Below are 115,343 nucleotides of genomic sequence, written 5' to 3'. Positions count from 1 at the left end.
AACTCTGGTGCATCGTCCACACGGCATTATTTTAGTCACTGGCCCCACCGGTTCGGGTAAAACCACCACCTTATATGCCGCACTTTCTGACCTGAATGATGGTTCCAAAAACATCCTCACCGCTGAAGATCCGATTGAATATCAACTGGAAGGTATTGGTCAGACCCAGGTGAATACCAAAGTGGATATGACCTTTGCACGTGCCTTAAAAGCCATGCTGCGCCAAGATCCTGATGTGGTGATGGTGGGTGAAATTCGTGATCTGGAGACCGCAGAAATTGCGGTGCAGGCCTCCTTGACCGGGCATCTGGTGTTGTCGACCCTGCATACCAATACCGCGATTGGTGCTGTCACGCGTTTGAAGGATATGGGCATTGAGCCGTTCCTGCTTTCAAGTTCCCTGATTGGGGTAATTGCCCAGCGTCTGGTCAGAACGTTATGTCCGCATTGCGCGACCTGGCATGAAGCAGATGCTTTTGAAAAGAAACTGTTTGAAAATATTGAACATCCACAGGATTTAAGACTGCCGCAACCACAGGGTTGTGAACGCTGTGGCAATACTGGTTTTAGCGGGCGTACTGCGATTTATGAAATTGTGCCCGTCGATGATCATATGCGCCGTCTGGTTCATGGCAATGCGGCCGAATACGAAATAGAAAGTTATGCACGGCAGCAATCCGGTTCGATTCGGGATGATGGTCTGCGCAAGGTATTGGCAGGGAAAACTACCATTGAAGAAGTGTTACGGGTCACCAATGAAGCAGCAGAATAATTTTCTAATCTGCTGCTTTTAATGACTTGTCCTCAGGATATCTGGATATTTACCAGAGGCTGACGATTTTTTTCATCAGTTGGGCCCGAAAAGGTGCAGTCGGATTACCCGGATTCCGCTGAGTTTCATTTTCATAGAAGGTCTGCCAGGCCTGCGCCATTTCTAAAGTAACCCCATCCTGTTTCATTTTTTCAACATCGGCTGTGGTGACACGCTGGAAACGGACTTCGGCATCTTTGGGGCCAGCACCCCAACCAATGATACCTTTACCAAATTCAGGCAGAATCATATTGTTGGGTGTTGCAGGAATGGGCAGACGTTCAATCTCGGCATTAACTACAGATTTTACTTGGGGGTGAACTTTTTCTGAAATTTGCAGCTCTGCAAAAGAGGCTGTAGTAGTGATAAGCAGGAGAGAACTCAGAAGAACAGGTTTTAACATCAATATAAATCAGATAATTGTAAATAAGAATCATTATATATAAGTCCTTGAGTTTTTGCTGCTGTTTTCAAATGGGGGAAAGAAAAGTAGCTTTTGAGGAAAGATGAAGCGGGTAAATTTTGAAATTTATAATGAAGATTTAGCTATCCTGAAGCTATTTTTTCAGGATAGCTGTTAAACAAAAAAGTTTAGGTAATGACGTTTAAGTTCACATCAATATTATTGCGGGTCGCATTTGAGTATGGACAGACGATATGTGCAGCATCGACCAGTTTTTTTGCTTCTTCCTGATCCATGCCTTCAAGATGAATATTTAAGGTCACTTCAATACCAAACCCGGTAGGAATCGGACCAATACCGACATCACCTTCAATAAAAGCATCCTTACTGATATTAAGCTTATCGCGATTGGCGACAAATTTCATTGCACCCAAGAAACAGGCGGAATAACCTGCGGCAAAGAGCTGTTCAGGATTGGTTCCACCGCCTGGTCCCCCCATTTCTTTGGGTACGGCCAATTGAACGTCCAGAATCTGATCGTCAGAAATGGCGCGGCCATCACGGCCCCCTGTGGCTTTGGCATGTGCGGTGTAGACGGCTTTTTCTAATGACATGAGTTGAATCCCTGTTTATTTTTCATGAAGCTTCTATGCTCAGTGATTTCACCTGAAGAATAAGCAGGGATTTTGTTATTTTATGCAAGCAAATGACACGATTCAGGAAAGTTGCAGAAGTCTACGGTGTTGCATTAAAGGCATGGATTCACGGATTTTTTGCTGTTCACTTAAATCAAAGTCCACCGTAATCAAATGGGAGCCATCAGCATGGATCATATTCAACAGTTGGCCGCGGCTATTGGTGGCAGCTGCATGCCCCCAAGTCTGACGTTTTTCACCATGCCAGCCTTGTTGAGCAGCGCCAAGTACCGAACACTGGCTATCCATGGCACGGGTTTGCAGCAATAACTGCCAGTGCATTTCACCGGTGGTATAGGTAAATGCAGAAGGCGCAGTCAGCAGGTTTGCACCCTTAACACGTAAGCTTAAAGCCAGTTCTGGAAAGCGCAGGTCATAACAGACCATCAAGCCGATATTGCCAAAAGGAGTCTTGGCAACGACCACCTCTGTACCAGGCTCAAAGAATTTGGACTCCTGATAACCACCAACGGCATCGCCGACTTGCACATCAAACAAATGAATTTTGTCATAACGCGCTTCGGTTCGTTCAGGACTGATACACAGACTGACAGTACGCACCCGGCCATCTTGAATGATTGAACCATCCGGACGATAAGGGCAGGGCAAAGTCCCGGCCACAATCCAGGTTTGATATTGATGGGCAAGTTGTTCCAGACGTTGTTGAATGACTTCAAATTGTGCAGCAGTTTCGCGTTGTTTGCCTGCTGCGAAACAGACGAAATTTTCCGGGAAAACAATTAACTCAGCACCATTGGCCTTACTTTGTTGAATTAAAGACTCAATCTCCACAAAATTGGCGTCAATTTCATTTTGAGAATTCATTTGTGCAACAGAAAGTAAAGTCATGCGGTCCTCTTATATAGTCGTTATACCTTTTGCTCGGAGATTTTATCTAAATTGTCTTGCTCTTTCTGTAACTGTTTGACTAAAGGTTCAAACATATTCTGGTTGCTTTGATTTAGCTTCATCAAGGTTTTATGCGCATCCAGAACGGTATTTAGCATATTTTGATGCGTGACATGTTCTTCCATCAGCGCACGGGTGCAGACATTCGGATCGCCACAATAATTCAGAATCACAAACACCTGGCTCAGTCCCATACTGTTGGCCAAAGTAGTAATGTCGGAATTAGTGGAAAGCATAACAGCTTGGATATTATGTACTTGCTTGAGTTTCAGTCCTAACTTGGCCAAAACACCCAGTACGGTACTGTCAATAAAACTGGTTTCGGTGAGATCAACGATAGCGCCAACTACGTTGTCCTGCTGTTCAATTTTGTTCAGTAATTTGTCTAGACTAATACAAGATTGGGCACGCACTTCGCCGATAAGCTTAAAAATATGCGTTCCATTCAGACTTGCATATTCAACATGACCTGTTGACATATAAATGCCATTTGCAGAGAAGGATATTAAATTATCCCATAGGGTGTATTGATACTCAAGTAGCTGAAAGTGGTAATCAAATTAAGTGCTTATAAAGTCTGTAAATATACTGCTAATTTACGCGGATAAAGCTTAAAAAGGCGATATCGTCGGCCACATGTTCTGGAGCCTGAAATGACTCATTCTGCAAGTGATGTAATAATTGCGAAAATTGCTCATTTAATCCACCATCAAAGGGTTCCAGTGCACCATCTGAACAGATGATAAAACGGGCATTAGGGCTTAATACCCATTCGTTTTCTTCAACCTCAAGCTCTTCGGTCAGGCCTAAAGGGAAGCTGCTGGTAGAGAAAATCTTAGGTTCTTGATTGGGTTCAAATATAATCGGTGGGGGATAATGTCCGGCACTGGACCATTTTAATACATGGGTTTCCAGATTTAAAATCCCGGCAATCATGGTGATGTGCTTTTCAATATTTTCCTGCATTAGCATGCCGTTAAGCTTTTTAATCAGCTCGCGCGGCGTTTTGGAGCGACCGTGAAAAGCAGCCATCCAGGACGTGAGTAAACTACTGGTGACGCCATGTCCAGATACATCGGCCAAATAGAAAATCACTTCTTTGTCGCTAATTTTCCAGTAATCATACCAATCTCCTGAAAGATAGGCTGAAGGCTGAAAATAAGTTTCGACCTCATAATTGGTCAGTTTAATCGGGTTGGGTAACAATCTTTTTTGTAGTTCTGCCGCAGAAGGCAGATCACGGCTATCCTGGTTACGTTTATATTGCGCATCAATTTTTTGCAGCGCCAGGTCAGGATTTTCAGGAAGTTTATTCCAGATCCAGCCTGCCAGCGCCCCTTGCTCCCAAGCCTGAGCCAACGCTGTGCCTTCATGCTCTAAGGCCAGCACAATGGTAGGCAGATTCCACTTATATTTCAGATAGTCATGTACATCTGCAATTGCGATAATCGTAGAATCATACAGCTCATGATCATCCAGATAGATCATCTGAATATGCGGAAGCGTATCAAGTACCTGATCTAAATAGGGAATATCACGAGTCGGTTGAATGAAATACATAAAAAAGTGATTCGATCTCAGGGTTGGTTATAAGATGTACTATAACAAGCAAGGTATTGCTAGCGAACAGATTTCACTAGCAATCATACATCAAGCATGAACTTAAAGATCTTCTTCTGAAGATTCAATATTGTTCTCATCAAAAGGTATATCTTCAGAACTATCTTCTTCGAAGTCATCTTCTAGGAATAGGGTATCTTGTTCTGTACCTTTCTTTTCAGCAATCGCGTAATTGGTGCGTTGCAAATAAATATCCCGAATCTGGGCATAACGATCACCGGTCAGCACCCCTTCAACATCCAGTATTTCCGAGCGGTTATCAATGGCACGCCAGAACTGGTCGGTCCAGTAAAGCCCATCCTCATCTTCGAGAAGATATTTTTGTGGGCGGGTTTGACTATCTACAGCAGTACCAATTACCCCACGCACTGAACTTGGGCCTAAAAATGGCAACATAATATAAGGACCAGACGCAACACCATAATAACCCAAAGTAGTTCCAAATCTCTCGTCTTCATGACTTAAACCAAGGCGACGTGCCGGATCAGCCAAACCTAAGGTCGTTAAAGTATTAATGGTAAAACGTCCCAAGGATTTCGCTGCGCGGGTCGGACGGCCCTGAATCAGCTGATTGACTACATTCCAGGGTTCGCCCAGGTTATTACGGAAATTGGTGTAGCTACCGCGGACATCCTGTGGAACTTTCTCAACATACTGAACAGCTATAGGACGTACCACAGTACGGTCAATCGCATCATTAAACTGATAAATCTTTCTATTTAACGGTTGGAAAGGATCTTTGACTTCTTCAGCCTGTGCTGCACTGGCATCGACTTTTAGCTGTGTCTGTAATTGTTGTGCCTTGGCCGATATTTTGGTTCTGAGTGGCGTTTTCAAAGATTCATTTTCCACATCCGTGTTGACCTCTGCGAAAACATGTACGCTTGATACTAGAGAAAATAAGCATATAGATAAGTAAATAGAACGATGCATAAGGAAACCCGAGGCCTTGTCTGAGTAAGGAGCACTACTTATTAGTATAAAAATAATAAACGTTATATTCACGAATAGACATCATTTAAGCAAATTTGTATAAAAAATGAATGAAAATACACAAAAAGAGTAAAAAATGTACATGCAAAATAATTTTCTTGAAAAAGGTGTTGCAAGCGCCCTGAAATCCTGTAGAATGCACATCCATCGGCAGTGATGAAGATTAAAACTTCTGATAAAACAGTAACTTAGCACGAAGTGTTAAGATTAGGTTTTGTTGGTTAAGTTTAAATTAATTTGAATTACGGATTGACACTTTAGAAATTCAGTGTAATATAGCCGACCTAGCTTGCTGGTGACGAATCAGCAAGAAGATCATTAAGAGATTATGAAGAACAACTTGTGTGGATTTTTACTGGTTGATTGATCGAAATTATTTTCATTGATTGATGGTAGAAATGACTCGAAGTTTATTTGAGAAATATTTGTCAGAAAATTGATGAGCCAAGATTGGTGTCCTTTAGSCACTACTGATTTTAAACTGAAGAGTTTGATCATGGCTCAGATTGAACGCTGGCGGCAGGCTTAACACATGCAAGTCGAGCGGGGGAAGTTGCTTCGGTAACTGACCTAGCGGCGGACGGGTGAGTAATGCTTAGGAATCTGCCTATTAGTGGGGGACAACATCTCGAAAGGGATGCTAATACCGCATACGTCCTACGGGAGAAAGCAGGGGATCTTCGGACCTTGCGCTAATAGATGAGCCTAAGTCGGATTAGCTAGTTGGTGGGGTAAAGGCCTACCAAGGCGACGATCTGTAGCGGGTCTGAGAGGATGATCCGCCACACTGGGACTGAGACACGGCCCAGACTCCTACGGGAGGCAGCAGTGGGGAATATTGGACAATGGGGGGAACCCTGATCCAGCCATGCCGCGTGTGTGAAGAAGGCCTTTTGGTTGTAAAGCACTTTAAGCGAGGAGGAGGCTACTTAGATTAATACTCTAGGATAGTGGACGTTACTCGCAGAATAAGCACCGGCTAACTCTGTGCCAGCAGCCGCGGTAATACAGAGGGTGCAAGCGTTAATCGGATTTACTGGGCGTAAAGCGCGCGTAGGTGGCCAATTAAGTCAAATGTGAAATCCCCGAGCTTAACTTGGGAATTGCATTCGATACTGGTTGGCTAGAGTATGGGAGAGGATGGTAGAATTCCAGGTGTAGCGGTGAAATGCGTAGAGATCTGGAGGAATACCGATGGCGAAGGCAGCCATCTGGCCTAATACTGACACTGAGGTGCGAAAGCATGGGGAGCAAACAGGATTAGATACCCTGGTAGTCCATGCCGTAAACGATGTCTACTAGCCGTTGGGGCCTTTGAGGCTTTAGTGGCGCAGCTAACGCGATAAGTAGACCGCCTGGGGAGTACGGTCGCAAGACTAAAACTCAAATGAATTGACGGGGGCCCGCACAAGCGGTGGAGCATGTGGTTTAATTCGATGCAACGCGAAGAACCTTACCTGGTCTTGACATAGTAAGAACTTTCCAGAGATGGATTGGTGCCTTCGGGAACTTACATACAGGTGCTGCATGGCTGTCGTCAGCTCGTGTCGTGAGATGTTGGGTTAAGTCCCGCAACGAGCGCAACCCTTTTCCTTATTTGCCAGCGGGTTAAGCCGGGAACTTTAAGGATACTGCCAGTGACAAACTGGAGGAAGGCGGGGACGACGTCAAGTCATCATGGCCCTTACGACCAGGGCTACACACGTGCTACAATGGTCGGTACAAAGGGTTGCTACCTAGCGATAGGATGCTAATCTCAAAAAGCCGATCGTAGTCCGGATTGGAGTCTGCAACTCGACTCCATGAAGTCGGAATCGCTAGTAATCGCGGATCAGAATGCCGCGGTGAATACGTTCCCGGGCCTTGTACACACCGCCCGTCACACCATGGGAGTTTGTTGCACCAGAAGTAGGTAGTCTAACCGCAAGGAGGACGCTTACCACGGTGTGGCAGATGACTGGGGTGAAGTCGTAACAAGGTAGCCGTAGGGGAACCTGCGGCTGGATCACCTCCTTAACGAAAGATTGACGATTGGTAAGAATCCACAACAAGTTGTTCTTCATACGATGTATCTGAGGGTCTGTAGCTCAGTTGGTTAGAGCACACGCTTGATAAGCGTGGGGTCACAAGTTCAAGTCTTGTCAGACCCACCAAATCTGACTAACGCAGCATGAGAGTGCTGAAGCAAACAGAACGAATCAGAATACATTGACTTATTGATAAGCTGGGGACTTAGCTTAGTTGGTAGAGCGCCTGCTTTGCACGCAGGAGGTCAGGAGTTCGACTCTCCTAGTCTCCACCATCATTTAAGATAAGTTGTTAGATTATAGAATTTAGTAAGTTTAAGCTTATTAAGTTCTGTGATTTATCACAGCGTCTAGACCTGACGAAGGCTAGATCAATCATTAACAGAATATATTTGAGTTGAAATAAATTGTTTAAGGCTCAGAACTAAATTGACATTAAAATGTGACACGCAAGTGACATGTTTGAATGAAGATGCAGAACTGAGAAACTAGCGATTAACTGAATCAAGCGTTTTGGTATATGAATCTAATTGAAGCTGTACAGTGCTTAAATGCACAAACGCCAACTGTATGATTGACTGAGTGATTGGTTAATCTGTTGCTCATCCTACTTGTAAGGATGAACGACTGTTTGGGGTTGTATAGTCAAGTAATTAAGTGCATGTGGTGGATGCCTTGGCAGTCAGAGGCGATGAAAGACGTGATAGCCTGCGAAAAGCTCCGGGGAGGCGGCAAATATCCTGTGATCCGGAGATGTCTGAATGGGGAAACCCACTTACCATAAGGTAGGTATTGCATGATGAATACATAGTCATGCAAGGCGAACGAGGGGAAGTGAAACATCTCAGTACCCTTAGGAAAAGAAATCAATTGAGATTCCCTCAGTAGCGGCGAGCGAAAGGGGAAGAGCCCATTAAGTCATATAAGTTCTAGTGGAACGCTCTGGGAAGTGCGACCGTAGACGGTGATAGTCCTGTACACGAAAGGGCTTATATGATGATGTCGAGTAGGGCGAGGCACGTGAAACCTTGTCTGAATATGGGGGGACCATCCTCCAAGGCTAAATACTCCTGACTGACCGATAGTGAACCAGTACCGTGAGGGAAAGGCGAAAAGAACCCCTGTGAGGGGAGTGAAATAGATCCTGAAACCGCATGCATACAAGCAGTGGGAGCCGACTTGTTCGGTGACTGCGTACCTTTTGTATAATGGGTCAGCGACTTATATTCAGTAGCAAGGTTAACCGAATAGGGGAGCCGTAGGGAAACCGAGTCTTAATAGGGCGCATTAGTTGCTGGGTATAGACCCGAAACCAGGTGATCTATCCATGAGCAGGTTGAAGGTTGGGTAACACTAACTGGAGGACCGAACCCACTGTCGTTGAAAAGCCAGGGGATGACTTGTGGATAGGGGTGAAAGGCTAATCAAACTTGGTGATAGCTGGTTCTCCCCGAAAGCTATTTAGGTAGCGCCTCGGACGAATACCATTGGGGGTAGAGCACTGTTTCGGCTAGGGGGTCATCCCGACTTACCAAACCGATGCAAACTCCGAATACCAATGAGTACTATCCGGGAGACAGACTGCGGGTGCTAACGTCCGTAGTCAAGAGGAAAACAATCCAGACCGCCAGCTAAGGCCCCAAAATTATAGTTAAGTGGGAAACGATGTGGGAAGGCATAGACAGCTAGGAGGTTGGCTTAGAAGCAGCCACCCTTTAAAGAAAGCGTAATAGCTCACTAGTCGAGTCGGCCTGCGCGGAAGATGTAACGGGGCTAAAACTATATGCCGAAGCTGCGGATGCATAATTTATTATGCGTGGTAGGGGAGCGTTCTGTAAGCCGATGAAGGTGGATTGAGAAGTCTGCTGGAGGTATCAGAAGTGCGAATGCTGACGTGAGTAACGACAATGCGAGTGAAAAACTCGCACGCTGAAAGACCAAGGGTTCCAGTCCAACGTTAATCGGGGCTGGGTGAGTCGACCCCTAAGGCGAGGCCGAGAGGCGTAGTCGATGGGAAATTGGTTAATATTCCAATACTTCTGTGTAATGCGATGAGAGGACGGAGAAGGTTAAGTCAGCCTGGCGTTGGTTGTCCAGGTGGAAGGTTGTAGGCATGCATCTTAGGCAAATCCGGGGTGCTCTATGCTGAGAACTGATAGCAAGCTGTACTTGTACAGTGAAGTGGCTGATACCATGCTTCCAGGAAAAGTCTCTAAGCTTCAGTTACACAGGAATCGTACCCGAAACCGACACAGGTGGTCAGGTCGAGTAGACCAAAGCGCTTGAGAGAACTCTGCTGAAGGAACTAGGCAAAATGGTACCGTAACTTCGGGAGAAGGTACGCTGCTTTTGGTGATGGAACTTGCTTCCTGAGCTGAGAGCAGCCACAGAAACCAGGCCCCTGCAACTGTTTATTAAAAACATAGCACTCTGCAAACACGAAAGTGGACGTATAGGGTGTGATGCCTGCCCGGTGCTGGAAGGTTAATTGATGGGGTTAGCGTAAGCGAAGCTCTTGATCGAAGCCCCAGTAAACGGCGGCCGTAACTATAACGGTCCTAAGGTAGCGAAATTCCTTGTCGGGTAAGTTCCGACCTGCACGAATGGCATAATGATGGGGGCGCTGTCTCCAGCAGAGACTCAGTGAAATCGAATTCGCCGTGAAGATGCGGTGTACCCGCGGCTAGACGGAAAGACCCCGTGAACCTTTACTGCAGCTTGACATTGAACTTTGATCTTACTTGTGTAGGATAGGTGGGAGGCTTTGAAACCGAGACGCTAGTTTCGGTGGAGCCAATCTTGAAATACCACCCTGGTAATATTGAGGTTCTAACTCTGCTCCATGATCTGGAGCGAGGACCATGTCTGGTGGGTAGTTTGACTGGGGCGGTCTCCTCCTAAAGAGTAACGGAGGAGTACGAAGGTGCGCTCAGCGTGGTCGGAAATCACGCGTAGAGTATAAAGGCAAAAGCGCGCTTAACTGCGAGACCCACAAGTCGAGCAGGTACGAAAGTAGGTCTTAGTGATCCGGTGGTTCTGTATGGAAGGGCCATCGCTCAACGGATAAAAGGTACTCTGGGGATAACAGGCTGATACCGCCCAAGAGTTCATATCGACGGCGGTGTTTGGCACCTCGATGTCGGCTCATCTCATCCTGGGGCTGAAGCAGGTCCCAAGGGTATGGCTGTTCGCCATTTAAAGAGGTACGCGAGCTGGGTTTAGAACGTCGTGAGACAGTTCGGTCCCTATCTACCGTGGGCGTTGGAAATTTGAGAGGATCTGCTCCTAGTACGAGAGGACCAGAGTGGACGAACCTCTGGTGTACCGGTTGTGACGCCAGTCGCATCGCCGGGTAGCTATGTTCGGAAGGGATAACCGCTGAAAGCATCTAAGCGGGAAGCCTACCTCAAGATAAGATTTCCCTAGGACTTTATGTCCTCTAAAGAGCCGTTGAAGACTACGACGTTGATAGGTTGGATGTGGAAGCATAGTGATATGTGAAGCTGACCAATACTAATTGCTCGTGAGGCTTGACTATACAACACCCAAACAGTTGTTGTATAAAGCTCGATTGATTCGATATTAAGCAAAATAACTTGATTCAGAAGACCGTTAGTAAGACAATGTTCAACTCAGATATACCTGTTAATGTATTCTATTTGGTACGAAGTAAGGCAAACACTACAAAAAAGTAGTTAAATAAGACCCGAACAAGTCCATAACAGTTGTGCTGGCGACAATAGCAAGAGTGAACCACCTGATCCCTTCCCGAACTCAGAAGTGAAACCTCTTTGCGCTGATGGTAGTGTGGGGTTACCCATGTGAGAGTAAGTCATCGCCAGCTCATTATTCGAAACACCCTCAAGCCAAGGCTTGGGGGTGTTTTTTTGTGCGCGGGATAATATTATAAGTAGATGAAATTGGGGCAGGTATTTAGATGCTAGATCCAAAAGTAAAATCAAAGCCATTCAAATACTATAAAACGAGTCTCTGTTGTTGCTGCAAATATATCTGTTTACTTTTCTATGCTGAATTTCTGTGAAGACTTGTGTATTGTGATATTAATTTAGAGAATAAAAAAGCGTGGAGAGGATGATGGTAGCGCAATTTAAAATAAAAATTTTACTCAGTTGTTGTGCTTTGGCATTGACTGCCTGTCATGCCGATAACTCATCTTCTGGCAGTATTCAAGAGGCTTCCACCTCATCTTCTAAATCTGAAGCTACAGCCTCAAATGTACAAAAATATAAGATCGCACAGGTGGCACAATTTAATGAGCCGTGGGCAATTGCATCACTCAAAGATGGCCGTTTACTGATTACCGAACGTAAAGGAAAATTACAACTTTTTGATCCACGTACCAAGCAGAAAGTCGAAGTTAAAGGTATTCCTCAAGTTGCCTATGGTGGCCAAGGAGGCTTGGGTGAAGTCGCTTTACATCCGGATTTTGCAAACAATCAGTGGGTCTATCTCAGCTATGCTGAACAAGGTCAGGGTGGCTATGGCGCAGTGGTGATCCGTGGCAAACTGGATTTAAACCAGACTGCCCCTCAATTGACTCAAATTGAACGGATCTGGACTCAAGTCCCTAAATTTTCAGGGCAGGGACATTATGCACACCGGATTGTATTTGGACCGGATGGCAAGCTCTGGATCGGTTCAGGGGAACGGCAGCAATTTACTCCAGCACAGGATATGCAGTCCAATGCCGGTAAAATTATTCGTTTAAATGATGACGGTTCAATTCCTGCTGATAATCCTTTTATGAATCAGGGTAAAATTGCCCAGCAGATCTGGAGTCTTGGACACCGCAATCCTTTAGGCATGGCTTTTGATCCACAGGGGCAGTTCTGGGTGATTGAAATGGGTCCCAAAGGTGGGGATGAGCTGAATAAGATCATCAAAGCTAAAAATTATGGCTATCCAGTGGTGTCAAATGGTGATCATTATGATGGCAAGCCCATTCCCGACCATGCTACCCGCCCGGAATTTGAAGCGCCAGCACTGGATTGGACGCCGGTCATTTCTCCTTCAGATCTGTTGTTTTATACAGGAAATGTATTTCCACAATGGAAAAATAAAGCGATCACGACTGGTTTGTCTTCCAAGGCGCTTGTGATTGTGGATACGACACAGAATCCGGTCAAAGAAATCCAGCGTGTGGATATGAAGGAGCGGATTCGTAGCGCGATTCAGGCCAGTGATGGTACGCTTTGGATAATTCAGGATGGCACGCAAGCCAAGTTATTAAAAATGACCGCACCTTAATCCTTTTTTTGAAAGGCTGCATTTGAACATGAAATATCGAGCGAGACAGAATGCTCATGATTTGCTGACGACCTGAGTAAATTTTTTAAGATGATCCTGATATGAAAGAACAAGGCCTCGACATCCTGTGAAGGCCTTTTCATATTCTGGCAAAGGTATAATGTCTGTTATACCGATCAGCATCCTGCTTGGTGAATATTTTTATTTTTCTGATAAGACTGCCTGTCTTGGTATGACTCGAATATAGCCCGAAGTAGTGTAGCCCAATAGGGCATTTAACTGCATCGATTATAGGTCAAAGCTGACAGGTGAATTTCAAAAATAGCAGTGAAAGAATGATTATTATTTTTATTCAATGAATCATTGAATACAACCTGAATATTTCTCTTGATCAGGATAAATTTTTGACTAGCCAGATCCTGAATACTAAGCCTACTCTGTATCAGCAGATTATAAAAAGTCTAGGGGAAATAACTATTCTTGCAAATCATATTTTGATGCATACAGATCACGATCTAAGCTTAAAAACAAAAAAGCCTCAACATCCTGTTGAGGCTTTTCTGGATTTGCTTCTCAGATCTGACTCCTGTCTAATCTGTCAACGTCCTGTTGATTTGCGCTTGTTATTGTTGTCGTATCGCTTTGCAGACGTCCTGTCTGTCTATGTAGTGACTATAGTCCTAACTAAGCGTAGTACATAGCCGCTATATGCAGCGGTCGCTGTAGGCGAAAACCTACGATGCTGTCGGCTAAAGTCTCAAGCACTGACATACTGAATTAATTTATCTACTACTACTTTTAGATTTTTAGTATCAAATTCATTGCCCTGGAACGAATAATCCTTATTTCTTGCGAAGATGTCACGGATTTCAATCACGGCATTGGTATCGATCAGTCCAAGTTGAGTCCCGACCTGACGAATCTGGTCTATTGAACGTGAACCGTTGGTGACACCATAACCAATATAGGCTGCCGGTTTGCCTTGCCATTCCTTGGCAAGGTAATCCAGCGCATTTTTTAGCGCAGGGCTGTAGCCATGATTATATTCAGGTGTGATAAAAATAAAGGCATCGCCGCGCGCAATTTTGTCTGCCCAGTCTTGCTGTTTGGGCTGATCATAGATCCCGGTCAGTGGCGGATGAGCACCGCTAAAGAGTGGAAGAGCCCATTCTTTTAAATCGACAATTTCAATTTCAAGCGTACTAAAACCATAGCTTTTAATTTCCTGTAGTACCCAGTGCGCCACTTTAAGCGCGGTACGCCCCTCACGTACACTGCCGACCACAATATAAATTTTCATACCTATTCCTTTCTGGGTTTCTTATCATCAAATTAAATTAATCAGATTTCAGAGAGGTGACTAGAGATGATTTGTATCCGGAATATAAAAAAGCTCCCGAAGGAGCTTTTTTAAAATCAGGCAATTAGCGGATGCTTTACATCAGTTTAATGCCTTGCTGACCGGCAGGGGTGACTTTAAAGATTTCTACTTCAAAAGTAATATTCTTGCCTGCCAATGGATGGTTAAAGTCCACTTCGGTGATGTCATCATTGACTGAACGTACCACACCATACAAGGTCGCCTTGGCTTTGTCTTCAAACTCGATCATGTGACCCTCGATCGGACGTTCTCCAAACTTCACCGTATCGAACTTCTGGATGTTTTCCGGATTCCACGGACCAAAAGCATCTTCCGGAGGCAGACTTACAGTACGACGGTCACCGGCACGTAAACCAAACAGTGCTTTTTCAAAGCCTGGCAATAAATTACCATCGCCAATCGTGAGGCTGACCGGGGCTTCACGGCTACGGGTATTGTCAATTTCTACGCCATTTTCGATCGCGACAGAAAAATGCAGCTCGACCTTAGAGCCGTCTGCAACCCGGGTTTCTTCATTAGGATGAATAAAATCAGTCATGTTGTGCTTGCGCCCGTTGAATTCGATATTTTTCTAAGAAAAAGGTATCAATTAGCATCAGAATAGTGCCAAGCGTGATGGCACTGTCTGCGATATTGAAAGCAGGGAAGTGGCTGTTCTGGTAATACACATGAATAAAATCGACCACATAGCCGAGACTGACCCGGTCGATTAAATTACCGATTGCACCACCCAAAATCAGGGCAATTGCTAGCGGTAAAACCTTCATGTTTTTTGGCATACGCATCAGCCAAAAAACAAAGATCACAGACACAATCCCTGCCAGTGAAGTAAAGAAATAACGTTGCCAACCACCCGCATCGGACAGAAAACTAAAGGCAGCGCCATAGTTATGCAATAGTGTCCAATTTAAAAAGGGCAGCACAGGGATAGGATCTGCATAGTTCAGATTCGTCACTGCAATCCATTTGGTCCATTGATCCAGAATGATCGCCACAATGGCCAGCCCAATCCACCATAAATTATGTGGATAGAACTGGAATAAGCCCTTTTTAGTCTGGGTATTAGGCATATTTTCTCTCTTCGCCTTGGCCTGTAGGAAGGTTAATAATACAACGGCCACAGAGTCCTGGATGTGAGCTATGTGTATTTACATCCGGAAGCACATGCCAGCAGCGTACACATTTCTCGCCATCTGCCGCAGAGACTTTCACGTTAAGCCCTTCAAGATCTGAGGCTTCACCTTGTGTAGCCTCAAACTCGTTCACGATCACTTGCGAGGTAATCAGAACGAAGCGTAATTCATCATCGAGACGGTCAAGTACGGTTTTCAGTTCTGCAGTTGCCCACAGTTCAACTTTCGCCGACAGGTTCGAGCCGACTGTTTTGGCACCACGTGCAGTTTCAATAAACTTGTTCACGGCCGACTTCACCGCAATCAGGGTTTGCCATTCTGCTTCTGAAATCACGTTGGCTGTAGACGCGACCGGAATGTCATACCATTCAGTGGTGAATACATATTTCTCTGATTGCTCAGGAATCAGTGGCCATGCTTCTTGTGCAGTAAAGCTCAGGATCGGTGCCATCCAGCGCACAAAGGCCTGTACCAAATGATACAACGCAGTTTGTGCAGAATGACGCGCTTTTGAGTCCGCTTTGGTGGTGTATTGACGGTCTTTGATGATGTCGAGGTAGAAACCACCGAGGTCGTTGATACAGAAGTTAGTTAATGCGCTGGTCACGATATGGAAGTTCATATCTTCATAAGCTTGCTGAACGGTTTTCTGAACTTCCGCTGCACGTTGCAGGATGTATTGATCCAGTGCAATCAACTGATCGACTGGTAATGCATCTGTTGAAGGTTTGAAGCCATTCAAGTTCGCTAACAAGAAACGCAAGGTGTTACGGATACGACGATAACCATCGGATGCACGGCTAAAGATTTCTTTACCCGCGGTCATTTCATAACGGTAATCCGCAGAGGCGATCCAGAAACGTAAGCCGTCTGCCCCCATATCTTTAATGATGTCTTGCGGTGTGATTACATTACCGATTGATTTCGACATCTTGCGGCCTTTTTCATCGACCACGAAACCGTGAGTCAGCAAGCCTTTATACGGTGCGCGTTCATTGATGGCAATCGAGGTCAATAACGATGACTGGAACCAGCCACGGTGCTGGTCTGAACCTTCAAGATACAAATCAGCAGGATCAGTTAAGTCTTCACGTTCACGCAGTACCGCATAATGGGTGGTACCCGAGTCGAACCAAACGTCTAGCGTATCGCGTACAGCATTGTATTGCTCCGCGTCCGCACCGATGAATTCAGATGCATCACGGTTGTACCAACCATCAATGCCTTCTTGTTCAATCAGTTTTGCTACGATTTCGATTAATTCAGGTGTACGTGGGTGCAATTCATTGGTGTCTTTATGTACGAAGAACGGAATTGGCACGCCCCAAGTACGTTGACGTGAAATACACCAGTCCGGACGACCTTCGATCATGGCCTGAATTCGGTTTTTACCCCAATCTGGAACGAATTGGATGTCATTTTCAATCGCATTCAACGCGCCCTGACGCAGGCCTTTGGCATCCATGCTGATAAACCATTGTGGTGTGGCACGGAAGATAATCGGGGTTTTATGACGCCAGCAATGTGGGTAGCTATGCTTGATTGGCTTATGTGCCCACAGCTTATTGGCTTCACCCAGCGCCGCAATAATTTGTGGATTGGCTTTATAAATGTGCTCACCCGCAAACAGTGGCGAAGTCGGTAAATACACCCCATTTCCGCCGACTGGATTGTCAACCTTCAAGTTGTACAATAAGCCCACTTTATAGTCGTCCACACCATGACCCGGAGCCGTATGTACTGCACCGGTACCACTGGTGGCAATCACGTGCTCGCCCAAAATGACCGGTACCTGACGATCGCTAATTAAAGGATGTTGCAGAACAAGGTGTTCAAGTTTGCTACCGCTAAAGCCTGCAATTACTTCGAATGAAGTAAAACCATAACGCTCAGTTGCCGATTCCACCAGATCTTTGGCCAGGATAAAGTTTTGTGCTGCTTTTTCGTCACCACGTGCTTTAACCAGTTGATACTCAATTTCGGCATGTACAGCAACGGCCTGGTTGGCAGGTAGTGTCCAAGGCGTGGTGGTCCAGATGACGATGTCTGTTGAATCACTAACAGTTACACCCAAACGTGCAGATAAATCCGCTAAATCAACCACCGTAAAACCGACATCAATGGCATCTGATTTTTTATCTTCATATTCAACTTCAGCTTCAGCGAGCGACGAACCACAGTCCAGACACCAGTTCACCGGTTTCAGACCCGGCTCGATATGACCGGCTTTGGCAATCGCACCCAATGAACGTACGATGTCCGCTTCCTGTTTGAAGTTCATGGTCAGGTAAGGGTTGTTCCAATCACCGAATACACCCATACGCACGAAGTCTTTCTTTTGCAGTTCAACTTGGGTGTAGGCATATTCACGGCAGGCTTTACGGAAGGTAGAGGCATCTACCTTGACGCCGACTTTACCGACTTTTTCTTCAACTTTGAGTTCGATTGGCAGACCGTGACAGTCCCAGCCCGGTACATAGGGTGCATCAAAACCATCCATCACGCGGCTTTTGATGATGATGTCTTTTAATACTTTATTGACCGCATGACCCAAATGGATTTGACCATTTGCATAGGGAGGGCCGTCATGAAGTACATATTTTTTCTTGCCAATACGCGACGCACGAATCTGCTGATAAATGTTGTCGGCATACCACTCTTCTAACCATTTCGCTTCACGTACTGCCAAATTTGCTTTCATTGCAAATTCAGTACCTGGGAGGTTTAGCGTGGCTTTATAGTCCACTGCATTTTCAGGAGTTTGCTTATCGCTCATGCAAGTCGTCTTCCAATCTAATCAGTTATGTTACTGACACGTTTTACAATAAAAATATGGGATATTAAAAGGGAAATGTAGGATGATTTCGACGAAACTCCAGCAGTTTCTCGACATCATCATCAATTCCGGCTTTTAGCGCTTCAAGCGAAGGATAGTCCTTTTCGCCATGTAAATAGTTTAAGAACGTCACCCGCATTAACAGGCCATACAGATTAGCAGAAACATCTGGAAAATGTACTTCTAATCGCCATTCTGGATGGGCTTGTTTGATGGCTGGGCGTGTTCCCACATGACCCGCACCAAACAGGGCCGTGGGGTCATAACCCGCAATGCCTGTTTTAGTAGCATGATCATGTTTTACTTTATCCCTGAGGGATTCAGTTTCACAGATGACTTCAACCCCATAAATGCCATTCAGACAGGGCTTATGCCGGTTTAGTCGTACATTAATGGTTGGGAAATCAATGGTTCGGCCAATCTGGTCGCCGTATTGCACCCGTCCGGTAATGCTATAGGGCCGGCCGAGTAATTTGGCAGCAAGGGCTAAATCGCCTGCTTGTAAAGTTTGACGAATCCGGGTTGAACTGACCCGTTCACCCTCTAAAGCAATGGTGCTTAAATTGGTGACTTGGAAACCATAATTGCGCAGGAATTCGCTATTGCCCTGACGGTTTTTACCGAAGTGAAAATCATCACCGAGTACCAGATGCTGGGCATTGAGTTTTTGTTTTAAAATGTCGGCAAATGCTTCTGCGGTCAGGCTACGAAAAGTATGGTCAAATTTCGCCACCGCAATATAGTCCACACCCAGTTCAGTCAGATATTCGACTTTTTCACGTAAGGAGGAAATGCGTGGTGGTGCTTCATAAGCTTTAAAATATTCAAGCGGTTGCGGCTCGAAAATCATCACCACAGATTTTAAGCCCTGTGCTTTGGCCACCTGTTGCAGCTGACGGATCATGGCCTGATGACCCAAATGCACGCCGTCAAAATTACCGATCGTCACGGCAGTTTTGGGTAATTCAGAATGTGACGCTAAAGCATTTAGACGGAGCAGCTGCATGGGCAAATCGAGTGCTTGTAAATATCGAGAGGCTATATATTGCCATAATCTCGCGCTTTCGTCTTGTTGTTGTGTTTTTATGCAATATTTTTCTTGAATATTCCTTTTCCGCAACATCAGGCCAGATTGTTTTTTGATGCTTTAAATGGATCGGATCAGCGCATTCCTGCTTTTCATTACACGGATTTTGTTTTCTAATGTCAGCAATTTTCTGTGTATTCGAGATTTTGAATGTCCGATCTGGCGCTTATCATGGCATTAGCCAATGAATCCAAAGGCTTGTTTGAAGCTCAAGGCATAAATGTGCATTACAGCGGGATTGGTAAAGTCAACGCGGCCTTTAAAGCCTTTGAAGTAATTCAAAAAACCGGTTGTAGTACCTTGCTGAATCTGGGTACAGCCGGCAGTTCGCATTTTAATGCTCATGACCTGATTGAAGTGACTCAGTTTGTACAGCGCGATATGGATGTATCACCACTCGGCTTTGAGGTCGGTGTTACCCCGATGGATCAGGATTATCCTGCCGCGATTGAACTGGAGGCTTTTTTTGAACATTTACCCAAAGGGATTTGTGGGACAGGCGACAGCTTTGAAACCGGGATTTCGAAAGTGGCGTGTAATCTGGTCGATATGGAAGGTTATGCTTTGGCAAAAGTCTGTAAAAAGTTGGGTGTTCGCCTGATTTCAGTCAAGTATATTACTGATGGGGCCAATGAAACTGCGCATCTGGATTGGGAAGAAAATCTGCTATTGGGTGCGCAAAAATTATTATCTTTATATCAAATGGTAAAATAGTAGATTAAGTCAAGCTTGCTCGGCGACCATAGCAGCTATGGTCGTATGCCAATCAGAAGCTAGCGCTTATTTATCCGGACGCGGGATCACGCCATATAACATCATGTGTACCGTATGCTGGATAATGCGCTGCTGCATGCTACGATTACGCAAGGTTTTTCCAGTGACCATTTCCATTTGAGTGGCAAAATCTGCATAGTTCTGGGTAATCGCCCAAATATTCAGAATCAGTAACTCAGGATCGATATCTGCGGAAATCTTGCCCTGTTCCTGCCAGTTAGAAATGACTTTGGCTTTACGCTTTACCAGTTTCTTTAGCGGACCTTTTAAAATTTCCAGTATATGCGGTGCGCCCTGAATTACTTCCAAAGCAAACAAGCGCGATGCTTTTGGCTGGGTGCGCGACACTTCAATTTTTTGCATTAAATAATTGGTAATCGCTTCTTCAGGCTCCAGTTCGGCCTCAAGTGTTTGTAAAGGTGCCAGCCATTTTTGTAGAACGGTGGTCAATACCTCGACATAGAGAGCTTCTTTATTTTCATAATAATAGAAAATATTCGATTTATGCATTTCTGCAATCTGTGCAATTTCATCTAGACTTGCCCCATTAAAACCGTACAGGGAAAATACATCTAGTGCAGCATTCAGCAGCTGGTTGCGTTTTTGAGTACTCTTTTTTTGTTCCATTAGCAAATATAAAAAACAATGAAAAAATGGGAATCCTCAATTGTACGGCAAATCATCAGATTTGTGCACACAGTCAATGTCTAATTTTTTGAATAATGATGATTTATTCTCTAGATCGACCTTTAAAAACAGCATAAATGCACCCCAACAGAATAAGGTTACAAGTTTGTGAAAATGCTTGAATTATTAAGTTTTTTTTATTTTAAAGAGCATGAGAAAATTAACGCTTTTATGACCGGGATATAGCTGCAGTTTAAATCCGGTTCAGGATTTAGTTCCCAGATGAAACCCGGAACAGCCATATTCCGGGTTTTATCTATAGTTCAGGTTGCCAAAACTGCTTGCAGTACCTGCTGTTCCAGTTCTGTAAATTTCACACTTTTTTGGCGAGGACGTGGTAAGTCGACCTGAAATTCTTTGGCAATATGGCCTTTATCCAGCAGGATAATCCGGTCGGCCAGCTGCACTGCTTCACTGACATCATGCGTGACCAGAATGGCGGTAAAGCCTTGCTCGGTCCATAAGCGTTCGATCAGGCTTTGCATCTCCAGACGGGTCAGGGCATCCAAAGCACCAAGCGGTTCATCCAGCAGCAGAATACGCGGCTGATGCGATAATGCACGTGCCAGAGCGGTACGTTGACGCTGACCACCCGACAATTGTGATGGCCACAATGCGGCTTTTTCTTTTAAGCCCACTTTTTCCAGCATTTGCGATGCTTTGGCATGCTGCTCTTTGGCCAGACCCAGTTGCACATTCTGTTCGATGCTACGCCATGGCAGCAGACGCGGGTCCTGAAACATGACCCGGATATCATCTGCAGTAATTCCTTCACGGATATGCCGCGCGGACTTGAACTTGATTTCGCCATAGCTCTGTTTTTCCAGATCGGCAATCAAACGCAGCAGGGTACTTTTACCACAGCCACTACGCCCGACAATCGCCAGAAATTCGCCCGGTTGAATATGCAGATCCAGATCTTCCAGAACTTTGACGGAACCATAAAACTTGTGCAGCTGTTCAATAATAATTTCGGCACCAAGCACCGCATTCGGGTTGATATCTGCCGCAGGTTGCCGGGATGGCGCAATAGGCTCATTGGCATGACGGCCTAAACTGAGATCAGTCATCAGATGCTCCTTATTTTAAATTATTTTTGATAACCCGCATGCCAACGCAGCAGGAATCGTTCTAAGGCCACCGCCAGGACATCGGCCAGTTTGCCGAGTAGGGCATACAGTAAAATACCGACTAAAACGATATCGGTTTGTAGGAATTCGCGTGCATTCATGGTCATATAGCCAATACCCGACTGGGCAGAAATGGTTTCTGCAACGATCAGAAGCACCCAGACCAGACCCAGAGAGAAGCGTAGTCCAACCAGAATCGACGGCATTGCTCCCGGCAGAATGATCTCTTTATACAGCTGCCAGCGCGTAAGCCCATAGCTTTTCCCCATTTCGATCAACTGCGGATCGACTGAACGGATGCCGTGATAGGTATTGATATAAATCGGGAAAAATACCCCAATTGCAACGAGAAACAGCTTGGCAGATTCATCAATCCCGAACCAGAGAATCACCAATGGAATCAGCGCAAGCGCAGGAATGTTGCGGATCATCTGCAAGGTGGTATCGAGCAGGGTAGAGGCAATTTTGGATGAACCATTTAACAGCCCTAGTAACAGGCCCAAACCGCCTCCAACCAGCAAGCCACTGATAGCACGTCCTGCACTGACTTGTACATGCGTCCACAGCTCACCGCTTAACAATAATTTCCAGAATGCCAAAATCACTGCACTTGGTGCAGGCAGAATCCGGCTTTCCAGCAGACCAGTGCCAGAAGCAATTTGCCAAATGGCAATCAAGAAAATCGGAACCAGCCAGGGCAGCAAATGCCGCCCCAGAATTGTTCCACGTGAAACCTGCTTTTGTGCCAGGGTTTCAACGGAAACGACTTTCGACATTAAGCAGACTCCTGAACTTTCTCAGCTTTCTTGTTTTCATCCGGAGTGTAGTTGTTCGCTACGATTTCACCGAATGGACCTGTCAGGTTCGGTTGAGCCAGTTTTTTCTGGGTTTCCAGTGGAAGTAATGGGAACACCAGTTCAGCAAAACGGATGGACTCTTCCAGATGCGGGTAGCCAGAGAAGATAAAGGTACTGATTCCCAGATCCGCATATTCCTGAATACGTGCTGCGACAGTTTCCGGATCACCCACCAGTGCTGTACCTGCACCGCCACGTACCAGGCCAACACCGGCCCAAAGGTTTGGCGATACTTCCAGCTTGCTACGGTCGCCATTGTGCAATTCAGCCATACGGCGCTGACCGACCGAGTCCATGATTTTAAACTTCGCCTGAGCTGCTGCAATGGTGGCATCATCGACATACTGGATCAGTTCTTCTGCTGCAGCCCAGGCCTGTTCATTGGTTTCACGCACGATCACATGCAGGCGGATACCGTAGTTCAGTTCACGACCTTTAGCAGCGGCCTTAGCACGCACATTTTCAATCTTTTCCTTCACTGCTGCAGGTGGCTCGCCCCATGTCAGATAAGTATCGACCTGGTCTGTTGCCAGCTCAACGGCATCATCTGAAGAACCACCAAACCATAACGGCGGATGTGGTTCTTGTATTGGTGGATAGAGCAGTTTGGCATCATCGACACTTAAGCGTTCGCCGTGGAATGTAAAGCTTTCGCCAGTATGCGAACGCTTGAGAATTTCACGCCAGATGGTGGTGTATTCGGTGGCAGTTTTATAGCGGGTTTTGTGATCTTCATAGACGCCGTCGCCTTTTAGCTCTTGCTCATCACCGCCAGTGACCAGGTTCAGCAAAACACGGCCACCAGAGAGACGGTCAAATGTTGCAGCCATACGTGCTGCCAAAGCAGGCGTGGTCACCCCGGGACGAAGTGCTACCAGGAATTTTAGTTTTTTGGTTGCATCAATCAGGCTGGCAGCAGTTAACCAAGGATCTTCACATGAACGACCTGTAGGAATCAGCACACCTTCATAGCCCAGGTTGTCGACTGCCACAGCAATCTGTTTCATGTAGGCATGATCGACCTGGCGCGCACCTTTGCTGGTACCTAGGTAACGGCTGTCGCCATGTGTCGGGATAAACCAGAAAATTTTCATGTGAAATTCCTTAAATTAAGTAATTGTGCTCGGTAATCAATGTGTAGCTGTTGGCGTCCAAATGTGTTGCTGGACACTTATTTTGTTGGGAATCAGTTGAACCTGCTGGAACAGATCAGCAATATGCTGTTGCGCTTCGACCACTTCTGCAGTTAATGGCAGTACAGGGGAGGGTTTAAGGCGACGTTCAAAGGCAATCTTTGCCACTTCTGGTTTGAGACCGGTACTTTTCTGATAAACATCTAAAGCTAAGGACTGATTTTTAATAATCCATTGATCTGATGCATTTAAAGCCTGAATAAACTTTTCCGGGCTGTCTGGATGCTTCTGAATAAATTCTGGATTGCCAATATAAAAGGCATAAGTCTGTGGAAAGACACTGGATTCAATCAGCACTTTTACGTTGCTGTCGACTTCAGCTGCACCCAGAAACGGATCCCAAATCGCCCAGGCATCAATAGCTTTTTTATCAAAAGCAGCACGAGCATCTGCAGGTGGTAACCAGACCGCTTGAATCTCTGACCAGCTTAATCCGGCTTTTTCTAAAGTTTTTGCCAGAAGTTCATGTGCACTTGAACCTTTCTGAACGGCAATGCGTTTACCTTTCAACTGCTGGATGGTCTGAATATCACTGTCATGGGGTAAGATCACAGCTGAGGAGTTGCCAGCCACTTTTTCAAATGCCACGTAGTTCAGGGATTTATCTGCCGCTTGAGCAAAGATGGGTGGGGTATTGCCGACATAACCATAATCGACCGCACCCACTGCTAGAGCTTCCAGCATTTGCGGACCGGCAGGAAATTCCTTCCATTCAATTTTGGTATTTGGAAACTGCTGTTCCATCAGTTTTTCATCACGCGCAACCAGCAGATTTAAAGCCGATTTTTGAAAACCAATGGCAATAGTTTGAACCTGTGGTGGTACTGCAGTTTCTGCAGCAGTGTTTTGCTGTGGCTCCTGTTTTTGGCAACCGATCAAAGCAAAGCCCAATAACGCTAAACTGATAGAGGAAACCGTTTTTAAATTACTCATCTTTATTCTCGAATTATTCTGGCGTTATTTAATAATCGCTGCATCAATATTCAGCTTCTGTGGAATCAGTTGCTGACCATAAAAAGCATCTGCCACCTGTTGTTGTTTTTGGATGACATCGTTAGATAAAGGTTTGACTCCAAAGCCCATACGGGAAATCGAAGTTTTCAGGACATCAAAAGCCAGACCTGTCGGTTTTTCCAGAAGTTTGGCTGCTTCATCCTGATTTTGTGCTACCCACTCTGTGGTCAAGTTAAGTTCATTCACCACCGCTTCCACGACCTGAGGATGGCTTTCTGCAAACTTGCGATCTGCCAGATAGAACTGGTGATTGCTCACGATGTTCTCACCCGTGGCAATCACACGCGCGCCAATTTGATGTTCAGCAGCGGCAAAGAATGGATCCCAGATCACCCAAGCGTCCACTGCACCACGTTCAAAAGCTGCACGTGCATCAGAGGGTGGCAGGTAAATCACTTCAATATCGCTGAGTTTCAGATTGTTGGCTTCAAGAACTTTCAACAGTAAATAATGCACGTTGGAACCTTTGTTCAAGACCACACGTTTGCCTTTCAGATCCTGAATCGATTGAATCGGGGAGTCTTTCGGTACAATTAGGGCTTCGGCTTTAGGCGCTGGTGGCTGGTTTGCGACATAGACCAGATTTGAATTCGCTGCCTGGGCAAAAATGGGGGGTGCTTCACCTGCTTCACCAAAAGACACGCTGCCGACATTCAGGCCTTCAAGTAACTGTGGGCCAGCCGGAAACTCCACCCATTTCACATTTACGCCTTGTTTTTTTAATGAGGCTTCTAGCGTGCCGCGTTCTTTTAAAATTGGCAGTACGCCATATTTTTGAAAACCAATATTCAGGGTGGTGGTATCTTCCTGTTTTGAACAGCCAGAAAGCATCATGACGCCAGCCACTGCAGTACCGAGTACTGCAGTTTTTGCTAAAAACTGAACATTAGATTGGCGCATGAAGCAAAACTCCCGAAAGTGAAAACTAGCGAATAAAACCTAGACACACGCTAATCGTTTTTGTTTTTCTAAAAAAATAACTATTCAGGAATTTCTAATGAAGAAAAAAGATAAATAAAAAAACGCAAAACTTATGCGAAAAAGTGATTTATATGACAATGAAGATTTGCCAATAAAATTAATCAAGCTTATGAAATATATATTTATTTTTATAAATTCAATCTGCTGATATATTTAGCTAAAAAGCAGCAATGGCATTTTAAAATTTAAATTGGAATTGTCAGATATCTTTATCTGAAATTAAGCTAAGGCACTCAAAGAAAAAGTCACCTTAAAGTGACTTTTTACAAACGATTGAATTGCGTTGATAATTATAAAATGCCTGACGCGCATCCGGCAGGTCATCGACTGAAGTTGGTTCAAAGCCCTGTTCCAGAAACCAGTGCGCGGTACGCGTGGTTAAAATAAACAGCTGCTGAATCTGCATGCTTTTGGCTTTTTCTTCAAGATAATGCAAGATCTGGCTACCGCGATTGGACTGGCGATAACTTGGATGTACTGCGACACAGGCAATTTCTGCGGAACGTAATTCATTGCCCGTGGTGGGGATCGGATAAAGCGCGGCACAGGCCAGAATCATACCGTCCCGTTCAATCACGGCAAACTGGTTAATTTCATTTTCCAGACGTTCACGGGAGCGATAGATCAGAATCCCTTCTTCCTCTAGCGGTCGCAGCAAACCGATCAGGCCGCCTACATCCTGAATATCGGCCATCCGCACGTCTTCATAATGTGCGTCGGTAATCAGGGTACCAGAACCATCCCGGGTAAACAGTTCTTCAAGTAGGGCGCCATCATAGGCATAGGAAATCAGATGCACCCGATGGACACCGTTCATGGAAGCCTCTTGTGCCGCCTGCAGCTGCAAGCCTCTTTCGATGGCATCCTGCGGTTCTGCCGGAATATAGTCATCCAGCTGTTGCGGCGTCACTTCACGTTTGAGCTGGCCCTTAGCATCGAGTAGACCATGTTGCTTGCCCAGAAAAATCAGTTTATCGGCCTTGAGTCGAATTGCAGTTTTGGTCGCAACTTCTTCGGCCAGCAGGTTAAAGACTTCACCTGTGGTGGAATAACCGGTCGGGCCAAGTACCACAATATTATGGCTGTCCAGATGGCGCTGAATTGCATCGGTATCGACCGCACGGACTTCACCGGTCAGCTGAAAGTCCACGCCATCGCGAATGCCATAGGGTTTGGCAGTGATAAAATTGCCCGAAACCGTATCAATGCGGGCACCATACATCGGTGAATTGGCCAGTCCCATGGAAAGCAGGGCTTCAATTTGCAGACGGATCGAGCCAACCGCATTCATCACACAGCTTAAGGATTCACGGGTAGTGATCCGGCGCTGCTGGTGAAAAGGCGTACTGATCTGGCTCTGGGCCAGATTCTGGTTAATCTGCTGACGTGCCCCATGTACCAGAATCAGCCGGATACCCAAGGAGTGTAACAGGGCAATATCGTGAATAATATGCTGAAAGTTATCGTGCAGGACCGCTTCGCCATCAAACATGATCACAAAGGTTTTGTTGCGGTGCGCGTTGATATAAGGCGCAGAATGGCGAAACCAGTGCACATATTGCAAGGTTGTGCTGTGTGAGGTTTCTGCTGAGCTCATGCCTGTGCCTATTTCAATGCTTAAAGATCAAGCTTTGATTCTAATGAAAAAAAACGCAAGTGGAAGTGCAGATATAAAAAAACACCTGAAGGGGACTTCAGGTGTCTGCAAGACGCGCAGTAATGGAGAAAGATTAGTTGATAATGCGTACAATTCTATTGCTACGTTCATTGACTAGAACGTAATCATTGTTGATCTTGTACCATTGCTGGAAACGGCCAGTATTCGGTAAACGGCGGGCTTCACGATCACTCACTTTAAAACGTTTGTTATCGTATTGACGCGGCAGAACTTGTCCTGAGCGCCAGTCACGGCTTGGATTGACCTCACGGTTGTTATGACGACGGTCATCATTCCATTTTTTACTATCTTTGGCATTCCAGTGCGGTGCCGGTTTATGCGGATTATGGTTATAGCGTGGATCATGCTGTGGCGCTGCCATGGCAGAAGTAGCCAACAAAGCACTTAGGGATAACGCAATTGTAGTTAGGACTTTTTTCATGGCTCTCACCTAAAAATGTAGATCTGTATTTGATGAGACTAAATTAGCCAATAAGTAGATAGAAAGCGTGGGGGCTATTTAGTTAAATTGTTAAATTTATGAAGAAATTTAGAAGATGCATCACTTCAATTAAAAACTGGAATAGCAGCCAGCGCTGCACTTGTCGAATTTTTGATGATTCAAATAAAAAAGACTCAACCAGGGTTGAGTCTATCAGGGTTTCAGGTCAGCAAAGAGGCGGACACATTAATCGCCGACAATGCGGATAATACTATTGGTTTCAGAATTGACCAGAATATAGTCATTATTGACTTTATACCATTGCTGTTTGCGGTCAGGTCGAGGCAGGCTATGTTCTTTGTATTCGACTTTATAGCCATTACCCCGATAATGCTGCGGCATCACATAGCCCGGCTGCCATCTGAGCTGTTGCAGGCGCTTCACTCCACGTTCCTCACGCATACGGCGATTATCGTGTTGGTCCTGATCCTTTTCGCGGAACTCACGGCCTTTCTTGCCATGTCCCTGACGGCTATCCATTTGTGATTCAGCATTGAAATGAGGGGAGGCTATTGCAACATGACTCAGCATGAATGTACTGCAGGAGATCGCTAATGCCACCAAAACCTTTTTCATGTTGAACCCTCATTAAATCGTTCATGTTCTACTGTGTCTAATATACGGAAAGATTACAGAGAAACTGTGAAGAACAGGCACCAGTTTTATAACAAATGCAGAGATATTATGATTATGTCATGATTTTACATGAGCTTAGGCTGCGCATTTGTCCGATGACCCGACAGGCTGAGCCTAGTTCTTATCTCATCAAAGTGAGGGCAAACATGCAAGCTAAAATCGATGATTTAGCTCAAAAAAACAGCATTGAGTCAGCGAGAAAAAAGTTCATGATTTAATGAAACGACAAAGAATTTTGCCGGTTTAGTTTGAGATTAATTCCATTGCTCTGCCAAACCTTGTAAGGACTGAATCGCGTCAGCCACGGATTCAGCTTGTAGGGCGTCATCGAGTGCCACAATCAATGCTTCAGATAACTGCAACTGTTCAATCCGGTGAATTGTTTCAATTTTACGTTTTTGGTCAGCCATGCTGCGCTCCTGATTTGATCTATCTGTGATTCAAGAAAGCATAGTCCAATCAGTTTAATTTGGAAAACCGTATAATTTTATATATTTAATATGTAAATCCGATTTATTGTTATTTTTTGCAGGATTTTAAGAAAAAAAGGGCACTTTATCGAAAAGTGCCCAAGATTATTCAATGACCCGACTTTTAATAAGCGTAGTTCAGGTCAGTATAATCGTTGAGTGATTTCTGCACATGCGCCTGAATAAAGGCACGTACATCCTCGGCCGTCATGGCTTTGCCCTGATTGCTGATGACATGTTCGATTTCTGGCTGACCTTCAATTTTAATGCGATAAACAAAATGCTTGGCCAGACGATAACTGTCGTCTAATTTTTCAATGCCAGTCACATAATAATAGGCATGTTCAAAATTCAGATCCTGATGTGAAAATACAAATTGCTCGAACAATTTGAGTTTCTGAGCATTTTCGAGTGCTTTGATGTCATCCACGATACTGGCTTCAAACTTGGTGCCGTATTTCTCTGAAATAGGCTGTTGATCAATCAGCAGCGACACCATGCCATCGTCTAAATGGGTCACCGTAATATTGTTTAATTCAGTCATGATGCACTCGAGTGAAATATAGTGGGGCTTAGTATGCTGTTATTTTAATGAAACTCAATGCGAGCGGGGTGAACTTACTTAAGATTTATGCGCTGAATATGACTAAAAATGAAATAAAAAGGGAGCGATTGCTCCCTGAATGACAGACAGAATAATTTAATCCTGTGCATCAATACTCTGGCCATTCATATGCAGGCTGTCATTACCCATCAAATATAGATAAGCCGGCATGATTGAATCGGGGGTAGGCAGGGTTTTCGGATCTTCATTCGGATAGGCCTTGGCGCGCATGGCAGTCCGCGTTGCCCCGGGATTGATGCAGTTATAACGGATATTCGGATGTACCTGCTCTTTGGCAAATAACTGGCTTACCGCTTCAATAGCAATTTTAGAAACCGAATACGCACCCCAGCGTTCGCGGGCTTCGCGGCCTACACCCGAGCTGGCAAATACCACCGAAGCATGTTCAGATTTGGATAAGAGCGGTAATAGCGCCTGGGTCATGACAAAAGGCGCCCGCAGATTGACTGCCATGACATCATCCCAGACCTCAGGCGAATAATGCGCCAGTTCTGTACGCTCACCAAGGATGCCGGCATTGTGCAAGATCCCATCCAGACGGCCAAACTGACGGTCCAGGGTGTCGAGCAGAAGCTCATAATCCTGTTCCGAAGCACTGGAGAGCTGTAGCGGCAAGATGGCAGGTTGCGGTGCACCTAAACTTTCAATTTCATCATAGATGACTTCCAGTTTATTCAGGGTACGTCCATGCAGCACCACGGTTGCACCATGCAAGGCATAACTGATTGCTGCCGCACGTCCAATGCCATCGCCCGCACCTGTGATCAGGATAATACGATCCTTGAGCAGATCGGGGCGAGGTTGATAGGCTGAATATTTCATTATCTACCTCCTTATTTGTTATTGTTCAGTTTTAAGCGTTCAAGATACTGCAGTCTGCTGTTTGCGTAGTAAGGTCTGAATCAGCTGTTGTAATTCTGCCACCGTGTTCACTATATAGTCGGCTTGCCAGGCTGTTAAGTCATCTTTGTATTGCAGTGGTAAATAACCGTAAGCTGCCAGAATGGTAGGCATTTTGGCATGGCGTCCTGCATCAATATCGCGCGGATGATCGCCAATGTAGATACAGTCTTCTGCCGCAAGCCCCAGTTGCTTGGCAGCCAGATACATCGGTTCAGGGTCGGGCTTGGTACGGGTCACATCTTCCGGACAGACCAGCACGGCACAGCGCTCGGTCAGGTTTAATGCTTTTAATAAAGATTCACTGAGCCAGCGTGGTTTATTGGTGACGATGCCCCAGGGAACATCCTGTGCTTCCAGCTGTTCCAGTAACGGATACATGCCCTTAAACAGATCGGTATCGACTGCAATGTCTGCGCCGTACATGTCCAGAAAGCGCTGACGATGTTGCAGAAATACCGGATCTTCCAGTTCCAGTTCCGGATAGACCAGTTTCACCATGGCGCGCGCGCCTTCGGAGACCTGCGTCCGGATCAGCTCGGGCTCGACCGGCATCCGGCCTTCTTCACGGCACATCTGCTGGATAATCCGGATAAAATCGGCTGCGGTATCAATCAGGGTGCCATCGAGGTCAAATAAAACGGCTTTCATGCGCTGGTCTCGTTCTGGCTTTCTTTGACTGTATAGACCATATAGTTGACATCGACATTCGGTGCCAGCCAGTAGCGTTTGGTCAAGGGATTATAATGCAGACCGGTCATGTCTTTGAGTTTTAAGCCGGCATTGCGAATATCGTGTGCCAGCTCGGACGGTTTGATAAATTTGCTGTAATCATGGGTGCCTTTGGCCAGCATCCGCAGCACATATTCTGCACCAATAATGGCAAATAAATAGGACTTCGGATTGCGGTTAATGGTCGAGAAGAACACATGGCCACCTGGCTTGACCAGCTTGTGACAGGCCTGAATAATCGATGCCGGATCTGGCACATGCTCTAGCATTTCCATGCAGGTCACGATGTCATATTGGCCAGCCTGTTCCTCTGCCAGTTGCTCGACTGGCACCTGACGGTATTCGATATTGCTGACACCTTCCTGTTCGGCATGAATCCGCGCCACATTCAGCGGGGCAGCACCCATATCAATGCCAAGTACATCGGCACCACGGCGCGCCATACTTTCGGCCAGAATGCCGCCACCACAGCCGACATCCAGGATTTTCTTGCCGCTCAGGCCACCGGCATGTTCATCAATCCAGTTTAAACGTAGTGGATTAATCATGTGCAAGGGGCGGAACTCGGAATGCTGATCCCACCATATAGCTGCAAATGCTTCAAACTTGGCAATTTCTTGTGGATCAACATTCAATTGCGACATCGGTGTCACCTCAATCAGTCGTGATTATCTAAAAATACATAGGGGCCGAATGGCCAGAGTGACTGACTTAAAACCTTGAAAATCAGTCCTCTGCTTTAGTGTAGCGTTTCTGGCAGAAAAAGCGATAAAAGCAGCAAAAAAGTTCACAGAATGAAAACGAAATCGGCATAATTGATTTATAGTGAACCCATACACTAAGCATAATGATTTAGAGGACGATAATCCCAATGAAAAAATTCCTTTTAAGCGCTGTTGCCGCATCTGTTTTGGCCTTTTCCGGCAGTGCTATGGCCAATTTTGTGGCAGGTCAGGACTATCAGGTGGTCGCACAACCAGTCAAAGTCGAAAAACCGGGCAAAATTGAAGTACGTGAATTCTTCTGGTATGGCTGTGGTCACTGTTTCATGCTGGAACCACATATGCAGGGCTGGTTGAAAAAATTACCTAAAGATGTTCGTTTTGTACGTACACCTGCTGCGATGAATCCACTCTGGGAACAAGCGGCACGTGCTTATTATGTGTCTGAAGCTTTGGGTGTGCGCCAAAAAGCCCATTTGCAGTTATTCCATGATATTCATGACAAGCAGCGTCCAATTTTAGAACAGGCACAACTGGCCAAGTTCTATACCCGTTATGGTATTTCTGAAGCAAAATTTAACACGACTTATAAATCATTCCCGATTTCGTCAAAAATTGCGCAGGCCAAAAATCTGGCTGCTCAATATCAGTTAAGCGGCGTACCGGCGGTGACTGTCAATGGTAAATATATTGTGCAGGGCAATGATGCCAAAGTAATTCAGGTGGTGAATTACCTGATTGAAAAAGAGCGTAAAGCCAAATAAGAAATAACCGAGTATCCGTAAAAAACCTGCATCAATAATGCAGGTTTTTTTATTCAGATGGGGGGAGTACTTGTTGCTGTACTGATTGAAGGATCTGCTGTTTTTGTCGGAATTCGATGCCAGTGCAAAATCCCTCGCAATAAAAGCTGCATCTGTAGCACGCTTTGGGTTTTAAAGACATTGGATAGGGTGCGGCGTAGCTCTGGATCAGCCTGATGTTGCAGATGAATCCAGCCCATGGCCCAGTTCAGCGACAGATCAATCAGCATCTGTGCCAGTGCCTGCAAATCTTGCGAAGACTGGATATGCTGGGTAGCTTGCATTTTTTCCAGTTCATGCATGACATCTTCAGTCAAAAAACGAATTTCCCGTTCTATTCCGGCACGTAACACTGCCGAGCCACCCCAGCGTTCTGCAACAAAAAAAATCCAGGGTTCAGGGTGATATTCGACTGCCTGAAAAAATAGCTCAATTCCGGTTTTAATCCGGGTGTTGGGCTGATACAGATAGGCCTGTCCCAGTTGATTCAGCACTCCCTTGAGATGAATCGCGACCTGATCCAGCAGCTCTAGTCCCAACTGCTCCATATCCTGAAAATGCCGATAAAATGCCGTGGGCACCAGTCCAACGGCATGCGCGACTTCACGCAGACTGATGGTGCTAAAAGCGCGACCCTGACTGCTCAAGGCCAGTGTGGCATCCAGTAGCGCCTGATGGCTTTGCTGCTTGCGATCTTCACGTAAGGACATAAATATAGTTTCCTCAAGGGGAGATTTAGTCTAGCAAAAATTAAGGCAAATCGTAGCGCCACAGGTCGGCAGAATTTCGATATTTAACCGCACTCTGATGCATCGATTTTGTAAATCAATCATCCGGCTGACCAATCTTGGCAAAGGCTTCTGTTATACTGAGCCGCAATTATTTTTAGCCTATACAGGACTTATCATGCGTATCGACCAACGAGCATTAGATCAATTACGTGAAGTGAAAATTACCCGTAACTATACACGTTATGCGGAAGGCTCGGTATTGGTTGAGTTTGGTCATACCAAAGTACTGTGCACTGCCAGTGTAGAGAGTTCTGTTCCACGTTTCCTGAAAGGTCAGGGTCAGGGCTGGGTGACGGCTGAATATGGCATGTTGCCACGCTCAACCCATACCCGTAGCGACCGTGAAGCGGCACGTGGCAAACAGAGTGGCCGTACCCAGGAAATCCAGCGTCTGATCGGTCGTAGCTTGCGCTCAATGGTTGACCTGAAAAAGCTGGGTGAAAATACCATTACCATTGACTGTGATGTGATTCAGGCTGATGGCGGTACCCGTACTGCAGCGATTACCGGTGCTGCGGTGGCGCTGGTCGATGCCATGAATGTTTTGCTGGAAAGAAAGAAAATCAAACATGATCCATTAAAAGGTCTGGTGGCTGCGGTTTCTGTTGGTATTTTCAAAGATGAAGTATTACTGGATCTTTGCTATGAAGAAGATTCGAACTGTCAAACCGATTTGAACGTGGTGATGACACAGGCCGGTGAATTTATTGAAATTCAGGGCACTGCGGAAGACAAGCCATTTACCCGTACCCAATCGGATGCCATGCTGGAAATGGCGGAGAAAGGCATTCAGGAACTGGTGAAAAAGCAGCAACAAGCTTTGGGCTGGTAATTCATTCCTGCCAAATATAAAACGCATCTCAGGATGCGTTTTTTTATGCCGGAAATTTCAGAATACAGCTCCATTGAAAATGCAGCACAAAACTTCCTGACAAAATTCCGACATGAATCGGCTAGATCCAGAGCTATTTTGCCCCGATATTCAAACGATATCACAATGAGGAATGCAAGATGAAACAGTGGATTTGTGCAATGTCTTTGCTGGGCGTGCTTGGATTAAGCGCCTGTGACTGGGGCAATAATCGTGAAGATGACGAGCGTTCAGTGTTAAATCAGGATCGTGATGAGGATAATGGGAGATATAACGACCGTGATGGTGACGATGATGACCGCGATCGCCGAGGTGACCGCGATGATGATGATTAAGACTTAAAATAGAGAATTGAACAAAATATATGCAAAAAAAATCCAAAAATAAAAAAAGGGTGCTTCGCACCCTCAATGGTCATCTATCGAATTTAGGCTTCAGCATTAAATCGCATCGATAAATCCACAGCTTTGACATCTTTGGTCAAGACACCCATCGAAATATAATCGACACCGCTACTGGCAACTTCACGTAAATTATCAATCGTGATATTGCCAGATGCTTCCAGTTTGCAGCGGCCGGCCACATGCTGTACTGCCTCAATCATTTGCTGCTGGCTGAAATTATCCAGCATCACGATATCCGCATTGGCCTCTAAGGCCTGATTCAACTCATCCCAGGTTTCCACTTCCACTTCGACCGGTTTGCCCGGCGCAATCTGGTGTGCCTTGGCAATCGCCTGAACAATTCCGCCAGCGGCCATAATATGATTTTCTTTAATCAAAAAGGCATCGAATAAACCCAGACGATGATTCTGCCCACCACCAATGGCAACGGCATATTTTTGTGCAATACGCAGGCCAGGAAGGGTTTTACGGGTATCCAGAAGCTTGGTATTTAAGCCATCCAATTGTTTGACATAATGCGCTGTTTTCGTCGCAACGGCAGACAGTGTCTGGACAAAATTCAGCGCAGGACGTTCCACAGTCAATAAACTGCGTGCAGAACCGGCCAGTTTAAGGAAAGTTTCATTGGCTTGAACCTGATCACCCTCATTTTTTAGCCAGATGACTTCAACACTTGGATCATAGGCCTGAATCAAGGCATTCACCCAAGGTTGCCCGGCCAGTACCATATCTTCACGGCTGATGATCGTGGCAGTGGCCTGTTCATCTTCAGGGGTCAGCAGGGCAGTAATATCACCGTCACCAATATCTTCTGAAAGTGCCTGTTGGATATTGATCTGAATCGACTGGTCTAGCAACGCTTGAGATATGCGCATGAGTATTTCCGTATCTTTTAAGCCGTGAAAATTGCGCCTTATCTTAGCACTGTTACATAAAAAATGAGCGATTTTTCCTACAGTCTGCCGGGATGAATTGAGATTTGTGCCTGAAAGTTTTAGCATGAAGCCGGCTGCAACCCTGATCGTGCAGATTTTATTTTTGGAGAGAATGGTTTTATGCAACAGGCAGCCGAGTTTCAGGTTAAGAATGGACAACTGATGGGCGCACGTCACATTCCCTCTCCCAATTTTAACCAGCGTCCGGACAATACCGAGATTCAGCTCATTGTGGTGCATAACATCAGTCTGCCACCCTCACAGTTTGGCGGCGGTTATATTGAACAGTTTTTTCAAAATCAACTGGATTGGTCAGTCCATCCCTATTTTCAAAGCATTGAAGGGATGCAGGTTTCGACCCATCTACTGATTTTACGTTCTGGTGAGGTACTGCAATTCGTCAATTTTAATGACCGTGCCTGGCATGCTGGACGTTCGACCTATTTGGGTAAAGAAGAATGTAATGATTATTCGATTGGCATTGAGCTGGAAGGCAGTGACGACTTGCCTTTTGAACCGGTACAGTATGCCGCCTTAATCAAAGTCACTGCCTGTTTGCAAGATTATTATCCTAAAATTCAGCAGCATATTGCCGGACATTCGGATATTGCCCCGGGCCGTAAGACCGATCCGGGACCGTATTTTAACTGGGCTGATTTTCGTTGCCAGTTACAGCATTATAAAAATACCTCAACCTCGCTTGAGGGATGCAATTAAGCAATGAACTTCTGACAGAGGTTTCATTACAATAGCCACAAATTTATACATTAGGTGAATAGGATGGCGCTTTGGCGTTCGACCGTCATTGTCAGTGCGATGACCATGTTGTCACGTGTACTGGGATTGGTTCGAGATATTGTTTTACTGAATGTCTTTGGTGCGGGTAAGGACTTCGATACCTTCGTGGTCGCATTTCGTATTCCAAACTTTTTCAGGCGATTATTTGCCGAAGGGGCATTTTCACAGGCCTTTATTCCGGTTTTGACCGAATACAAAACCAGTCGTACCCATGCCGAAGTGCAGATTCTGATTAGCCGGGTCTTTGGCTGTCTGGCAACGGTAATGAGTCTGCTGACCATGTTCGCAGTGATTGCTGCGCCGTTGATCATGTATATCTATGCGCCCGGTTTCCATAGCGATCCTGAAAAATTTGCCTTGGCGACTGACATGTTCCGCCTGACCATTCCTTATTTACTGTTCATGTCACTGACGGCTTTTGCCAGCAGTATTCTGAACAGTTATGGTTCTTTTAGTACACCGGCCTTTGCACCGGTCTTGCTCAATGTGGCCATGATTGCTGGCGCGCTCTGGCTGACTCCGCATATGGCAGAGCCGATTATGGCACTGGGCTGGGCAGTCATCATTGCCGGTATTTTACAGCTGGCGATTCAGATTCCTGAACTGTGGCGTAAAAACCTGCTGATCCCACCTAAAATTGACTTCAAGCATGAAGGCGTGGATCGCATCATGAAATTGATGCTGCCGGCTTTATTTGGTGTATCCGTCACGCAAATTAACCTGCTGCTGAATACCATCTGGGCATCTTTCATGCAGGATGGTTCGGTGTCCTGGCTGTATAGTGCCGAGCGTATGACCGAGTTGCCGCTTGGCCTGATTGGTGTGGCGATTGGTACTGTCATTTTGCCATCTTTATCGGCACGACATACCGAGCAGAATCCGGAAAAATTCCGCGGCATGATGGACTGGGCCGCTAAAGTGATTGTAATGGCAGGTTTACCGGCCAGTATTGCCTTGTTTATGCTGTCGACCCCGATCATTCAGGCCCTGTTTGAACGTGGTCAGTTCAGCTTTGAAGATACCCAAATGACGGCTCTGGCGCTGCAATGTATGAGCGGTGGTGTGATTGCCTTTATGTTGATTAAAGTCTTTGCCCCGGGTTTCTATGCACAGCAGGATACCAAAACACCGGTGCGTGTCGGTCTGATGGCTGTGGCTGCCAATGCAATCCTGAACGTGATTTTTATCGGTATCTTCAAGCTGATTGACTGGGAAGCAGAACATATGGCACTGGCGCTGGCATCGACCGGTTCAGCCATGGTGAATGCCGGCCTGCTTTATTATTATCTGCATAAGCGTCATATTTTCCGCTTCGGCCCGCACTGGAAAAAAATCTTCCTGCAATTCATGTTTGCCAATGTGGTGATGATCGCAGCTTTGGCTTATGCCTTAAGTTGGTACAATGCCGATGTGTCGCAATGGATGCGTGTCGCAGAAGTACTCATCTTGTGTGTCATTGGTGTGGTGGCCTATCTGGCGGCCTTGCTGGCGGCAGGTTTTAGACCGCGTCATTTAAAACCTTAAGTGAATATTGAACTTGATATTCGCTTAATAAAGCCATAAAAAAACAAGAGCCAGAAGGCTCTTGTTTTTTTCGAAGGATCATACTTGCTTCGACTCAATCTAAACTGAATCTAGACCTTACCGCGGGAAAGAAATCCAACGATCGCAAGAATCACCGCAATTACTAACAAGATAATTGCAAAATCCTTAGATAAGCCTGCTACTCCACCGAAACCAAGTAGACTCGCAATTAATGCAATAACAGCAAAAATAATAGCCCAGCGAAACATATATATTCTCCATGTGTTTTTATTTTCAAATTTAGTATAGAAATAAACGATTCCAGCGACTGTTAGTGTTTTGTTGACGAACTGTCTATGATTTAACAATAGTTTACGTGATGGTAATAAGAATTTGAGCGGTAGGTCTGCGCGGTTTGGGCTGCTATAATCAGCTGATTTTTGAGTGCACCGACCTGATCATGACCGATACTTTACGTCCCGAATTTTGGAAAAACTATGGCCTTGCCGAACTCACGCAAGCCGAGTGGGAAGCCTTGTGTGATGGTTGCGGACTCTGTTGCCTGATTAAACTGGAAGATGAAGATACCCAGGAAGTCGCTTATACCAAAGTGGCCTGCAAACTGCTGGATTGTACGACTGCGCGTTGCTCCAATTATCCAGAGCGTTTGCACTATGTGCCAGACTGTATTCAGCTCACGCCAGAAAAATTGGAAACGATTCACTGGTTGCCTTCAAGCTGTGCTTATCGCCGGGTCGAGCAGGGCAAAAGCCTGCCAGCCTGGCATTATCTGATCAGCGGTTCACGGGAAAGTGTGATTCAGGCACGCAAGTCGGCAGCAGGGCGCTGCCTGAGTGAAGCCGACATTCCTGAAGACGACATCGAAGACTATATCGTGCGTTGGGTGCGTTAAACCTGTCTGCCTTAGCGTTTCTGAGCTACCGGATGCAGTAGGGCCTGAGCCGAAGCACTGGCCATCGGACGATAGAAATAAAAGCCTTGTCCAATCTGACAGTCACAATGGATCAGGGTATCGAGTTGTTCGGTATTTTCGATGCCTTCGACCAGAACATCCAAAGCAATACTGGAACCAATCTGGGTAATGGCTTTGACAATCGCCAAGGCGGACGGGTCACTGTTCATACGCTCGACGAAGTTGCGGTCAATTTTGATGCAATCCACCGGATAGTCTTGTAAACGGGTTAGTGAAGAATGCCCGGTGCCGAAATCATCCAGTGAGATCTGGATTCCGGCCTGTTTCAGTAGGTTCAGGGCCCGGATCACATAATTGGCACCATGCTCGGACAGGCTTTGTTCAGTAATTTCCAGTTCCACCTTATGCGCAGGAATATCAAAATTGGACAGGCGGGCCAACATTTTTTCAGCATAGTCATCGCGCAAAAATTCAACCGGTGCGGCATTGATTGAAATCGGCAACAGATCCAGTCCTTGGGCCTGCCAGCGACTCATATCGGCAAAGACTTTCAGTTGCATGGTTTCACTGATACGTGAGGCCAGCTCATAGTCCTGAAAGGCACCAAAAATCTCGGAAGGCAGTTGCACCTGCTGATCCTGATCTTGCCAGCGTAACAGTGCTTCAAAACCAATCACCACACCATCAGACAGACGGACTTTGGGTTGATAGTAGGGAATGATCTGATCGGCCAGAATAATCTTGCGGGCCAAAGTCAGCTGCTTGGTCATATTTTCCAGCGAACCACACATGTCCTGACTAAACATGCGAATGCCGCCACGACCACTATTTTTCAGATCATTTAGAGCAATATCGGCACATTTCAACAGGTTCGAAGTATTTAATGCATCACGTGGATAGATAGCACAGCCAATACTCATGGCACTGCTGATACTGTCGCCAATATAATTGATCGGTTGATCCAGCTGGCTATAGGCCAGTTGTGCCGTGGCCAGCAGCTGTTCTTCACTTTCCAGATTTTTCACCAGAACCGCAAATTCATCTCCACCCAAACGGGCCACAATGGTATTCGGGCCGAAACAGGCCTGGAAACGCTGACCCAGAACATGGAGTAGATGATCGCCAGCAATATGACCTAGGGTGTCATTGATGTGCCGGAAATAATCCAGATCAATCAGCAGTAGACCCGCCTTGGTCTGCTGTTGTTGCGCTTTCAATAGCACCTGTTTAAAGGTTTTATAGAAGGTACTGCGATTATACAGACCAGTCAGTTCATCTCGTTTAATGGCTTCTTTTAAGCGGGTTTCTGCAATTTTTTGCTGACTGATATTGCGTGAGACACAGAGGATGCTTTGGGTAATATTGTGCTGATCCAGAATTGGGGTCAGCAGATGATCCCAATATTGGATTGGCTGGTCTTTGCTCTGAGTTTTGCTAGAAAAACGGCTATTTAAGCCTAGGACTGCCTGTTTCAGTGCACGTTGTCCGGATTTTCGGGCTTCAGGTGCTAAACGGTTCAGCCAGGACAAAGAACTGTCCTGATCTTGCGCTGTTGTTTCGCTTTCTGGTGTCAGACCGTCAGACTGGTTACTATGCCGAATCTGACCTTCAGGACTGATAATATGGATGCAGTCTGCGCTGGCATCCAGCATATTTTCCTGGGTTGAAACGATTTGAGACAGTTGTTGCTGGATTTCAAAATAATCATGTACATCGGTCAGTGAAACCGCCCACTGCAACACATCTTCCGGATCATGATGAAATTTTACCGCCAGCGTACACATACGATAATGGGTATCGCTGCGTTTAATCCGGCACTGGGTTTCAAAATTCTGATGCTGATCCAGTGCCGCATGCCACAGCTTCGAAAACAGCTGTAAGTCCTCGGTATGAATGAAACTCTGCCACGATATATTGCCCGGTTCATTCAGGTTCACACCAAGATAATCGGTCATGGCGGCGTTAAAATAGTGCAGATGTGTTTTGCTACTGACCCAGAGAGGTTGGGGTAAGGCATCAATCAGTTTTTGAAGCTGAATTAATTCAGACAGATGAACAGGGGTTGAACTCAGTGATGTTGCCAGCAGAGGTTCCGACTGGCTCACAGCTCCCTGTTCAAATTTATCATGCTTCATGCATTCACCAATACAACCCAAAAATACCCAAGGGGGCGACATAAGTTTCTTTTAATTAGAATAAACAATATGAAAATTACACTGTAATTAATTCACAATTAATCATGTTCAAATTACTTGCTTTTATGAAGATTAATTCATTCAGAATTAAAAAAATAGAGGATTTCTACATAAATTAATTTTTTATGCTTTATGTTTGCAATCTTGGAATCAAAACTGCTGGTGTTAGAATGAGATCAGAATTTAGTTTGAGCCAATAATAACATGTCAGATAGTCATATCCCGCTTCCAGAACGCTTAAGACCACGTGACCTTGCAGAGATTATCGGGCAGGAACATTTGCTAGGGGAACAGGCGCCCTTACGCCAGATGATTGATCAGGGTCATCTACCGTCGATTATTTTCTGGGGACCACCCGGCGTTGGAAAAACCACCATTGCCTTACTGTTGGCACAAGCGGTAGATCGGCCTTTTATCAGTCTGTCTGCACTGAATACCGGGGTGAAAGAACTACGTGAAATCATTGCCGAAGGCGGTGATCTGCTGACGCCAGTGGTGTTTATTGATGAAATTCACCGCTTTAATAAATCCCAGCAGGATGCACTGTTAAATGCGGTCGAAAAAGGGAAAATTACCTTAATTGGTGCCACTACCGAAAACCCGTCTTTTGAAGTGAATAGTGCCTTATTGTCACGTTGTCAGGTGTATAGCCTGAATGCGTTGAGTGCGGAATCGATTCAGACTCTGCTCACACAAGCCTTGCAAAATGACCGTTTTTTGCAGGAACGACATATCCTGATTGAAGAATTTGATGCCTTGGTGCAGTTCGCAGCAGGTGATGCCCGTAAAGCATTGAATTTACTTGATCTGATTGCCAGTACTTTTGAACCGGATATGGAAAATATCATCACCAATGCAGGGGTGGTGAAAGTGGCACAGCAAAATATTGCCCGTTATGACAAGTCCGGTGAACAGCATTATGATCTGGTCTCGGCTTTTATAAAATCAATTCGCGGCAGTGATCCCGATGCAGCACTGTACTGGATGGCACGCATGCTCAAAGGCGGTGAAGATCCGGTATTTATTGCCCGCCGTATGCTGATTGCAGCTTCTGAAGATATCGGTAATTCCAATCCGAATGCCTTATTGCTGGCGGGTGAATGTTTCCGTTCGGTGCAGGCCGTCGGCATGCCGGAATGCCGGATTATTTTAGGACAATGTGCGGTGTATTTAGCCACCAGTGCCAAAAGTAACAGCACCTATCTGGCAATTAACAAGGCGATGGAGCTTGCAGATAAAACCTCGAATTTGCCGGTGCCTTTGCATTTGAGAAATGCACCGACCAAGCTGATGAAAGAACAGGGCTACGGGGTGGATTATCTGTATCCGCATCATTATCCTGAGCATTTTGTGCTGCAAGACTATATGCCGCCAGAACTGAAAGATACCAAACTGTATGAGTCGGCACGCAATAAACGTGAAGTTGAAGGAGAGCGCTTACAGCAACGCCGTTGGCAACAACAGCAACAGCAGCAATAATATCAGTACACAAATAGATTAAACTCAGGCAAAAAAAGCCCAATTCAAGGCGAATTGGGCATAAATTAGGATGTTTTTTAAGGGAGAGAACATCCTAGAGGGTAGCCGATCAATCTGGTCGGCAAACCTTGAGTTAAATCAATCAGCTCACTAATTTGCCTGGTATGTGATGATATTAGACCATAGATTTTCCAATGTAAAAGCGATCATTTTTATCTGTAATATTTGTTTTTTCGATTAAAGCTTAAAAGGTTAATCTGGCCCAGCCAAAAAAATCAGGGATAAAAAAACCGAGCGGTTGAGCTCGGTTTTTTTGAAGCAATGGACTACACCATTAGATGTTGTCGAGGTTAATACCTAAACGGCCCGCAACTTCTTCATAGGCTTCAACCACACCGCCTAAACCTTGACGGAAACGGTCTTTGTCGAGTTTTTTCTTGGTGTCTTTGTCCCATAGACGGCAACCGTCTGGAGAGAATTCATCACCCAAAACGATACGGTCATGGAATACACCGAATTCAAGTTTGAAGTCGACCAGAATCATGTTACCGGCATCAAACAATGCTTTCAGCACGTCATTGACTTGGTAAGTCAATTCTTTCATTTTTTCCAGTTGCTCAGCAGTCGCCCAACCTAAAGCAATCGCTTGCGATTCATTGACCATTGGATCGCCAAGCGCATCGTCTTTAAAGAACAATTCGAATGTAGATGGAGTCAGTTCTTTACCTTCTTCAACACCTAAACGGCGGCATAAAGAACCTGCTGCATAGTTACGAATCACACATTCAACCGGGATCATATCCAGTTTTTTCACCAGCACTTCATTTGGAGTCAGCAGCTTTTCAAAGTGAGTTTCAATACCCGCTTCTGCCAGCTTTTCCATGATGAAGGCGTTAAAACGGTTGTTCACCTTGCCTTTACGATCTAGTTGCTCGATTTTTTCGCCATTGAATGCAGAGGCATCATCTCGAAAGACTAAAATCAGATGGTCTGAACTGTCTGTGGTGTAGACAGATTTCGCTTTACCAGTATAGAGCAAGGTTTGTTTTAACATGAGGGAACCTTTTACAAAAAAAAATGCCTAGAAATGTCTAGGCTGGCCAATTTTGGTAAATCTGGTTGAGCAGTTCTGCGGCTTTTTCACGGTCGGCAAAACTGTTATCGGCATTGAACACAGCGAGGTTATTACTTGAACCGACAGAAGATAATCTTAATACATAGGTTTGCTGGTCGACCCGAATCGTGACTTCGTAACGGTTTTTATTCTGCGCAACGATGCTATGATTCAGGCTGCTGAGGGTGGCAAGCGTATATTGCCAAATTGTAGCAGAATTTCCGTCAATTTTAAGCAGCGGATTAAGATTTCCGTCTGTGACCAACTGTGGTTTACCAACAGCATTGCTTTCAGTCAGCTCAGCTTGAGCGGTGTTCTCAGTCTGGGCCTGAGGGCGTGGCAAGGCAAAACGGTTGCCACGCTGGTTTTCAAGCTTCGGTGCATTTTCAATTGCAAGCGGATCGACTGTTGGAGCAGGATACAATGGCGTTGCAGGACGTACCATGGCGCCTTCAGGATATTGTAAAGCGTCCAGAGTTGTAGTTTCTTTATAGTCTAAAGTGCCGTTATTAAAGGCCATTGAACTACAACCTGCCAAACTGAATACTGAAAGTGTAAGGCTAAGTCCTAAACGTAATTGCATAATCTTGTGCTCTTTTATTTAATAACGCCCGCTTCGACCAGTGCTTCATGAAGCGGAGCGCGATATTGTTCTGCAAGTGGTGTTAATGGAAGGCGAATGCCAGTACCAATTAAGCCCATGTCATGGAGTGCCCATTTCACAGGAATTGGGTTTGATTCGCAAAATAAAATATTGTGTAAATTTGCAACCTGAGCATTTAACTGTTCAGCGTCTGTAGCATTACCTGTAATGGCAGCGGCACACACTTCACTCATGGCTTTCGGAGCCACATTCGCTGTGACCGAGATATTGCCTTTGGCGCCATGACCCATCAGCTGATATGCCGTTGCATCATCACCTGAGTAGACCACCATGTCTTTGTCTTTCAGACCTTGCAAGAGTTCAGCACCACGCGGTACATCACCCGTCGCATCTTTAATCCCGACGATTTGTGGAATATCGGCCAGACGAATCACGGTTTCATTCAGCATGTCGACACCGGTACGGCCAGGGACATTATACAGAATCTGCGGAAGATCGACCGCTTCAGCCACAGCTTTATAATGCTGGTACAAGCCTTCCTGGGTCGGTTTGTTATAATAAGGCGTCACCAGAAGAGCAGCATCGGCGCCGAGCTCTTTGGCTTCACGGGTAAGTTGGATGGCTTCACGGGTCGAGTTTGCGCCTGTGCCGGCAATAATAGGAATACGTTTGTTGGCCACACGAATGATTTCTTTGATCACCTGGGTGTGTTCACTCATGCTCAGGGTCGAGGCTTCGCCTGTCGTTCCAACGGCAACAATACTGTTGGTGCCCTCTGCAATATGCCATTCAACCAGCTTCTCGAGACCCTTCCAATCTACGCTGCCATCTTCAAACATAGGGGTGACGATTGCGACTATGGAACCTTGAATGGTCTGTGCTTGCTGAGTCATTTTAAAAAACTATCCTATTTGTCCATCCGAAAGGAATGAGAAAACATAAATTGGGATGGATTTGTATTTTGATTTATAGCAAATTCAATGGACTTGCGCTGAATTGAAGATTGCTTATGCAAATTATGACTGATCAAACGCATAAGAACAATATGCTTTAGTCAAAGCCACTCAATTCTTTATACAAAGCCTTTTGAAAACAATCAAGTAATAAATTAGATGATTTATCCGGCGAAATACTGTGGTCAAACTGCGACTTAAGTCCCGGCTCAGCAAGATATCATGGAATTTTGTCTGCAAAATTAGCTCGATTTGAGTAAAAATCTCGGCCAAGTCGTGAATTTCGTTGTCTTTAGCTGCTGAATTAATATTTTTATTGGATGAATCTATATGTAAAACATCTTTGTCTGGGGGCTAAGCTTATGTAAACAGATTGAAAAATTGAATCGATTAATCTTTTTTTAATATCAATAAATTGCATAATATTTTTCTAATCGGTTGGTTTTTTAACTTGATGTATAAGTCTTAAAGTATAAATTGTGAATTTTAAAACTTTTTGATTAATTGCTTTTGCGACTTTATCGCAAGGTCTATTGCATGGAGCTGCTTCAGCTGCTGTGGGGATATCCAAGTAAAACGTTCAACTTATTGATAGTTATTTCTGCGCTCAGGCTCATAGATGATGGTCTTTCTTTTGTAACGCTGATTGAACAAGGATAATCCAATGGAAAAATCAGACAATAAGCATGCTATCGTCACGGTCGCCATCTGTTTTCTGATAGCGGTGATTGAAGGCTTGGATATTCAGGCTGCTGGTATTGCTGCAGCCGGTGTGCGTGAACACTTCGGTCTCGATAGTTCCCAGTTGGGTGTGTTTTTTAGTGCAGGGATTCTGGGTTTATTACCCGGTGCACTGATCGGCGGTCGATTTGCAGACCGTATCGGCCGTAAGAAAGTGTTGATCTGGTCGACAGCAACATTTGCCATATTCACTTTATGTACAGTTTGGGTCAATAGCTTTAACAGTCTGCTGGCAGTACGTTTTCTGGCCGGAGCAGGTCTGGGCGGTGCGATGCCGATTCTCATCACACTCGCTTCTGAAGCGGTATCGCCGCAAAATCGTGGTCGTGCAGTCGGCTTGATGTATTGCGGTATGCCTGTGGGTGCTGCGATTTTATCTTTAATTGCTGCGACTGAATTTGGTGCCAACTGGAAAAATGTTTTCTATCTGGGCGGCTTGTTACCGATTTTTGCAATTCCATTGATGATGCTATTTTTGCCTGAATCGAAGGAATATCTGAAAACACAGAACAAAACTGCAGCAGAACTTGCCGTTGCACCACAAGGTTCATTTAAGGACCTGTTTAATTCGGACAACCTGTTACGTACCATGTGCATCTGGATCAGCTACTTCTTTACGCTGATGGTGGTTTACATCATGTTGAGCTGGTTACCCTCATTGTTTATGGAACTTGGCTTTAGCCGTAAGGATGGTTCAACCGCACAGTTCTACTTCATGGTCACGGCGACGATTGGTACAATTATCCTGGGTATGCTGACCGATCGCTGGAAAAAAGCGTATGTGATCCTGTTGATGTACGGCGGTATTCTTGCAGGTCTATTGGCACTAAATGGTGCAAGCTCACTGAACCAGATGTATATGGCAGCAGCATTGGCAGGTGCCTTCGTAATTGGCTGTCAGGGTGTACTTTATGCCTTCGGTAGTATCGTGTATCCAACAGAAGTGCGCGGTACCGGTGTCGGTGTTGCTTCTGCAGTCGGTCGTATTGGTGCCATGCTAGGCCCAGTCATCGCAGGTCAGCTCCTGGTGGCAGGTTTTGGTGCCGCAGGGGTAATTACAGCCGCAATCCCATGTATCATCATTTCTGCACTGTGTATGCTGTTCCTGGTGAACCGTACCAAAGTGTAATAGGCCAAGATTTGAAAAAGCCTGCTTTTGCAGGCTTTTTTGTGTTTAAAATTCAAGGAATCAGATCCGCAGTGCGGTTAAAAACAGGCAGAATCAGAATATGCAGTCACAGGGTTTTTAGCAGCCGCTCTAAAAATCCGATAACAATTTGCGCTATGCTTGGACATAAATCGAGATTTCAATGGATGAAAATACATGCAAAATAATATCGCTTTGCTGGTCGTAGATGTACAAAGAGGATTTACCCCAGGGGGTAATCTGGCAGTGGCCAATGCTGACCAGATTATCCCCAATATCAATTTATTGGGGCAGTATTTTCAAAATATTATCCTGACGCAGGACTGGCATCCAGAAAACCATATTTCTTTTGCAGACAATCACCCCGCTAAAGCGGCTTATGACAGCATTCAGCTGGATTATGGCACTCAGGTTTTATGGCCAAAGCATTGTGTGCAGGGGACAGTAGATGCCGAGTTGCATCCGGATTTAAATTTACCGCAAGCGCAACTGATTATCCGCAAGGGTTTTGATTCCCGGATTGACAGTTATTCCGCCTTTATGGAAGCAGATCAGAAAACCACAACCGGTTTGGCCGGCTATCTGCGTGAACGTGGTATTGATACGGTATTTGTGGTTGGGATTGCTACCGATTTCTGTGTGGCTTGGACCGCCATCGATGCCTGCAAACTGGGCTTTAAGACCTATGTCATTGCCGATGCCAGCAAGGGCATTGATCTGAATGGTTCCTTGCAACATGCCTGGCAAGATATGCTGGCGCATGGGGTAAAACGCATCTATACCAAAGATATCGTTCAGCCGGTTTAAAATTTTATCATGATGCGCTTCGGATATTTCTTTGATCTTCGGCGCATTTAAATCTTCAGATTTCTGGTATTGAGAGATGCCTGTTTTATCTTGTTATTATTCTGCCTTTGTACCCCTGGATGAACCCCATGTCAGCCTTGCTCCAGTTTAGCCAATTTGTCCAAAAAACCTTTGCTTTATGGGTGCTGCTGTTTTCCGGCATTGCCTTAATGCTGCCCGAGGGCTTTGTCTGGTTACGCGCTTATATTCCATGGATGCTGGGCATCATCATGTTTGGTATGGGCATGACCATGACCGTAGGCGATTTTAAAAGTGTGCTACAAAGTCCGAAAGCTGTCGGGATTGGGGTCGTGGCCCAGTTTGTAGTGATGCCGGGTCTGGCTTTTCTCTTGTGTCAATTGTTCCAGTTGCCGCCGGAAATTGCGATCGGGGTGATACTGGTCGGTTGCTGTCCGGGTGGTACTGCCTCCAATGTCATTACCTATATGGCCAAAGGCAATACTGCTCTGTCTGTGGCCTGTACTTCCGTCTCAACCTTATTGGCTCCGATTCTGACCCCTGCGATTTTTTATCTCTTGGCCAGCCAATGGATCGAGATCAATGCCTTATCCATGCTGGTGTCGATTCTACAAGTGGTGCTATTTCCAATTCTTCTGGGCTTGATTGTACGGAGTCTGCTCAAGCAAAAAGTAAATGCCTATATTCAGGTGATGCCGCTGATTTCTGTGATTGCCATTGTCGCGATTGTGGCAGCAATTATTGCCGGCAGCAAAGCTCAGATTTTGCAATCTGGACTACTGATCTTGGGGATTGTGGTCTTGCATAATGGTCTCGGTTATTTGCTGGGTTATTGGGCCAGTCGTATCTTTAAGCTGGCGGAAATAGACTGTCGTGCGGTATCGATTGAGGTGGGAATGCAGAATTCGGGTCTGGGTGTGGCTTTGGCTGCGACCCATTTTGCAGCTTCTCCACTTACGGCTTTGCCCAGTGCAATCTTTAGCTTATGGCACAATATTTCAGGGCCAGCTCTGGCCACCTATTGGGCAGCCAAAAGCAGGGTAACGACATTAGAGCCAAAGCAAAATCTGGATACAGACAGCTAGAGTTTTAAAATGCGGCAGTGATTTTAATTGCTGCAAGGCGCTGAATAATAGAACTTGACGAGTAACAGCTTAAAAATTCTGCGCATAAAAAAGCCCGATTTAAAGTCGGGCTTTGTACTGTACAACCTTTATGAGGCTTTGGACTGTTTGGATTTTAAAATCTCGGTTCTAAAAGTCTGTGCCAGTTCAGCCGTTTCTGCATCCATGCCATTTACCACAAAGGCATGACGGGTCAGGACATTGGTTGGATTCGGCATACTGACCAGCTGGAAATGTTCGCTCACATCTTTTAGCAAGCTATTCGGGACATGTAAGGCACTTTCTTTTGCGACCAGGTGCTGGCTAAGACGCTCAGAGGCCTGCACCGAGCTGAGCTGCATCTCCTCGACTTTAGACGCAATTGCACTACGGGTTTGCAGTACAAAACGTTTTTCTTCACGATAGCGTTTATACAGTACCTCCGAGAGTAACTGGAATACCGCACTGATCATGGTCAGGCAGGCCAAGGCATTTGGCTTGTCTGCCGCAATGCTGATAGTGGCACCTTTTTCATCAAATTTATGCACAGTACTAATATCACTGCCATTCAGTTTGTAGCGCTGCACACAGAGTTCAGTGGCTTTATTCAGGAAAATCTGACACAGGTTGAAATAAGGCACCGATACGGTTTTATTCACGCTATCGAGTAACTGTTTTGGATCATAGAACTGGATATTCAAGCTCAGGCTATCGCTTTCCAGTACAGCTGGCTTATGTTCTTTTTCTTTGGCTTTATTTTTTACTGCCTGCTGGGCTTGGGCAATGGCCAGCGCAGCATTGTGCTTTTCCTGTTCCAGAGCTTGGGTCAGGGTCTGAATCTCGAATTTTAAACGGGATTCATTGTTAATGCGTGCCAGATATTCGGTTCGGCTAGGACGCGCGATCGCGCGGTACGCCACCCAAATCAAAGCATGAATAATGAAAGAGAACAGAATCGCCAGCCATTGCGTCCGCAGAATTTCACCCATACTTGGCTCAATCAGGGTGATTTCAATCAGACCGACTTTTTTCTCGTTTTGCAGTGCATCACGGACAAAAACTTCACCATCACGAGTTTTGGTCAGTCCGCCGGTGGCTAAAACCTGACCTTTCGCATCCAGAATTCGAATCGAAGCCACACTCGGGTTGGTCGCATAACGATTTGCCAGCAAAGCCAGAGAAACACGATTGGCGGGTTCCAGCTCGGACAGGCTGTCTGTCACCAGTTGACTGGTGATCAGCTGCCCCTGACTGGTGCGGTTTTCATTCAGTTGGTGAGTGGTTGCCAATACCAGTAAAAAGGTATGCAGAGCAAAACTTACAATCAATAGGCTAGCAAATAGCCCTTGTCTAGGCGCATTCAACGTAAACTTCCAAGGCAATTCTGTTCAATTTCGATTATGATTCTAACAATAGTTGTAGCTCAGACCCGAGTCAATTCATGCGAGAAATCATTCTTATATCATTTTTAGGACCTGACCAGCCTAATCAATTTACACGATTAATGCAGGTTTTGTCCGCCCATTCCCTACAGATTTTAGATGTGGGGCAAGCGGTTATTCATAATCAGTTAACCTTAGGTATTGTTGTAGCGTCTGATGACCAGACGGCGACAGCATTAGCCATGAAGGAAATCCTGATTCTAGCACATGATATCGGGTTAACTGTGCGCTTTAAACCGATCTCTGCGACTGAATATGATCAGTGGGTCAAAGAGGGTGGGCGCACACGTTATATCGTAACGGCATTGGCCCCTGAATTAAATGCCTCTCATTTGCAGGCCGTGACCCAGATTGTCTCGACTCAGGGTTTTAATATTGAAACCGTAACCCGTCTGTCTGGCCGTCCGGCCCTGGATGGCAGCAGTACCGGTCCGAAACGTGCCTGTATCGAATTTGGTTTAAAAGGACAAATGCTGGATGCCGCAGCCATGCGTGCTGCCTGTTTGCGTTTGTCCAGTGAACTGAATGTCGATGTTGCGGTTCAGGAAGACAATGCCTATCGCCGTAACCGCCGTCTGGTCTGTTTTGATATGGACTCGACCCTGATCGAACAGGAAGTGATTGATGAACTGGCGATTGAAGCAGGGGTCGGTGCGCAGGTTGCTGAAATTACTGAACGCGCCATGCAAGGTGAACTTGATTTTCAGGCCAGTTTCCGTGCCCGTGTGGCTTTATTGAAAGGCATGGATGCATCGGTACTGCCGAAAATTGCCGAGCGCCTGACCATTACCGAGGGTGCTGAACGCCTGATTTCGACTTTAAAAGCATTGGGTTACCGTACTGCAATTCTGTCGGGTGGTTTTCAGTACTTTGCCGAATATCTGCAAGGCAAACTGGATATTGATGAAGTGCATGCCAATGCGCTTGATGTTCAGGATGGCGTAGTCACGGGTGAAGTCAAAGGTCATATTGTTGATGGCGCGCGTAAAGCTTTATTGCTTGGCGAAATTGCCAAAGAGATGGGAATTTCCCTGGAACAGACCATTGCAGTCGGTGATGGTGCCAATGACTTGCCAATGTTATCGATTGCAGGACTCGGTGTGGCTTTCCGTGCCAAGCCACTGGTGCGTCAAAATGCCACGCAGGCGATTTCCAGTGTGGGACTGGACGGGGTACTGTATCTGCTCGGGGTACACGATAAAGACCTGAATCAGGCATAAACACTATTTTTGATAGAATAAACGCGACCTCAGGGTCGCGTTTTTTGATTGCCTTTGTACTAAGGTGACCAAGCCAGCAGAGAAGATTGACTATAAAAACATCGATCATCTTAAACGGAAAAATAATTTTTTCAGTCAATAACAGCCCTGATAATTTTGTAATGACACGCCAACATTGACACAGTCATTGATCCACAAAAATGCCAAAAGCAAAAAATGTAATGACAATATAATATCGCGACAAAGTATGTCGTGAGACCAGATCACAGGACTTTTTTTATGCAAAAAACTCAGCATAATGCAGGCATAGAGATACAAATCAACAGATTCCATTTTATTGATTGAACGAAATTCAATAGATAGAACCGTTGCAATATCAAACAGGCAAACTATCTATTTGGATGGAGGGGTTTATATGGTAACAGCGAATTTAGCAACGATCGTGGGCTTCAGTTTAGTCGCTGCAGCTGTAGTTGCTGTGTTCTTCTCGCCTTATCGTCGCTGGTTGAGTTTTATGGCAGCCGGGATGTTGGTCTGGGGCTTGATTGAGATGATTCGTGTAGGCACACAAGCCTGGTTTGATCTGCCAATGACCTATAGTTATCTGAGTGCATTGACAGCAGTCATGATGGTGGTCACTTTCTTATTATTGCGTGAAGACCGTCGTGCAGAGCGTGCCTTGGCAAAACGCCGTTGTATCGAACATACGCCAGTCTATGAAGATGACCAGCAGCAGCTTTCGAGCCGTTAAGTCTACAAATCGCAAAGAAAAAATGCACCCACGGGTGCATTTTTTAGCTTAGAAATATGATACAAACTGCTTAATCAACCTAGCCAAGAATTATGCTAGGATATTTGTCAATTTTCGTACAATTAGAATAGGCATCCTCCATGAAACTGTCGTCCATTCCTGTGTTAAAACTTCCTCTTATTGATATGAGTACCGATCCACTGGACTTGTTGGTCGCGGGTCTGGCTTTACGTATGAAGCAATTGGCACGTACCAGCCCAAAATTTATTGAACTGGTACATGAGCGTCAATTCCGGATCCAGATTGGCACAGATGAAGGTATGGCACGTCAGATCATTGTCAATAATGGCCAGATTGATACGGTTTCAGGTGATGCAGAGAAAGCAGATTTTGTATTGCAGTTTGCTGATAGTGAACAGGGTGTAAAGACCTTGGTCAAAGGTGACCCGACAGCATTCATGACCGGTATGCAAAGTGGCACCATCAAAATGGAAGGTGACTTTGGCCTGCTGGTCTGGTTTAACCAGGTGGCGAAGATGATTCCACCCAAATTGCCCAAACCGGTCAAAGAAAAAATTAAATTTGCCCGGGCGTTTATTAAAGAAAAAACGGGTAAATAAAACTCTGCTCCTGACTTCCTCTCCTTTTTCAAGGAGGGCTGAGGGCAGGATTCAGCCAGTTTCAATCTGGGTAATGCCAGTCAGTTAGGGAGTTTAGATCTAAGCTCCTTAATTTTTTAAATCTTTTGCAGAAACAATTATTTTCTAATCTTGCGGTACAATACACCTGATGCCCCAGACCGTTGGGGATGAGGTTTCCAGCTATCCCATATCATTATGAATAACAATAATAAAAAACCAGACAGTTTCCTGCCTGATCTCGATTACTGAATCTGAGGGCTTTTTAATGTGGAAAATAATGTCGCTATTCAACTTCTAAATTAAAGGTCACCGGCCCATCATTGACCAAATGTACTTTCATATCCGCTGCAAAAATACCAGTTTGTACATGTTCAAATTGTGACTTTGCATAGTCAACCAGTTGCTCATACAGCTCTTTTGCAGCAGCAGGTGGCATGGCAGGGCCAAAATCTGGACGTAAACCTTTTTGGGTTTGCGCCATCAGGGTAAATTGTGAAACCAGCAGTAAACCGCCTCCAGCCTGGCTGATATTCCAGCCCATTTTGCCCTGTTCATCATCAAAGAATCGGTATTTCAATATCTTATCAATCAGCTTTTTACCTTTTTCCAGATTGTCGTCCTTGCCCAGACCCAGAAAAACCAGAATTCCCTTATTTATTTCGCCCGTAGTTTCACCCTCGACCACGACTTTAGCTTCTAAAACTCTTTGTAATAAGGCACGCATTTTACATATTGACTGATAACGATAGATGGGCGTGATTGTAGCAAAAATAAAACCTGAAGCAGTATCAGATACTGATTTTTATGAATTTTAAATATTTGAAAATCAATTGATTAATTTTTATAAATTCATTAAAACGATTGAAGTGATAAAAATAATCTGTTTTAACAATTTTTAGTTTTTATATATCTTAGCACCTGCAGGAAAGGTAATAAATTGAGAGATTTAGAAATGTTTAAGCGTTCATTACTGGTTGCAATGCTTGCAACTGTCACAGCCACACAAGCTGCTCCTCTAACTAAAGACAATGGCGCGCCAGTCGGTGATAACCAGAACTCAATCACAGCAGGCCCAAATGGTTCAGTCTTGCTTCAAGACGTTCAATTGGTACAAAAACTACAACGTTTTGGTCGTGAGCGTATTCCGGAGCGTGTGGTACATGCGCGTGGTACAGGGGCTTATGGTGAATTCGTTGCAACTAAAGACCTGTCTGACTTAACAATTGCTTCTCTATTCAAGACTGGTACTAAAACTCCAGTTTTTGTCCGTATGTCTACGGTAATTCATGGTAAAGGTTCACCGGAAACCCTGCGTGACCCGCACGGTTTCGCGATCAAGTTTTATACTCAAGAAGGGAATTGGGATCTGGTCGGTAACCAGACACCGGTATTCTTCATCCGTGATGCGATCAAATTCCCGGACTTCATTCATGCAATGAAGCCAAGCCCGGTGACAAACGTACAAGATGCCAACCGTGTATTTGACTTCCTGTCGAGCCAGCCATGGGCTACCAACATGCTGACTTATGTGTACGGCAAACAAGGTGTGCCCACCAGCTACCGCGAACAGGACGGTTTCGGTGTACATGCTTACAAGCTATATAACGACAAGGGCGAATACAAATATGTGAAATTCAACTTCCGCTCGCAACAAGGCGTGAAGGGTTTGAATGTGAAAGAAGCTGCCGTGCAACAGGGCAAAGACTTCAATCACTTGACCAATGATCTTTATAACAACATTTATGCCGGCAACTTCCCGAAATGGGATCTGCATATCCAGGTACTCGATCCAAAAGATCTCGGCAAGTTTGATTTTGATCCACTTGATCCCACCAAGATCTGGCCAACTGACTTAGTTCCAGAAGTGAAAGTGGGGACATTGACCCTGAACCGCATGCCAAAGAATTTCTTCAATGAGACTGAACAGTCGGCATTTGCACCAGGTAATCTAGTTCCGGGTATTGAGCCATCGGAAGACCGTCTGCTACAAGGCCGTATCTTCTCTTACTCAGATACGCAAATGTACCGTCTGGGTGTGAATCACCAGCAAATTCCGGTGAACCGTCCAGTGGTTGCTGTAAATAACAACAACCAGGAAGGTTATATGAACGTGTCTGAGCGTGACTCGGATGTGAACTATGAGCCAAGCCGCAAAGAGCCAAAAGCTGCAACTGCAAAAGCACGTGCGGTACAAACACCATTATCGGGTCATGTACAGCAAATCGGTGTGAAAGAGCAGAACTTCAAGCAGGCAGGTGAGCTGTACCGTTCGTATACTGCCAAAGAGAAAGATGACTTGATTATGAACCTGGCTGCGGACTTAGGTGCAGTAAAAGATTCAGAAACCAAGCACATCATGTTGTCTTATTTCTACAAGGCAGATGCCGACTACGGTACACGTATGACCAAAGCGGTGAAGGGCAACATCGCAACGGTCAAAGCCAAAGCAGCACAACTCAAAGACTGATTTCGATTGGTCGATCAGGATTGGTGACTAGGGTTTAAGAATTCACCTCCGCAAAGTCCTGTAGAACTCCAAACCTTTCCTGCACCCTAGGGGGAGTTCTACAGGCACTCCGTTTTACTCATCTTATCTAATCTGAATAGAATCATTTTCGATTCATGTCTCTATTTGATTTCTGTTGGAGTTCATTATGAAAGCTATGCAGCATGCAGTTTTAGCCAGTATTCTCGCGATAGGTTCCATATTCGCAAACGTGGCCACCGCCAAGGAGATCTCCCCCGCTAAAACTGTGGACAATATTCAGATGAGCTCACAACAGGAATTAGTTGCGCTGTTTTTTGCCGCAGCCAAAACCGGCAATCACGAAGTGATTCATGAATTTCTCAAGTATGGTTTTCCGGTTGATGTACGCAATAGTGCCGGTTTTACCCCCCTGATGATGGCGACCTATTATGGCCATCAAACTATTGTGACGACCTTGCTCAATCATGGTGCTGATCGCTGCGCCCGCGACAATAAAGGTAATACCGCATTGATGGGGGCACTGTTTAAAATGGAATTTGCCATTGCCAAACAGCTGCGTCAGGTCGACTGTGATGCCCAAGCCAAGCAGACCGGGCAAAAGACCACAGCCGAATTTGCCAAGGTGATTGGTCAGGAAAAACAGCTGCAGAAAATCATTCAGGAACAGGGGAAAACCCAAGGCCAGTTGTCAAAATAAAACCCATTATACTCTGATACTTTTGTCGCGAATTCAGCTAGCTGTACGTAAATCCTGCAATATTACATAAAATTTTATGCTTTAATGTTGAGATAAGCACAGCGATATTTCCTTAGTTATGGCTCCAATTATCCGTTCCCTGTTAGATACTGACTTGTACAAATTCACCATGTTACAAGTGGTATTACACAAGTTTCCGCAAACGCATAGTGTCTACCATTTCCGTTGTCGTAATCTGGAAGATACAGTCTATCCACTGACGGATATTCTGGATGATCTCAATCATCAACTTGATCTGTTGTGTCAGCTCAACTTCAAAGAAGACGAGTTGCAATATTTAAGAAGTCTGCGTTTTATCAAGAGCGATTTCGTCGATTATCTGGAACTGTTTCAACTGAAACGCCGTTTTATTCAGGCCAGTATCGATAGCGAAGGTCGTTTAGATATCACCATTGAAGGCCCGATGGTTCAGGCGATGATGTTTGAAATCTTCGTACTGGCAATTGTCAATGAACTGTATTTTAGCCGGATCCGTAGTCCTGAAGTGCTGGCTGAAGGTGAGCGCCGTTTACAGGCGAAAATACAATTATTAAAAGAATACGATGCATCGCAACATCCACATGATCCGCCATTTTTAGTGTCGGATTTTGGGACACGTCGCCGTTATAGTTTCGAATGGCAAAAGCATGTGGTAGAAGAATTCAACAAGGCTGCACCACATGTCTTCCGTGGTACCAGTAATGTGTTATTGGCGAAAGAATTGGGAATTACCCCGATTGGCACCATGGCGCATGAATTCCTGCAAGCATTTCAGGCGCTTGACGTGCGTCTGCGTAATTTCCAGAAATCTGCGCTGGAAACCTGGGTACAGGAATATCGTGGTGATTTAGGTATTGCCCTGACTGATGTGGTCGGTATGGATGCTTTCCTGCGTGATTTTGACCTGTATTTTGCCAAACTGTTTGACGGCCTGCGTCATGACAGTGGTGATCCCTATGTTTGGGGTGACAAGGCCTATGCACATTATAAAAAACTGAAAATTGACAGCAAAACCAAAATGCTGACTTTCAGTGATGGTCTGAATCTGGAAAAAGCCTGGAAACTGCATCAATACTTTAAAGACCGTTTTCAGGTCAGTTTCGGGATTGGCACCAACCTGACCAACGACATGGGCCAAACCCCCTTAAATATCGTATTGAAACTGGTGGAATGTAACCGTCAGTCGGTGGCAAAAATTTCGGACAGTCCAGGCAAAACCATGACTGATAATGATACTTTCCTGGCTTATTTGCGTCAGGTTTTCGAGATCACTGAACCTGCTTAAGCACATTTTAGACATGAGCAATTTTAAAAACCGCTTCGCTACAGGGGCGGTTTTTTTATACGAGATGGATTTTTAGCATGACTTATCTAAAATCCTGCTAATCATCTTAAAAGAAACCGCATAAGTGTAAAAATGAGCTGTGCTAAGATCAAAACAATTTGACCCATCATAGCCATGATAACGATGACAGCTTCAGCTTTTAATTTTGGTCTGCTGATCGAGGCAGAAGATTTAGTTCCCTATTTGGGCCATGAAAAACTTCGTATTGTCGACCTCAGCCGGGCTTCTGTGTATGAGCAGTTGCATATTCCACATGCCCTGCATTTACAACCCAAGCTGCTGGTTCGTCAGGAAGATCATACGATGGGGCTATTGCCGGATGTAGAAGGCTTGCAGGCCCTCATTGCTTATCTGAATATTTCGCCTGAGCATCATGTGGTGGCCTATGATGATGAGGGCGGGGCGTGGGCCGGGCGTTTACTCTGGAATCTGCATTGTCTGGGTTTTGAAAATACCAGTCTATTGAATGGCGGGATTCATGCCTGGCTAGGTGCAGGTTTGCCAACCTCGTCCGATCAGGAAATATTTAGCCCGGTGAGTCATTTAGTTCCTGTCAATCTCGAGCAAAAATCAGAGTTTCAGATTTGCTATGATGAATTACACCAGCTCATTGAAAATGAACAAGTTCAACTATGGGATTGCCGCACTGAAGATGAATATACTGGCCTGCGTCTGGCAGCGCGCCGCGGCGGTCATATTCCGGGAGCACGTCATTTTGAATGGAGTACTGCCCTTAACCGGCAAAATCATTTAAAATTGCAGCCTTTACCACGTACTCAGCAGCGTCTGGAACAACTGGGCTTTGATTTGACTCAGCCGGTTGTGGTGTACTGCCAGTCCCATCATCGCTCAGGTTTGGCCTATATTCTGGGCCGTTTACTGGGCTGGAAAATTCGAGCCTATGATGGTGCGTGGAGTGAATGGGGCAATCGCCTCAATAGTCCAATCGCTACAGGGGAGGTGCCATCTTGAGCATCACATCACGTTTAAAACAACAGTTTTTTATTAAAGCTCAACGATTAGTACCGCAACATCGCCTGTCTCGTGTGGTCGGCAAAATTGCTGCCAGCGAAAACCCGATTATCAAAACGGCTGTAATTACTGCCTTTAAGGCACAGTACGGCATTGATATGTCGATTGCTGAACAGGCCAATGCCTTGAAATTCAAATCATTTAATGAATTCTTTACCCGTGCCCTGAAACAAGGGATTCGTGCAGTTGATCCAGATGCCAGCAGTATTGTTTCACCTGCGGATGGGGCGATTTCCCAGCTGGGTAAAATTGAAAATGGCGATGTGTTTCAGGCCAAAGGTCAAAAATTTACTGTAGAAGCGCTGATTGCTGACCCGCAACTGGCTGAACCCTTCAAAAATGGCGAGTTTGCGACAGTATATTTGTCACCACGTGATTATCACCGTGTGCATATGCCATTTGCAGGGACTTTGACTGAAACTTTGTATGTACCGGGCGAGCTGTTCTCGGTCAATCAGGTCACAGCAGAAAACATTCCGGGTCTGTTTGCCCGCAATGAACGCATGGTCTGCCTGTTTGATACTGAAATTGGCCGTATGGCCGTGGTCTTGGTGGGTGCAATGATTGTGGCTGGTATTGAAACGGTGGCTACTGGCAAGGTTAAACCTTCTGGTCGGATCGAGTTAAACCAGCATGATCTGTTCCTGGAAAAAGGTGCGGAACTGGGCCGGTTCTACCTTGGTTCAACTGCAGTGATTTTATTTGAAGAACATAAAATGCAGTGGGATGCCGCGTTCAAGGCCAATTCTTTGGTGAATATGGGTGAAGCATTGGGGCATACGGTTTAAAGATTTTAGCCTCTTGTATCCTCCCCCTTTTTCAAAGGGGGATCGAGGGGGATTAATCCTGAATGATATAAATCCTCCCTTGCGGAGCAATGCTCCTCACCCTTTTCCAAAGAGGGAAGGATACAAAAAAAGCGCCATCAGGCGCTTTTTCTCATTTAAATCTTTAGCGTTTCACCACAATCGAATCAATGCCACTGTGTTGCAAGGTCTGCTGGGCAATCAGTGCCGCATCAGCCGAGTCATAAGGGCCTGAGACCACGCGATACCAGACTTTGCCATTTTCTACGCTTCTGACCACATCAGCAGACAGGCCATTCAGAATAATTTCCGCACGGCGGGCATCGGCCTGATCCGGATCATCAAAGCTGCGTACTTGCAGAATATAGCTGACCGGAGCTGTAACCGGTGCTTCGCTGACTTCCAAGCCAGGTTCGGTGCTTGCTGCAGCTTCAGGAACTTCAGGTCGAGGTGCTTCTACAATCACCACAGTATCCTGTCTTTTAGCTTCAGGTACCGCCTGTTCAGGAATCGGAGTTACTTGTTGTTGTGGCAACAAATCGTAAAAACGGTAATCCTTATTGGTGTCTTCTTCCTGGACAGATGCTGCAGTCGTTTGAGTTTTAGGCTTAACCGGTTCCCATGGCTTCCACAACATCAGTGCCATTAAAAAACTCAACACGATTAAAATGATCACGAGTGTGCCGAGCCAGGTCGGAATCAGTGGCTTTTTAGGCTTATTCGGTCTTTCAGATACACCGCGTTGCGTTTTTCCAAACACTTGGGATTTCCTCTATATGGGGTTGCCTCATAGAAAAGGCATAACAGTGGTTATGCCTGACTATTATTTCATCCTATGTGATTAAGATCCAAATGTCATTATTTAGATCAAACTGCACACCAGATTTATACTTGAACTATTTTTTCAAATAGCTGGCAGAATCTAGCCAGGTATTTTCTGAACAGCTAAAACAACAGTTTTCGTTGTGGCTTCGAGTAGAGCTTTTGTCTTGCGAGCATGCAAAACAATCTATACATGCTTACTCAAGCGAAGCTTTCGCCTTGCGAGCATGCAAAGCGGTGCTTTGCTTACATGCTCTCAGGCGCAGACACACCTAAAAGTTCTAAGCCATTACGCAATACCTGACGTACGTTCACTGATAACAGTAAACGCGCCTGAGTCAGTTCAGCATCATCACCGAGTACTTTATTGTCGTTGTACCAGCCGTGGAACAAGGCTGCCAGCTCTTTCAGGTAGTTGCCGATTTGATGTGGCTCATGGCTGTTTGCAGCACGCACCAGAATTTCTGGATAGGCAGCCAGTTTAGCCAGAACTTCAGTTTCAGCATCCAGCTCGAGTCGGGCCGCCAGAGTACGCGCTGCCGCAGCGTCAAAATTCACGCCTGTAGAGGCCGCTTTTTCTAACATACGGCAGATTCGGGCATGCGCATACTGGATGTAATATACAGCGTTGTCTTTGCTTTGCGACACCGCTAAGTCTAGATCGAAATCGATGTGTTGTTCAGATTTACGCATCACATAGTAGAAACGTGCAGCATCGTTGCCGACTTCTTTGCGCAGATCACGCAAGGTCACGAACTGACCTGAACGAGATGACATTTGTACCATCTCGCCACCGCGCCACAGGCTGACAAACTGAACCAGAAGCACCGTTAATTTCTTCGAGTCATAGCCCATCGCATCAATCGCTGCTTTTACACGTGCGATATAACCGTGGTGATCGGAACCCCAGATATCAATAATATCGGTATAGCCACGTTGTAATTTATTCAGGTGATAGGCAATGTCAGAGGCAAAGTAGGTGGTCTGGCCATTACGGCGTTTCACCACACGGTCTTTTTCATCACCAAATTCAGTCGACTTGAACCAGATATTGCCATCTTTTTCGTACAGGAAACCACGTTGATCTAAGGTCTGTAAGGCTTCTTCAATTTTGTCGGTTAATGATTCTTCGCTGAACCATTGATTGAAAGTGACACCAAACTCGCCCAGGTCATCTTTAATATCATCCAGAATCGCTTTCAGTGCGGCCTGCAAGAATACGCGGTAGCCTGTACCAATCAAGGCCTGAGAATTAAAGATCAAACCATCAATGTGTTTTTCTTTATCGCCAGAGAGCACCACCTTATTGCCATCTGCATCCAGTTCAGCTGCAAATTGTACATCTTCCGGCACGTCTTTATACACATCAGCCACAGAGCGGACATAGGCATCGCCATGCTGGTCAATAATGCTTTGCGCGATTTCTTTGACATAGTCGCCCTGGTAAGCATTTTTTGGGAATACCAGTTCCTGACCGGTTAATTCTAAATAACGCAGGTAAGTTGAGGTTGCCAGAATGTCCATTTGACGGCCAGCGTCATTGACATAGTATTCGCGGTCAACTTTGGCGCCGGTCGCTTCTAAAAGATTGGCAACGGTCATCCCATAAGCTGCACCACGACCATGACCTACATGCAGGCTAGAGGTCGGATTGGCAGAGACGAATTCAACCTGAATGCGCTTGTCAGCATTGACCTGGGTGCGGCCATAAGTTTCTTGTTGTGCTGCAATTTGATCGAGTACCACAAAGCGCTGGTCTGCATTTAAAAAGAAGTTAATAAAACCAGGACCTGCAATTTCTGCCTTGCTGATATCTGCTACTTCAGGAAGTGCAGCAAGAATTTTTTCTGCTAAATCACGTGGCTTCATACCCGCAGCTTTAGAGGCAATCATCGCGATATTTGACGCGAAATCACCATGGGTTCGGTCTTTGGTACGCGTCAAACTGCTGGTATTGTTCCAGTCAGATGGGAGGACACCTTCAGCTTGAAGGGATTGCACTGCATGTTCTAGAGCTGCTTGGATTGCCGTGTTCATAATCAGTCGAAAATAAATGTCGCAGAAAAACAGCAAATATAGCAAATTTCATGCTCTTTAGGTAAAAGCATTTCCAGGGAATAAAATTTATACGATCAACTGCCATAAATTTTGTGCAGTAAACCCAAAAGCACCGGACGGATCTGGTGAAAATGAAATCAGTTTTAGAGAAAATGCTGCCAATAAAAAAATCAGTCCTCCAAAGTGCGGGATTTGGCTTATTATTGATGATCTGAAAAATAATTAACAAGAGTCAGCATGGCTTTACCACAACGTCCGACCATTATCGGCAATATTCCTAAACTTCCTGCAAAATGGGCACTGATCATTGTGCCATTTATTTTGTCCTGCCTGATGAGTGGCATTATTTCCTTGATCAATATGCTGCGCAACTTGGGCTGGATCGATGGATTTATAGCGCTCTGGTTTCATAACTGGATGATTTCCTGGGCAATTGCCTTTCCAATCGTGGTGACCTTATTGCCATTTGTACGCAAATTTACCGGACTGCTGGTAGATATGTCAGGCCCCCAAGCACCCAAGTGATTGCTTGAAACAACCTGACAGAGGCTGAATTAATTAGATCTCAAACCGCCTGGCTCTGCTGCAGAGCCAAGCTGTATCAAAGAGAAAATGGTTTTTAAATCAGATGCTCCACCGCCGCCCGGATAATCCCGAGCACCAGACCGATACAGGCACCGACCACGACACCATTGACCCGGATCATATGCAGGTCACCACCGACTTCATTTTCAATCTTGTCGATCATTTCGGTCGAATCCCATTCGTGAATGCGCTCGCTAATAAAACGAATCACTTTTTCACTGTACTGATCACTCAGATCCACCGCGATCCCGCTAAGACGTTTATTCAGCAGCTCACGTACTGAAGCATTCGAGATAATATTTTCCCCCACCTGCTGAATCGCAATTCTGAGATTCTCGGCAATACCGGAATCCGGTTTTTGCAAATCCTCTTTAATGGCATCACATAAAATCACCACGGCGCCACTGATAAAATTCAGCACTTGCGGACTATCGAGCAAGGCATCCTTGGTTTCATTCAGACGCTGGCTGGCTTCACTGTGGTTGTCGGCCAGTTGCAACATCCAGTGATGTCCAGTTTCCTCAATTTTAAGCCGCCAAGGATGATCCGGGTCGGCCAGCATCGCTTCAACCCTCTGAATGACAGAATCGATACTGCGTTGCTGTACATCAATTCCAATCCAGCTCGCGCCTTTGGCCAGTTTCCAGACTCCCATTTCCTTGAACAGGTTGCGGGTCAGTTCCCGGGTTTCTTCAGGATGTGAGCTCATCCAGGCATGTACCACGTCTAGGCCGCGTTGCAGTACATCCTGATGGAAATCATTTTCGAGTACGGCGCGCAGCATCTCGCTGGCCAGGGTATTGATCTGGGTGTTCTTGACCCATTGCACGCTATTATTCTGGATAAATCCGGCAATCTGTTCCTGCCCGACAAATTCAAAAACTTTAGGCACGGTTTGCTGGATCACCTGGGTGACCTGGGCATTATTCTGTGGATTGGCCAGCCAGCGCCCCGCGGCCAGACTCAGGTCGGTACTGGCCAGACTGCGCTGTACAATTTGCGGAGAGAGAAAATTTTCCTGCACAAAACGGCCCATCGACTCTGCAATACGGGCCTTGTTGCGGGGAATGATTTCGGTATGGTCACGTAAAAATTTCGGGATCGGCAAGCGGCCAAAAGGATTACGGAACAGTACGGTAATCGCATACCAGTCAGCCAGACCACCGACCACACCGGCTTCTGCAGAGAGCATCAGGATATGAATCAGCCAGACATATTCGGGCAGCAGCTTGGCAGCAAGCATGAGTACCAACCAGATCAGTACCGCGACCACCAGCGCGATGGTCGCAAAACGTTTACTGCGTTGTAAGTTCGGTGAGATACTCTCTGTCTGCATAGATCATCCTGTCAAGAGGGATTGGCCGGTTGCGGTTGCAGCACTGCGCCGGATGGACTTAGACCATATTTAGTCCCAAGTGACTGTAAAATCAAGCGCGCATCGAAAGCATCGCTAGGTGCCTGACCGGCTTTAAAGCATTCAATGGTATAGGCCACCTGAGCAGGATCCAGGGTGACAGTATAAGGACGGTCATAGAACGGGTCTGGCCAGAACCCCGGATAGCGACGGTAATAACCATATGGATAATAGCTCGGTGCCGGATAGACGATTGCCTGACGTGGCGGTTGCTGGGTACGATTACTTGGATCATTCAGCACTCTAAAGAACTGAAAGCCATTTTGCACAGTGGTCTGCGCGGCTTTGACCAGGGCAATTTCCTCAGCCGTGCCAAAGCTCATATTGGGCCGGGCCTGAAATCCAATCCGATAAGTGTTGTTGTTGAGTGGCGTGGTACTGTAGCGGCCCAACTGATCAAACGTTAATGGTTTTGAAGGCGTCGTGGCACAACCACTCAGGTTGATGGCAGCGATCACACTCAATCCCAGTAGCATATTTTTCATGTTCGATCTCCTGATGCAATGATCCAGTCACAAAAACAGGCTTTAAAAACTGCTGTCGGGCTGGGTCAGGAAGGTTAACTCTTCATCGGTCGAGTCACGACCTAGGGTCTGGTTGCGATGAGGGTAGCGCCCAAAGCGGTCGATAATCACCTTGTGCTTTTTCTCGAACTCCAGATTGGTCGGATTGCCCAGACGCTGGAACAGCTTTAATGCGAATTCATGGATCAGTTTAGACTCACTGTGCATGAAAGGCATATATAAAAAAGCGCGTTGTTCCGGGCTGAGCTGTTGATCCAGATCCAGGCTAATAGCTTCTTGCGCCAAGGCCAGTGCCAGACTGTCCTGAGCAAAAGCTTGCGGCGAATCACGGAATAAATTTCGTGAAAATTGGTCTAGAACGATAACTTCAGCCAGACGGCCTTCGGCGGTTTTACGCCAGGACCAGAGTTCAGCCTGGGCGGCCTGCTGATGCGTGCTCATGAACTGCCGCGCGATACTTTGGTCGAATTCATGACTCTGGCTAAACCACAACGGCTGGCTGTCAGCATGGAACCAGAAGTCTAAAATATCTTGATAATTCATAACATTTACAATTCATTAGCATTTATTTATTCATAAAATCACAAATTTCACATGTCTTATAGAGGAACTTTGTGTTAAAAAATTGCCAAATTAAAAATCAATGGTTTGCCTGAAAACTAGACAGCCTATCATGTGCCGGCCAGAAATCACGTTATACTGATTAAACTGATGATTTTAATTTAATAGTTTAGCCCCTTTAAGCGAGATTGTAATGAGTCAACCTGAACCGACTTCCCAAAATGTGTTACCGACCTGGGTAGAGTCGTCACTCATCAAAGGCATGCTGCGTGGTATTGAGCGTGAAAGCTTACGTATGCAGAGTGATGGTTTCCTGTCACAGGCAGGGCATCCGCGTGCCTTGGGTTCAGCCTTGACTCATCCACATATCACCACAGACTATTCTGAAGCCTTAATGGAGTTCATTACGCCGCCGCAGGACACGATCAAAAAAGCCTTGGACTATCTCACTGATATTCACGCGATTGTGCATCGTCATCTGGAAAATGAGGAAAAACTCTGGCCGATGTCGATGCCCTGCATGCTGGATAGCCGCGATGAAAGTATTCCGTTGGCGCAGTATGGCAGCTCGAATATCGGCTTATTTAAAACCTTGTATCGTCATGGCTTGGGGGTGCGTTATGGTCGCCGTATGCAGACCATTTCAGGGGTGCATTATAACCTGTCTTTCCCGGATCATCTGTTCGAAGCCTTACAGCAGCAGGAGCAGGATGAAGCACTCAAGGACTTAAGCCTGCAGGATTATCGCAGCCACCGCTATATGGGGCTGATCCGTAACTTTATTCGTCTGACCCCACTGGTGATGTTCCTGGTCGGTGCCAGTCCGGCAGTCTGCCAGTGCTTTATGACCGGTCGTGATCATCATCTATTGCCCTTGGTAAAAGGCACCCTGTATACCCCTTATGCGACAGCATTGCGTATGGGACGATTTGGCTACCAGAACTCAGCCCAGAAACAGCTCGGCATTCACTATAATAACTTGCAAGACTATCTAGATGGACTGCAAAAAGCAGTCAAAACGCCGTATAAACCCTTTAGTCGTCTTGGACTAAATACAGCAGATGGCCAGCCGACTCAGATCAATGATCATGTGCTGCAAATCGAAAATGAATATTATAGTCTGGTACGTCCGAAGCAGGTGCCACAAGAGGGTGAAACCCCATCTCAAGCCCTGGAAAATCGCGGGATTGCCTATGTCGAGCTGCGGGCAGTCGATGTCAATCCATATAGCCCGATTGGCATCAATGAAGACACCGCCGGCTTCCTGGAAGTGGTGGCCTTGTATTGTTTATTGCAGGACAGTCCAGCACTTTTCGGTGAGGAGCAGGAGATCATTGAGCAGAATCAGACCGAAGTGGTAAATCGTGGCCGTGCGCCGAATGCTGCAATTCTGGCAGATGGTCAATGCTATCCGATTGAAGACTGGTGTGCCATGCATCTGCAACGCATGCAACCTCTGGCCGAGCTGCTCAATCAGACCTATGCAACCGATCTGTATAGCAATGCCATGAAAATGATGCAGATCCGGGTCGATGAAGTTGATGCGACTTTATCTGCCCTGGTGGTGGGCGATACACGCACTCAAGGCAGTATGTGGCACTTTGGCCAGCATCTGGCTCAGCAACATAGCAGTGTTTATGAAGCACACCAGCTTAGCCCGGAAACACTGGCTTATTTTGAAGAAATGTCACAAAAGTCATTGCAGCAACAACAGCAACTCGAGCAAGATAGCAGCGTCAGTTTTGCTGATTATTTAGCCCAATATCGATAAAAAATAAGAGGATTCACCATGCAATGGGGTTATCGCTTCGTGAGTGGTATGTTATTTTTGGCTGCTGTCATTGGAATGGCATTTGCCTTATATCTTGAGCATGTACAGGGCCTGGCGCCTTGTCCACTCTGTGTGTTTCAGCGTGTGGGATTAATTGGACTGGGGATCATCTCACTCATCGCATGTCTGCATAACCCTCAATCCAATATCATGAAGCGGCTCTATGCCTTGCTAGGTTCGCTGAGTATTTTATGGTCTGTGGGCGTTGCTGCCCGGCATGTCTGGTTACAGAATCTGCCACCGGATCAGGTGCCGAGTTGTGGTCCTGGCCTGGAATACTGGCTGGAAACCTTGCCAATGCAGTCAGTGTTGCAACAGGTACTTAATGGTTCTGGCGAGTGTGCCACCATTGACTGGACTTTCTTGGGGCAATCTTTGCCGGTCTGGTCTCTGATCTTCTTTAGTATTTTATTGCTGGTCAGTCTATGGCAACTGCTGCGCAAATATAAAACTGCACCGGTTAAACGGCTCAGAGATAAATATTAATAAGTTCGCATTAACAAGCCCTCAATTGAGGGTTTTTTAATGCGCTGAAAGTTAAGTCAGGGCAATACCTTCCAGACTTTCCAGATCAATTGTATATTCACGAATTTGATCAAAGGCTTCATCTTCTACACTTGGATAGAACCAGCGTGCCACCTGTTCGGCGACCAGCGGATGATATTGAATCTCGAAATGGTTCAAGCCATAGAAAATAGCCTTGTGGGCATCCGGAACTTTGAGCTGGAAACGCGGATTGGGATGCTCGCCCAAAGCGCTTTTGATACTGACCAGATAGTCGCCAATCACGTGCAGGGTCTTGTTTTTGCGGTTTTCAAATTCGATCGTACCCGCGACCAGATAGGTGTCGATATGCGACGGAATCGGGGCAGGTTTACGGTTGTCATCCATAAAGCCGATCCGAAGCGCATTATGCTCCCAGTCATCATCACGGACGCTGCCATGGCGTAAATCCAGAATTCCATTACTGCGAATATTGACCAAATGACCAATCAGCCGGATCAGCGGGAAATGTCCAAGTTTGTCCTGCAAGCTAAACCCAAAACGTTCCAGTACAGCACCATGATGTGGTGAGCCGAGACAGACCAGATTCTCCACCATATTGATCCAGCCATACATATTCTGCTTGCCATAAAACAGCGCACTACGAGAGACCAGACCCCCCATGCTATGCCCGATCAGGTCAATACTGGTAATTCTCGGATTGCGAGCAACCAGATCCTGCAAGGTATTGGCTAGACTGCGGCCATTGGCTGAAATTCGCCGACCGGTATTGTAATTCAGATACAGCATGGTATTGCGGTCGCGCTGGGCCAGTAATTTTTCTCCAATCCCTTCATATTTGCGATTTGACCAGTCTAAATGGTTCATGCATAAGCCATGTACAAACAGGGTAATCCGTCCGCTCAGCTCACCATTTTGCAATGAGCCATAATGATCATAGATCACCATGGGCAAGGCCAAAGGGTTTTGATATTTCAGCAGATAATCCCCAATAATGCCATTTAAGGCACTGACCAGAAAATGCAAGGAAGGCGTCAGCGGCTTATTATGCAGTTTGGGAAAACGTTCAATAATCTGGCGTAGACCGGGTGCAATCAGGGTATTGCCATAATGAAACAGCATGTCATAGGACATTTGATAGAGCCGGGCAATCGATGGAATATTCTGAATTTTTTGTGAATTATTCTCACTTAGACCAAAAATACTCATTAAAATTTCACGCTGAATACTCTTGATCAGTTCCTGAATCACGTCGTTAAAGCGCGTCGTCACCAGCTGCGCCAGACCTTCCAGTACATCGGCCTGACTCGGTGGGGTTCGGTCCCAGCGACAATAGGTTTCATGTAACGGTGTCAAACTTGGCATCTGATGCTGTCCTTTCAATGAGCCGCATGATTTGTCATCTTTCTTTTTAAAGAACTTCGCGGTATAAATTCTTTTTCTTGTCGAGTTTCCAGATATTGAGGCCTTCATTCTAAAATAGCGAGAATTACAGAATACTTCTGGCTTTTTTGTCAGACAATTTAAGTAATTAACGGGTCTTATAATGTAGTGTACTTCACATTTTTTAAATTAAATTTTGATGATGAATGGGTTTTTTGTTGGTAGTTCATGAATATTATTTATTTGCATGGCTTTAAAAGTAATGCCCACTCGATCAAGGGGACATTGCTGCAACACTACTGTGCAAAATACTCCGGGGTTCAGGTGCATTTGCCTGATTTAAATATGTCGCCACTGGCTGCGATTCAGCAGCTTTCCGAGCAGATTCAGTCAATGCAAGATGTGGCGCTGGTGGGCAGCAGTCTCGGCGGATTCTATGCGACATATCTGGTCGCACAGCATGCTGTGCCTGCTGTACTGATTAATCCGGCAATGCGACCATGGCAACTGTTTCGTGAACTGTTTGACGAGCAACTGCCTTTGCAGGTGCATCCGAACTGGTGTCTGGATGATGCGGATCTTCGACAACTGCAACAATTGGCCCTGCCAGTTGCACAAGATGCAGACAAAATGCTGGTTCTGCTGCAACAAGGCGATGAAGTTTTGGATTATCGTGAAGCACATCGTTATTATAGTGCTGCGCGTCCCCCTGCAATGCTGATGACCGAAGCAAATGGCAGTCACGGGATGGATGATTTTGCGGAGAAAATTCCGCTGCTCTTACAGTTTTTGTTGGACTGCATAAAAAAGGAAACCGAATAACGTGTCTCAATATACGGCTCAATCTCTTGAAGTTTTATCTGGTCTGGATCCGGTACGTCGTCGTCCGGGCATGTATACCGATACCTCTCGTCCGAACCATCTGGCGCAGGAAGTGATTGATAATGCTGTCGATGAGGCCTTGGCCGGACATGCCAACAAGATTACCGTCACGGTCTGTAAAGATGGTTCATTATCTGTCGAAGATAACGGTCGTGGTATGCCAGTCGATATTCATCCCGAATATGGTCAAAGTGGTATTGAAATCATCATGACCAAACTGCATGCCGGTGGTAAGTTCAGCACCGATAACTACCAGTTTTCCGGTGGTTTGCATGGCGTGGGGATTTCAGTCGTCAATGCGCTTTCGACCCGTGTAGAAGTCGAAGTTCAGCGTCAGGGCAACCTGTATAAAATGGCCTTTGAAAATGGTGAGCCGACGGCTCCACTTGAAGTGCTGGCAGGCAAGGCGCCTAAACGCGCCTCGGGAACTACGGTACATTTCTGGCCTGAAACCAAATACTTCGATTCACCCAAATTTGCCTTAAAAGCTTTAAAGCATAATCTCAAAGCCAAAGCGGTTTTGGCTGCGGGCTTACAGATCAATTATGTTGACCAGATCAATGACGAAAAGATCAGCTGGCAGTTTGAAAATGGTCTGGTCGACTATTTGATGGATGAGCTTGAGGATCGTGAAATCATTCCTGCACCGGCTTTTGTTGCAACAGGTGACGCTGAGCGTGCCAGTGCCGAGTTTGCGATTTGCTGGAATGTAGAAGGCGGCGATAGCATTCAGGAATCCTATGTCAACCTGATTCCGACCGCGCAGGGCGGTACCCATGTCAATGGTTTACGTTCAGGCGTGACCGATGCCATGCGTGAATTCTGTGAGCTGCGTAATCTGTTGCCGCGTAATATGAAACTCTCTGCGGAAGATGTCTGGGATGGTGTCAACTATATTCTGTCGCTGAAATTCCAGGAGCCGCAGTTCTCGGGACAAACCAAAGAGCGTCTGTCGAGTCGTGAAGCCTCAGGTACGGTGCAGAATATTGCCAAAGATGCATTTGCACTCTGGCTAAACCAGAATTCTGATATCGCGATGCAACTGGCTGAAATGGCCATTTCCAAAGCGGGTCGCCGTTTAAAAGCCGCGAAAAAAGTAGAACGTAAAAAAATTGTGGCCGGTCCAACCTTGCCGGGTAAATTATCCGACTGTGTTGGACATGATCTGGATCAGTCGGAACTGTTTATTGTGGAAGGCGATTCTGCGGGTGGTTCTGCCAAACAGGCGCGTGATAAAAACTTCCAGGCGATCATGCCCATTCGCGGTAAAATTCTAAACACTTGGGAAGTCTCTTCGGATGAAGTTTTGGCATCGCAAGAAGTACATAACATCGCGATTGCGATCGGTGTCGATCCGGGTTCAGATGACCTGTCCGAGCTACGTTATGGCAAAATCTGTATTCTGGCCGATGCCGATTCCGACGGTCTGCATATTGCAACTTTGCTCTGTGCCCTGTTCGTCAAGCATTTCCCGACCTTGGTGGAAGAAGGGCATTTATTCGTTGCCATGCCGCCCTTGTATCGGATTGATGACAACAAAGACGTGCACTATGCCCTGGATGATGACGAGCTCAATGGTATTTTGAAAAAATGCAAAAGCAAAAATCCGCAAATTACCCGATTCAAAGGTCTGGGCGAGATGAATGCCAGCCAGTTACGTGAAACGACCTTAGATCCAAATACACGCCGTTTGGTGCAGCTGGATTTGGATGATAGTCATTTTACCGCAGGTTTACTGGATAAGTTACTTGCGAAAAAACGTGCCAGTGACCGTAAGGAATGGTTAGAGCAAAAAGGCAATCTGGCAGATATTATTGTGTAATAGCACTCTTTTTTAGATCAAGAGCCCGCAACTGCGGGCTTTTTGCTGGCTTGAATCTAAGTACTATTTTTTCGATCTGAGCGCTGATATTTTTATATCTAAAACCGATTAATTCTCTACTTTTAAGAAAACTCCTGCCGCTGAAACATTATGCCCAAAGCCACAACCTGAATCACCACTATTTTGCTTAAGCACTGCATGACTTCCGAGTTTGGCATCAAAGCCGAAAGAGATATCGATTTTGCAGTCTTCAGAGCGATATTGTGCCTGTGTTTTATTCAGTGGCATCGTGGTATTAAATCCACCTAGATTTGGTCCATAAATCAAACTGCGTAAGCCCATATAGAGACCTTCATATTCGATCGCATAATGTTGCTGCTGTTTGACAATTTTCAGCGTACTCCAGGCACCAAAACCGGCATGCTGTACATAAGTACCTGCAAGTTCAGTGTCCTTTTTAGGTGGAGGAAGCTGTTTTAAATTAAATTGACTACTTTTAGCATCGGGGTAAACGGAGAACCAGGCACGTGCCCATTGAGGCTTGCCAAGTTTGCTATAGCTTAAACCCACATTATTAAATGCTGTTGTAATGGCTTGTTCAGAGAAAGAGGTTTTAGCTTCATCCCGGTTCATTTCACAAAAAGATGACCAGGCAGCTTGTTGCTTAAATTGTGCTATGGCCTGTTGATAGTGTTTTTGATCATAGAATTTTTTGCCATTATTGGCGTAGCTCTTCACTTTGCTGCAGCTTGTACGAAGTTCTTTTTCAAAATCTGAATCGGCAAAAGTTAGTGTACTTAAAGTTAAAATACCAATACAACATAGAGATTTATACATTGTTTTACTCTGGACGGCTTTGATCTGAATAAAACATAGCCAGCTTTGGAAGTAAATAGAGTGTCTGTTTCGATACCAGTTTAAAAAAAGAGAAGCCGGTCTAAATAACAGGAGATTTAAAGAGCCGTTACTTCAGCCTGCTCCAAATTCAGTTGTAATAGCACCAGATCGCGCCATTGACCAAACTTTTGTCCAACTTGCGGCATATAAGCACTTTGCACAAAGCCCAGTTTTTCATGCAGGCGAATCGATGAGATATTTTCTGAATCAATCGCTGCGACCATGATATGCAATTGCTGTGCTTGAGCCTCTTCAATTAAATGCTTTAATAAGCTAGAACCTAGACCTTGTCCTGCATAATCCGGATTTAGAAAAACTGAATGTTCTACCGTGTGTTGAAAGCCTTGAATACTACGAAACTGGTCATAGCAGGCATAGCCAGCAACACGCTGATCTTGTCTATCTTCAACCACAAAAACCGGGAAATTTTGATTCTTCAACTGCTTAAACCAGATTTTAAAATAGTTCAAATCAAAGGCTGTTCTGTTCCAGGTCGCAGTGCCATGTAGCACTTCTTGATTATAAATCTCGAGGATGGTTTCAAGATCATGCTCGGTGGCATGTCGAATTTGAAAATGATGCATATTTTTGTTCTAGTTTGGCTTGAATAAGGGATGAAAAAAGCAGAACCGAAGTTCTGCCTTTGATCATACCTCAATTAGAAGTGATACTTCACCAGTGCACTAACATCATGTTGGTCGATATTTGTACCGAACTTGTTATTCCAGACCGAATGCTCGATACCTAGATAAAGTTTAGTCTCGGGAGAAATGTGTTTACCCACATTCCATTTATATTGACTGGTCCAGTTGAGTTCACTTTTATGATCGGGACCTTCAGCAGTTGACCAATCTAGGAAAGCATCTGCCAGGAACTCTTCACTGCCAATTTTAAATGGTACCGCATAAGTGATGGTCATTTGATAATCATCTTTTTGCAGATCATTGTCGGCTTTATAGAAGTTGATGGTTGCATAGTTGGTATAAGGGATCGCTAAATTAAAACCAACACCATATAGGTAGTTGTTAAAATCACTACCCTGGGCACTGTTGCCTTCCCAAGTCGTTGCAATCAATATGTCTGTGATAGGGCCTAGTTCAAGTTTCTGGCCAGTTACCGCGCCAAGGCTTAAACGTGGTGCAACTTCAAAATAGGTTTCGTTACCATTTGGATCATTGTTGGTACGATCCGCAAAGGCAAAGAAATCGCCATATTTAAAACCGGCTGCATATTCAGCAGTAACTGTGCTTTGCTCAATTTTTTCATCTTGAGTTGGAAATGGTACTTTATAGTTTTCACCATAAAGGCCGGTCAGGCTAAAGTCTTGCCAGATTGGTTTTGCCTGGGTAAATGTTGCAGTGGTAGCCAATGCACAAAGTGCCGCGAGTTGTGTCAATTTCATTTAAATCTCTCCCCCAAGAAAGCAGAGTAAGCATACAGATTAATGCGTAAAAATAAAGTTAAAATTGATCGTTGACCTAAATATCTCCAAGTCTTCAGCATGAGGAAATATTTGATCTCATCGATAGACATTTCCGAAAATAAGAGATGAGTTTTTAAGTCATTATTATTAAAAAAAATTTAAATCAGGCAGTATAAAAACCAAGAAAGCTTTATTGAAATAATAAAGCTGAAACTCTCTTTAATCGAATTTAAATCTCACTGTTTTTTAAGTGTTTTGAGTTTGCAAGATTGCCATCTCATCATTCATCAAAAAGAGAAAGCACAATAGCGATGTATTTTTAGGGCGAATATTTTGCTAAAAAGCATGAAAATGTTTGGCTCGATGAAGCTATTTGGCCGGTATTTAAGCGACTATAGCTGCCAGAATCTTTAAATTCCTGTTCATTTTGTGTAATAAATTCAAGCTTTAATCAAAGTTTTTTGTTTATTTATTAAACTGTTTGGCTTGTGGAGAAATCATCCTGACCGGTCATTTCCTGCATACAAAAAGCCATAAGAACATTGTGTTTAGGGGAAGATATAAGAATTTTTGAAAATCTTTAAGAAGAGTAGAAAACAATCACTAGCCTAGAAGAGAGAAGGATGATTGTAAGGCTTGTCACGCTTATATTTCCCAGAAAATCTACTTGATTATTGCTTCTGAGATTTTCAGATAAACTCTTCAGATTTTGCCATTATTTCAGCTCATGAATAGAGTGGTCTGGATGTTATTTGTACTTTTTTATAAGAATATTTCGCTATTAATTTTTGATGAAATCATATGAATGATAATGTAATTGAGAGAGGTCAATAACCCTATTTTAAGCTGAGTAAACAGTTGTCACAATCCATTATTCTTTTGCTAAAAAGCCAAAATAGGACTTGCATATTTTCAAGATAGGGCTGATATTCGAGATATAAGGACACGGTTCTGCAGACTCAAAAATGTGTTCATCATTCAAAGTGGAGGGTGTAATTCCAATCATTTGAAGAAGTGAAATGCGATGCGAAACAGCAAGCTACAAACGTGCCAAGATAAAAATTTTTGCACTCAAAAAGTTACAAAGATTGAGGATGGTAATTTATGAATATTGAACTTCGTACAGATAAACACATTCAGAATAGCGAGCGTTTAATTGATTATGTACGTGAAGAATTAAATCAAGAATTCCAGCGCCATAGTGAGCGTATTACTCATTTTTCAGTCCATCTCAGTGATGAAAATGGCGCCAAAGGCGGTGATGATGATATTCGCTGCATGATAGAAGCGCGTCCTGCAGGGTTAAAACCCGTGGTCGTCAATCATCGCGCTCACAATGTGGATACTGCCATTCGTGGTGCGATTGACCGGCTAAAACGCAGTCTGGAACATGTGATTGAGAAAAAAGACAATGTTCGTCCTGGTGCCTTAGCACTGGCAGATACAGATACTGCAGCAGAGATTGACGAGTAATGCTGACCGATTTTAAAAAGCCCTGCGGGGCTTTTTTTGTATGAAATAAAAATATAATAGTGAGAAGCGCAACAAAGCCGCACGTTATTCGGCATAATAGTCGAAAACGAATGAAAGTGAGCTCCATCATGTTAACTGCGCAACAACAGCTTTTTGTGCAAGCACTCGAAGAATTAAATCTGGATCAGGTAAAGCAGCTTTTGGCAGATGGACTCAATCCAAATTTTATTGATCATGACAAAGGCCCGGTAATTTCGGTCTGGTCAGATGGTTTATTTAAATGGTGGGAAGAGGTATGCGAGTTATATGAAGCCGGCACCCCACTTTCAGCTGAAGAAAAACAGGCAAGATTGGCTGTACATTTACAAATTCTGGAAGAATTGATCCAGGCCAAAGTGAATTTGCATCTCTGGGATGCAGAAGAAATTTATGGCCCATTATGGGATGCTGCAAGTGCCGCATGTGCACCTGCCGTGCAGCGTTTACTCGATGAAAAAGTTGATCCAAATAGCAAAGATGAAGATGGCATGACCATTTTATCTTCGATCAGTGACCTGTTCTTCGATTGTGATTTTGATGAAATTAACTGGTCAGAAGCCTTGGATGAAGAAAAACAGACGCTAGAACTCCTGCGTAGTCATGGCGCAAAAATGAGCAAAGAACTGGGTTAAATTTTAATAAAGAGCACCAAGATGACAATATTAAAAACTTTGGGTTTAATTGCACTGACTGGTTGCAGTGCATCACTTTTCGCAGCAGATTTTGAATTTGATCGACCAGGTGAAGGTCTGAGTACAGGCATTACCCCGGTCGGAAATGTTGCCTGGGAGCAAGGTTTGCCCACAGCCCGCTACAGCAAGTCGGGCGAGCAAACGGTAACGACACTGAATGCAGATATGTTGTTACGTACCGGACTTAGTGATGGTCTGGAGTTGCGTCTGGGCTGGGAAGGCCCTGTCTGGTCACAAGTCAAATCCAATGGTCAGACGAATGAAAATGATGGTCTGGGCGATGTCAGTATTGGTCTGAAAAAAGCCATTGATCTGGATGATGACAAACTGAGTCTGGCCTTGCTGGCCGAAGCAGTTATTGCGACAGGCAATGCCGGTTTCAGTAATGAAGAAGATATTTACAGCCTGGGTTCTGTCGTATCGTACCAATATAATGACTTGGTTAGTACTGCATTGACTATGCGTTATGAATGGCAGGACAGCAATTGGGCCATAGCTGCGATTCCATCGATCGGCTACCAGATCACCGATCGCTGGTCAGGCTATTCTGAACTGATTTACCGTAAAGCTGAAAGCATCGACAATGAATACGCGCTTGGCACTGGGGTAATGTATGCACTTAATGACCGTGTTCAGCTGGATGCCAGTGTGGGAGTTGATCTGGACGGTACAGAGCGAAGCTACTTTTCAGGTTTAGGCGTATCCTTTTTATTCTAGGACACTCCAGTTTCGTGATGATCAGAAACCCGCAATTCCAGAGCTGGGGCAAAATGCTTGCCCCGGTCATCCTGGGAAGCCTCGTGTTTAGCAGTCCGGTTCAGGCCGAAACAGCGCTCTTGTCTGCCGAGCAGGCTTTTCCTGTTCATGTGATTTCTACCAGTCAGCAACAGGCTGAGCTGAGCTGGCAGATTCCGGATAACTATTATCTGTATCAGCATAAAATTGAAGTGCGGCAGGGCAATCAGCCTGTATTGCTTGAATTACCGCCTGCTAAAGATCTGTATGATGACAACTATGGGCATACCCAGGTGTATTATCAGCAGTTAAAGTTTCAGATTCCGACGCAGGCCAACCAGTCCTATCAGGTGAGCTGGCAGGGCTGTGCCAAAGACCGAATCTGTTATCCGCCGCAAAGTATTCAGTTCAAGACAGATCTGTCTGGTCTGGTGCAATTTGAAGCTGCCGGCCCAGGAAGCAAGCGCTTACTTGATCTAAACGGGTCATCACTGCAACACAATACCCTGTTTAATACAGCGGATTCCTCAGAATCTACAGCAGATGCATTTTCTGCAACCTCTAGCGGGCAACCCGCAGTCGGTGCGGCACAAGACCAAAAATGGTCAGCTCAATTGCTTGAACGCTCTTTGGGTTATGGACTGTTACTGTTCTTTGGCTTAGGAATCTTGCTGGCTTTTACCCCATGTTCCTTGCCGATGCTGCCGATCCTGACCTCGCTGATTGTACGGGATAGCAAAGGTGTCAAAGCCTGGATGATCGCCCTGACTTTTGTCAGCAGTATGGCCGCGGTCTATGCGGTGCTGGGTTTAATTGCGTCTTCGGCCGGCCTGAATTTCCAGCGTTGGTTGCAGCAACCCGGTACCCTGATCGCGTTTAGTGTGTTGTTTGTCCTGTTTGCCCTGAATCTGTTTGGACTGTTTGAGATTAAACTGCCACAACGTCTGGTTCAGCGTCTGGATCGGGCTCAGGCCATGCAGCAGGGCGGTAGTTTGGTCAGTGCTGGAGTCATGGGCATGATCTCGGCGCTGCTGGTCGGGCCATGCATGACCGCACCGTTGGCGGGTGCACTCTTGTTTATTTCCCAGACCCAAAGCCAGTGGCAGGGTGCCTTGCTGCTGTTTACCCTCGGTTTTGGCATGGGCACACCTTTACTGCTGGCCAGTATTTTGGGTGCACGGGTACTACCTAAAGCCGGGCACTGGATGAATCAGATCAAAGTGCTCTTTGCCTTTATCATGCTGGCGCTGGCACTGTATTTTATTCGCCCACTGATTTCAGAAGCGACTTTACAGTGGTTATCCTTAGGCTTGGGCATGGCCTTTGTGGCCTATGTACTGTTCCGGATTTTCTGGCATCGTACTGGCTTGAGGTGGTTGTATATCCTGTGTCTGATGATAGCGCTGCCTTATATCAGCTATAGCCAATATCAGTATAGTCAGCGGTTTTTTGTTGAGCAGTCCAGTACAGAAGCCCAGTGGCATGTGGCACGCAGCGCAGCAGAATTTCAGCAGATTTTGAATACAGCACCGCAAGGGCAAAAGATCGTGATTGATGTCTATGCCGACTGGTGTGTCGCTTGTCAGCCGATTGAACATCGTATTTTAAAATCTGCACAGGTACAGCAGGCTCTGGCACCTTATTTCCTGATCAAGCTGGATTTAAGCCAATACAATGCCTCGCATCAAATGCTGTTAAATCAATGGGAAATTCTGGGACCACCAACCTATTTATTTCTGAATGAGCAGCAACAGGAAATTCGCGGTTTACGTTTGACCGGTGCTTTTAGCGAAGCAGAATTGCTGGCCCAGCTGCAACGTCTGGCTCAAAGCTCAACTCCATAATCTTCATAATCATCGAAAAAGCTGAACCCGTTTAAGAAATCTGCATCTGTGCAGTCACCGGCTCAACATAGGCTTTGACCCGATTACGTCCACCGGCTTTGGCCTGATAAAGCGCCTGATCGGCCTGACTGAGTAGCTGTTGTGGGCGTAACTCGGCTTTGGAAATAGCAATTCCGAAACTGGCAGTCACCGGAATCGGCTCACCTTCATCACTCATCATCTGTAATTGCTGAATCGCGCTGCGGCAGCGTTCTGCTACTTGTTTGGCTTTTTCCAGACTGGTATTTTTCAGCACCAAAATGAACTCTTCACCGCCAAAGCGGCCCACTACATCACTTTCGCGTAACTGTTGGCTTAATACAGCACTGACTTCAACCAAGGTTTCATCGCCCTTATGATGACCATACAGATCATTAATTTTCTTAAAGTGATCCAGATCTAAGAGAACCAGGGCGTAATGGGGTACAGCCGTAGCATTGAGCTGATCCAGACATTGATTGATACTGCGCCGGTTAAACAGGTTGGTGAGCGGATCAATCTGACTGAGCTGCTTGATGAGTTCTTCACGATGACGCCATTGGCTGAGTAAAATTTCAAATAACACCATGCATACAGCTAAAATTGGGACAATGAAATACAGCATTGAAAACAGCCAGAAAGCATTATAAAAATGTTTGTCCTGAATGTTGAATAAAGGAGAATAAGGCAATTGCTGACTGAAGCTCAAATAAGCGCAACCGCCTAAAAAGAGCGAGGCTGGAATCAGCATGCTATAAACCAGCCTGCGATGAAACAGCACCAGTCCCACCATAATTAAACAGACATAGGATGTGGTGGCCACAGGACTGATCACCCCCACGACATAGGCATCACGGCACAGCGAAATCACAAAAGTACCAACTGCCAGATAGGGCAAATAACGTTCCACCAGAGGATTGCCCTGAAATTTATAACAGGGATAAATCAGTGCCAATAAAATCGCTAAAAAGCTGCTGTTCAGGATAACTTGGGTATGAACCCGTTCTAACTGAACATATTGCCAATACTCTGGATTGAATAAAACAAAGATATCCCAACCGAGCCAGGTCAGATGTACGCCGCAGCCCAAAGTTAGCATCAGGATGCACTTTTTGAGAATACTCCAGTTCATCACGACTTCATCTTCGACCAGATATTTCGTGATTCTGTGTTTGATTATTTTTTGTAATACAGGCGATATTCGCTTCATGTTGTCGGTCTGACTTAAATTATTATGGCAACTTTTTAAGATTTATTGACTATTTATAGCTTTATTTACATAAGATAACATAAGTTTTAACGCTTGATAAACCACAATATTTAAGGCGTCTGCAAAATAGGAATTTCTAATATTAAAGCTGGTTTTGTTCTAAATTCAGAATGATGTGTTTTATCTGTGCTAATTATTTCATGCAACCTAAGCCTTAAAATGGCTGCATTAGTTAGATAGCCCCATAGATGAGAGCGAAGCCATGAAAGTTTTACAGATTGATTCCAGTATTTTAGGCGATGCCTCTATTTCGCGTCAGCTGACTCAGGCGTTGGTGAGTCAGTTACAACAAAAACATGCTCAGGCCATCGAGCTTGAATATCTCGATCTTGCTGCACAGCCGATTCCACATCTCACGGCTGAAATTTTAATGGGTCAGAATGCAGAACAGACTGCATTAGGCGAAGACATCCTGCAGCAGTATTTACAGGCAGATATCGTGGTGATTGGCGCGGCCATGTATAACTTCGGTTTGCCATCGACCTTAAAAGCCTGGATTGACCGGATCTGTGTGGCGGGACGTACGTTTAAATATACCGAACAGGGCCCTGTCGGTCTGGCTGGCAATAAAAAAGTATATATTGCCAGCAGCCGTGGCGGAGTTTATGGGGAGCAAAACCCTGCCGATTTTCAGGAAGCTTTTTTGAAAACCGTGTTTAACTTTACCGGCGTAACCGATATTGAAGTGATTCGTGCGGAAGGCGTGAACATGGGCGAAACGATCAAGGCACAAGCCTTAGAGACGGCATTGCAGCAGGTTCAAGCCATCTAAATATCCAAAAACAACTCAAAAGGTCAGCCTATGCTGGCCTTTTTTATATGGGTGAACAGTGATTAATCTCGATCCAGACGGTGCGCGAAGGCTGCCAGATCGCTCAGCGCCTGTTGGGCTTCCTCAAACCAGGCACTGAACATCTGAAAGTTATGCCACATGCCGGTATACAGTTTAAATTCCACATCGACACCCGCCTGTTCGGCTTTTTCCTTAAAACGACTGGCATCATCCAGTAGAATTTCCTTGGAACCGACCTGAATATGAGTTGGGGGCAAGCCGCTTAAATCGGCGAAAAAGGGCGAAACTTCCGGATCACCCCGATCGATGGCACGCGGGACATAATATTCAATGCCAGTTTCAACTGTTTCCAGAGACAGCAGGGCATCATGTTTCTGGTTATAGCGCAACGATTCACTGGTCAGGGTCAAATCCAGCAAAGGAGACAACAGAATCAAACCACTCACTTGTGGGAGGTTTTCTTTTTGTAATTTGAGCGCCAAGGCCAGCGCCAGATTGGCCCCACAAGAATCACCGGACAGGATGATATCTTTGGCCTGAACGCCTTGATCGAGCAATAAGTTATACACATCAAACAAGGCTTCCAAGGCCTCTGGATAGGCAGATTCCGGTGACAGCGGATAATCTACATGCAGTACCTGCATCTGGGTTCGAGCCGCAATTTGAGTCATAAAGGCACGATGGGTATTTAAAGAGCCTAAATAAAATGCCCCGCCATGAATATGAAAAATCAGCTGGGTCGACTCTTGCTGCGGCTTAATTTCCTCTGCGCGCAGACCCGCCAGACGTAGCGAACGAATCTGTACGGTTTTGTCTTGTGGAAAGAGTTTGCACATCTGCTCCAGTGCAATGCGCATTGAACTCGGTGGAAGATTGAATCTGCTTGGGGCACGAATGACTGTCTTTAAGATGCTTTCTGTAATTAATTGTTTTGTTAACGGGCTTATCTTCATTTTCCTTCCATCTTTTTGTGCTTTTATTGATCATGTAGATTATTTACCAACCATATTTACAAGGTTACACTAAATAGTCACAGCTAAAAATTGAAAAATTGTTGTGACTTTTTAATACTACAGAGGTCTATTTTCAGACTAAGGAAATGAAGAAAAATGAAAAAAATAGCGCTTATGTTAGGACTACTAGGCTTATCTGTACTGGCAAATGCCGCAGATCCTTTAAATGGCACGGTTTGGAAAACCATTGATGATAAAACCAAGCAGCCTAAGGCCATGGTTAAATTTACTGAACAAAAGAACGGTACGTTGTCAGCAAGTATTCAATCTGTGTTAACACCAGGTGAAGAAAATGCCTGTACCAAGTGTGAAGGTCCGTACAAGAACAAGTCACTCAAAGGCTTGACCATTGTGAAAGGTCTTAAGAATTCAGGTGGTACCAGCTATGACAGTGGTTCAATTCTGGATCCGCAATCTGGTAAAACTTACAAACTGAAAGGCCAACTGGCAGATGGTGGCAAGAAACTTGAGCTTCGTGGCTTTATTGGTGTGGCAGCATTAGGCCGTAACCAGACTTGGGTTCGTGCAAACTAATCCAGTTCGATAGAAAGATAAAAGCCTGACTGCTGTCAGGCTTTTTTGTATGAATTATTTAGGATAATAATTAATTACTTAGGGTGCGATAAGCCGCGTCATCAAAACCGGCAATAAAACCTGTGGGCGTGGCCAAGATCGGACGTTTAATTAAACTGGTATGAGTGCTTAATGCGGCAATTAAAGCATCTTCACTGGACAGCGCCGTTTGCTGCTGTTCTTCAGTCAGTTTGCGCCATGTGGTTCCTTTTTTATTTAATACCACATCCTGACCCAGCGCATTCAGCCAGACTTTAATGGTATCAGCATCGATGCCCTGTTTCTTATAGTCATGAAATTCATAGCTCAACCCCAGCTCAGTCAGTAGGTCAAAAGCTTTTTTCATCGAATTGCAGTTTTTAATCCCGTAAATTTTTAACATATTCGCCATCTAACACATCTTAAATCATGGCCTAGCTTAACCAAATTCGCAGCAGTCGACCATGCAAAATAGAATGATTAGAAAACAATTTAAAATAGGGAGGCAGAATCGTCATCAAAATGACATCAATGCGCTTTAAAATGATCAGCAAGAAAAACAACAATAAAAAAAAATAATTTTAGGTAGTGGAAATAGAAAACCCGCATTTAATCATCCTGATCATGCGGGTCTCAATTCAACGTCCATTGTCACATCCATGAAAAACAAGCTAAATGTTTTAGTTTGTTTTATTTTCTTCCTACGGCGTCCTGTCCTTATGTTGTCATCCTGACATGTCCCTGTGCCGTGAGGCTATAATGCTCTGTTATGACATCGAGATAAACCCAAAAAATACGTCATGTCATGTAAGCAATAAGCCTTAATTGAGTGAACAGGTGTGCACTCAATTGATAGGTATCTTTTTATAGTTTGTAGTCGATGATCACTGGGGCATGATCGCTAAACCATTGTTCCTTATACACCCAGGCATTGACGGTACGCTCTTTCCAGTCTGGTGAGCAGGCCTGATAATCAATCCGCCAACCGACGTTCTTGGCTCGGGCTTGTCCGCGGTTTGACCACCAGGAATACAGTTCAGCTTCTTTGCGTACTTCGCGGAACGTATCGACATAACCGAGTTCATCATAGATATGATCTAGCCAGGCGCGCTCATGTGGTAAACAGCCGGAAGCTTTCTGGTTGCCGGACCAGTTTTTAATATCAATCCGTTTATGCACGATGTTGTAATCACCGCAGACAATCACCGATTTATTTTCATCGCGCCATTGTTTCAGGATTTTGGCATATTCTTCCAGAAAGTGATCTTTACGCGCTTGTGCTTCATCGCCTGATGAGCCGGAAGGTAGATACAATGAACAGATATGGGCCGTTTGCTCCAAACCTAAATCAAATTCGGCTGCAATAAAACGGCCTTGCGAATCTGCCAGTTCAAAGCCCAGACCATCGGTTAAAGAGACGAAGGGCAGGCGGCTATAAATCGCGGTACCGGCATAACCTGGACGTTCGGCAGGGAATAGATGAGTATACCAGCCTTCCGGTTTAAATTTATCGGTCCACTGCACATGGGTGATCCGGCTTTCCTGCATACAGATCACATCGGCATCCGACTGTTCCATCCATTCCAATAGGCCTTTGCTCACCGATGAGCGTAAACCGTTGACATTAATTGAAACGACACGAAGAATTTTTTGATCACCTGGATAGCTACTCTTTGGTATCATGCGCAAGTCTTACCTTAATTAATGGATTTAGGAGCACCTCATGCCAACGCCAGCTCAGTTTAACCCGCAAGCTTTTATCGAACTCGCATTATCACGCGGTGTGCTTAAATTTGGTGAGTTTACTTTAAAATCGGGACGTGTGAGTCCCTATTTTTTTAATGCGGGTCTGCTGAATGATGGTGAAGCCTTAACATTGCTGGCTTCTGGCTATGCAGCAAAATTAACGGCATGTGACCATGTGGAAGTGGTTTTTGGTCCTGCATATAAAGGTATTCCTTTTGTGGCAGCGACCGCTGTGGCGCTATCACAAAATCATGGGGTGAGTGTGCCTTGGGGTTTTAACCGCAAAGAAGCCAAAGATCATGGCGAGGGTGGCGTGCTAGTCGGTGCTTCTGTAGCAGGTAAAAAAGTCTGGATCATTGATGACGTGATCACGGCAGGAACAGCGATTCGTGAAGTCGTGACAATCTTGAAAAATGCCGGTGCACAAATCGCAGGTGTTTTGGTTGCACTTGACCGTCAGGAAAAAGGTCAGGGCGATTTATCAGCCATTCAGGAAGTGCAGCAAGAGCTCGAGATTCCTGTACATGCCTTAATTACCATGAAAGATTTGATGGACTATCTGGAAACCAAGGGCGATCAAGAAGCTTTAGCTAAAATGGAAGATTATCGAGTTAAATACGGGATCTAAGCGGTGATCCTTATCGTAAAGGAAGCTACAGCTTCCTTTTTTGTTTTAAAGTTCAATTGATGTAGAAATTAAGCATGCAAATACAGGGTGAATACTTAAAAAACTAAGTCAAAGTGCTGTAATTCAAAGATTTTTAATATTAAAGACTTTCAGTCTTGATGTAGATGAATACAGTTTAAAATACTGGAAATTGACAATAATATTCAGTGATTCTGTACGCATTTGCTTACATGAGTTCAAGCCGTTTGCGTCTATACGCAGCTTTGCTGCATTGCCTATAATGAATTCATCAGGAACAGGATGTTCCATAAAAGAATAACAAGAGATAAATACAAGGAAAGTAAGGTAAGACAGGAGTCATACCCAGCGAACCAACACGAAAAACCCCCGGCAGGATGCTGGGGGTTTTTCATTTTTAGCGATTCATGCAGGCCCAGATGTAGCAGGCTTAGACGCGGGGAGAATAAATAAGATGATTTACTGGTTTAAATGACTGGAATAGGTTTAAAAAGCATCACCAACCGATCGCTTTTGAAGATTGTTAATCTTTAGAGCCAAAAAAAGCACCTTAAGGTGCTTTTTTTATTGCTGGGCTAAATTATAGCGCAACGATATTGATCGCGTTCGGGCCTTTTTGACCTTCAACTACGCTGAAAGAAACGCGTTGGCCTTCAAACAATGTTTTGAAGCCAGAACTGCTAATTTCTTTAAAATGAGCAAAAACGTCAGGACCTGATTCTTGTTGAATAAAACCAAAACCTTTAGTTTCGTTAAACCATTTCACTGTACCGGTAACTGTAGTAGACATAATATAACCTATCAAATTTTTAATAATTTTAGCCATTAAAATGACTATGGATAACTTTGAAAAACAACAAGAATTGAAATAAAGATCTGAAAAAACTGAGGATTATAAAATAACACTGCGGTACTTAAAGAAGTTTAACTAAACAACACTTTTTTCTAGTTGAGTACAGCATAACCTAAATCAGCAAATATTCAAGTTTTTTATATTTATTATTTATTTTTCTTATAAATATAAGTGGATCTTTCTTTTTAAATATGTGCTGATCAATTTTTTTAGTATGACTGACTGTATGAAAGATTTACTCAAGCAAAACAACAAACATACATTCTGCTTACGTTACTTTATGTTAATCAAACTGAACCAGTACGCGGCAAGATTTTTCTAAGTGAGTGTATTTTATAACATTGGGTAAATTTGCAGCTGGCTTGTTTAAGATAGTTCTGGTCATTGTTCAGCTATTCAAAGGCCCCTATATTAAAAATACATGGAAAAATTAACTATAAGAATTTCTTAATTTTAATTTAAAACCAGAATAAGAGTGAGTCTCATGGATTACTGGAATTGTGTTTTATTAATTTCCATTATTGCAGTTGTAGGCCTAACGATTATTATCCTGCTAGTCGGCTGTAAAATCTGGAAAAACCTGATCGTCACTTTACTGATTTCGACCATAATGAGTTTTTTGATTATCTATGCCATCAACTTTATCTTTGGAAAGAGTCTGCATTTCCTTTGGGGTCACCGGGAAGTCGGGAATCTTGACTTTATGCTTGAAATTGGGCTGATGAGTCTGGTGATTGGTGGGGTAATCACCTTTATGATTATGTTAGGCACCTTGATTGCCAAAAGTAATGATAAACAGAGTGAGGAATAGAAACAGAGAGCAGGCAGTAGCAATGCTTTCTCTGGACAATACACAGCCTACTTCTCTTGAGTCAATTTAATAACAGCCGACGAAGTATGAATGGGTTTTTCATACTTCGTCGTGGTCTTACCTTTTATCTTAAAAATGATAATCCGTCCTTAAAACATCATTTTAAGTCCTAAAGCATAGATCCAGACCCGGTCAGAGCCGGATGCCTGCTGCCAGACAGCCTGTTTATTTCCTTTGCTATATTCATAGCCAACCTGCAGATAAGGCATGACTTTTTTACTGATCTCATAACGGGTTTCCAATCCTAATGTCGCATGACTCAGACCAGATTTTTTCGCACTCGCAGCTTGATCATTGAAAATGATATCCAGTTCAATAAAGGGCTGCATAATCAGTTTCTGAGTCAGCAACAGGTCACGTTCTGTTTCCAGTTTGAATCCGACAAAATCATCTTCACCGACATAGAGATAGGCATTGGTTTCAAAAAAATAAGGGGCCAGGCCATGCAGTCCAAGCACTGCATCGAAACGTTCATTTTGTAGGGAAGCTGTATGCTGGCTTATATTTTCCTGACGGTAGCGCAAACCGGTTTGTACATCCCAGAAATCGGAAATATTACGGCTATACAGGATTTCGGCCGCATAGTCAGCCTGACTCGATTCAGATTTATCTGCCTGCAGCTTGAGAAAAACCTTGTTTTCATCAGTACCAATTCTGGCTTCATTCTCTGATTTAAAAGCGCCATTTCCAGCTGAATTGATTTGCCATTTCTGGTCCAGAATGACTTGGCTATAAATCTGTGCACCATGTTCTTTCCGATGGTCATGCTCCGCAGTAGCGCCAACAGGTTTTTCGTGCCCTACAGATTCTTGATCAGATAAAGATCGAGCTTGTTGGGTATGTGAGCGTAGATCCGGCACTGCAATAGGAGCGCTGTGATGTACTGCAGTTTTGCTAGGATGATGATCCTGATGATCCTGATGATCCTGATGATCCTGATGATCCTGATGATCCTGATGATCCTGATGATCCTGATGATCCTGATGATCCTGATGATCCTGATGATCCTGATGATCCTGATGATCCTGATGATCCGCTGCCAATATACCGAAACTCGCCACGAGCAGTGCACTGCTTAATACCGATTTTAAAAAGAGCTTAGTGATGTGCATGGCTTTCTCCTTGATCCACTGCTGGCTTTGACGGCATTTGTTGCGGCGAAGCATGAGAAGCTTGATCGTCATTCACATGTGCCACAATCAGCTTATTCATCATGCCGGCACTCATGTGATAGAGCAGATGGCAGTGAATCGCCCATTCTCCCAGTTCATCTGCCGTTAATAAGGTTGTGAGCGTTTTTCCAGGTGGCACAATCACGGTGTGTTTATTTGGCATCTGTGCAGCAGATTGACCATTTTCCAACTGCATAAACATGCCATGTAAATGCATCGGATGCGCCATCATGCTGTCATTGATAAATTTCAAACGGATCCGTTCGCCATATTGCACCTGCAATGGTTCGGCATCACTGAATTTTTTACCATTGATGGTCCAGATATAACGTTCCATGGTTCCACCCAGACGAATCACCAGTTCACGTTCTGCGGCTCGGGTATCGGTTTGTGGCGTCAGGGCTTTGAGGTCTTGATATTGCAATGCTTTATGCCCTGCAGGCGTAGACATATTGACCCAACCCTCAACCGGTGGATGAGACGGATTTGTCTTGGGTATAGCACTGTGACCTGCGTGCATGTCGTGCTGGGCATGCTCATCATGTTTAGGCGTATCTGTTGCAGATTTCGTGGTCTGACTGCTGTGTGCGGTATGAGACATGTCATGCGGTTCGCCATGTCCCATATCTTCCATGGTCAATAAGGCACGTGGACGTGGCGTCGGTAATTGAATCGGATGTGTCGCTGGATCAGCCTCATTGTGCAAGCTGCCAATGGCAAAGCCTGAACGGTCGATCGATTCGGCTTCAATCTGGTAATGAGGTGCAGTTGGTTCCACAATCACATCATACGTTTCAGCAGTTCCGATACGGAATTCATCTACAGCGACCGGCTGTACAGCTTGTCCATCGGCGCTAACCACGGTCATTTTAAGCTGGGGAATACGTACATCGAAAAACGACATGGCCGAGGCATTAATGAATCGCAGACGAACCTTTTCATTCGGTTTAAATTGGCCGCTCCAGTTCTGTTGCGGGGTTTTGCCATTGATCAGAAAGGTATAACCGCTGACATCAGACAGGTCGGTTTTCAACATGCGCATCTGGTTCCACATTTTGCGATCTGACCAGGTGGCCTTGAGGCCGTCACGTTTTACCTGCTGGAGTACATCGCCCACGGTTTCACGCTGATTCTGATAATATTCGGCCGATTTTTTTAAATTATTCTGAATCTGCTGGCTGCCCTGTTCATGAAAATCCGACAGCATCACTACATAATCCCGCTCGGTTTTTTCATGCTCAGGCACCGGTGTTTGCGCTTTGGGATAAATCACCAAGGCACCATATAAACCGTCCTGTTCCTGGCCTTTGGAATGCGCATGATACCAATAGGTACCGTTTTGACGAACCTTGAAACGATAAGTAAAAGACTGCTTCGGTTTGATACCCTGAAAACCATTAAATCCAGGGACACCATCCATTAGGCCGGGCAGGAGCAGGCCATGCCAGTGCAGCGAGGTATCTTGATTCTTCAGGTTATTTTGCACATGAATCACCGCATCATCACCTTCTTCGAATTCCAGCAAGGGGGCAGGGAATTTTCCGTTTACGGTAATCCGTTTGACCGTCTTGCCGGTGAGATTGAGCGGGCTTTCATCAATGACCAGATGATATTCTTTAACAGCTGCAAAAACTGCAGACGATGACATCAGGCAAATGCCCAGACATAGGCATTGGGGAATTTTAATTAACATCACTTAATCCTTAATTAATAAAAAATTGAATATTCAGGATTAAGTTTTGGGTGGGCGCAGGATTTCCTGCCAATAACCGGCAAGGTGTTTGGCATGATAAGTTGGGAGGAGGGTTCTTTCTAGAGAATGATGGTCGAATACTGTCAGTTCAGGAACGGAAATTTGCAAGCCGCTCATCTGGCTTTGACAGGCCATCGTACTGCAATCCAGACAGTCTTGTGAGTGCTGTGGCGTATCCGGAAAACAGTCAGCCTGTGTCAGGTCTTGATCTGAGTTATGCGCAGATTCATGCATAGCATGAGAGGTGGAGGCTTTTACCATGTCCAGACAATGGCTGCCCATCTGTTCAGACGACATGACCAAATGCATGGTTGTTGCAGAAGCAACAGACATACTGCTCCAGCCTATGGCAAAAACCATAAGCATCACCAACCAGATTTGTTTGACGAGCCGTGTGAGCAAAGTCCACCCTGAAAAAATACGCTGCATGTTTGAGCAATAAAAGCATAAACGCAGTGACTGCAATTAGCAAATCCTGTGCGAGATTATTTTTAGTCAGCTACATCACACTTTTATAGGTTCAGGTTTCAGTTTCGCACTTTTCACATTTTTTACAATCCAGCAGCATGCCGAGCTTTTCTTTGCGACCTTGCTCGGTCATCACCCAGGGCCGATTTTGCCACGGCGGGGTATGCCGTACATGCTGGCCATGTCCGCAGGCCAGCTCTGCAACCCAATGCTGTTCTTCATCCAAATGAAAACCGATAATTGCCTGTTGCATGGCAAACCTCCTTTTGAGCTCAATCTGCCTCAGTACTTATCTAAAAATCTATACAGAACAAGTCATGCAAAATCACCATAAACAAAAGAATCCACACAAGCTATACTCCTTGCTAAGTCATTTTTTGAAAAAGAGCAGAGACACATGCGCGTACTTGTTGTGATGGATCCCATCGAAAATGTAAACCTGAAGAAAGACTCGACCATGGCCATGCTTTGGGCAGCAGCACGCCGTGGGCATGAGCTTGGTTATGCATTACAACAAGATTTATATATTGAGCAGGGCAAAGCTTTTGGTTTGATAGCGCCGCTACAGGTGTTTGAAGACTATGATCACTATTATGAACTCGGTGAAAAAAAGAAAGAATCCATCGCTGCTTATGATGTGGTGTTGATGCGTAAAGATCCACCTTTTGATATGAATTTTGTCTACACCACTTATATTCTGGAGCAGGCAGAACGCGAAGGTGCATGGATTATTAACAAGCCACAAAGCCTGCGTGACTGTAATGAAAAACTGTTTGCGACCCAGTTCCCGCATCTGCAAGTTCCGACACTGGTGACTTCGCAGCAAAGCCTGATTCGTGAGTTTCTCAAAGAACAGGTCGATGTGATTGTGAAACCGCTGGATGGCATGGGGGGTACTGGAATTTTCCGCCTGTATCAGGATGGCATCAATATTGGTTCAACCATTGAAATGCTGACCAATAACGGTACCCAGCCGATTATGGCACAGCGTTATATTCCTGAAATTGTCGAAGGTGATAAACGTATCCTGATGATTAATGGCGAGCCAGTACCATATTGCTTGGCCCGTATTCCACAAAATGGTGAAGTGCGCGGCAATCTGGCGGCAGGCGGTCTGGGAGAAGCACGTCCACTGACTGAAAATGACCGCGCCATTGCGGCAAAAGTAGGCCCTTATCTTAGAGAAAAAGGTCTGGTTTTTGTAGGACTGGATGTGATTGGTAATTATGTCACTGAAATTAATGTAACCAGCCCAACCTGTATTCGTGAAATTGATGACCAGTTTGGAACCTCAATTGCCGATGATCTGTTTGCTGTATTAGAGGCAGGCCGTTCGCAGCAGGTTTAAACCAGACAGAAAAAGAGCCTCATCTGAGGTAATGCTGATCAGTTAAGGAGTTTAGAAGTAGACTCTTTAACTTTTTAGTCGTTCACGACGGAGTCTTAACTTTATAAATCAAATGCTTGAAAATAATTTGTTACTTTGGTTTCGCCCAAATGAGAAGCGAAGCTTCGCAAGGAAGGCATCTTGCGGAGCAACACTCCTCACCGCAAAACTCGGCAGCCACCATCGACTAGTAAATTTGTCGCAGAAACAATCATTTTTAAATCTAGTCCTGCCTCAAACAGTTGCGGATGACTTTTCTACTTGTCAAATATGATCATGAATTTAAAAAAGAAAATGCTAGTCAATTTCTTAACTGACTGGCATTACTCATCTGAGGCTTTTTTTTATTAAGCATATCGCTTAAATAAAAGCAGCGTCATCAATATCCCTAAGATAGAAAGACAGGCTGTGACTGTCGCGATATGGGCCCATTGTTGTGTCGTGGATACCAGTGCCGCACTCAGAGGAGGTACAAAGAATTGCGCACAGGCTGAAACCTGTAAAACCAGACCGACACTGGCGGCTGCGGCATTGGCACGCGGTGTATAGCGCAGGGTAATCGCAAAGATCGTGGTCGGAATCATTCCGCCAATGAGTGAAAACAGTACGGCACTCACAAACTGTAATTCAAATGACAGCCAAGAGCTTGCCGCAAAAGTCAGCAAGCTGCTGCACAGCATGGCGATAAATCCTGTGCTTAACAGGGTTTTGGGTTTCCAGCCACCTTGCAGCAACATACCTGCGCCAAAGGTACCGCCTAAATTAGCAAGCACCACCATCGAGACCAGAGCCCCTGCGACTTTTAAATCAATCCCATGTTCGACATACAGGGTAGGCAAGAATCCAGTCACGGTTATCCACTGACTGGTATAACAGGCAAAAATAATGGCCAAACACAAAATCGGTGGGTGAGTCAGGGTCACTTTAATAATTTGCCAGAAGGAGGTATTTTCTGTGCCGGCTTGCGGGCGATTCGGCTGTACCGGTGTGACCGCTTCAATATATAAATACCGTTTAATCATCACTGCAATGAGCAGACAGAGACTCCCTAAAATGGCCCAAATACTTTGCCAACTCAGGTATTCAAGCAGCATGGGAATGGTAAAAACAGCAAGACTGACACCAACCCCCATATAGGAACTCCAGAGTCCCATTTTAAAATTGAGTGTTTCAGCTCGGCTGATACGTTTGAGAATGGCAGGGGCACATAAGGAGATAGTTAAAAATCCGATCCCTTCAGTAAAACGGAAGAAATACAACGCCGCGACATGCTGAATCCAGAGGCCTGCCATACTGCTGAGGCCTAAAATGATCAACGCCAAGATCAGACAGCGTTTTAAACCGACTTTTTCTGACAATGCACCAATACACAAGGCAAACAGCATCCCCGCGCCTTGAACCAGAGACAGGGAAAAACCGGCTTGCGTAAAGCTGAGACCTAAATCCTGTTGTAAAATGGGAATAACCGCAGAAAGTTTCCCGACATGAATAGCCGCCAAATAGCCGGCCAAAATAATCCATAGGTCACGAATTGATATTTTTGACATTTATAATGATTTAATCCATTCAATCAATGCGCTAATACAGCTAAAAAAGTATATAGCGATATGGATAACATAAAATTTTATTAAGATTTATATGATTTAGGCATAAGTTAATAGAGCAATTAAACTGGTGAATGAATAGAAATTGCTGAGAAAATCCCGAAAAACAAATAGATCTAACAAATACAGTGAGGGAAAGATTAAATGAAAGAGGGTTAAAATTGTGTTTATATGTCACTTAAGTCTAAGGAAAAATGCCTGCCTGATAACAAAACTAGTTTAAACTTTAAAATCGTATGAAAAAAACAATTAATGCCTTGTTGAAATAAAGTAAATAAACTTTCAAGGCCCTACAATTGTGATTACAATTGACCACTTAAATCAGATTTCCTGTTCCATTTTTTAAATTGAAGAATTAGACCGTGACCGACGCTCAGCAAAAACAGCCTAAACATGTCATGATGATGGCCGCAGGTACGGGTGGACATGTGTTTCCAGCGTTAGCCGTTGCAAAAAATTTACAACAACAAGGGATTGAAGTGTCTTGGCTGGCTACGCCTGCAGGCATGGAAAATCGTTTATTAAAAAATCAGAATATTCCTGTTTATCAAATTGATATTCAGGGTGTGCGTGGTAATGGTTTTGTACGTAAGGCCTTGGCCCCTTTTAAAATTATGAAAGCGACTTTTAGTGCCATGAAATACATGAAGCAGCTAAAAGTCGATGCCGTAGCCGGCTTTGGTGGTTATGTGGCAGGGCCGGGTGGTCTGGCTGCGCGTATCCTAGGCATTCCGGTGCTGGTTCATGAGCAGAATGCGGTGGCCGGTTTTACCAATAGCCAATTGTCGCGTGTTGCCAAGACGGTGTGTCAGGCGTTTCCGGACACCTTTCCCGCACAGGATAAAATCGTGACCACGGGCAATCCGGTGCGCCAAGAAATTAGTGACATTTTAAATCCGTCCTGGCGTTATCAGGAGCGCGAAAAAGCAGGATTACCCTTACGCATTTTAATCGTGGGCGGATCTTTGGGGGCGCAGGCCTTAAATGAACGGGTGCCTGAAGCCTTAAAACAGTTCAATGTGCCTTTAAATGTCTATCATCAGTGTGGTCAAAACCATGCTGAGGCGACGCGTGCATGTTATGCCAATGCTCCGGCAAATCTGCACGTCGAAGTCCAGCCTTTTATTGAAGATATGGCCAAAGCCTATAGTGATGCCGATGTGGTGATCTGTCGTGCTGGCGCATTGACGGTGACCGAAATTGCGACGGCAGGTGTGGCTGCGATTTTTGTACCGCTTCCAAGTGCGGTGGATGATCACCAGACTGCCAATGCCGGTTTTCTGGCCAAGATTAATGCGGCAAAAATCTGCCCACAGGCCAGCATGACCCCGGAAAGTTTAAAAACCTTATTAGAGCCGATGCTGAATCGCCAGCTATTAATGGAAATGGCGGTAAAAGCACGTCGACAGGCTCAACCCGATGCGACTCAACATGTGGTCCGTTTAATTCAAGAATTATCATTCGAGTAAACTATGTCTCCAGTAACCCCAGCTGAACAAGCGAAAAAATTAATTAAAGTGCCGGAAATGCGCCGTATCAAACACATTCATTTTGTGGGCATTGGCGGTGCAGGCATGTGTGGTATTGCCGAAGTATTGAAAAATCAGGGCTATAAAGTTTCCGGTTCAGATATCAAGGCATCCAATACCACGGCGCAGCTGGAAGAAAATGGGATCAAGGTTTATATCGGGCACACTGCAAATAATATTAAAGGGGCCAATGTGATCGTGGTGTCCACTGCGATTGACAAGGAAAACCCGGAAATTAAAACCGCGATTGAAAGTCGTATTCCTGTGGTTCGCCGTGCAGAAATGCTGGGTGAGCTGATGCGTTACCGTCATGGTATTGCGGTTGCCGGTACCCATGGCAAAACCACGACCACCAGTCTGCTTACCTGTATGCTGGCAGAAGAAAACATGGATCCAACCTATGTGATCGGCGGTTTGTTAAACCGTACCGGTATGAATGCTGCTCTGGGGGCCAGCCGTTATATCGTGGCAGAAGCCGATGAATCGGATGCCTCTTTCCTGCACTTGGAACCTATGGCTGCTGTAGTGACCAATATCGATGCCGACCATATGGACACTTATGGCGGTAGCTTCGATGTGCTGAAAGATACTTTTATCCAGTTCCTGCAAAAACTGCCATTTTATGGCCTGGCCGTGGTCTGTGGTGATGATGCCAATATTCGTGAAATCATGCCACGAATTGCACGTCCAGTGCTGACCTACGGTTTTAATGAAGACAATGACATTCGCGCGATAGATGTCGATCAGGACGGCATGCAAACGCACTTTACCGTATTGCGTAAAGAGCGTGAGCCATTACGTGTAACCGTGAATCAGCCAGGTTTGCATAATGTCCTGAATGCCTTGGCTGCGATTGGTGTTGCGACCGATGAAGGCGTGTCTGATGCTTCTATTTGCCGTGCACTGGAAGGTTTCAGTGGGGTAGGCCGTCGCTTCGAAGTTCAGGGCGAATTTGAAATTGAGGGTGGTAATGTAAAACTGGTGGATGATTATGGTCATCATCCAAAAGAAGTCGAAGCCACCATTAAAGCCGCGCGTCAGAGTCATCCGGATCGTCGCCTGGTGATGATGTTCCAGCCACACCGTTATAGCCGTACCCGTGACTGTTTTGATGATTTTGTGGAAGTACTTTCTACTGTAGACCAGTTATTGTTATTGGATGTTTATCCTGCCGGTGAAAAACCGATTGTAGGGGCGGACAGCCGTACTTTAGCCCGCAGCATTCGTTTACGTGGCGAAGTTGAGCCAATTCTGGTCGATGCGGTGGACGGTAATCTGAATCAGATCATGAGAAAAGTATTGCAAGCAAATGACTTGTTATTAACCCAAGGCGCAGGTAATGTTGGAGCAATCTCAGTCGAACTTGCGCAAAATCACTTATATATAAAATAGTCATCTTGCATGACTGAATTGAATTGACCAGATTGAAAAAAGTTTAAGGATATAAACGTGTCAAATGCTTCAAAATTCGGAAAAGTTGCCGTGTTGCTTGGTGGTAAATCTGCAGAGCGTGAGGTTTCTCTAGACAGTGGTACGGCGGTACTTGAGGCATTAGTGCGTTCAGGGGTCAATGCGGAAGCTTTTGACCCGCAGCAACGTAGTGTCACAGAACTGGTAAATTATGACCGTGCTTTCATTGTATTGCATGGTCGTGGTGGTGAAGACGGTCAGATTCAGGGTGTACTGGAATGGCTAAATGTGCCCTATACCGGTACGGGGGTACAAGGCTCTGCAATCGGCATGGACAAGGTCAAGACCAAGCAGGTCTGGCAGGGTTCGGAATTGCCGACAGCGCCTTATCGTATTGTTACCAAAGATTCCGATGCGGCTGATATCGTCAATTCTTTAGGCCTGCCTTTGATTATCAAACCGGTACATGAAGGTTCCAGTATCGGCATGAGCAAGGTTGAAAAAATTGAAGACTTTGCAGAAGCAATTGCCAAGGCAACTGAACATGATGCCGTGGTGATGGCAGAACAATGGATTACCGGCCGTGAATTCACCATTGTGGTTTTAAATGGTCAGGCGCTGCCTGTGATTCGTCTTGAACCACCTCAAGATGTTGCTTTCTATGATTATGAAGCCAAATATAACCGTAATGATGTGCAATATGGCATTCCATGTGGTTTGACCGAAGCTGAAGAGCAACAGTTAAAAGCCCTGAGTCTGCGTGCATTTCAGGCAGTCGGTGCCAGCGGTTGGGGCCGGATTGATGCCATGCAGGATGAACAGGGCAACTTCTGGCTGCTGGAAGTGAATACCGTACCGGGCATGACCAGTCATTCTTTGGTGCCAAAAGCGGCAGCTGCAGTCGGTTATAGTTTTGATGACCTGTGTGTTGCGATTCTGGAACAGACCCTGACCGGGTCGGCACACTAAATATGGCTCAACTTCCTGTTTCCATGCGCCGTAAACGTGCTGCGATTACCTCAATTCACGACAAGCCGCCGACACGCAAAGAAAAGCTGTCCAATTTTGGTGGCTGGTTATTGTTGTGTATTGCAGTGCTGGTGCTGGCCTTTGGAATATTGGGCTTATATAAAGTCATGACCAATACTGAAGTGGCAGAGCTGGGCGTGTTAGGTACCCGCTCGGCTGCTGAACAGCGTCAGGTCATGCAATATGTGTCACCGGTTGTGACCGAAAACTATTTTACTTCGGATCTGGAAGCGATCCGCGATCGTACCCTGGAGCTGTCCTGGGTGGATCGGGTGGTGGTTTCCCGAGCCTGGCCAAATGGCATTCGGGTACGGATCATGCCACATCATGCGATTGCACGTTGGGGCACAGGACGTTTATTGAGTGACAGTGGTGTCATTTTCACTGAAGTCACACCAAAGAATTATGAGGCATTACCGTTACTACATGGGCCAGCGAGCCATGCAGAAACCATGATGCGTCGTTATAATGAAATTAATCAGTTATTTTTGCCACAAGGCATTCGTCTAAAAGAACTCTATCTCACCGAGCGAATGACCTGGTTTATGCAGTTTGATTCGGGTTTAAGAATAATTGTTGATAAAGATCAGACCATGAGCAAATTACAGCGCTTGAGCCATCTGTCTCAAAGCGACTTAAAGCCGGTCTGGTCTAAAATTTCGGCCATCGACCTGCGTTATCGCAATGGATTGTCGATACAGTGGAAAAATTCAATTCCGCCTAAAATTGTAAATGGGCATTTTATTGTAACCATTGATGACACGGGCGTTGAGAATAATGTAACAGTAAAGCCATAATGATCGGCTTTAAAAAATAGAGGCATTCAAGCCATAAATCTAACAAACATGTAATGGTAGTAGTGAATAATGAGTGAAGCTGTTCCCTCGGTTGTGGCGATTGACATTGGGACACACAAAGTTTCAGTTTTGATTGGCAAGGTACACGCGCCAGACAATATCCAAGTGATTGGTATGGCTACCGCTCGTAACCGAGGCATGAGTAAAGGGAAAATTGTCAGTCTCGATAAAGTTATTACCGCAATTAAAAATGCCGTCCAAGAAGCAGAAGATATGGCGGAGTGTCGGGTGCATTCTGCTTGGGTTTCTATTCCAAGTGCCGAATTAAAAAGCTTTTATGCTTCAGGTCGAACCTCGATCGACAATAGCGAACATGCGATTACCACCAGCGAAGTGGTTCGTGCACTGGAGTTGGCCAAAGCCAGTCATTTGACTTCAGACCATTATCTGGTCAGTGCTGTGCCTTTGGGCTTCGAGCTGGATGACTCATCAGAGTGGGTGCTGAATCCGATTCGGATGTCTGCACATAGCATGACTGGTCATTATCATCTGATGATGCTGCCGATTAGCACCATGCAAAATATTGACCGTGCCCTCAAGGGCGCCAATATTGGTGTGGAAAAAATGGTGGTCTCAAGTCTGGCAACTGCTGAGGCCAGTCTGCTCAAAGATGAAAAAGAATATGGCGTCTGTCTGGTCGATATCGGTGCCGGCACCACCAATGTGGCGGTGTATGTGGATGGTCGTCTGGCCTTAACCCATACCTTCCAGCGTGGTGGCGAGCATGTGACCCGTGATATTGCGGCGGTGTTGCAGACCACGACCGAAGAAGCTGAACGCCTGAAACTGCTGTATGGCTGTGTAGACCTGAAAGTGGTTAAGCCTGACCATATGATTCAGTTCCAGGGGATTGATGGGCCACAAACCATCAGCCGGATTGAGCTGACCGAAATTATCATGGCGCGTTATGACGAGATTCTTGGATTGGTGCGTGATGAACTGGTGAAAAATGGCGCGATCCAGGGCTTGTATCATGGTGTGGTCCTGACCGGTGATGCCAGTCATATTGAAGGTATGGTGAGTTTTGTACGTCGTACCTTGGGTGTGTCAGCTCATTTGGGTAATCCACCAACGCAGGTGTATGCCGATGAACAGCATCAGGCGGCGCTACGCCGTTCGCAATATAGTACGGTCGCGGGTTTGCTGATGTTTAGTCAGAGTGATACTCAAGACACGATTGTAGAACAGGATGATGTAGAGCGATTATCGTTAACTCAGCGCGTCAAGCGGGCTTGGTCTGGCTTTAATGACACCTTGAAATCAATCTTTTAAGTCGATTTTTATTGTGAATATTGTTGAGAAGATGTAGTTAATCGGGCTTGTACTTGACAAGTTAACGCATGAGCAGCATTCTTAAAAACAATTTTATTAAGATTAAGGCAGTGTACGGGCTTAGTGACTGCCAATTATGAATTAGGAATTTTATAGGTCATGGCCTCATTTGAATTTTTCGAAGACGATCATAGCGATAGCAATGGTCAAGCCCGTTTCACTGTGTTTGGTGTAGGCGGTGCGGGTGGTAATGCTGTACAACACATGTTGCAGTCCGATATCCAGGGCGTAAAGTTTGTTTGTGCCAATACGGACAAGCAGGCACTCGATCGCATGGAAGCCGAATTTAAAATTCAGCTGGGTGAGCAAAGTACCCGTGGTCTGGGTGCAGGTGCCAATCCGCAAGTGGGTCAGACTGCAGCAGAAGAAAGCCGTGAACTGATCCGCCAACAGCTTGAAGGGACCGATATGGTCTTTGTCACTGCGGGTATGGGCGGTGGTACCGGAACGGGTGCTGCGCCAGTGGTTGCTGAAATTGCCAAAGAAATGGGTATCCTGACGGTTGGTGTGGTGACGACGCCATTCAACTTTGAGGGCAAGCGCCGTTTACAATCTGCGGAAAAAGGCATTGAAGCGCTTGAGCAGCATGTCGACTCATTGATCATCATTCCAAATCAGCGTTTATTGAAAGTCTTCCGTGATATTTCAATGAAAGATGCCTATAAAAAAGCGGATGATGTGCTACTGAATGCGGTACGCAGTATTTTTGATCTTGTGGTACGTCCGGGTCATATTAACCTTGACTTCGCCGATTTGAAAACAGCGATGAGTACTCGTGGTTATGCCATGATGGGTGTTGGTTTAGGCCGTGGTGAAAACCGTGCCCGTCAGGCTGCTGAACAGGCTATCCGTAGCCCATTACTCGATAACGTGACCATCATGAACGCCAAAGGTATTCTGATTAACGTAACGGGTGGCGATGATGTCACTTTTGGTGAAATTGAAGAAATCACTGATGTTGTTAACCAGATTGTCGATTTGGATGAAGGTCAGGTGTTCTACGGTACGGTATTTGATCCGGATGCACGTGATGAAATCAGCGTGACCGTGATTGCAACGGGTTTAACCCGTCATGCAGCGGATTCAGTTGAACCGACCAAACGTACCAATGTACAGGCAACGCGCCCAGCAGCAGCCTCACAGGCTGTGGTAGAAGATGATGATGTACCAGCGATTCAGCGCCAACAGCATGAAACCGCTACGCCAGCGAATGTTTCAGCATCAGTTTCAAGCCCGCGTCCAACACCAATGAGTATTCAGGATTATCTTAAGAATCAACAGCGTAAATAACATGTAACATCATGTGTTTACCATGATTACACAGGAAAGGTGGCTTTTAAGCCACCTTTTTGTTTTTTATCAATGGCCAAATATGCTAACGTATAGCGGTTTTATTGATGAACAGATGAAAGAAGCATGTTGAAACAACGTACCCTGAAACGTATCGTGAAAGCGAGCGGAATCGGTCTTCACAGTGGGCAAAAAGTCATGATTAACTTTGTGCCGCACCATGCCGATGGGGGAATTGTGTTTCGTCGTATTGACCTGAATCCGCCGGTCGACATTCCTGCCGATGCGATGCTGATTCAGGAAGCTTTCATGTGCTCGAATCTGGTTCAGGAAAATGCCAAAGTCGGTACGATTGAACATGTCATGAGTGCGATTGCCGGTTTAGGAATTGATAACCTGATTATCGAAGTCTCTGCCTCGGAAGTGCCGATTATGGATGGCAGTGCAGGCCCGTTTATCTATCTGCTCATGCAAGGTGGTCTGCAAGAGCTGGATGCCGCCAAAAAATTCGTCAAGATTATTAAACCGGTTGAAGCACTGATTGATGATAAGCGTGCCATTTTTAGTCCGCACCATGGCTTCCAGCTGAATTTCACCATTGATTTTGATCATCCTGCTTTTAAAAAAGAACATCAGTCCGCCAGTATCGATTTCTCGACTGAAACTTTTGTTTATGAAGTTAGTGAAGCGCGTACCTTTGGTTTTATGAAAGATCTGGATTATCTCAAAGCCAATAATCTGGCACTGGGAGCCAGTTTGGAGAATGCCATTGGTGTGGATGAAACCGGAGTGGTGAATGAAGAGGGTCTAAGATTCTCTGATGAATTTGTACGCCATAAAATTTTGGATGCAGTCGGGGATTTGTATCTGCTTGGACATCAGATCATTGCCAAATTTGATGGTTATAAATCTGGACATGCTTTGAATAATCAGCTGTTGCGCAATGTGAAAAGTGATCCAAGCTGCTATGAAATTGTAACATTTGATGACGAGGCCAATTGTCCAATCATGTATGTGAATGTGACATAAGTCATTGTGTTTGTGTCTTTATGTTTTAGTTATTGCGTCAATAGTGTGACATGTGTCGCATAATACTGCTTTTCTAATTTATTACATTTGATTGCTATGTTACTTTTTATTGCTTGCCAAACGTAGCAAAGCTTGGCTAAGCTTAGGGTCGCTTATAAAGTCAGCAGCACCACGAAGTAATTCCTGTGTTTCTGCATTTAAGGCTCTTTCAGGTGTTGCTGCAACAGGTTGCGTTTGTGAAGGATTCCGCAAACAAACTTGAAGTTTTGTAAGATCTGTTAATTCATTTATTTGAGAGAGTTGTGAAATGTATTGCTTTTGAAGATAGGCCAATTGACTGATCATGGCCTGGTTTTCACCGGTAATCGTTAACACACCATTTTGATAGCACACAACTTGCCAGCGTTCCGGTTGGGGCAATAGCGGTTGTACGAGTTTCGTAAGTTTCTGCCAGGCAGCAACTTGTGATGAGAGAAACGAAAAGTTTCCTGTTTTTATCTGTTTTCTGGTTTGTTGAAAAACGTTGACAGGTTCCGACATACATAATTCCTACATGTTTATGTCTTAATCTTATGCGCTTCTTTTAGTGGATATCAAGGATAGAGATCTTCAAGGAACTCGATTAAAGCAGTTTAGAGAGGTTTTTTATGCATATGCGACGTATTTTGTTGGCATTTTCTTTATCAGTTTCAGCTGCTTCGGTAGCCTTTGCAGATTTAGTCAATCTAAATCAAGAAAATGGTTCAACAGATCGTATCGAGCAATTGACGCGTACTCTGGCACAGGGTGCATATACTCATCCAGATGATATCGATATTCCAGCGCAAACCAAATTGAATGTCCAGCTACGTGAAAAGCCAGTTGAGCTTAACAATCGCACGCTGGCACAGAAGTATGCAAATACCTCATCTAATCGAGCTGCTGCAAATAGTGCTTATTCCTGGCTGATAGCTCATCCCTTACCCAATTCTCGCGTAAGTTCAAATTACGGTGGTCGTACCATGGGTGGCCGTGCTGAAAATCACTCAGGTCTTGATCTTGCAGCGCCAAGTGGTACACCAATTTATGCAACAGGTCCAGGGATTGTGACCAAATCAGGTTGGGGTACAGGTTATGGTCAATACGTTGAAATCAATCATGGCAATGGCTATTTAACACGTTATGCTCATGCTTCACGTCTTATTGCACGTGTGGGAGAGAAGGTGCAAGCAGGTGATCATATTGCCAATGTTGGTTGTACTGGTCGCTGTACCGGTCCACACTTGCATTATGAAGTAGTAAAAGACGGTCAACGTAAAAACCCATCGACTTATTTGGCCATGTTACCTTAAGTATAGACCTGAATAACAAGACGCATCTCTATACATAAAAAATCTCCAATAAGCATTTTAAAGCGTTTAAACTGAAGGCTCTTCAAGTCAACTTGAAGGGCTTTTTGTTTTATCACTTTTAAGTCTCATATTATCACCAACTATTATAATGATTGTATAATAAATCGCCTTTATTGACTATTTTTTGTTATGTAGTGTAATTATACGTCACCAATCATTTAGTTCCTAAATAGTACTGCCAAATCGCATTCAGCTAAGGCCATACCTGCTAAGGTCTCAAATATGGTACATATAAGACATTAGATTAGGCTTTTAGGAACTGTAGATTATGGCGTTTTATGGCGATACAGACGCGCAAGAAACCCAAGAATGGCAAGATGCATTTGACTCTGTTTTGCAGCACATGGGCACTGAGCGTGCAGCATTTTTGTTAGAAAAACTTTATCAACGCGCAATTGCAAAGCATGTTCCTATTCAGCGTTTAAATACTCCCTACTTAAATACGATTTCGGTTGAAGAACAACCGGCCATGCCAGGCGACCAGGATATGGAGCGTCGTATTCGCGCGCTGATCCGCTGGAATGCCTTGGCAATGGTCTTACGCGCGAATAAAACCGGTGATGATCTCGGTGGTCACCTGGCGAGTTTTGCTTCTTCCGCAACCCTTTATGATGTGGGCTTTAACCACTTCTTCCGCGCCAACAGCGACAGCTTCGGCGGCGACATGATCTATTACCAAGGTCACTGTGCACCGGGTATTTACGCGCGTTCATTTTTAGAAGGCCGTTTGACTGAAGAGCATCTGAATAATTTCCGTCGTGAAGTGGGCGGTAAAGGTCTGCCATCTTATCCGCATCCTTATTTGATGCCGGACTACTGGCAGTTCCCAACCGTATCGATGGGTCTGGGTCCAATCATGTCGATTTATCAGGCACATATTCAAAAGTACCTGATGAACCGTGGTCTGATTAAAGAAGAAGATCGTAAAGTCTGGGCGTATTTGGGCGATGGCGAGATGGACGAGCCAGAAAGTCTGGGTGCAATTTCTTTAGCAGGTCGCGAAAAGCTCGATAACCTGATCTGGGTGGTGAACTGTAATTTGCAACGTCTGGATGGTCCGGTACGTGGTAATGGCAAGATCATTCAGGAACTTGAGTCACTATTCCGCGGCGCAGGCTGGCGTGTGATTAAAGTTGTGTGGGGCCGTCATTGGGATCCACTACTAGATAAAGATAAATCCGGTGCACTGAAAGCCGTGATGGAAGAAGCAGTCGATGGCGATTTCCAGCGTTACCAGGTAAAAGGTGGTGCTTACGCGCGTGAAAAGTTCTTCGGTAAATATCCAGAAGCCAAAGAGCTGGTTAAAGATTTAAGCGATGAAGATATTGATAATCTGAACCGCGGTGGCCACGACCCGTACAAAGTCTTTGCTGCTTATGCCGAAGCATGTACGGCCAAAGGTCAGCCGACCGTGATTCTGGCGAAAACCGTCAAAGGTTATGGTTTGTCCGAGGAAATCGAAGCAGTCAACAAAACGCACCAAATCAAGAAGATGCAAATCAATTCTTTGAAATATGTGCGTGACCGTTTCAACCTTCCTTTCACCGATGAACAGCTTGAAGAAGTGCCGTTCTACCGTCCAAGCGAAAATTCACCTGAATTGAAATATATGAAGGCACGTCGTGAAGCGCTAGGTGGCTACCTGCCTGCACGTCGTAAGGAAAGCGAACAGCTGGCGATTCCTGGACTTTCAGTATTTGATTCGGTCTTGGCTGGTTCAAATGGTAAAGAACAATCGACCACGATGGTGATGGTACGTTTAATCTCTGCACTTCTTAAAGAGAAAGCGATTAAAGACCGTGTTGTACCAATCGTTCCAGATGAAGCGCGTACCTTTGGTTTGGAAGGCATGTTCCGTCAGCTTGGTATTTATGCCGCGCATGGCCAGAAATATACTCCTGAAGACCAAGAACAGCTGATGCATTACCGTGAAGCCAAAGACGGCCACATGTTGCAGGAAGGGATTAACGAAGCCGGTGCGATGAGTGCATGGGCGGCATTAGGCACCAGTTATTCCACCAATAACCTGCCAATGATTCCAATGTATATGTATTACTCGATGTTTGGTTTCCAGCGTATCGGTGATATTGCATGGGCAGCAGGCGATGCACAGGCACAAGGCTTCTTGCTGGGTGCAACTGCGGGTCGTACTACACTGAACGGTGAAGGCTTACAGCATCAGGATGGTCATTCACACATCTTGGCCAACACCATTCCAAACTGTGTCTCTTATGATCCATGTTTCGGTTATGAATTGGCGGTGATCGTACATGACGGTTTACAACGTATGTATGTGAACCAGGAACGTGTGTTCTATTACCTGACCGTAATGAACGAAAACTACGAGCATCCGGAAATGCCAAAAGGTGTTGAAGAAGGTATCAAGCGTGGTATGTACTTACTGGAAGAAGATGAAAAAGCTACTGTTCAGTTACTGGGCTCAGGTGTAATCCTGCGTGAAGTGATCAAGGCGGCGAAGATTCTGCGTGAGGAATATCAAATTCACTCAAATGTCTACAGTGTCACCAGCTTCAATGAACTGGCACGTGATGGTATGGCATGTGAAGAATACAACCGCCTGCATCCACTGGCTGAGGATGTGAAAGAAGCATGGATATCGAAACAGCTACGCGGTACCGAAGGTATTGTGGTGTCTGCAACTGATCATATGCGTGCCTATAGCGAACAGATTCGTGCCTATCTTCCAGATGGCCGCCCATTTGTGGCACTCGGTACCGATGGTTATGGCCGTTCAGATACACGTGGTAATTTACGTAGCTACTTCGGTGTCGATGCTGCCCATATTGTGGTGGCAACTCTGAAAAAACTGGCAGATGAAGGTGAAGTTGATCCGCGCCTGGTGAAAGACGCGATCTCGACGTTTGAGCTGGATACCGATCGTCCGGTGGCTTGGGCACCGCAAGACACCCCATCTGTACATGCTGTTGCTGACTACAAAGAGGAGAACTAAGCATGCAAATTACGACTCCCGATATTGGTGTAGATCAGGCAACCGTGGCCGAAATTCTGGTCAAAGTCGGTGATACGATTGCGATTGATGACAGCATCGTGTTGCTTGAATCTGATAAAGCCTCTGTTGAAGTGCCCAGCACTTCAGCAGGGGTGGTGAAAAGCATTCTGGTCAGTCAGGGTGATGAAGTGACTGAAGGCGCGGTACTGATTGAACTGCAAGCTGAAGATGGCAGTACGGATGTGGTCGAGCCACAGCAAGCAGATGCCTCACAAAAAACCTCAGAAAATACACCGACGTCTTTGCCTGATCAGGAAATCATGCAAGAACTGGCATCACATCAGCCAAAAGTTTCTGCTGCGCCTGAGGCTCAAGCAAGTTCACAAGTGGTCGATGTTCAAGTCCCCGATATTGGTGTAGAGAAAGCCACTGTCGGTGAAATTTTGGTCTCTGTCGGTGATGAAATCGAGGTGGATCAAAGCATCGTGGTGGTGGAATCGGACAAGGCGACTGTTGAAGTGCCAAGTACGGTTGCAGGTACGGTGGAATCCATCGACATTAAAGAAGGCGACACGATTAAAGAAGGTGTGGTGATTCTAAAAGTGAAAACTTCAGGATCGACCCCGACTGTTGCAGCAGAAGCGCCAAAAGCTGAAGCTGCGCCAGTTCAAGATGCTAAAGCGGAGCCAGTGGCTCAAGCTGCAGCAGCACCTGCGGGTGATGTTGAAGTGATGGTGCCTGATCTGGGTGTAGACAAAGCAGCTGTGGCTGAAATTCTGGTTTCTGTCGGTGATACGGTTGAAAAAGACCAGAGCATCATCGTGGTGGAATCAGACAAAGCCACGGTTGAAGTGCCAAGCACAACTGCTGGGGTGATCAAGGCGATTCATGTTGAGCTGGGACAAAATGTCTCTGAAGGCATTGCACTGATGACAATTCAAGCTGAAGCGCAAGCAGAGGCTGCACCTGTTGCGGCTAAAGCGGAAGCACCGAAAGCAGCTGTTGCACCAGTAGAGACCACCAAAGCAGCACCTGCGGCATCTTCTACTCCAGCGGTGGCGACCTCTGACAATGCCGACAAGCTGACGAAAGAGCAGAATGTCGCCAACTCGAAAGTCTATGCCGGCCCTGCTGTACGTAAACTGGCACGTGAACTGGGCGTAGTATTGTCAGAAGTTCAGGCTTCAGGTTCCAATGCCCGGGTGATGAAAGAAGATCTGAAGGCTTATGTCAAAGCGCGCCTGACTGCGCCGCAGGCTGCTCCTGTAGCCGCTGCTGTTCAAGCCGCAGGTCTACCAAAATTGCCAGACTTTAGTGCTTTTGGTGGTGTGGAAGAAAAAGCCTTGACGCGTTTGCAACAAGTGTCTATTCCGCAGTTGTCGCTGAATAATTTCATTCCGCAAGTGACCCAGTTTGATGCAGCCGATATTACTGAACTGGAAGCGTGGCGTAATGAGCTGAAAGGCAACTTCAAGAAAGAAGGCCTGAGCCTGACCATTATGGCCTTCATCATCAAAGCAGTTGCGCACTTGTTAAAAGAAGAGCGCGAGTTTGCTGGTCACTTGGCCGATGATGGCAAGTCAGTCCTGCTACGTAACGAGATCCATATGGGGATCGCGGTGGCAACGCCAGATGGTTTAACGGTTCCGGTATTGCGTCATCCCGATCAGAAGTCGATTAAACAGATTGCCACTGAGCTGGGAAGCTTGGGTCAAAAAGCGCGTGACAAGAAATTGTCGCCAAAAGATCTGCAAGGGGCGAACTTTACCATTACCAGCCTGGGCTCAATTGGTGGTACTGCATTTACGCCGCTGGTGAACTGGCCGCAAGTGGCAATTCTGGGAATTTCACCTGCCACCATGCAACCCGTCTGGAATGGTGAAGGCTTTGATCCACGCTTGATGCTACCGTTGTCTTTGTCATACGATCACCGTGTGATTAATGGTGCAGATGCTGCGCGTTTCACCAACAAGCTAACCCAGCTGCTCAAAGATATCCGTACTTTATTGATTTAATCTGATCAGATTATTTCAATCATAGACCCTGCTTCGGCGGGGTTTATTTTTGCCACATTGAAAAATAATGGATTTGATTCTATACTTGGCGCACTTCATTGGGGAGTAGCCGCCTTTTGCGCAAAGCAGAAGGGTGATGGTCAACATATTTGTCCTGAACCGGACATGGTCATCATAGCAAAAAACCAAATGAGCTTCTCGAAGCTTTCTTTTGTTGGCAAGACCTTTGATTTACCACTCTGCAGATTTTGGCTAGCAGGAGCGGTGAGTCATTGGTATTGGATGCTAGCCAGAGAAAGACCTCATGTATGAATTCTTACTGTCGACCGCAATTGTGGCACTGGCTGAAATGGGTGACAAAACCCAACTGCTGGCTTTGCTGCTTGCCGCACGTTTTCGCAAACCCGTTCCTATTTTAGTTGCTATTTTATTGGCGACGCTGATTAACCATGGCCTTTCTGCGGTATTGGGACAATGGATCACCACGGTGATTGGGCCGGAAGTGTTGCTGTGGATTGTGTCGATTGGTTTTATTGCGATGGCGGCCTGGATGCTGATTCCGGATGAACTCGGAGATGAAAATGCCAGTATCAATAAATGGCAAAAATTCGGGGTATTTGCTGCGACCTTCATTTTGTTCTTTCTGGCAGAAATTGGCGATAAAACCCAGATTGCCACAGTCGCGCTGGCAGCACGTTTCGATAGTATATTCTGGGTGATGCTCGGTACCACTTTGGGGATGATGCTGGCCAATGCACCTGCGGTATTTCTAGGAGATAAACTGGCGAACAGGCTGCCGATCAGCCTGATTCATAAAATTGGCGCGGCCATTTTCCTGGTGATTGGTGTCGCCACTCTGCTTCAATATTATTTATTTTAAAAATACAGTAATAATTGCATGAATCCTGAGCTAAAAACTCAGGATTTTTTATGCCTAAAATAAGCTTAAAACTTTGATAAGTAGTGTGATATGGCCAGTTTTATTGATTGTAAGTTCAACTAAATACTTATATGTTATATGGGTATAAAACAGCACTTTTAAATTTAAATCGGGGAATATATACATGGTTTTTGAACGCACCACATCGCAGGTCCTGTTTGATAACGGGACACATAAATGCATCAGTTTTACCAGTCTGGTCAAAGGTGAAGGCGTTCAGGCAAACCAGTTTTTAATCATTGATAACGAGCGGGCGGCGGTACTCGATCCGGGTGGTGATCTCACCTATGTTCCGCTAACCATGGAACTGAATAAATACACCCGGTTGACCAATCTGGATTATGTCATGGCTTCGCATCAGGATCCTGACATCATTACTTCGATGCCACGCTGGCTGGTATATACCGATGCCAAAGTGGTGGCTTCCAAGCTCTGGGCGCGTTTCTTGCCACATTTAAACTCGGCTTTTATGAGTGACCGGATGAAAGGCAACTGGCTAGATCGGCTGGTCGAGCTCCCGGATCATGGTCAGATCATTCCTCTGGGTAATGCCAATATTGTGGCGGTACCAGCGCATTTTCTGCATTCAGTCGGCAATTTCCAGTTTTATGATCCGATTGCCAAGATCCTGTTTTCGGGAGATATGGGCGCATCGATGGTCGATGATGCTGCCAAACCATTGGAAAACTTTGCGGCGCATATCCCAAAAATGAAAAGCTTTCATCAGCGTTATATGTGCAATAACAAGGTGATTCGTCTTTGGGTGAACATGGTGCGGGGCATGGATATCGAGATGATTGTGCCGCAGCATGGCACGCCTTTTATGGGTAAAGAGCAGATCACCCAGTTTCTGGACTGGATTGAAACGCTGCAATGTGGCACCGACCTGATGGACGAAACTGTTTTTACCTGTCCTGAATAGTTCACAGAAAAATAAAATTTTTCTTGTGTAGAAAAACAACATTTTTTATATTTCTTCTCCAAAAAACTTTTTTTTGATCATGAGAACTTATAAGAAATGTTATCTCAAGTTCCAACACCAGATGCATGTTTAAGCTGCGGGGCGTGCTGCGCCTATTTCAGGGTTTCGTTTTACTGGGCTGAAGGGATTCATATGCCTGAGCATTATACGGAACCTGTAACAGCAGTTTATTCATGTATGGCTGGAACCAATCAAAAAAATCCACGCTGTATTGCACTGGATGGCACCATCGGCCAGCAGGTCAGTTGCGGTATGTATGAGCTGCGCAGTTCATCCTGCAAAGAAGTACAGATCGCCGATGATCAATGCAATAAAGCCCGTTTGGCACATAATATGTTGCCTTTTATTCAGATTGAAAATGATGAAGCTGACAATGATGACAGTTTTGAATACGTCAGCTAAATCGACCCAAAGCAGAGTTTAGGCTCTGCTTTTTAGCTTTTTAAAGTATCGGGATTGAGTTCAAGCATCAGGCTACTGTGGTCAGTTCTTTTCTGATGTCGTATTTCTCAAATTGATTCACTGGAAAAAATCCAGCCCTCAAAACTATTTTAATGCAAAAATAATTTTGCAATTGCAATGAAATTTAAGTCGATATTTGTTTATAATAGTGCACGGAAATTACCAGTGAGACTGTTATGTTGACCATCGTTCAAGACGCGTTAACCTTCGATGATGTCCTATTACTCCCTGCCTATTCTACTGTTCTCCCAAAAGATGTCTCTCTAAAGACACGCCTGACCCGTGGCATTAACCTGAATATTCCTCTTGTGTCTGCAGCGATGGATACGGTGACTGAGTCCCGTATGGCAATTGCAATGGCGCAAAACGGTGGTATCGGTATTTTGCACAAGAACATGGATATCGCTGTTCAGGCTGCAGAAGTGCGCCGTGTGAAAAAATTCGAAGCGGGTATGGTCAAAGACCCGATTACAGTTACTCCTGAAACCACAGTACGTGAATTGATTGCTTTGACTCAAGCCAACAATATCAGTGGTGTACCAGTGGTGAAAGATGGCAAAGTGGTCGGTATTGTCACCGGTCGCGATACACGCTTTGAAACCAATCTTGAGCAGCCAGTCAGCAACATCATGACTGGTCAGGATCGTCTGGTAACAGTTCGCGAAGGCGAATCGAAAGAAAATATCCAAGCCTTATTACAGCAGCACCGTATTGAAAAAGTATTGGTGGTGAATGATCAGCAAGAGCTGAAAGGCTTGATTACGGTGACAGATTTCCGTAAAGCTGAACTTTATCCAAACAGCTGTAAAGATGATTTAGGTCGTCTACGTGTCGGTGCTGCAGTCGGTACCGGTGCAGAAACCCCAAGCCGTGTTGAAGCACTGGTTGAAGCTGGAGTCGATGCGATTGTTGTCGATACAGCACATGGTCATTCTGCGGGTGTGATCGAGCGCGTACGTTGGGTGAAAGCCAACTATCCACAAGTTCAGGTGATTGGCGGTAACATCGCAACTGGTGATGCTGCATTGGCCTTACTTGATGCAGGTGCGGATGCGGTTAAAGTCGGGATTGGTCCGGGTTCAATCTGTACCACACGTATTGTGGCCGGTATTGGTATGCCGCAAATTTCTGCAATCGATTCTGTAGCCAATGCGCTGAAAGATCAGATTCCGTTGATCGCTGATGGTGGTATCCGTTTCTCTGGCGATATGGCCAAAGCGATTGGTGCGGGTGCAAGTACCATTATGGTTGGTTCATTGATGGCCGGTACTGAAGAAGCACCGGGTGAGGTTGAATTCTTCCAGGGCCGTTACTACAAAGCCTACCGGGGTATGGGTTCGTTGGGTGCCATGGCGGGTGCAACCGGTTCGGCTGACCGTTACTTCCAGGACTCTAAAGCCGGTGCCGAGAAACTGGTTCCTGAAGGCATTGAAGGTCGCGTACCGTACAAAGGTCCAATGGGCAATATCGTGCATCAGATGATGGGCGGCCTACGTTCTTCGATGGGTTATACCGGTTCTGCCGTGATTGAAGACCTGCGTCAAAATGCCAAGTTTGTGAAAATCACTTCTGCCGGTATGTCGGAATCACATGTGCATGATGTGACCATTACCAAAGAAGCACCCAACTATCGCGTGGGTTAATCTCCTGTGATTTAAAGTTTTTAAAAGCCGTCATGCAAATGACGGCTTTTTTATTTTGGTGTAAAGTGTGGCACAGGGAAAAAATGGGTGAGATCAATCATCCGCTAAGAAGTGAGATAAAGATGAGTTATTTTGGTACGGACGGTATTCGTGGAAAGTTTGGCGAATTGCCGATTACCCCTGAGTTTGCCCTGAAATTGGGGTTTGCAGCCGGTAAGGTTTTAAAGCGTCATAGTAAAAAAGCCAAGCCCTTGGTGGTTTTGGGTAAAGATACCCGTTTGTCTGGCTATATCCTGGAAGCCGCCTTGCAGGCAGGTTTAAATGCGGCTGGCGTCTATGTTCATCTTTTAGGCCCACTGCCAACACCGGCGATTGCCCATTTGACCCGCGCCTTGCATGCCAGCCTGGGAATTGTAATTTCTGCTTCGCATAATCCGTATTTCGATAACGGTATTAAGTTTTTCTCGGCGGAAGGCAAGAAATTACCGGATGCCTTGCAAGAAGAAATCAATCAGGAACTCGAACAAGATTTCATCATTGAAGATACCGCGAGCCTGGGTAAAAGTATCCGGGTCAAAGATGCCAATGGTCGCTATATTGAATTCTGTAAATCGACTTTCCCCTATCATCTGGACTTGAATGAACTCACCATTGTGGTGGATTGTGCCAATGGTGCCGCCTATAACGTCGGGCCTGCTGTGTTCCGTGAGCTGGGCGCACGTGTGATTGCCATTCATAATGAACCGACCGGGTTAAATATCAATAAAGACTGTGGTTCGACTCATCCTGAAAGCTTGCAACAAGCCGTGATCCAGCATCAGGCCGACTTAGGTGTTGCTTTTGATGGCGATGCCGACCGTGTAGTTCTGGTGGATAAGTCTGGAAAGCTGATTGATGGCGACCATATTCTGTATATTCTTGCCACGCAAAGCTCGAAAAAGCCGGCAGGTATCGTCGGTACCTTAATGAGCAATATGGCACTGGAACTGGCACTGGAAAAAGCTCAAGTGCCATTATTACGTGCCAAAGTCGGCGACCGTTATGTGTTGCAAGGTCTGGAAGAAAACGGCTGGACGATTGGTGGCGAGCCTTCTGGGCATATTCTGACCTTGGACAAGAGCACCACCGGCGATGCCATTATTGCCGCCTTGCAAGTGCTGACAGTCATGGTTGAACAGAAGAAAGCCCTGCATGAGCTGGTGGCTGATTTTCAACTGTTGCCAAATGTCCTGGTCAATGTGCGTTTAGATGCCATGTTTGATCCTTATTCAGTACCGGCCTTGGCCGCTGAATTTGAAAAAGCCGAACAGCAGCTTAAAGGGCGTGGCCGCTTGTTGATTCGTAAATCAGGCACTGAACCGGTGATTCGTGTCATGGTGGAAGGCGAAGATTTAAGTGAAGTGACTGCACTGGCAAATTCATTAGCTGATGCTGTACGTGCCAATGCCGCTTAGAGGAAGAAAGAATGAGTGATCTGATCAAAGATCTGAGTGAGCTACGCCTGAATTATCAGAAAGGCGAGCTGCAAGAACAGCAGGTCAACCCGAATCCGCATATGCAGTTCTTGCAATGGTTTAACCATGCACTAGAAGCGAAGCTGCATGAACCCTATGCCATGTCATTGGCAACGGCGGATGCTCAAGGTCGTCCGCATGTGCGTACCGTATTACTGCGCGGGGCGACTGAAGCCGGCTATGACTTCTATACCAATTATGACAGCCAAAAAGGTTTGGATCTGGCCGAAAATCCGTATGCTGAATTATTGTTCTATTGGCAGGATCAGGAACGTCAGATTCGGGTGAGTGGTAAAGTCATCAAGATTTCTGAACAGGAGTCGACTGATTACTATCATAAACGCCCACGTGACAGCCAGATTGCTGCGCATATCAGCACCCCGCAAAGTGGGGTAATTGCCAGCCGTGAAGAGCTGCAACAGCGTTTCTGGGATTTGCATAATCAGGTGGCGAATCAGCAACAGCTGGATAAACCGGAGTTTTGGGGCGGTTATCGTCTCGAACCCGATTATTATGAATTCTGGCAGGGCCGTCCGAACCGTCTGCATGATCGTTTAAGCTATGAGAAAATTGACGGTGCATGGCAATTGCAACGCTTGATGCCTTGATTATGCCAAAAATCATGCCAAAACTTGACATCAAACAGCGCCCCTTTCTGACCCGTCCTGAAAATTTTCAGGGTGTTCCAGCGTTTGTGGCTGAAATTCTGGCCCGTCGCGGGGTGGAGTCCGAGCAGGAACTTGAGCTTAAACTCAAGCATCTGCTGGCACCGACCATGAAAGGCCTGACGGATGCGATTCAGTTGATCGATCAGGCAATTGATCGTGGCCAGAAAATCGTGATTGTCGGCGATTACGATGCCGATGGTGCAACCAGTACTGCACTCATGGTGCTGGCTCTACGTGATATGGGGGCGAATGTCGAGTATCTGGTACCAGACCGTTTTAAGTATGGCTATGGTCTAACGGCTGCCATTGCCGATCTGGCTTTCGTCAATTTCACGCCTGATCTGCTGATTACCGTGGACAATGGTATTTCCAGCCATGCAGGAGTGAAACAGGCGCAAGATCATGGTATGCAGGTGATTATTACCGATCATCACCTGACCACCAAGCCGACACCTGAAGCCGAAGCGGTGGTCAATCCGAATCAGCTCGGTTGTGATTTCCCCAGCAAAGCCTTGGCCGGGGTCGGGGTGGCGTTTTATGTGCTGGCCAATCTGTCGACCCATCGCAAAAAACTTGGAAAATCGACCACTCAAATTATTCATTATCTTGATCTGGTGGCACTCGGTACTTATGCCGATGTCGCCAGTCTGGACTATAACAACCGGATTCTGGTCGATGCGGGCCTGAAACGGATTCAGCAAGGGCAGTGCCGCGCAGGGATCAGTGCGCTACTGGATATTGCAAAACGTGATCCGGCAGGTCTAAAAGCGCAAGATCTCGGTTTTGTCTTAGGGCCGCGCATTAATGCAGCCGGACGGATGGAAACCATGGACATCGGGATCGAGTGTCTATTGGCACCTGATCTGGCCACGGCCTATCCATTGGCTGAACAGTTGAATCAACTGAATGTTGAACGCCGTC

Annotated in this window: 106 protein-coding genes, 2 tRNA genes, 3 rRNA genes and 1 riboswitch (2 of these 112 only partly in view); of the genes, 57 read left to right on the top strand and 54 right to left on the bottom strand. The window is 45.4% G+C overall.

Annotation, left to right across the window (positions count from 1 at the left end; translation table 11 throughout):
- Nucleotides 1-772, top strand: the 3' portion of a protein-coding gene (gspE, locus tag CWI32_RS02685; protein ID WP_005172539.1) for a type II secretion system ATPase GspE. It extends 716 nt beyond the left edge of the window; 772 of the gene's 1,488 nt are visible here — the last part of the coding sequence; the start codon falls outside the window, past its left edge; the stop codon is at nucleotides 770-772.
- Between the two features lie 49 nt (nucleotides 773-821).
- Here the strand turns inward: gspE and CWI32_RS02680 are convergent, their stop codons facing one another.
- The 6 genes from CWI32_RS02680 to CWI32_RS02655 form a co-directional block, all read right to left on the bottom strand.
- Nucleotides 822-1,214: a DUF4951 domain-containing protein gene (locus tag CWI32_RS02680; RefSeq protein WP_100534574.1), complete on the bottom strand. Its 393-nt coding sequence runs from the start codon at nucleotides 1,212-1,214 to the stop codon at nucleotides 822-824.
- A 188-nt stretch (nucleotides 1,215-1,402) separates the two neighbouring features.
- A complete protein-coding gene (locus CWI32_RS02675) occupies nucleotides 1,403-1,828 on the bottom strand; it encodes an organic hydroperoxide resistance protein (protein WP_100534573.1) in 426 nt (141 codons plus the stop codon).
- 102 nt (nucleotides 1,829-1,930) lie between these two features.
- Nucleotides 1,931-2,758: a carbon-nitrogen hydrolase family protein gene (locus CWI32_RS02670; RefSeq protein ID WP_100534572.1), complete on the bottom strand. Its 828-nt coding sequence runs from the start codon at nucleotides 2,756-2,758 to the stop codon at nucleotides 1,931-1,933.
- 20 nt (nucleotides 2,759-2,778) lie between these two features.
- The gene (gigB, locus tag CWI32_RS02665) at nucleotides 2,779-3,297 is read right to left on the bottom strand and encodes an anti-anti-sigma factor GigB (RefSeq protein WP_004647542.1); all 519 of its coding nucleotides are present in this window, start codon (nucleotides 3,295-3,297) and stop codon (nucleotides 2,779-2,781) included.
- Between the two features lie 112 nt (nucleotides 3,298-3,409).
- Complete coding sequence (gigA, locus tag CWI32_RS02660) at nucleotides 3,410-4,378, bottom strand: RsbU family protein phosphatase GigA (RefSeq protein WP_005095839.1); 969 nt, start codon at nucleotides 4,376-4,378, stop codon at nucleotides 3,410-3,412.
- Between the two features lie 102 nt (nucleotides 4,379-4,480).
- Entirely contained in the window at nucleotides 4,481-5,371 is an 891-nt protein-coding gene (locus tag CWI32_RS02655; protein WP_074384079.1) for an MlaA family lipoprotein, read from the bottom strand.
- Nucleotides 5,372-5,909: 538 nt separating this feature from the next.
- On the opposite strand from CWI32_RS02655, the gene CWI32_RS02650 reads away from it, so the two are divergent.
- The 6 genes from CWI32_RS02650 to CWI32_RS02625 all read left to right on the top strand — a co-directional run bounded on the left by CWI32_RS02650 (nucleotide 5,910) and on the right by CWI32_RS02625 (nucleotide 12,726).
- Nucleotides 5,910-7,447 (top strand): 16S ribosomal RNA (locus CWI32_RS02650).
- A 60-nt stretch (nucleotides 7,448-7,507) separates the two neighbouring features.
- Nucleotides 7,508-7,584 (top strand) — tRNA-Ile (locus CWI32_RS02645).
- Nucleotides 7,585-7,657: 73 nt separating this feature from the next.
- Nucleotides 7,658-7,733: transfer RNA gene (locus tag CWI32_RS02640), tRNA-Ala, on the top strand.
- A 368-nt stretch (nucleotides 7,734-8,101) separates the two neighbouring features.
- A 23S ribosomal RNA gene (locus CWI32_RS02635) occupies nucleotides 8,102-10,996 on the top strand.
- Between the two features lie 191 nt (nucleotides 10,997-11,187).
- Nucleotides 11,188-11,302, top strand: a 5S ribosomal RNA gene (gene rrf / locus CWI32_RS02630).
- Together the 16S, 23S and 5S rRNA genes with 2 tRNA genes alongside form the textbook arrangement of a ribosomal RNA operon.
- 251 nt (nucleotides 11,303-11,553) lie before the next feature.
- The gene (locus CWI32_RS02625) at nucleotides 11,554-12,726 is read left to right on the top strand and encodes a PQQ-dependent sugar dehydrogenase (protein WP_100534753.1); all 1,173 of its coding nucleotides are present in this window, start codon (nucleotides 11,554-11,556) and stop codon (nucleotides 12,724-12,726) included.
- Between the two features lie 757 nt (nucleotides 12,727-13,483).
- On the opposite strand, the gene CWI32_RS02620 is transcribed toward CWI32_RS02625, so the two are convergent.
- The 5 genes from CWI32_RS02620 to ribF all read right to left on the bottom strand — a co-directional run bounded on the left by CWI32_RS02620 (nucleotide 13,484) and on the right by ribF (nucleotide 19,082).
- Nucleotides 13,484-14,026, bottom strand: coding sequence for an NADPH-dependent FMN reductase (locus tag CWI32_RS02620; protein WP_100354971.1), 543 nt, complete (start codon nucleotides 14,024-14,026; stop codon nucleotides 13,484-13,486).
- Nucleotides 14,027-14,162: 136 nt separating this feature from the next.
- Nucleotides 14,163-14,645, bottom strand: coding sequence for an FKBP-type peptidyl-prolyl cis-trans isomerase (locus CWI32_RS02615; protein ID WP_074383806.1), 483 nt, complete (start codon nucleotides 14,643-14,645; stop codon nucleotides 14,163-14,165).
- Complete coding sequence (lspA, locus tag CWI32_RS02610; RefSeq protein WP_005173413.1) at nucleotides 14,638-15,177, bottom strand: signal peptidase II; 540 nt, start codon at nucleotides 15,175-15,177, stop codon at nucleotides 14,638-14,640. The genes CWI32_RS02615 and lspA overlap by 8 nt, the downstream gene beginning before the upstream one ends.
- Nucleotides 15,170-18,016, bottom strand: a complete 2,847-nt coding sequence (gene ileS, locus CWI32_RS02605; RefSeq protein ID WP_100534571.1) for an isoleucine--tRNA ligase — start codon at nucleotides 18,014-18,016, stop codon at nucleotides 15,170-15,172. Before ileS ends, lspA begins: the two co-directional genes overlap by 8 nt.
- Before the next feature lie 64 nt (nucleotides 18,017-18,080).
- Nucleotides 18,081-19,082, bottom strand: coding sequence for a bifunctional riboflavin kinase/FAD synthetase (gene ribF / locus CWI32_RS02600; RefSeq protein WP_100534570.1), 1,002 nt, complete (start codon nucleotides 19,080-19,082; stop codon nucleotides 18,081-18,083).
- Nucleotides 19,083-19,313: 231 nt separating this feature from the next.
- On the opposite strand from ribF, the gene CWI32_RS02595 reads away from it, so the two are divergent.
- Nucleotides 19,314-19,877: a 5'-methylthioadenosine/S-adenosylhomocysteine nucleosidase family protein gene (locus CWI32_RS02595; protein WP_100534569.1), complete on the top strand. Its 564-nt coding sequence runs from the start codon at nucleotides 19,314-19,316 to the stop codon at nucleotides 19,875-19,877.
- 66 nt (nucleotides 19,878-19,943) lie between these two features.
- On the opposite strand, the gene CWI32_RS02590 is transcribed toward CWI32_RS02595, so the two are convergent.
- The 14 genes from CWI32_RS02590 to ubiG form a co-directional block, all read right to left on the bottom strand.
- Entirely contained in the window at nucleotides 19,944-20,564 is a 621-nt protein-coding gene (locus tag CWI32_RS02590; protein ID WP_100534568.1) for a TetR family transcriptional regulator C-terminal domain-containing protein, read from the bottom strand.
- 323 nt (nucleotides 20,565-20,887) lie between these two features.
- Entirely contained in the window at nucleotides 20,888-21,694 is an 807-nt protein-coding gene (locus CWI32_RS02585) for an ABC transporter ATP-binding protein (RefSeq protein WP_100534567.1), read from the bottom strand.
- Between the two features lie 20 nt (nucleotides 21,695-21,714).
- Entirely contained in the window at nucleotides 21,715-22,530 is an 816-nt protein-coding gene (gene ssuC / locus CWI32_RS02580) for an aliphatic sulfonate ABC transporter permease SsuC (protein WP_100534566.1), read from the bottom strand.
- On the bottom strand, nucleotides 22,530-23,705 hold the full coding sequence (gene ssuD, locus CWI32_RS02575) for an FMNH2-dependent alkanesulfonate monooxygenase (protein ID WP_100534565.1): 1,176 nt from the start codon (nucleotides 23,703-23,705) through the stop codon (nucleotides 22,530-22,532). Before ssuD ends, ssuC begins: the two co-directional genes overlap by 1 nt.
- A 36-nt stretch (nucleotides 23,706-23,741) precedes the next feature.
- A complete protein-coding gene (locus CWI32_RS02570) occupies nucleotides 23,742-24,737 on the bottom strand; it encodes an aliphatic sulfonate ABC transporter substrate-binding protein (protein WP_074383812.1) in 996 nt (331 codons plus the stop codon).
- 24 nt (nucleotides 24,738-24,761) lie between these two features.
- Nucleotides 24,762-25,718, bottom strand: a complete 957-nt coding sequence (locus CWI32_RS02565; protein ID WP_100534564.1) for a sulfonate ABC transporter substrate-binding protein — start codon at nucleotides 25,716-25,718, stop codon at nucleotides 24,762-24,764.
- A gap of 331 nt (nucleotides 25,719-26,049) precedes the next feature.
- Nucleotides 26,050-27,396, bottom strand: a complete 1,347-nt coding sequence (argA, locus tag CWI32_RS02560; RefSeq protein WP_100534563.1) for an amino-acid N-acetyltransferase — start codon at nucleotides 27,394-27,396, stop codon at nucleotides 26,050-26,052.
- 133 nt (nucleotides 27,397-27,529) lie between these two features.
- Nucleotides 27,530-27,898: an RcnB family protein gene (locus CWI32_RS02555; RefSeq protein WP_100534562.1), complete on the bottom strand. Its 369-nt coding sequence runs from the start codon at nucleotides 27,896-27,898 to the stop codon at nucleotides 27,530-27,532.
- A gap of 246 nt (nucleotides 27,899-28,144) precedes the next feature.
- Complete coding sequence (locus CWI32_RS02550; protein WP_100534561.1) at nucleotides 28,145-28,534, bottom strand: RcnB family protein; 390 nt, start codon at nucleotides 28,532-28,534, stop codon at nucleotides 28,145-28,147.
- Nucleotides 28,535-28,848: 314 nt separating this feature from the next.
- The gene (locus tag CWI32_RS15130) at nucleotides 28,849-29,004 is read right to left on the bottom strand and encodes a hypothetical protein (protein WP_004281231.1); all 156 of its coding nucleotides are present in this window, start codon (nucleotides 29,002-29,004) and stop codon (nucleotides 28,849-28,851) included.
- 184 nt (nucleotides 29,005-29,188) lie between these two features.
- The gene (locus tag CWI32_RS02545; RefSeq protein WP_004281232.1) at nucleotides 29,189-29,608 is read right to left on the bottom strand and encodes a hypothetical protein; all 420 of its coding nucleotides are present in this window, start codon (nucleotides 29,606-29,608) and stop codon (nucleotides 29,189-29,191) included.
- 156 nt (nucleotides 29,609-29,764) lie between these two features.
- Nucleotides 29,765-30,511 carry a YciK family oxidoreductase gene (locus CWI32_RS02540; protein WP_100534560.1) on the bottom strand — a complete coding sequence of 249 codons (747 nt, stop codon included), beginning with the start codon at nucleotides 30,509-30,511 and terminating at the stop codon, nucleotides 29,765-29,767.
- A gap of 39 nt (nucleotides 30,512-30,550) precedes the next feature.
- The gene (locus CWI32_RS02535; protein ID WP_100534559.1) at nucleotides 30,551-31,240 is read right to left on the bottom strand and encodes an HAD family hydrolase; all 690 of its coding nucleotides are present in this window, start codon (nucleotides 31,238-31,240) and stop codon (nucleotides 30,551-30,553) included.
- Nucleotides 31,237-31,965, bottom strand: a complete 729-nt coding sequence (gene ubiG / locus CWI32_RS02530) for a bifunctional 2-polyprenyl-6-hydroxyphenol methylase/3-demethylubiquinol 3-O-methyltransferase UbiG (protein WP_100357013.1) — start codon at nucleotides 31,963-31,965, stop codon at nucleotides 31,237-31,239. Before ubiG ends, CWI32_RS02535 begins: the two co-directional genes overlap by 4 nt.
- Nucleotides 31,966-32,192: 227 nt before the next feature.
- Between ubiG and CWI32_RS02525 the strand changes: the two genes are divergently transcribed.
- Complete coding sequence (locus CWI32_RS02525; RefSeq protein ID WP_100534558.1) at nucleotides 32,193-32,807, top strand: thiol:disulfide interchange protein DsbA/DsbL; 615 nt, start codon at nucleotides 32,193-32,195, stop codon at nucleotides 32,805-32,807.
- 53 nt (nucleotides 32,808-32,860) lie between these two features.
- On the opposite strand, the gene CWI32_RS02520 is transcribed toward CWI32_RS02525, so the two are convergent.
- The gene (locus tag CWI32_RS02520) at nucleotides 32,861-33,556 is read right to left on the bottom strand and encodes a TetR family transcriptional regulator (protein ID WP_100534557.1); all 696 of its coding nucleotides are present in this window, start codon (nucleotides 33,554-33,556) and stop codon (nucleotides 32,861-32,863) included.
- A 196-nt stretch (nucleotides 33,557-33,752) separates the two neighbouring features.
- Between CWI32_RS02520 and rph the strand changes: the two genes are divergently transcribed.
- Complete coding sequence (gene rph, locus CWI32_RS02515) at nucleotides 33,753-34,469, top strand: ribonuclease PH (protein WP_100534752.1); 717 nt, start codon at nucleotides 33,753-33,755, stop codon at nucleotides 34,467-34,469.
- Between the two features lie 179 nt (nucleotides 34,470-34,648).
- On the top strand, nucleotides 34,649-34,843 hold the full coding sequence (locus CWI32_RS02510) for a hypothetical protein (protein ID WP_100534556.1): 195 nt from the start codon (nucleotides 34,649-34,651) through the stop codon (nucleotides 34,841-34,843).
- A 92-nt stretch (nucleotides 34,844-34,935) separates the two neighbouring features.
- On the opposite strand, the gene nadC is transcribed toward CWI32_RS02510, so the two are convergent.
- Nucleotides 34,936-35,787: a carboxylating nicotinate-nucleotide diphosphorylase gene (gene nadC, locus CWI32_RS02505; RefSeq protein WP_100534555.1), complete on the bottom strand. Its 852-nt coding sequence runs from the start codon at nucleotides 35,785-35,787 to the stop codon at nucleotides 34,936-34,938.
- A 180-nt stretch (nucleotides 35,788-35,967) separates the two neighbouring features.
- Here nadC and ampD point away from each other — a divergent pair, with 180 nt between their 5' ends.
- Both ampD and murJ read left to right on the top strand, forming a co-directional pair.
- Nucleotides 35,968-36,564, top strand: coding sequence for a 1,6-anhydro-N-acetylmuramyl-L-alanine amidase AmpD (gene ampD, locus CWI32_RS02500; protein ID WP_100534554.1), 597 nt, complete (start codon nucleotides 35,968-35,970; stop codon nucleotides 36,562-36,564).
- A gap of 54 nt (nucleotides 36,565-36,618) precedes the next feature.
- Nucleotides 36,619-38,169 (top strand): murein biosynthesis integral membrane protein MurJ, encoded by a 1,551-nt coding sequence (gene murJ, locus CWI32_RS02495; RefSeq protein ID WP_171255753.1) that lies wholly within the window; start codon nucleotides 36,619-36,621, stop codon nucleotides 38,167-38,169.
- A gap of 110 nt (nucleotides 38,170-38,279) precedes the next feature.
- Here murJ and CWI32_RS02490 read toward each other — a convergent pair whose 3' ends face one another.
- The gene (locus CWI32_RS02490) at nucleotides 38,280-38,438 is read right to left on the bottom strand and encodes a DUF1328 domain-containing protein (RefSeq protein ID WP_004647174.1); all 159 of its coding nucleotides are present in this window, start codon (nucleotides 38,436-38,438) and stop codon (nucleotides 38,280-38,282) included.
- 191 nt (nucleotides 38,439-38,629) lie between these two features.
- Between CWI32_RS02490 and CWI32_RS02485 the strand changes: the two genes are divergently transcribed.
- Complete coding sequence (locus CWI32_RS02485; RefSeq protein ID WP_100534751.1) at nucleotides 38,630-39,082, top strand: YcgN family cysteine cluster protein; 453 nt, start codon at nucleotides 38,630-38,632, stop codon at nucleotides 39,080-39,082.
- An 11-nt stretch (nucleotides 39,083-39,093) separates the two neighbouring features.
- On the opposite strand, the gene CWI32_RS02480 is transcribed toward CWI32_RS02485, so the two are convergent.
- Entirely contained in the window at nucleotides 39,094-41,238 is a 2,145-nt protein-coding gene (locus CWI32_RS02480) for an EAL domain-containing protein (RefSeq protein ID WP_100534553.1), read from the bottom strand.
- Nucleotides 41,239-41,502: 264 nt separating this feature from the next.
- On the opposite strand from CWI32_RS02480, the gene CWI32_RS02475 reads away from it, so the two are divergent.
- Nucleotides 41,503-42,777 carry a replication-associated recombination protein A gene (locus CWI32_RS02475; protein ID WP_100534552.1) on the top strand — a complete coding sequence of 425 codons (1,275 nt, stop codon included), beginning with the start codon at nucleotides 41,503-41,505 and terminating at the stop codon, nucleotides 42,775-42,777.
- 334 nt (nucleotides 42,778-43,111) lie between these two features.
- Here the strand turns inward: CWI32_RS02475 and purC are convergent, their stop codons facing one another.
- The 3 genes from purC to dapA are packed head-to-tail and all read right to left on the bottom strand — an operon-like array spanning nucleotide 43,112 to nucleotide 45,388.
- Nucleotides 43,112-43,831 carry a phosphoribosylaminoimidazolesuccinocarboxamide synthase gene (purC, locus tag CWI32_RS02470; RefSeq protein ID WP_005173343.1) on the bottom strand — a complete coding sequence of 240 codons (720 nt, stop codon included), beginning with the start codon at nucleotides 43,829-43,831 and terminating at the stop codon, nucleotides 43,112-43,114.
- A gap of 37 nt (nucleotides 43,832-43,868) precedes the next feature.
- On the bottom strand, nucleotides 43,869-44,474 hold the full coding sequence (locus CWI32_RS02465; protein WP_100329542.1) for a lipoprotein-34 precursor (NlpB): 606 nt from the start codon (nucleotides 44,472-44,474) through the stop codon (nucleotides 43,869-43,871).
- 14 nt (nucleotides 44,475-44,488) lie between these two features.
- A complete protein-coding gene (gene dapA, locus CWI32_RS02460; RefSeq protein WP_005173340.1) occupies nucleotides 44,489-45,388 on the bottom strand; it encodes a 4-hydroxy-tetrahydrodipicolinate synthase in 900 nt (299 codons plus the stop codon).
- Nucleotides 45,389-46,112: 724 nt separating this feature from the next.
- On the opposite strand from dapA, the gene mhpT reads away from it, so the two are divergent.
- The 3 genes from mhpT to CWI32_RS02445 all read left to right on the top strand — a co-directional run bounded on the left by mhpT (nucleotide 46,113) and on the right by CWI32_RS02445 (nucleotide 49,246).
- Nucleotides 46,113-47,318, top strand: coding sequence for a 3-(3-hydroxy-phenyl)propionate transporter MhpT (gene mhpT / locus CWI32_RS02455; protein WP_005173339.1), 1,206 nt, complete (start codon nucleotides 46,113-46,115; stop codon nucleotides 47,316-47,318).
- 195 nt (nucleotides 47,319-47,513) lie between these two features.
- Nucleotides 47,514-48,143 carry a bifunctional nicotinamidase/pyrazinamidase gene (pncA, locus tag CWI32_RS02450; protein WP_005173338.1) on the top strand — a complete coding sequence of 210 codons (630 nt, stop codon included), beginning with the start codon at nucleotides 47,514-47,516 and terminating at the stop codon, nucleotides 48,141-48,143.
- Between the two features lie 128 nt (nucleotides 48,144-48,271).
- Complete coding sequence (locus tag CWI32_RS02445) at nucleotides 48,272-49,246, top strand: bile acid:sodium symporter family protein (RefSeq protein WP_005173337.1); 975 nt, start codon at nucleotides 48,272-48,274, stop codon at nucleotides 49,244-49,246.
- A 128-nt stretch (nucleotides 49,247-49,374) separates the two neighbouring features.
- On the opposite strand, the gene CWI32_RS02440 is transcribed toward CWI32_RS02445, so the two are convergent.
- Nucleotides 49,375-50,628: a hypothetical protein gene (locus CWI32_RS02440; RefSeq protein WP_005173336.1), complete on the bottom strand. Its 1,254-nt coding sequence runs from the start codon at nucleotides 50,626-50,628 to the stop codon at nucleotides 49,375-49,377.
- Between the two features lie 77 nt (nucleotides 50,629-50,705).
- Between CWI32_RS02440 and serB the strand changes: the two genes are divergently transcribed.
- From serB to CWI32_RS02425, 3 genes are all read left to right on the top strand, one after another.
- Nucleotides 50,706-51,926 (top strand): phosphoserine phosphatase SerB, encoded by a 1,221-nt coding sequence (gene serB / locus CWI32_RS02435; protein ID WP_100534551.1) that lies wholly within the window; start codon nucleotides 50,706-50,708, stop codon nucleotides 51,924-51,926.
- A gap of 415 nt (nucleotides 51,927-52,341) precedes the next feature.
- Nucleotides 52,342-52,677, top strand: a complete 336-nt coding sequence (gene aciT / locus CWI32_RS02430; RefSeq protein ID WP_074383829.1) for a ciprofloxacin tolerance protein AciT — start codon at nucleotides 52,342-52,344, stop codon at nucleotides 52,675-52,677.
- A gap of 140 nt (nucleotides 52,678-52,817) precedes the next feature.
- Complete coding sequence (locus CWI32_RS02425; RefSeq protein WP_100329538.1) at nucleotides 52,818-53,297, top strand: SCP2 sterol-binding domain-containing protein; 480 nt, start codon at nucleotides 52,818-52,820, stop codon at nucleotides 53,295-53,297.
- A 304-nt stretch (nucleotides 53,298-53,601) separates the two neighbouring features.
- Here the strand turns inward: CWI32_RS02425 and dtd are convergent, their stop codons facing one another.
- Entirely contained in the window at nucleotides 53,602-54,042 is a 441-nt protein-coding gene (gene dtd / locus CWI32_RS02420) for a D-aminoacyl-tRNA deacylase (protein ID WP_100534550.1), read from the bottom strand.
- Nucleotides 54,043-54,270: 228 nt separating this feature from the next.
- On the opposite strand from dtd, the gene CWI32_RS02415 reads away from it, so the two are divergent.
- From CWI32_RS02415 to asd, 5 genes are all read left to right on the top strand, one after another.
- Nucleotides 54,271-55,785, top strand: coding sequence for a catalase (locus CWI32_RS02415; protein WP_100534549.1), 1,515 nt, complete (start codon nucleotides 54,271-54,273; stop codon nucleotides 55,783-55,785).
- A gap of 187 nt (nucleotides 55,786-55,972) precedes the next feature.
- A complete protein-coding gene (locus CWI32_RS02410; RefSeq protein ID WP_100534548.1) occupies nucleotides 55,973-56,503 on the top strand; it encodes an ankyrin repeat domain-containing protein in 531 nt (176 codons plus the stop codon).
- Between the two features lie 118 nt (nucleotides 56,504-56,621).
- The gene (pncB, locus tag CWI32_RS02405; RefSeq protein ID WP_100357001.1) at nucleotides 56,622-57,827 is read left to right on the top strand and encodes a nicotinate phosphoribosyltransferase; all 1,206 of its coding nucleotides are present in this window, start codon (nucleotides 56,622-56,624) and stop codon (nucleotides 57,825-57,827) included.
- A 183-nt stretch (nucleotides 57,828-58,010) separates the two neighbouring features.
- Nucleotides 58,011-58,859, top strand: coding sequence for a sulfurtransferase (locus tag CWI32_RS02400; protein ID WP_100534547.1), 849 nt, complete (start codon nucleotides 58,011-58,013; stop codon nucleotides 58,857-58,859).
- The gene (asd, locus tag CWI32_RS02395) at nucleotides 58,856-59,707 is read left to right on the top strand and encodes an archaetidylserine decarboxylase (protein WP_005173321.1); all 852 of its coding nucleotides are present in this window, start codon (nucleotides 58,856-58,858) and stop codon (nucleotides 59,705-59,707) included. The genes CWI32_RS02400 and asd overlap by 4 nt, the downstream gene beginning before the upstream one ends.
- A 163-nt stretch (nucleotides 59,708-59,870) precedes the next feature.
- Here asd and CWI32_RS02390 read toward each other — a convergent pair whose 3' ends face one another.
- Both CWI32_RS02390 and argS read right to left on the bottom strand, forming a co-directional pair.
- On the bottom strand, nucleotides 59,871-60,485 hold the full coding sequence (locus CWI32_RS02390; RefSeq protein WP_074383835.1) for an SPOR domain-containing protein: 615 nt from the start codon (nucleotides 60,483-60,485) through the stop codon (nucleotides 59,871-59,873).
- 308 nt (nucleotides 60,486-60,793) lie between these two features.
- Nucleotides 60,794-62,584: an arginine--tRNA ligase gene (argS, locus tag CWI32_RS02385; RefSeq protein ID WP_100534546.1), complete on the bottom strand. Its 1,791-nt coding sequence runs from the start codon at nucleotides 62,582-62,584 to the stop codon at nucleotides 60,794-60,796.
- A 258-nt stretch (nucleotides 62,585-62,842) separates the two neighbouring features.
- Between argS and CWI32_RS02380 the strand changes: the two genes are divergently transcribed.
- On the top strand, nucleotides 62,843-63,130 hold the full coding sequence (locus CWI32_RS02380) for a DUF2798 domain-containing protein (RefSeq protein ID WP_100329529.1): 288 nt from the start codon (nucleotides 62,843-62,845) through the stop codon (nucleotides 63,128-63,130).
- 94 nt (nucleotides 63,131-63,224) lie between these two features.
- On the opposite strand, the gene CWI32_RS02375 is transcribed toward CWI32_RS02380, so the two are convergent.
- The 3 genes from CWI32_RS02375 to CWI32_RS02365 are packed head-to-tail and all read right to left on the bottom strand — an operon-like array spanning nucleotide 63,225 to nucleotide 65,671.
- Complete coding sequence (locus CWI32_RS02375; RefSeq protein ID WP_100534545.1) at nucleotides 63,225-64,526, bottom strand: DUF445 domain-containing protein; 1,302 nt, start codon at nucleotides 64,524-64,526, stop codon at nucleotides 63,225-63,227.
- 11 nt (nucleotides 64,527-64,537) lie between these two features.
- On the bottom strand, nucleotides 64,538-65,089 hold the full coding sequence (locus CWI32_RS02370; RefSeq protein WP_100356997.1) for a CC0125/CC1285 family lipoprotein: 552 nt from the start codon (nucleotides 65,087-65,089) through the stop codon (nucleotides 64,538-64,540).
- A 42-nt stretch (nucleotides 65,090-65,131) separates the two neighbouring features.
- A complete protein-coding gene (locus CWI32_RS02365) occupies nucleotides 65,132-65,671 on the bottom strand; it encodes a DUF924 family protein (RefSeq protein ID WP_005173312.1) in 540 nt (179 codons plus the stop codon).
- 211 nt (nucleotides 65,672-65,882) lie between these two features.
- Here CWI32_RS02365 and gshA point away from each other — a divergent pair, with 211 nt between their 5' ends.
- The gene (gene gshA, locus CWI32_RS02360) at nucleotides 65,883-67,460 is read left to right on the top strand and encodes a glutamate--cysteine ligase (protein WP_005173308.1); all 1,578 of its coding nucleotides are present in this window, start codon (nucleotides 65,883-65,885) and stop codon (nucleotides 67,458-67,460) included.
- Between the two features lie 18 nt (nucleotides 67,461-67,478).
- Entirely contained in the window at nucleotides 67,479-68,006 is a 528-nt protein-coding gene (locus CWI32_RS02355; RefSeq protein ID WP_100534544.1) for a disulfide bond formation protein B, read from the top strand.
- A gap of 51 nt (nucleotides 68,007-68,057) precedes the next feature.
- Here the strand turns inward: CWI32_RS02355 and CWI32_RS02350 are convergent, their stop codons facing one another.
- A complete protein-coding gene (locus CWI32_RS02350; protein WP_005173301.1) occupies nucleotides 68,058-69,389 on the bottom strand; it encodes a PGAP1-like alpha/beta domain-containing protein in 1,332 nt (443 codons plus the stop codon).
- A 246-nt stretch (nucleotides 69,390-69,635) separates the two neighbouring features.
- Here CWI32_RS02350 and CWI32_RS02345 point away from each other — a divergent pair, with 246 nt between their 5' ends.
- Both CWI32_RS02345 and parE read left to right on the top strand, forming a co-directional pair.
- Nucleotides 69,636-70,229, top strand: a complete 594-nt coding sequence (locus tag CWI32_RS02345; protein WP_100534543.1) for a YqiA/YcfP family alpha/beta fold hydrolase — start codon at nucleotides 69,636-69,638, stop codon at nucleotides 70,227-70,229.
- 1 nt (nucleotide 70,230) lies between these two features.
- On the top strand, nucleotides 70,231-72,111 hold the full coding sequence (parE, locus tag CWI32_RS02340) for a DNA topoisomerase IV subunit B (RefSeq protein WP_100534542.1): 1,881 nt from the start codon (nucleotides 70,231-70,233) through the stop codon (nucleotides 72,109-72,111).
- Between the two features lie 108 nt (nucleotides 72,112-72,219).
- Here parE and CWI32_RS02335 read toward each other — a convergent pair whose 3' ends face one another.
- From CWI32_RS02335 to CWI32_RS02325, 3 genes are all read right to left on the bottom strand, one after another.
- On the bottom strand, nucleotides 72,220-72,948 hold the full coding sequence (locus CWI32_RS02335) for a tetratricopeptide repeat protein (RefSeq protein ID WP_100534541.1): 729 nt from the start codon (nucleotides 72,946-72,948) through the stop codon (nucleotides 72,220-72,222).
- A 116-nt stretch (nucleotides 72,949-73,064) separates the two neighbouring features.
- Entirely contained in the window at nucleotides 73,065-73,592 is a 528-nt protein-coding gene (locus tag CWI32_RS02330) for a GNAT family N-acetyltransferase (protein WP_005173289.1), read from the bottom strand.
- A gap of 74 nt (nucleotides 73,593-73,666) precedes the next feature.
- Nucleotides 73,667-74,410 carry an outer membrane protein OmpK gene (locus CWI32_RS02325; RefSeq protein WP_100534540.1) on the bottom strand — a complete coding sequence of 248 codons (744 nt, stop codon included), beginning with the start codon at nucleotides 74,408-74,410 and terminating at the stop codon, nucleotides 73,667-73,669.
- 1,125 nt (nucleotides 74,411-75,535) lie between these two features.
- Here CWI32_RS02325 and CWI32_RS02320 point away from each other — a divergent pair.
- The 4 genes from CWI32_RS02320 to dsbD all read left to right on the top strand — a co-directional run bounded on the left by CWI32_RS02320 (nucleotide 75,536) and on the right by dsbD (nucleotide 79,214).
- Complete coding sequence (locus tag CWI32_RS02320) at nucleotides 75,536-75,904, top strand: HPF/RaiA family ribosome-associated protein (RefSeq protein WP_005094974.1); 369 nt, start codon at nucleotides 75,536-75,538, stop codon at nucleotides 75,902-75,904.
- A gap of 128 nt (nucleotides 75,905-76,032) precedes the next feature.
- On the top strand, nucleotides 76,033-76,575 hold the full coding sequence (locus CWI32_RS02315) for an ankyrin repeat domain-containing protein (protein ID WP_005094976.1): 543 nt from the start codon (nucleotides 76,033-76,035) through the stop codon (nucleotides 76,573-76,575).
- A gap of 21 nt (nucleotides 76,576-76,596) precedes the next feature.
- Nucleotides 76,597-77,352, top strand: a complete 756-nt coding sequence (locus CWI32_RS02310) for a transporter (protein WP_100354946.1) — start codon at nucleotides 76,597-76,599, stop codon at nucleotides 77,350-77,352.
- Nucleotides 77,353-77,405: 53 nt separating this feature from the next.
- Nucleotides 77,406-79,214 carry a protein-disulfide reductase DsbD gene (gene dsbD, locus CWI32_RS02305; protein WP_378267485.1) on the top strand — a complete coding sequence of 603 codons (1,809 nt, stop codon included), beginning with the start codon at nucleotides 77,406-77,408 and terminating at the stop codon, nucleotides 79,212-79,214.
- Nucleotides 79,215-79,245: 31 nt separating this feature from the next.
- On the opposite strand, the gene CWI32_RS02300 is transcribed toward dsbD, so the two are convergent.
- A complete protein-coding gene (locus CWI32_RS02300; RefSeq protein ID WP_100534538.1) occupies nucleotides 79,246-80,442 on the bottom strand; it encodes a GGDEF domain-containing protein in 1,197 nt (398 codons plus the stop codon).
- Between the two features lie 262 nt (nucleotides 80,443-80,704).
- Here CWI32_RS02300 and CWI32_RS02295 point away from each other — a divergent pair, with 262 nt between their 5' ends.
- On the top strand, nucleotides 80,705-81,274 hold the full coding sequence (locus CWI32_RS02295) for an FMN-dependent NADH-azoreductase (RefSeq protein WP_100534537.1): 570 nt from the start codon (nucleotides 80,705-80,707) through the stop codon (nucleotides 81,272-81,274).
- 62 nt (nucleotides 81,275-81,336) lie between these two features.
- Here CWI32_RS02295 and CWI32_RS02290 read toward each other — a convergent pair whose 3' ends face one another.
- The gene (locus tag CWI32_RS02290) at nucleotides 81,337-82,248 is read right to left on the bottom strand and encodes an alpha/beta hydrolase (RefSeq protein ID WP_005173280.1); all 912 of its coding nucleotides are present in this window, start codon (nucleotides 82,246-82,248) and stop codon (nucleotides 81,337-81,339) included.
- Between the two features lie 156 nt (nucleotides 82,249-82,404).
- Between CWI32_RS02290 and CWI32_RS02285 the strand changes: the two genes are divergently transcribed.
- Nucleotides 82,405-82,842, top strand: a complete 438-nt coding sequence (locus CWI32_RS02285; protein ID WP_005173279.1) for a DUF2147 domain-containing protein — start codon at nucleotides 82,405-82,407, stop codon at nucleotides 82,840-82,842.
- A gap of 70 nt (nucleotides 82,843-82,912) precedes the next feature.
- Here CWI32_RS02285 and CWI32_RS02280 read toward each other — a convergent pair whose 3' ends face one another.
- Together CWI32_RS02280 and CWI32_RS02275 are read right to left on the bottom strand one after the other, a co-directional pair.
- Nucleotides 82,913-83,263 (bottom strand): Spx/MgsR family RNA polymerase-binding regulatory protein, encoded by a 351-nt coding sequence (locus CWI32_RS02280; RefSeq protein WP_034609159.1) that lies wholly within the window; start codon nucleotides 83,261-83,263, stop codon nucleotides 82,913-82,915.
- Nucleotides 83,264-83,724: 461 nt separating this feature from the next.
- The gene (locus CWI32_RS02275) at nucleotides 83,725-84,543 is read right to left on the bottom strand and encodes an exodeoxyribonuclease III (protein ID WP_005094995.1); all 819 of its coding nucleotides are present in this window, start codon (nucleotides 84,541-84,543) and stop codon (nucleotides 83,725-83,727) included.
- Between the two features lie 40 nt (nucleotides 84,544-84,583).
- On the opposite strand from CWI32_RS02275, the gene pyrE reads away from it, so the two are divergent.
- Entirely contained in the window at nucleotides 84,584-85,234 is a 651-nt protein-coding gene (gene pyrE / locus CWI32_RS02270) for an orotate phosphoribosyltransferase (RefSeq protein WP_005094997.1), read from the top strand.
- 598 nt (nucleotides 85,235-85,832) lie between these two features.
- On the opposite strand, the gene CWI32_RS02265 is transcribed toward pyrE, so the two are convergent.
- Nucleotides 85,833-86,042: a cold-shock protein gene (locus CWI32_RS02265; protein WP_005094999.1), complete on the bottom strand. Its 210-nt coding sequence runs from the start codon at nucleotides 86,040-86,042 to the stop codon at nucleotides 85,833-85,835.
- Between the two features lie 547 nt (nucleotides 86,043-86,589).
- Here CWI32_RS02265 and CWI32_RS02260 point away from each other — a divergent pair.
- Nucleotides 86,590-86,916 (top strand): hypothetical protein, encoded by a 327-nt coding sequence (locus tag CWI32_RS02260; protein ID WP_005095001.1) that lies wholly within the window; start codon nucleotides 86,590-86,592, stop codon nucleotides 86,914-86,916.
- 149 nt (nucleotides 86,917-87,065) lie between these two features.
- Here CWI32_RS02260 and CWI32_RS02255 read toward each other — a convergent pair whose 3' ends face one another.
- The 4 genes from CWI32_RS02255 to CWI32_RS02240 all read right to left on the bottom strand — a co-directional run bounded on the left by CWI32_RS02255 (nucleotide 87,066) and on the right by CWI32_RS02240 (nucleotide 90,622).
- Complete coding sequence (locus CWI32_RS02255; protein WP_100534536.1) at nucleotides 87,066-88,088, bottom strand: copper resistance protein B; 1,023 nt, start codon at nucleotides 88,086-88,088, stop codon at nucleotides 87,066-87,068.
- Nucleotides 88,075-89,841: a copper resistance system multicopper oxidase gene (locus CWI32_RS02250; RefSeq protein WP_100534535.1), complete on the bottom strand. Its 1,767-nt coding sequence runs from the start codon at nucleotides 89,839-89,841 to the stop codon at nucleotides 88,075-88,077. Before CWI32_RS02250 ends, CWI32_RS02255 begins: the two co-directional genes overlap by 14 nt.
- Nucleotides 89,842-89,880: 39 nt before the next feature.
- On the bottom strand, nucleotides 89,881-90,261 hold the full coding sequence (locus CWI32_RS02245) for a hypothetical protein (RefSeq protein WP_252146085.1): 381 nt from the start codon (nucleotides 90,259-90,261) through the stop codon (nucleotides 89,881-89,883).
- Nucleotides 90,262-90,421: 160 nt separating this feature from the next.
- On the bottom strand, nucleotides 90,422-90,622 hold the full coding sequence (locus tag CWI32_RS02240) for a DUF3565 domain-containing protein (protein ID WP_004281307.1): 201 nt from the start codon (nucleotides 90,620-90,622) through the stop codon (nucleotides 90,422-90,424).
- Between the two features lie 144 nt (nucleotides 90,623-90,766).
- Between CWI32_RS02240 and gshB the strand changes: the two genes are divergently transcribed.
- Nucleotides 90,767-91,717 carry a glutathione synthase gene (gene gshB, locus CWI32_RS02235; protein ID WP_005095009.1) on the top strand — a complete coding sequence of 317 codons (951 nt, stop codon included), beginning with the start codon at nucleotides 90,767-90,769 and terminating at the stop codon, nucleotides 91,715-91,717.
- 386 nt (nucleotides 91,718-92,103) lie between these two features.
- On the opposite strand, the gene CWI32_RS02230 is transcribed toward gshB, so the two are convergent.
- On the bottom strand, nucleotides 92,104-93,303 hold the full coding sequence (locus tag CWI32_RS02230) for an MFS transporter (protein WP_100534534.1): 1,200 nt from the start codon (nucleotides 93,301-93,303) through the stop codon (nucleotides 92,104-92,106).
- Between the two features lie 419 nt (nucleotides 93,304-93,722).
- On the opposite strand from CWI32_RS02230, the gene murG reads away from it, so the two are divergent.
- The 7 genes from murG (at nucleotide 93,723) to lpxC (ending at nucleotide 101,836) form a co-directional block, all read left to right on the top strand.
- The gene (gene murG, locus CWI32_RS02225) at nucleotides 93,723-94,829 is read left to right on the top strand and encodes an undecaprenyldiphospho-muramoylpentapeptide beta-N-acetylglucosaminyltransferase (RefSeq protein WP_100534533.1); all 1,107 of its coding nucleotides are present in this window, start codon (nucleotides 93,723-93,725) and stop codon (nucleotides 94,827-94,829) included.
- A 3-nt stretch (nucleotides 94,830-94,832) separates the two neighbouring features.
- Nucleotides 94,833-96,281: a UDP-N-acetylmuramate--L-alanine ligase gene (gene murC / locus CWI32_RS02220; RefSeq protein WP_100534532.1), complete on the top strand. Its 1,449-nt coding sequence runs from the start codon at nucleotides 94,833-94,835 to the stop codon at nucleotides 96,279-96,281.
- A gap of 57 nt (nucleotides 96,282-96,338) precedes the next feature.
- Nucleotides 96,339-97,268: a D-alanine--D-alanine ligase gene (locus CWI32_RS02215; RefSeq protein WP_005173261.1), complete on the top strand. Its 930-nt coding sequence runs from the start codon at nucleotides 96,339-96,341 to the stop codon at nucleotides 97,266-97,268.
- 2 nt (nucleotides 97,269-97,270) lie between these two features.
- Nucleotides 97,271-98,125: a cell division protein FtsQ/DivIB gene (locus CWI32_RS02210; protein ID WP_100329511.1), complete on the top strand. Its 855-nt coding sequence runs from the start codon at nucleotides 97,271-97,273 to the stop codon at nucleotides 98,123-98,125.
- A 69-nt stretch (nucleotides 98,126-98,194) separates the two neighbouring features.
- A complete protein-coding gene (ftsA, locus tag CWI32_RS02205) occupies nucleotides 98,195-99,457 on the top strand; it encodes a cell division protein FtsA (protein ID WP_005173256.1) in 1,263 nt (420 codons plus the stop codon).
- A gap of 159 nt (nucleotides 99,458-99,616) precedes the next feature.
- Nucleotides 99,617-100,807, top strand: a complete 1,191-nt coding sequence (gene ftsZ, locus CWI32_RS02200; protein WP_074383861.1) for a cell division protein FtsZ — start codon at nucleotides 99,617-99,619, stop codon at nucleotides 100,805-100,807.
- Nucleotides 100,808-100,933: 126 nt separating this feature from the next.
- Entirely contained in the window at nucleotides 100,934-101,836 is a 903-nt protein-coding gene (lpxC, locus tag CWI32_RS02195) for a UDP-3-O-acyl-N-acetylglucosamine deacetylase (RefSeq protein WP_005095032.1), read from the top strand.
- A gap of 99 nt (nucleotides 101,837-101,935) precedes the next feature.
- Here the strand turns inward: lpxC and CWI32_RS02190 are convergent, their stop codons facing one another.
- Entirely contained in the window at nucleotides 101,936-102,376 is a 441-nt protein-coding gene (locus CWI32_RS02190; RefSeq protein ID WP_005095034.1) for a DciA family protein, read from the bottom strand.
- A gap of 107 nt (nucleotides 102,377-102,483) precedes the next feature.
- Between CWI32_RS02190 and CWI32_RS02185 the strand changes: the two genes are divergently transcribed.
- From CWI32_RS02185 to recJ, 10 genes are all read left to right on the top strand, one after another.
- Entirely contained in the window at nucleotides 102,484-103,167 is a 684-nt protein-coding gene (locus CWI32_RS02185) for a M23 family metallopeptidase (protein ID WP_100534531.1), read from the top strand.
- A 328-nt stretch (nucleotides 103,168-103,495) separates the two neighbouring features.
- Nucleotides 103,496-106,198 carry a pyruvate dehydrogenase (acetyl-transferring), homodimeric type gene (aceE, locus tag CWI32_RS02180; RefSeq protein ID WP_100534530.1) on the top strand — a complete coding sequence of 901 codons (2,703 nt, stop codon included), beginning with the start codon at nucleotides 103,496-103,498 and terminating at the stop codon, nucleotides 106,196-106,198.
- Between the two features lie 2 nt (nucleotides 106,199-106,200).
- A complete protein-coding gene (locus CWI32_RS02175; RefSeq protein ID WP_100329509.1) occupies nucleotides 106,201-108,213 on the top strand; it encodes a 2-oxo acid dehydrogenase subunit E2 in 2,013 nt (670 codons plus the stop codon).
- A gap of 88 nt (nucleotides 108,214-108,301) precedes the next feature.
- Nucleotides 108,302-108,429: riboswitch (yybP-ykoY riboswitch) on the top strand.
- Between the two features lie 88 nt (nucleotides 108,430-108,517).
- Nucleotides 108,518-109,093 carry a TMEM165/GDT1 family protein gene (locus CWI32_RS02165; RefSeq protein WP_005173234.1) on the top strand — a complete coding sequence of 192 codons (576 nt, stop codon included), beginning with the start codon at nucleotides 108,518-108,520 and terminating at the stop codon, nucleotides 109,091-109,093.
- 184 nt (nucleotides 109,094-109,277) lie between these two features.
- A complete protein-coding gene (locus CWI32_RS02160) occupies nucleotides 109,278-110,075 on the top strand; it encodes an oxygen-binding di-iron domain-containing protein (RefSeq protein WP_074383865.1) in 798 nt (265 codons plus the stop codon).
- A 96-nt stretch (nucleotides 110,076-110,171) separates the two neighbouring features.
- Entirely contained in the window at nucleotides 110,172-110,537 is a 366-nt protein-coding gene (locus tag CWI32_RS02155; RefSeq protein WP_074383866.1) for a YkgJ family cysteine cluster protein, read from the top strand.
- A 236-nt stretch (nucleotides 110,538-110,773) separates the two neighbouring features.
- Entirely contained in the window at nucleotides 110,774-112,240 is a 1,467-nt protein-coding gene (guaB, locus tag CWI32_RS02150) for an IMP dehydrogenase (protein ID WP_005095051.1), read from the top strand.
- A gap of 122 nt (nucleotides 112,241-112,362) precedes the next feature.
- Entirely contained in the window at nucleotides 112,363-113,694 is a 1,332-nt protein-coding gene (glmM, locus tag CWI32_RS02145; protein WP_034608847.1) for a phosphoglucosamine mutase, read from the top strand.
- 11 nt (nucleotides 113,695-113,705) lie between these two features.
- A complete protein-coding gene (gene pdxH, locus CWI32_RS02140) occupies nucleotides 113,706-114,362 on the top strand; it encodes a pyridoxamine 5'-phosphate oxidase (RefSeq protein ID WP_005173224.1) in 657 nt (218 codons plus the stop codon).
- Nucleotides 114,363-114,376: 14 nt separating this feature from the next.
- Nucleotides 114,377-115,343, top strand: partial view of a single-stranded-DNA-specific exonuclease RecJ gene (gene recJ / locus CWI32_RS02135; protein WP_100534749.1) — the 5' portion only. It continues 734 nt past the right edge of the window; only the first 967 of its 1,701 coding nucleotides appear in the window; its start codon is at nucleotides 114,377-114,379; the stop codon falls past the right edge of the window.

The sequence above is a fragment of the Acinetobacter pseudolwoffii genome, from assembly GCF_002803605.1.
GTDB classification, from domain to species: domain Bacteria; phylum Pseudomonadota; class Gammaproteobacteria; order Pseudomonadales; family Moraxellaceae; genus Acinetobacter; species Acinetobacter pseudolwoffii.
The sequence above is the reverse complement of the archived record's forward strand: the minus strand, read 5'-3'. Positions and strand labels throughout refer to the sequence as shown.

What these genes read in the sequence shown, in the direction of transcription:
- CWI32_RS02520 (WP_100534557.1), bottom strand. Translation starts at nt 33,556, where the DNA reads ATGTCCTTACGTGAAGATCGCAAGCAGCAAAGCCATCAGGCGCTACTG.
- pdxH (WP_005173224.1), top strand. Translation starts at nt 113,706, where the DNA reads ATGAGTGATCTGATCAAAGATCTGAGTGAGCTACGCCTGAATTATCAG.
- CWI32_RS02480 (WP_100534553.1), bottom strand. Translation starts at nt 41,238, where the DNA reads ATGAAGCATGATAAATTTGAACAGGGAGCTGTGAGCCAGTCGGAACCT.
- CWI32_RS02250 (WP_100534535.1), bottom strand. Translation starts at nt 89,841, where the DNA reads ATGTTAATTAAAATTCCCCAATGCCTATGTCTGGGCATTTGCCTGATG.
- CWI32_RS02365 (WP_005173312.1), bottom strand. Translation starts at nt 65,671, where the DNA reads ATGAATTATCAAGATATTTTAGACTTCTGGTTCCATGCTGACAGCCAG.
- CWI32_RS02245 (WP_252146085.1), bottom strand. Translation starts at nt 90,261, where the DNA reads ATGGTTTTTGCCATAGGCTGGAGCAGTATGTCTGTTGCTTCTGCAACA.
- ileS (WP_100534571.1), bottom strand. Translation starts at nt 18,016, where the DNA reads ATGAGCGATAAGCAAACTCCTGAAAATGCAGTGGACTATAAAGCCACG.
- CWI32_RS02565 (WP_100534564.1), bottom strand. Translation starts at nt 25,718, where the DNA reads ATGCGCCAATCTAATGTTCAGTTTTTAGCAAAAACTGCAGTACTCGGT.
- mhpT (WP_005173339.1), top strand. Translation starts at nt 46,113, where the DNA reads ATGGAAAAATCAGACAATAAGCATGCTATCGTCACGGTCGCCATCTGT.
- gshA (WP_005173308.1), top strand. Translation starts at nt 65,883, where the DNA reads ATGAGTCAACCTGAACCGACTTCCCAAAATGTGTTACCGACCTGGGTA.
- CWI32_RS02370 (WP_100356997.1), bottom strand. Translation starts at nt 65,089, where the DNA reads ATGAAAAATATGCTACTGGGATTGAGTGTGATCGCTGCCATCAACCTG.
- CWI32_RS02445 (WP_005173337.1), top strand. Translation starts at nt 48,272, where the DNA reads ATGTCAGCCTTGCTCCAGTTTAGCCAATTTGTCCAAAAAACCTTTGCT.
- lspA (WP_005173413.1), bottom strand. Translation starts at nt 15,177, where the DNA reads ATGCCTAATACCCAGACTAAAAAGGGCTTATTCCAGTTCTATCCACAT.
- CWI32_RS02380 (WP_100329529.1), top strand. Translation starts at nt 62,843, where the DNA reads ATGGCTTTACCACAACGTCCGACCATTATCGGCAATATTCCTAAACTT.
- ssuD (WP_100534565.1), bottom strand. Translation starts at nt 23,705, where the DNA reads ATGAAAATTTTCTGGTTTATCCCGACACATGGCGACAGCCGTTACCTA.
- murC (WP_100534532.1), top strand. Translation starts at nt 94,833, where the DNA reads ATGTCTCCAGTAACCCCAGCTGAACAAGCGAAAAAATTAATTAAAGTG.
- nadC (WP_100534555.1), bottom strand. Translation starts at nt 35,787, where the DNA reads ATGCGCATATCTCAAGCGTTGCTAGACCAGTCGATTCAGATCAATATC.
- CWI32_RS02240 (WP_004281307.1), bottom strand. Translation starts at nt 90,622, where the DNA reads ATGCAACAGGCAATTATCGGTTTTCATTTGGATGAAGAACAGCATTGG.
- CWI32_RS02335 (WP_100534541.1), bottom strand. Translation starts at nt 72,948, where the DNA reads ATGTATAAATCTCTATGTTGTATTGGTATTTTAACTTTAAGTACACTA.
- CWI32_RS02175 (WP_100329509.1), top strand. Translation starts at nt 106,201, where the DNA reads ATGCAAATTACGACTCCCGATATTGGTGTAGATCAGGCAACCGTGGCC.
- CWI32_RS02330 (WP_005173289.1), bottom strand. Translation starts at nt 73,592, where the DNA reads ATGCATCATTTTCAAATTCGACATGCCACCGAGCATGATCTTGAAACC.
- argS (WP_100534546.1), bottom strand. Translation starts at nt 62,584, where the DNA reads ATGAACACGGCAATCCAAGCAGCTCTAGAACATGCAGTGCAATCCCTT.
- CWI32_RS02620 (WP_100354971.1), bottom strand. Translation starts at nt 14,026, where the DNA reads ATGAAAATTTATATTGTGGTCGGCAGTGTACGTGAGGGGCGTACCGCG.
- CWI32_RS02680 (WP_100534574.1), bottom strand. Translation starts at nt 1,214, where the DNA reads ATGTTAAAACCTGTTCTTCTGAGTTCTCTCCTGCTTATCACTACTACA.
- ftsZ (WP_074383861.1), top strand. Translation starts at nt 99,617, where the DNA reads ATGGCCTCATTTGAATTTTTCGAAGACGATCATAGCGATAGCAATGGT.
- gshB (WP_005095009.1), top strand. Translation starts at nt 90,767, where the DNA reads ATGCGCGTACTTGTTGTGATGGATCCCATCGAAAATGTAAACCTGAAG.
- CWI32_RS02465 (WP_100329542.1), bottom strand. Translation starts at nt 44,474, where the DNA reads ATGCAATTACGTTTAGGACTTAGCCTTACACTTTCAGTATTCAGTTTG.
- rph (WP_100534752.1), top strand. Translation starts at nt 33,753, where the DNA reads ATGCGTATCGACCAACGAGCATTAGATCAATTACGTGAAGTGAAAATT.
- CWI32_RS02615 (WP_074383806.1), bottom strand. Translation starts at nt 14,645, where the DNA reads ATGACTGATTTTATTCATCCTAATGAAGAAACCCGGGTTGCAGACGGC.
- CWI32_RS02300 (WP_100534538.1), bottom strand. Translation starts at nt 80,442, where the DNA reads ATGAAGCGAATATCGCCTGTATTACAAAAAATAATCAAACACAGAATC.
- CWI32_RS02160 (WP_074383865.1), top strand. Translation starts at nt 109,278, where the DNA reads ATGGTTTTTGAACGCACCACATCGCAGGTCCTGTTTGATAACGGGACA.
- CWI32_RS02550 (WP_100534561.1), bottom strand. Translation starts at nt 28,534, where the DNA reads ATGAAAAAGGTTTTGGTGGCATTAGCGATCTCCTGCAGTACATTCATG.
- CWI32_RS02285 (WP_005173279.1), top strand. Translation starts at nt 82,405, where the DNA reads ATGAAAAAAATAGCGCTTATGTTAGGACTACTAGGCTTATCTGTACTG.
- CWI32_RS02275 (WP_005094995.1), bottom strand. Translation starts at nt 84,543, where the DNA reads ATGATACCAAAGAGTAGCTATCCAGGTGATCAAAAAATTCTTCGTGTC.
- CWI32_RS15130 (WP_004281231.1), bottom strand. Translation starts at nt 29,004, where the DNA reads ATGGCTGACCAAAAACGTAAAATTGAAACAATTCACCGGATTGAACAG.
- ribF (WP_100534570.1), bottom strand. Translation starts at nt 19,082, where the DNA reads ATGCAGCTGCTCCGTCTAAATGCTTTAGCGTCACATTCTGAATTACCC.
- CWI32_RS02675 (WP_100534573.1), bottom strand. Translation starts at nt 1,828, where the DNA reads ATGTCATTAGAAAAAGCCGTCTACACCGCACATGCCAAAGCCACAGGG.
- pncB (WP_100357001.1), top strand. Translation starts at nt 56,622, where the DNA reads ATGGCTCCAATTATCCGTTCCCTGTTAGATACTGACTTGTACAAATTC.
- serB (WP_100534551.1), top strand. Translation starts at nt 50,706, where the DNA reads ATGCGAGAAATCATTCTTATATCATTTTTAGGACCTGACCAGCCTAAT.
- CWI32_RS02355 (WP_100534544.1), top strand. Translation starts at nt 67,479, where the DNA reads ATGCAATGGGGTTATCGCTTCGTGAGTGGTATGTTATTTTTGGCTGCT.
- pncA (WP_005173338.1), top strand. Translation starts at nt 47,514, where the DNA reads ATGCAAAATAATATCGCTTTGCTGGTCGTAGATGTACAAAGAGGATTT.
- glmM (WP_034608847.1), top strand. Translation starts at nt 112,363, where the DNA reads ATGAGTTATTTTGGTACGGACGGTATTCGTGGAAAGTTTGGCGAATTG.
- CWI32_RS02590 (WP_100534568.1), bottom strand. Translation starts at nt 20,564, where the DNA reads ATGGAACAAAAAAAGAGTACTCAAAAACGCAACCAGCTGCTGAATGCT.
- CWI32_RS02490 (WP_004647174.1), bottom strand. Translation starts at nt 38,438, where the DNA reads ATGTTTCGCTGGGCTATTATTTTTGCTGTTATTGCATTAATTGCGAGT.
- CWI32_RS02410 (WP_100534548.1), top strand. Translation starts at nt 55,973, where the DNA reads ATGAAAGCTATGCAGCATGCAGTTTTAGCCAGTATTCTCGCGATAGGT.
- CWI32_RS02655 (WP_074384079.1), bottom strand. Translation starts at nt 5,371, where the DNA reads ATGCATCGTTCTATTTACTTATCTATATGCTTATTTTCTCTAGTATCA.
- CWI32_RS02585 (WP_100534567.1), bottom strand. Translation starts at nt 21,694, where the DNA reads ATGACTGATCTCAGTTTAGGCCGTCATGCCAATGAGCCTATTGCGCCA.
- ubiG (WP_100357013.1), bottom strand. Translation starts at nt 31,965, where the DNA reads ATGTCGCAATTGAATGTTGATCCACAAGAAATTGCCAAGTTTGAAGCA.
- CWI32_RS02280 (WP_034609159.1), bottom strand. Translation starts at nt 83,263, where the DNA reads ATGTTAAAAATTTACGGGATTAAAAACTGCAATTCGATGAAAAAAGCT.
- CWI32_RS02255 (WP_100534536.1), bottom strand. Translation starts at nt 88,088, where the DNA reads ATGCACATCACTAAGCTCTTTTTAAAATCGGTATTAAGCAGTGCACTG.
- CWI32_RS02595 (WP_100534569.1), top strand. Translation starts at nt 19,314, where the DNA reads ATGTCCGATCTGGCGCTTATCATGGCATTAGCCAATGAATCCAAAGGC.
- CWI32_RS02555 (WP_100534562.1), bottom strand. Translation starts at nt 27,898, where the DNA reads ATGAAAAAAGTCCTAACTACAATTGCGTTATCCCTAAGTGCTTTGTTG.
- ssuC (WP_100534566.1), bottom strand. Translation starts at nt 22,530, where the DNA reads ATGTCGAAAGTCGTTTCCGTTGAAACCCTGGCACAAAAGCAGGTTTCA.
- CWI32_RS02165 (WP_005173234.1), top strand. Translation starts at nt 108,518, where the DNA reads ATGTATGAATTCTTACTGTCGACCGCAATTGTGGCACTGGCTGAAATG.
- CWI32_RS02415 (WP_100534549.1), top strand. Translation starts at nt 54,271, where the DNA reads ATGTTTAAGCGTTCATTACTGGTTGCAATGCTTGCAACTGTCACAGCC.
- CWI32_RS02315 (WP_005094976.1), top strand. Translation starts at nt 76,033, where the DNA reads ATGTTAACTGCGCAACAACAGCTTTTTGTGCAAGCACTCGAAGAATTA.
- CWI32_RS02625 (WP_100534753.1), top strand. Translation starts at nt 11,554, where the DNA reads ATGGTAGCGCAATTTAAAATAAAAATTTTACTCAGTTGTTGTGCTTTG.
- guaB (WP_005095051.1), top strand. Translation starts at nt 110,774, where the DNA reads ATGTTGACCATCGTTCAAGACGCGTTAACCTTCGATGATGTCCTATTA.
- dtd (WP_100534550.1), bottom strand. Translation starts at nt 54,042, where the DNA reads ATGCGTGCCTTATTACAAAGAGTTTTAGAAGCTAAAGTCGTGGTCGAG.
- aceE (WP_100534530.1), top strand. Translation starts at nt 103,496, where the DNA reads ATGGCGTTTTATGGCGATACAGACGCGCAAGAAACCCAAGAATGGCAA.
- dsbD (WP_378267485.1), top strand. Translation starts at nt 77,406, where the DNA reads ATGCTTGCCCCGGTCATCCTGGGAAGCCTCGTGTTTAGCAGTCCGGTT.
- CWI32_RS02210 (WP_100329511.1), top strand. Translation starts at nt 97,271, where the DNA reads ATGGCTCAACTTCCTGTTTCCATGCGCCGTAAACGTGCTGCGATTACC.
- CWI32_RS02260 (WP_005095001.1), top strand. Translation starts at nt 86,590, where the DNA reads ATGGATTACTGGAATTGTGTTTTATTAATTTCCATTATTGCAGTTGTA.
- CWI32_RS02475 (WP_100534552.1), top strand. Translation starts at nt 41,503, where the DNA reads ATGTCAGATAGTCATATCCCGCTTCCAGAACGCTTAAGACCACGTGAC.
- CWI32_RS02375 (WP_100534545.1), bottom strand. Translation starts at nt 64,526, where the DNA reads ATGCAGACAGAGAGTATCTCACCGAACTTACAACGCAGTAAACGTTTT.
- CWI32_RS02295 (WP_100534537.1), top strand. Translation starts at nt 80,705, where the DNA reads ATGAAAGTTTTACAGATTGATTCCAGTATTTTAGGCGATGCCTCTATT.
- gigA (WP_005095839.1), bottom strand. Translation starts at nt 4,378, where the DNA reads ATGTATTTCATTCAACCGACTCGTGATATTCCCTATTTAGATCAGGTA.
- purC (WP_005173343.1), bottom strand. Translation starts at nt 43,831, where the DNA reads ATGTTAAAACAAACCTTGCTCTATACTGGTAAAGCGAAATCTGTCTAC.
- dapA (WP_005173340.1), bottom strand. Translation starts at nt 45,388, where the DNA reads ATGACTCAGCAAGCACAGACCATTCAAGGTTCCATAGTCGCAATCGTC.
- CWI32_RS02290 (WP_005173280.1), bottom strand. Translation starts at nt 82,248, where the DNA reads ATGAAGATAAGCCCGTTAACAAAACAATTAATTACAGAAAGCATCTTA.
- CWI32_RS02485 (WP_100534751.1), top strand. Translation starts at nt 38,630, where the DNA reads ATGACCGATACTTTACGTCCCGAATTTTGGAAAAACTATGGCCTTGCC.
- CWI32_RS02540 (WP_100534560.1), bottom strand. Translation starts at nt 30,511, where the DNA reads ATGAAATATTCAGCCTATCAACCTCGCCCCGATCTGCTCAAGGATCGT.
- CWI32_RS02350 (WP_005173301.1), bottom strand. Translation starts at nt 69,389, where the DNA reads ATGCCAAGTTTGACACCGTTACATGAAACCTATTGTCGCTGGGACCGA.
- ftsA (WP_005173256.1), top strand. Translation starts at nt 98,195, where the DNA reads ATGAGTGAAGCTGTTCCCTCGGTTGTGGCGATTGACATTGGGACACAC.
- CWI32_RS02535 (WP_100534559.1), bottom strand. Translation starts at nt 31,240, where the DNA reads ATGAAAGCCGTTTTATTTGACCTCGATGGCACCCTGATTGATACCGCA.
- gigB (WP_004647542.1), bottom strand. Translation starts at nt 3,297, where the DNA reads ATGTCAACAGGTCATGTTGAATATGCAAGTCTGAATGGAACGCATATT.
- CWI32_RS02545 (WP_004281232.1), bottom strand. Translation starts at nt 29,608, where the DNA reads ATGACTGAATTAAACAATATTACGGTGACCCATTTAGACGATGGCATG.
- ampD (WP_100534554.1), top strand. Translation starts at nt 35,968, where the DNA reads ATGCAACAGGCAGCCGAGTTTCAGGTTAAGAATGGACAACTGATGGGC.
- CWI32_RS02345 (WP_100534543.1), top strand. Translation starts at nt 69,636, where the DNA reads ATGAATATTATTTATTTGCATGGCTTTAAAAGTAATGCCCACTCGATC.
- CWI32_RS02310 (WP_100354946.1), top strand. Translation starts at nt 76,597, where the DNA reads ATGACAATATTAAAAACTTTGGGTTTAATTGCACTGACTGGTTGCAGT.
- CWI32_RS02510 (WP_100534556.1), top strand. Translation starts at nt 34,649, where the DNA reads ATGAAACAGTGGATTTGTGCAATGTCTTTGCTGGGCGTGCTTGGATTA.
- lpxC (WP_005095032.1), top strand. Translation starts at nt 100,934, where the DNA reads ATGTTGAAACAACGTACCCTGAAACGTATCGTGAAAGCGAGCGGAATC.
- CWI32_RS02230 (WP_100534534.1), bottom strand. Translation starts at nt 93,303, where the DNA reads ATGTCAAAAATATCAATTCGTGACCTATGGATTATTTTGGCCGGCTAT.
- CWI32_RS02320 (WP_005094974.1), top strand. Translation starts at nt 75,536, where the DNA reads ATGAATATTGAACTTCGTACAGATAAACACATTCAGAATAGCGAGCGT.
- pyrE (WP_005094997.1), top strand. Translation starts at nt 84,584, where the DNA reads ATGCCAACGCCAGCTCAGTTTAACCCGCAAGCTTTTATCGAACTCGCA.
- CWI32_RS02570 (WP_074383812.1), bottom strand. Translation starts at nt 24,737, where the DNA reads ATGAGTAATTTAAAAACGGTTTCCTCTATCAGTTTAGCGTTATTGGGC.
- CWI32_RS02190 (WP_005095034.1), bottom strand. Translation starts at nt 102,376, where the DNA reads ATGTCGGAACCTGTCAACGTTTTTCAACAAACCAGAAAACAGATAAAA.
- CWI32_RS02325 (WP_100534540.1), bottom strand. Translation starts at nt 74,410, where the DNA reads ATGAAATTGACACAACTCGCGGCACTTTGTGCATTGGCTACCACTGCA.
- CWI32_RS02155 (WP_074383866.1), top strand. Translation starts at nt 110,172, where the DNA reads ATGTTATCTCAAGTTCCAACACCAGATGCATGTTTAAGCTGCGGGGCG.
- argA (WP_100534563.1), bottom strand. Translation starts at nt 27,396, where the DNA reads ATGAGCTCAGCAGAAACCTCACACAGCACAACCTTGCAATATGTGCAC.
- CWI32_RS02670 (WP_100534572.1), bottom strand. Translation starts at nt 2,758, where the DNA reads ATGACTTTACTTTCTGTTGCACAAATGAATTCTCAAAATGAAATTGAC.
- aciT (WP_074383829.1), top strand. Translation starts at nt 52,342, where the DNA reads ATGGTAACAGCGAATTTAGCAACGATCGTGGGCTTCAGTTTAGTCGCT.
- CWI32_RS02400 (WP_100534547.1), top strand. Translation starts at nt 58,011, where the DNA reads ATGACAGCTTCAGCTTTTAATTTTGGTCTGCTGATCGAGGCAGAAGAT.
- CWI32_RS02265 (WP_005094999.1), bottom strand. Translation starts at nt 86,042, where the DNA reads ATGTCTACTACAGTTACCGGTACAGTGAAATGGTTTAACGAAACTAAA.
- CWI32_RS02525 (WP_100534558.1), top strand. Translation starts at nt 32,193, where the DNA reads ATGAAAAAATTCCTTTTAAGCGCTGTTGCCGCATCTGTTTTGGCCTTT.
- CWI32_RS02185 (WP_100534531.1), top strand. Translation starts at nt 102,484, where the DNA reads ATGCATATGCGACGTATTTTGTTGGCATTTTCTTTATCAGTTTCAGCT.
- CWI32_RS02425 (WP_100329538.1), top strand. Translation starts at nt 52,818, where the DNA reads ATGAAACTGTCGTCCATTCCTGTGTTAAAACTTCCTCTTATTGATATG.